This is a genomic window from Fibrobacter sp. UWT2, assembly GCF_900142545.1.
Taxonomy (GTDB): domain Bacteria; phylum Fibrobacterota; class Fibrobacteria; order Fibrobacterales; family Fibrobacteraceae; genus Fibrobacter.
Window position 1 is genome coordinate 1 of sequence record NZ_FRBF01000008.1, and the last position, 112,417, is coordinate 112,417.

The following is a 112,417-nucleotide window of genomic DNA, read 5'->3' on the forward strand; positions in this document are numbered from 1 at the left end:
TCGCCCCGGTGGCAATGGAAAAGCAGCTCCGCTTCGCAATCCGCGAAGGTGGCCGTACCGTTGGCGCTGGCTCCGTAACCGAAATCATCAAGTAAGGAATTATCATGGCTGGTGAACGCATTCGTATTCGCTTGAAGAGCTTCGATCATCGTATGATCGACCGCTCTGCTCAAGACATCGTGAATACAGCTAAGAACACTGGGGCACGCATTGCCGGCCCCATCCCTCTTCCGACGAAGATCCAGAAGTATACGGTGATCCGCTCTCCGCATATCAACAAGACTTCCCGTGAACAGTTCGAATCCCGTACGCACAAGCGTCTTATCGACATCCTTGATGCTACGCCGCAGACTGTAGATTCCCTCATGAAACTTGACTTGCCGGCAGGCGTTGAAGTCGAAATTAAGGTTTAATAACAATGAACGGTATTCTCGCAAAGAAATTGGGAATGACCCAAGTGTTCACGGAACAGGGCGAACGCGTTCCTGTAACGGTTCTCGAAGCCGGTCCGTGCGTGGTCGTTTGCCATAAGACAGAAGAGAAGGACGGCTACACTGCTGTCCAGATCGGCTTTGGTCTCAAGAAAGAACAGCGCGCCAACAAGGCTGAAATCGGCCACTTCAAGAAGGCTGATGTCGCTGTTCGTGAACACCTCGCTGAATTCGATGTCGCTGATCTCGAAGCCTGGCCGGTTGGCAAGGAATTCGGTGCAGCTGACTTCGCCGATGTGAAGACGGTGAACGTTTCTGGCCTCTCCAAGGGTCACGGCTTCTCCGGTACCATCAAGCGCCATAACTTCCACAGCGGTCCTCGTTCTCACGGTACGCACAACATGCGCGAACCGGGTGGTACGTCCGCTCACTCTTATCCGGGGCGCGTTTTCCCGGGCAAGCGTATGGCCGGTCAGTTCGGTAACAAGAAAGTGACCGTGAAGCACCTCCAGGTCGTCAAGGTTGACGGCGACCGCAACCTGATCTTTGTCCGCGGCGCAGTTCCCGGTGCAAAGAACAGCATCATCGTGGTGAGGAAAGACTAATGGCTACAGCAAAGCTTTTCGCCGCTACTGGCGATTTCAAGAATGATATTCAGCTCCCGGCCATGTTCGATCAGGAAGTCAACAAGGTCTGCATGTACTTGCATATCAAGGCTATCCTGAACAACAACCGTCAGGGCACTGCCCAGACCAAGAACAAGTCCGCCGTTAGCGGTGGTGGTCAGAAGCCCTGGAAGCAGAAGGGTACGGGCCGCGCTCGTTCCGGTCAGAACACCTCTGCTGTGTGGGTTCGTGGTGCCAAGGCTCATGGTCCGAAGTCCCATGACTACTTTGAAAAGGTGAACAAGAAGGTCAAGAAGATCGCCTTCCGCTCTGCTCTCGCTGCTAAGGCTGCCGAAGGCAAGGTGCAGGTGTTCGAAGCTCTCAGCTTCGGCGCTCCGAAGACTAAGGATCTCCTCGCCGTCCTCAACAAGGCCGGTCTCGAACAGCGCAACGCTCTCTTCCTCGTGAGCGAAGCTGACAAGAACCTTTACCTGTCTTCTAACAACATTCCTTGGTGCCGTTGCGCACGCGTTGCTGATGTCAACACTTACGACATCGTTCGCGCCAACAACGTCGTCATCTCCCAGGCAGCTCTCGCCGAACTGGAAGGAGGCCGCTAATGAGTGAACTTCACGAAATTCTCGTTGCACCGCACATTACCGAAGCTACCGCCCGTCTGATGGCTGCTTCTCGCAATGACGTGCACAAGTATGTATTCAAGGTTGCCAAGACCGCAACGAAGACCGAGATCAAGGACGCTATCGAAAAGCGTTTCGGCGTCAAGGTTGATTCCGTCAATACCCTTATCAACCGCGGCAAGATGAAGCGCGTTCGTATGGGCATGGTCGCCGGCAAGAAGTCCAACTGGAAGAAGGCCTACATCACGCTTAAGGCCGGGCAAAAGATTGCCGAGTTCGAAGGAGTATAATCATGGGTCTGAAGTCTTATCGCCCGCTTACCCCGACGCTGCGCTACAAGCAGATTGGTGACCGCAAGGAAATCACTGCGGACAAGCCGTACAAGCCGCTCACCGAAGGCATCAAGCGTAGCTCCGGCCGTAACAACGCCGGTGAAATCACCTCCCGCCGTCGCGGTGGTGGTCACAAGAAACTGTATCGTATCATCGATTTCAAGCGTCAGTTCGCTGGCATCCCCTGCACTGTCGAAACGATCGAATACGATCCGAACCGTTCCGCTCGTATCGCCCTGGTCAAGTACCAGAACGGCAAGCGCTGCTACATCATCGCCCCGGCTGAAGTCAAGGTTGGTGATGTGCTGAATTCTGGCGAAGGTGCCGAATTCCGCATCGGTAACGCTATTCCGCTGCGCGACATTCCGCTGAACACCATTATCCACAACATCGAAATGAAACCGGGCAAGGGCGCTCAGATCGCTCGTTCCGCAGGTGCAGGTGCAGAACTCGTCGCTAAAGACGGCAAGCTCTGCCAGGTCAAGCTCCCGAGTGGCGAAGTTCGCTACATTCCGGAAGATTGCCTCGCCGTCGTGGGTCAGGTTTCCAATATCGATCACATGAATGAATCCTCGGGTTCTGCAGGCCGCTCTCGCTGGCTCGGCATTCGCCCGTCCGTCCGCGGTGTCGTTATGAACCCGGTCGATCACCCCCTTGGTGGTGGTGAAGGTCGTACCTCTGGTGGTCGTCATCCGTGCTCTCCTTGGGGTAAGAACTCTAAGGGTGCCAAAACTCGTAACAATAAGCGTACCGATAGATTCATCGTACGTCGTCGTCAGAAGAGGGCCTAATTCATGTCTAGATCCCTTAAGAAAGGTGCTTTCGTGGATTCCCACGTTATGACCAAAGCCCAGGCTATGGCCGGTTCCGACAAGAAACAGGCTATCAAGACCTGGTCCCGTCGTTCCACCATCATTCCTGATATGGTCGGACTTACGTTCTCCGTCTATAATGGCAAGCAGTTCATCCCCGTGTACGTGACCGAAAACATGGTCGGCCACAAGCTGGGTGAATTCTCCATGACCCGTACTTTCCGCGGTCACCGTAAGACTGAAACCGCTGCTGGAGGAAAGAAATAATGCAAGCTGTTGCTAAAGTGAAAAACGTCCGTTACGGCGTTCGCAAGCTCCGTCGCGTTGTCGACCTGGTTCGCGGCAAGTCCGTTGCAGAAGCATTCGCAATGCTTTCTATTCTCCACACGCAGACCAAGGGTGCTCCGCTGGTCGAAAATGCTCTGAAGTCCGCTGTTGCTAACTTCAAGCAGAAGGCCGCTGGTGCCGTTGCCGCCGAAGAATTGGTCGTCAAGACCATCACTGCCGACGGTGGTACCATCATGAAGCGTATCCACCCCCGTTCCCAGGGCCGTGCTTTCCGTATCGAAAAGCCGCTCTCTCACATCACAGTCGTTGTGGCCAACAAGGAGTAATTACAATGGGTCAGAAAACTCATCCGAATGGTCTTCGTCTTGGCGTTATCCGCGGCTGGGAATCCAAGTGGTATGCCGAAGACAAGTTTGCCGATCTTCTCTATGAAGACATCGTGCTCCGCCGTTACTTGATGAAGCGTTTTGAACATGCCTCCCTTTCCAAGGTCGGCATCGAACGCACCGTCAAGAAGGTGAACGTGAACCTCTTCACTGCCCGTCCGGGTATCGTGATCGGCCGTAAGGGCGAAGAATTGGAAAAGCTCAAGGGCGAACTCCAGTTCCTCACCGGTAAAGAAATCTATATTAACGTCCAGGAAATCAAGCGCCCGGAAACGGATGCCAAGCTGGTTGCCGAAAACATCGCTCGTCAGCTCGAAAAGCGTATTTCCTTCCGCCGCGCTATGAAGCGTGCCATCCAGTCCGCTATGCGTATGGGTGTGGAAGGTATCAAGGTGCAGTGCGGCGGCCGCCTCGGTGGTGCTGAAATTGCCCGCGTCGAAAAGTATGCTGAAGGCCGCGTGCCTCTGCACACTCTCCGCGCCGACATCGATTACGCGACTGCCATTGCTAAGACCGTTTATGGTTCCATCGGTATCAAGGTGTGGATCATGCACGGTGAAAAGATTGGCAAGGACGTCATGAACGATAACAAGAGAGAGAAGTAATTATGCTGAGTCCTAAAAGAACATTACATCGTAAGCAGATGAAAGGCCGCATGAAGGGCATTGCCTCCCGCGGCAACTCCATCGCCTTCGGCGAATTCGGCATTCAGGCTCTCGAAAAGTGCTGGCTCACCGCTCGCCAGATCGAAGCAGCTCGTATCGCCATGACCCGTAAGATCAAGCGTGGTGGCCGTGTGTGGATCCGCGTGTTCCCCGACAAGCCGATCACCCGTCACCCTGCAGAAGCTCGTATGGGTAAGGGTAAGGGCGCCGTCGAATTCTGGGCAGCCGTTATCCTCCCGGGTCGCATCATTTTCGAAATGGGTGGTGTTGAACGTGAACTGGCCATGGAAGCTCTCCATGTCGCAGCACAGAAGCTCCCCCTCAAGTGCAAAATCATCGAAGAATCGGAGATCTAATGAAGGCACGTGAATTAAAGGAACTGGGCGTTGACCAGCTCAAGGAAAAACTGGCTCAGTTGAATCTCGATTTGTTCAATTACCGTATGGCTGCTAAGCTCGGTAACTTGGAAAAACCCTCTTCGATCCGCAATACCCGTAAGGATATCGCTAGGGTCAAGACCATCCTCACCGAAAAGGCCAAGGCATAAGCCGGGCAGGAGCAGGAAATGGATAGAAACCTTCGTAAGGTAAAGCAGGGTGTCGTTTCTTCCGACAAGATGGATAAAACCATCACTGTCGTGGTTGAAAACCGTAAGCGTCACCCGGTGTACAACAAGATCATGACCACCACCAAGAAGCTCAAGGCTCACGATGAAAACAACGAAGCCGGTGAAGGCGACCTGGTGGAAATCATGGAAACTCGTCCGCTCTCTGCAACGAAGCGTTGGCGCCTCGTTCGCATTGTAGCTAAGAAGAAATAATCGTTTTGGAGTAAGGCGAATATGATTCAAGAAGAAACCAGACTCGTCGTGGCCGATAACAGTGGAGCCAAGGAAGTCGCCTGCATCCGTGTTTTGGGTGGCACCAACCGTCGCTATGCCAGCATCGGTGATGTCATCAAGGTAGCCGTTAAAGACGCTATCCCCCAGAGCAAGGTGAAGAAGGGTTCCGTAGCTGACGCCGTCGTCGTGCGCACTCGCAAAGAAATTGCCCGTCCGGATGGCACGTTCATCCGTTTCTCGGACAACGCCGTGGTTCTCATCAACAAGGATGGCGAACCTCGTGGAACCCGTATTTTTGGACCGGTGGCTCGTGAGCTCCGCGACAAGAAATACATGAAGATCATCTCCCTCGCACCTGAGGTTCTCTAATGGCCAACATCAAGAAGAATGATAACGTCAAGGTGATTTCCGGTGCCAACAAGGGCAAGACCGGCACCGTGATCAGTGTCAAGGGTGGCAAGGTGACCGTTTCGGGCGTGAACGTCCGCAAGCGTCATGAAAAGCCGTCCCAGACCAACCAGACTGGTGGCATCATTGAAAAGGAACTGCCGATCGACATTTCCAACGTGATGCTCCTCGAAGGCAACACTCCTGTCCGTACCCGTATCGTGCGCGAAGCTGGCAAGAAGGCTTCCCGCGTGAGCGTCAAGTCCGGCAAGGCTATCTGAGGTAACACATGAACCAGATGAAGCAATTTTATCTCGAAAAAGTAGTTCCGGCCTTGCAGCAGAAGTTTGCTTACAAGAACGTGATGGAAATTCCCCGCCTCCAGAAGATCGTGCTCAACATGGGTGTCGGCGCTGCCGCCTCTAACCGCAAGATCCTGGATGAAGCCGTTGACACTCTGACCGCTATTACCGGCCAGAAGGCTGTCGTCACCAACGCCAAGAAGGCTATCGCTCAGTTCCATCTGCGCGAAGGCATTGGTATCGGTGCCAAGGTCACCCTGCACGGCGACAACATGTGGGACTTCCTCTTCCGTCTCATCAACATCGACCTCCCGCGTGTCCGTGACTTCCGTGGTCTCGCACGTCGTGGCTTTGATGGCATGGGTAACTTCACCCTCGGCATCAAGGAACAGACGATCTTTGTTGAAATCGACATTGACAAGATTTCTCGTACCTTCGGTATGGACATCTCCTTCGTGACCTCTGCAAAGACGGACGAAGAAGGCCGCGCCCTGCTCGAAGAACTTGGACTCCCCTTCAGGAAGTAAGGTAATACCATGGCAAGCACAAGAATGATTGAAAAATGCAAGCGCACCCCGAAGTATACCGTTCGTGGGTACAACCGCTGCAAGCGTTGCGGTAGGCCGCACGCCTTTATGCGCCGCTTTGGCCTTTGCCGTATTTGCTTCCGCGAAATGGCACTCGCCGGCGAAATCCCCGGTATCACAAAGTCGTCTTGGTAAGGAGAGTATACTCATGGCAATGACAGATCCTATCGCCGATATGCTCACCCGTATCCGCAATGCCGCTTCGGCAAAGCTCCCCGTGGTGGACATTCCTGCCAGCAACTTGAAGCGTGAAATCGCTCGCGTGTTGCAGGAAAAAGGTTTCATTAAAAAGTTCGTCGTCGTTGAAGACGGTAAGCAGGGCGTTTTGAAGGTCCTCCTCCGTTACACGAAGGGCGAATCCGCTATCCAGGGCATCCAGCGCATTTCTTCGCCGGGTCTCCGTCACTACGTTGACGCCGCAAAGCTTCCGCGCGTTCGCAATGGCCTTGGCTATGCTATCATCTCCACATCTAAAGGCGTGATGACCGACCACGAAGCCCGCAAGGAAAACGTGGGTGGTGAAGTCATCGCAAAGGTATGGTAAAGATGTCCCGTATCGGTAAAGCTATTATCAATATCCCGGCCGGCGTGAAAGTCGCCGTCAATGGTCAGAACATCAAGGTTGAAGGTCCTCTCGGCAAGCTCGAGACCGACGTTCATGAACTGATTGCAATCAAGCTCGAAGGCAACCAGCTTTCCTTCTCTCGTCCTGACGATCAGAAGTTCACCCGTGCCATCCACGGCACCACTCGCGCTCTCGTTGCCAACATGGTCGAAGGCGTGACCAAGGGTTTCCAGAAGACGCTCGAAATCGTCGGCGTTGGTTACCGTGTGGAACAGAAGGGCAAGGACCTCAACTTGGTTCTCGGCTTCTCTCACCCGGTTATCTTCAAGGCCCCGGAAGGCGTTGAACTCAAGGCTGTTGACCCGCTGAAGATCTCCATCAAGGGCATCGATAAGCAGAAGGTCGGCCAAGCTGCGGCAGAAATCCGCAAGTACCGCAAGCCTGAACCGTATAAGGGCAAGGGCATCAAGTACGAAGGCGAAATTGTCCGTCGTAAGCAAGGTAAGAAGACAGGTAAATAAGGGTAAACTATGACTGCAATTGCTAAGAAAAGAATCCAGTCCAGAATCGCACGCCACGAACGCGTACGCAAGTCTGTTGTCGGAACTGCAGAATGCCCTCGTTTGGCTGTTCGCCGTTCCTTGTCCCACATGGTAGCCCAGATTATCGACGACGAAAACAACAAGTCTCTCGTCCAGCTCACCACCACTGCCAAGGAATTCCAGGCTAAGTTTGGTGAAATGACGAAGTCGGAACAGAGCAAGCAGCTCGGTATCCAGATTGCTGAAGTCGCTAAGTCCAAGGGCATTGAATCCGTGGTCTTTGACCGCGGCGGTTACATCTATCACGGTCGCGTTCAGGCTCTCGCTGAGGGAGCTCGTGAAGGCGGACTCAAATTCTAGTGAGGTACACTTTGGAACGCGAAGCTCAAGTTTCTGAATTTGAAGACAAGGTTGTACACATCAACCGTTGCGCTAAGACCGTCAAGGGCGGTCGCCGTATGTCCTTCTCCGCTCTCGTTGTCGTTGGCAACAAGAACGGCAAGGTCGGTGTTGGTCTCGGTAAGGCTAAGGAAGTTTCCGAAGCTATCCGTAAGGGTACCGAAGCCGCCCAGCGTAACATCGTTGAAGTGCAGCTCCTCGACGGCACCATTCCCCACGACATCGAAGTCAAGAGCGGCGCAACCCGCATCCTCTTGATGCCGGCTGCTCCGGGTACTGGTGTTATCGCCGGTGCCGCTGCCCGTGCCGTTCTCGAACTGGCCGGTGTGCGCAACATCCTCACCAAGATTCACGGTTCTTCCAACCCGAGCACTGTCGTGAGCGCCTGCCTCGAAGGTCTCTTGGCCCAGAAGAACAAACAGGACTGCGCTGCCCTCCGCGGCGCCAATGCCTAAGGAGTAATACACGATGAAGAAAGTTCGTATTACTTTGATTAAGGGTACTGTCCGTCGTCTCCCGATGCACCGCGCTAACGTGGCTGCTCTCGGCCTCCGCAAGATCGGACAGTCTGTTGAACACGTTTTGACCCCCAGCATCCAGGGCATGATCAATGCCGTGGCTGACATGGTGAAGGTCGAGGAGATCTAAGATGGAACTCAATACTCTCAATCCTGGCAAGGCTGCCAAGGGCAAGAGCCGCAAGCGCATTGGTCGCGGTCCGGGTTCCGGTTGGGGCACCACCGCTGGTCGTGGCCAGAAGGGTGCCGGCGCTCGTAAGAGTGCACAGGCCGGTCGCGTCGCCTTCGAAGGCGGCCAGATGCCGATCCACCGTCGTATCCCGAAGCGTGGCTTCAAGTCTCACTTCGCCAAGGACACGCAGATCGTTAACCTCAAGAAGCTCGCTTCTTGCAGCGTGACGGACTTCGACGCCCAGGCAATGTTTGACCAGGGTTTCATCAAGAACATCGAACTGCCTATCAAGGTCCTCGCATTCGGTACCATCGACAAGGCAATCAATGTAAAGGTTAACGCCATCAGCGAAAAGGCTAAGGCCATGATTGAAGCTGCTGGCGGCAAAGTCGAGATCGTCTAATGGAAGCTCTCAAGAAAGCCCTTGATGCGTTCGCTAATGCGTTTAAGATTGAAGACCTGCGTAAAAAGCTTCTTTTTACGCTCGGTGTTCTGATCATCTATCGCCTTGGTGCACACATCACCATTCCCGGAGTGAATTCTGCCGTTCTGGCGGAGTTCTTCCGTAACTCGAATAATTTGTTCGGCCTGTATGACTCCTTCACGGGCGGTGCCTTTGCTAAGGCAACTATCTTCGCCCTGGGTATCATGCCCTACATCAGTGCATCCATCATTATCCAGTTGATGGGTTCCGTTATCCCGGCTATCCAGATGTTGCAGAAGGAAGGCCAGGAAGGGCGCGCCAAGCTGAACCAATATACCCGTTACTTTACGGTAGCTCTCGCTGCCTTGCAGGGATGGGGCATTTCTGTGTGGCTTTCGTCCCTTAAGGTGACAACCGCTACCGGTGCCGGAGTGTCTGTCTTGGCTGATGACTTCGCTACGGGCGCCGGAAACATCGGTTTCCGTTTACTAGCTACCCTGACCTTCACCGCCGGTACGATCTTCGTGATGTACCTGGGCGAGCAGATTACCTCGCACGGTGTGGGTAACGGTATTTCTCTTATCATCTTCGCCGGTATCGTCGGCGGCCTTCCGCGGGCTGCCCTTGCAGAATTCGAAATGTTTAAGGAAGACATCCAGCCTCTCGCTATCGAGATCTTTATCTTGGCAGTGGTGGTCTTGATTGTTGGCTTTATCGTATTCGTCGAGCAAGCGAACCGTCGCATTCCACTCCAAAGTCCTCGCAGGACTGTCGGTTCCAAGGTCGTGGGCGGTCAGTCCAGCTATTTGCCCTTCAAGGTGAATACCGCTGGCGTGATTCCCGTGATCTTCGCAAGCTGCATCATGTTCATTCCGGCCATGATCGCTTCCTGGTTCCCGAACGTTTCTGCGATGCAGTCCTTTGCGGCTGCGTTCATCCCGGGTCACATTACCTATAGTGTGATCTTCGCTCTCCTGATTATATTCTTCACCTACTTCTACACGGCAATCCAGTACAACCCTAACGACATTGCCGAAAACCTCAAGAGAAGTGGTGGATTTATTCCGGGAATCCGTCCGGGTAACGAAACTGCAAAGTACATAGACCACGTTCTCACGAGAATTTCTTTGCCTGGATCGCTTTTCCTCGCTTTAATCAGTGTTGGTCCGCTCCATCTCAAAGACGCACTCAATATGAGTTTCTATATTGGGGGCACCTCGGTACTTATCGTGGTCGGTGTGGCGCTGGATACGCTCCGTCAACTCGAAGCCCAGTTGCATACCAAGAATTATGAAGGTTTCCTCAAGCATGGCCGCATTCGCGGCAGGATGGCGTCTTAGTGGCTAAAGAAGAAGGAATACAAGTAGAAGGTGTTGTGTTGGAAGCTCTCCCCAACGCTTTCTTCCGTGTCCAACTCGGAAATGGCCACGAGATTCTCGCTCATGTTTCAGGAAAAATGCGTCGGCATTTCATTCGAATTTTGCCGGACGACAAAGTGTTGGTAGAGATTTCCCCCTACGATCTTAACCGTGGGCGAATCACATACCGTTACAAGTAATAGGTATTTTCAAAGAAAGGTCAAACCTATGAAAATCAAAGCCTCCATCAAACCCAGATGTGAAAACTGCAAGATCATCCGCCGTAAGGGTGTATTGCGCATCATCTGTTCGAAGAACCCCCGTCACAAGCAGAAGCAGGGATAAGGAGATCGTATGGCACGTATCGCTGGTGTCGATTTACCGAAAAACAAGACTGTTGAATACGGTCTGACGGCAATCTATGGTGTCGGTCTGTTCACCGCTAACAAGGTCTGTGCTCAGCTGGGCATTGACAAGAACAAGAAGTGTGACGACCTGACTGAAGAAGAACAAGGTAAGATTCGTCATCTCCTCGAAGACGAATACTCCGTGGAAGGTCAGCTCCGCGCAGAAATCACCTTGAACATTAAGCGTCTGCAGGATATTGGCTGCTATCGCGGCATCCGCCACCGCAAGGGTCTCCCTGTTCGCGGTCAGCGCTCCCGTACCAATGCCCGCACTCGTAAGGGCCCCAAGAAGACTGTGGCTAACAAGAAGAAGTAAGGAGATTCATCGTGGCTGAAGAAGAAATTAAGGAAACTGCTGCCGCTGCCGAAGCTCCGGTCGCTGCTGCTACAGAAGAAAAGGTCAAGAAGGGCAAGAAGCGTATCGACGTTCAGGGTATCGCCTGCGTGTTCGCTTCCTTCAACAATACAATCGTTTCTATCACCGATGCTCGCGGCAACGTGGTCGCTTGGGGCTCTCCGGGTAACTCCGGTTTCAAGGGCTCTCGCAAGAGCACTCCGTTTGCTGCCCAGCTCGCCGCTGAAGTCGCTGCCCACAAGGCTTTCGACCTCGGTATGCGCAAGGTAGATGTCCGCGTCAAGGGCGCAGGTGGCGGTCGTGAATCCGCTGTCCGTGCTATCAAGAATGCGGGCCTCGAAGTTCTCTCTATTCGAGACGTGACGGGCGTTCCGCACAATGGTTGCCGTCCTAAAAAGAAGAGAAGAGTCTAATTAAAAGAGGTATCGCCAATGATGTGGAAATCACTTCAGATGCCGCGCAGCTTCCAGAAAGTGGAAACCGGCGAAGATGGTCGCTACGCCAAGTTTGTCGTAGAGGCTTTGGAACGTGGCTGGGGTATTACCCTCGGTAACGCCCTCCGTCGCTCGCTCCTTTCCTCTCTGCAGGGTGCGGCTATTGTCTCCGTGAAAATTGAAGGCGTCGATAAGGAATTTTCGACGATTCCGGGTGTGAAGGAAGATGTCACTGACATTATCCTGAATCTCAAGAGCATCCGCGTGAAGCTCCTGTCCGACCACGACGAAACCCTCCGCCTGGACATGTCCGGCGAAGGTGAAGTCACGGCCAAGGACTTCATGGACAATCCGAATGTCGCCATCTTGACTCCGGACGTCCATATCGCTACTTTGAACGGTAACGCATCGCTCTCCCTGGAAGTGAAGATTTCCAGCGGTCGCGGCTACGTCACTGCCGACGAATTGAAGGACAAGGACGCTCCGATTGGCGTGATCGCCATGGACGCCAACTTCAACCCGGTGCAGAAGGTCGCGATGCACATCAGCGATACCCGCGTTGGCCAGAAGACGGACTACAACCGTCTGGAACTGGAAATCACGACTGACGGTTCCATCGATCCGGAAGACGCTCTTGCATACGCTGCAAAGCTCCTCATGGACCACTTGGAAATCTTCATCAACTTCGAAGGCGATCTCGAAAGCCCCGAAGAACTTGAAATGGATGAAGAACGTCAGCGTATCGCCCAGCTCCTGCGCACCCGCGTGGACGACCTGGAACTCTCCGTTCGCTCCAGCAACTGCCTCCGTATGGCAAACATCCATACCGTTGGCGAACTTGTGCGCAACAAGGAAAACGATATGCTTAAATACAAGAACTTCGGTCGGAAGTCCTTGGTGGAACTTAACGAGGTGTTGACCTCCATGGGCCTCTCTTTTGGCATGGACGTCGATGACTACTTGAAGGATTAAACATGAGACACGGTGTAAAAAACAAGAAATTGGGCGTTAACGCTCAGCACAAGCGTGCCATCCTCCGCGCTCTTACCACTTCTATTCTTGAGAAGGGCATGGAAGCCGAGCAGAGCAACCGCTACGTGCGCACTACTCTCCACAAGGCTAAGCTCGTCCGCAGCTGCGTGGATCGCATGATCACTTATGCAAAGAAGGGTGACCTTTCTGCACGTCGTGAAGCTTCTCGCTTCGTGATGAGCCCGAAGGCTGTGCAGGACCTGTTCGCAACGATCGGTCCTCGCTACGCTGGCCGTAACGGCGGCTACACGCGCATCATCAAGCTCGGCCCGAACCGCGCTGGTGACGCTTCCGAAATGGCTCTCGTCGGTCTCGTCGAAGACGAAATCGTCGTGAAGACCAAGAAGGCTGCTGAACCTGCCAAGTCCGATGCTGTGAGCATGGTCGAAGGCGAAAGCAAGGCATAATTGATCTTTGTGCAAAAGATTAAAGCAGGGTTCCGATGCGAATCGGGCCCTGTTTTTTTGTAGTTGGGCCTTGGGGGCATTGATCAAAAATCCAAGCTACAAATAGCTCACAATTTGTACCTCGAGCCATTATTTTTGTATTTTATAGAAACATGCGTAACTTTATACTATTCATAGCTTTACTTTGCGTTAGCCTTTTTGCCGATGACGATCTTTTTAGTTCGGGATTGCTTTCCGCGAAGAAAGGCGGAATCTCTTCGAGAAGCTCTGTCGCGATGCAGCCTTCTTTTGCTGAATCTCCCGTGGATTCGAACTATGTGCTTGGCCCGGGCGATTTCCTGGACTTGATGCTCGAAGAAAATTATTTGTCGGTGCAGGTGTATCCGGACGGATCTGTCGCCATTGAAGAATGCGGCGGTGTCGTCGTAGGTGGCAAGACGCTTGCCGAAGCACGCGAATTGATTTTGGATCTTGTAGCCAAGCGTTACAAGCGCGACCAATGCTTTGTCCAGCTGGCTGCACTCAAGAAGTTTAAGGTGAACGCCATGGGCGCCATTGCGCAGGTGGGCCAGCAGTTGGTGGAACCGCAGACGAGACTTAGCATGTTCTTGCGTCAGGTGGGCGGAACCCTTTTGAGTGCCGATATCGAAGACGTGCAAGTGATTCGCGGTAGCGACACGATTCACGTTGATTACAGTGCCATGTCGACGAAGGGTGAATTTGCCAACGACATTATGCTGGAACAGGGTGACAAGGTTTACGTGCCGTTCGTGAAGATGGGCCAGAACGTTACCTTGATTTTCCCGGGTTACAGGACTAGCGCCGCCTACCAGGAAGGCCGCACCTTGCAGGAATACTTTGATCTTGTGGGCGGTTTCCGCTTGCATAACTATGGCTACAAGGCGTTATGTGTTCGCGAACCCGGAGCGGCTCCGCGCTGGCTCGACATTTCTGAAATGAGCAAGACGACGGTTGCCCCGAATACCGAAGTTGAATTCTCGGTGCAGGAAATGCTTGTGTATGTGGGCGGCTCCGTCAGCTATATCGGAAGGCTTCCTTACAATCCCTCGTGGCATGCGCTTGATTACGTGGCGGCGTCGGGAATTAATACGATTACGGGTACATGGAACCAGATCAAGGTGTGGCGCGGCAAGAAGCCCGAACCGCTTTACCTGAGCGTGACCGAAGACCAGATTTTGCCGGGCGACTATATCGAAATTCCGAAGAGCCGCTATGAATCTTTCAAGGATTTCACGTTGTTCCTTGCATCGCTCTTGACTGTGATTTCTTCGGCATTCATCATTTACGTCAACTATAAGTAGTTTTGTATGGAAAAGCAGGAATCGGTCGGTTTTATTGAAGTCTGTCTTCGTCTGCTGAATAACGACTTGAAGCATTTCAAGTTGTGCGCGGCGATAGTCCTCATCCCTACGCTTGTCACCTTTATTCTTGTCATGTGGGTGATCAAGCCCGTGTATGCGGCAACGGCTATCGTGACTCCTCCGTCTCCGTCTCAGACTTCGTTGAGTGGTTTGAGTTCTATGCTGGGCGGCGCCTCTGGCATGAGTTCGCTCCTCGGTTTTGCCAATGCCAACGAAGACGAAAACGCTGTTTGGACCATTCTCAATTCATGGGAATTGCATGACCAGGTGATCAAGGAATTCAACCTGGCGGAACATTATGAATTCGATGGTGATTTCCATGCGGACTTGCTGAAGGAATTCCGCAAGAATTTCGAAGTGGAATTCAACAAGGAAGACATGTTCGCTATCACCATAGAAGACGAAGACTTTAGGCTTGCAGCAAAGATGGTCTCGTTCATGCTTGAGAAGGCGGACTCCGCGTTCAACGCATTCAAGACGGCGCAGGCAAGGCAGTCTAGAATCTATTTCCAGAGCAGGCTCGATTCCTGCGAACACGCGCTAGATTCCCTGGTGGCTGACTTCGTGAAGTTCCAGGTGGACAACAATTTCTACGATCCGAACGTACAGCTTGAATCGACGATCAAGTACCTGGGCGCCTTGCAGGCCAAGCGTGAAGAAGTGTCTATCGAAATGGCTTTCGAAAAGGCGGACCGCGGCGAAAAGAGCAAGCGCTATGATGAATTGACCAAGCGCTACCAGGGCGTGAATTCTGCATTGCACGGCGCATTGAAGGGCCGCCACGAGAACATGGGCATGGTCGCCCTCAAGAAGTCTCCGGAACTTGGCGCCGAATACATGCGTCGCGAAACGGAAATCCGCGTGCAAGAAGCCATGTACAAGCTGCTTCGTCAACAGAGCGAACAGATGCGCATGGAAGAAGCGAAGATGCTTACGAACCTGCACGTGCTTGAACCGCCTTGGGAAAACGACAAGAAGATTTACCCGTTGAGGGGTGTCACCTTGATTTTCGTTTTCTCTGTGGCTTGCATTATTGCGACGATCGTCAGCAACTTGCTCGGCTACCTGGCCTGCGAATCGAAGCGCGGCTCCTCGGTGGCTGTGGAATGGAACGCCTTCAAGGGATTCTTTAAAAAGAACAAGGGCTAGCCCGTGTTTTCGTGGGTGATAGAATATCCGGTCAGCGCCGCCCTTTTTCTGGTAGTCATTTTTTGCCTATTCCAGTCTTGGTGGTTCAAGAAGGATTTCTTCAGTCCGCTCAACGTCTATTGCTTTGCGCAGTGCATTACCCTCGCTATCTCTTATTTGCAGATAAACAGGGCGATGAGTGACTTTAAGCTTTATACCTGGGGCGTGTGGCTCCTGGGATTCTTGTCGTTTGCAAGCGGCTGTATTATCGCAAGGCTTCATGCGAAGTCGAAGGCGTTGCCGGTCAACGTCGCCCAGCCAGTAGCCCCGAAACGCTACAACTGGACGGTTCACCTGGTACTTTCGTTTGGCGTATTCTGCCTGTTCCTTGTGGGCGTTTACGGCGTATTCTCGGTGGTGGGCAACCTGATCATATTTACGGATAGCCCGGCCAAGTGGATGACGAAGGATATCAACTACGGTTATTACGCTCTCTTGTTCAATAGCGGTCCGTTGTGTGTCCTGCTTTTCGGTGTGGCGGCATTTAAAAAGTTCAATAACGTGCAGTGGGTGCGCCGTGTGGCCGTTGTCATGGTGTTCGTAACGATTGCCATAAACCTGATGACGTACCCGAACAGAACGACTCTGTTTTTCAATGTCGGTTTCTTCTTGATTTTTGTGAACTACCTGTATAAGCGGATTTCGCCGATAGTCATTGCGGCGCTTCTGGTGGTTGCCATCGCGGTTTTCGTATCGATCGGTAGTCTTCGTGACCAGTACGGTGGCGGCTCTGCCGAAGGCAAGGCGATGGATGTGGTTCTGGAACTGCCTTACAAGTACCTGGCGAACAATTACTGGAATTTGGATTATGCCCTGAACCCGCCGAATGATCGCGAAATCCATCCGCATACATACGGAATCGATTTCTTTAACGGCATTTTCGAATATGCGAAACTCACGGGTTCATTCAGGAACAGTTTCCACTGGGACGATTCCTTCAACAATAAGATTCAGAAGGTGGAAGGGTTCAATACGGTGAACTACCTTTGGGAAGTTTACAAGGACTTCCACTTGTTCGGCGTGTTCCTGCTTCCGCTCTTGTGCGGGATTGGCCTCACGGTGCTTCACTTGCGCTTGTGCAAGCCCTTTACCCCGCGACAGGTCCTGATGTATACCTACTTCATCTACTTTGTGGGATGGTGGTTCTTTACGGCAGGTTACAAGCAGGGGATTTTCTGCATCTGGGGTGCAGTGATTTATTTCGTTTCTACCGTGTGCATGTGGCAAAAGCGCGGCACGGTTAAAGAATTACCAGCGGAGCCTGCGGTTTCTGACAAAGTAAGCGAGCAGGAACAGACTCAGGCATAAATCGCCCGAAAGCGTGAGTGCCGGAATGTAAGGCGCCTGGAGCAAGTTTGCACCGCCGATACAGACGGCAATGTTGATGATGCCGCCGATTGTAATCATGATGCCGTAGAGCCAGGTGCGCTTTTCTTTCAGTAATGTTGAAATCATTCCCATGCGGGTTGCCTGGAGTATCAGGGAGCAGGCGAGAATGCGCAGGCAGTAACAGCTGGTTTCGAGAACATCGGGTGTCCAGGGGGCTGCAAAGAAAATAATCCGGAGCGTGTATTGCGGGAAAAGCCAGAAGGGTGTCGTGGCCGCGGCGATGAAAAGCGTGAATACGGCTTGGTCGCGCAAGTGGAGGACGCGGGTATCGGTTTGGTGGAGGGTTATGAGGCTTGACGAAATGAAATGCACCATAAGCCCTGAAGCGAGAATGATAAGCTTGTGCGAGAAGTTGTAGGCGCCCAGGAATTCGGGAGTAGTAAAGTGTGCGACCGTGTAAAGGCCCACGGGCAGGTAGGCAAAGCTTGCGATGCTCGAAAGCGCATAGGGGCATGCCGACTTGAACATGAGTTTGAAGAATTGGATGGTGTGCAAGCCGATGCGGAATATCTTCAGGGTGAATGCCTGGCCGACACCGAAACCGAAGGCGGGTAGAGCCGCGATCACCATGGCGAGCGCAATCAATGGGATAGAATCAAGCTTGAGCACCCAGAGGGCAATCCCCATGACGGTGCAGTAGGACAGCGTATGGAGAACCTTGGAAATCAGAAGTTTTTTCCAGAAGTTACCGCAAATGAAGTACCAGTCAAAGAAGGCGTGTTGGAAGAGTAGACCAAGCGCAAGAACCAGTTCACCTTCGAAGACGTCGCTTTCTCTTCGGACGGCGAAGGCGAAGACGACCATGGCGATGGCCGCTAAGGTTGTCATGAAGAGCCTGAGTTGCAAGACATTGGTGAACAGGGTGCCGTTTGTGGCGCGCTTGCCGAAAAAGGCCAAAATGAGCGTTGCCATGCCAAAGTCGGCGAGGGCGCAGAAGATGGTGTAGTCGCTTTGCAGGATGCCGAAGGAACCGAACTTGACAATTCCCAAATTGTTTGCGATAAGATTCTGTACAACGACAGAAACGCCCTGGATGAGGACATTGACCAGAGAGATGAAAACGCCTATCTTGATGTTTCTTAGAGCTTGCATGATTTTATGCGTTTCTGAACAAAGACGGTAAAGGGGAGGATGATGACGCAAGCGATTGTATAGAGCGCAATCTTTAGTTCTACGGAGGCGTCGGGCAAGATCCTTTTGACGACAATCGAAACGCACACGATGACGAGCCAGTGCAAAACGTAATAGGTCATGGAATCTTTGCCGATGACTTGCAACCTTGTTTTTTCAAGTAGGCGAATTTTGGCGATATGGTCGAGGATGACGATGCCTGCAAGCGATGCAGGGAGCCATAAGAGGTACGTACCGCTAGAGACCTGGTGGAGATGCATGTCTACCTGCGGATTGTCGAAGGCATAGATGGCGATAAATGTTATGATGGCGGCAATAAGGACAGGACGCTTGAATTGCAGGTCTTTTGAGTAATGCCCTGCCGCAAGGAAGAATAATCCTGCAGAGATGTTTCCGAGATAATGGGGCAGATCCAGGGGCGCATACATGAAGGCGCAGGCGGCAAGGAGTCCGATGATGGCGATGATGTAGTCGGGCAGCTTCTTAAAAAGAATGTTGAAAATGATTCTTGCAAAAAAGAGGCTGAACAGGAACCAAAGCGGAGGATTGCTTTCGAGGGCGCCGCCCATCAATAGATTGCGCAAGTTGTCCCGAATGAAGCCGATTGTCGTAAAGCCTTCGTTGCTCATCTTGGCGGCGTATTCGAGGCATGCGCCGCAGAGTGAAAATACTGCGAATGGAATCAGGAGCCTTTTGGCCGAAGCTTTGATTTCGACAAGCGTGTCCTTGAGGCGGAAATACATTCCGGCCTTGAAGAAGAACCAGGGCATCATGAAGAATAACAGGCTGCACCAGAAAAAGTACAGGGAGGTTTGTCCGTGCCACAGCCCCGCATGCTGCGTGATGTGGCCGAATATCATATGGATAATCAGGAAACCGCAAGCAATATCGGGGTAGAGTTGTCTTTTGGTCGGTGTGATTTCCATAACTAAAAATTAGCATCTTTCTTTGACAAAATTGCCCTTCCCGGCGATAAATAAGGTGAATGGAGATATCGGTAAATGAAAATTTTTGTATCTTTGGGTGCAAAATCGCGAGAGTGGCGGAATTGGCAGACGCACCAGACTTAGGATCTGGCACTTCGGTGTGAGGGTTCGACTCCCTCCTCTCGCATGTTTTTCAATAATTTTTTAACCGACTCTCGGAGTTCATTATGAGCGTAGAAATCAAAGAAACAAGCGCAACCGTGCGCACACTCGAAATCACCATCCCGCAGGCAGACCTCACTGCTCCTTTCGAAAAGAAGCTGGGCCAGTACAAGAAGCAGGTGTCCATGAAGGGTTTCCGCCAGGGCATGGTGCCGAAGGCCATGATCCTGAAGCAGTTTGGCGGCGCTATCCGTCAGGAAGCTGTGGATGAAGTCGTGAACAAGCTTGTTCAGGAAGCGCTCAAGAACGCAAATATTATTCCGGTTGGCCAGATGAAGGTCGTGGATTTCAAGGACGACAAGGAAAACGACATCGCACTTAAGGTGGAAGTCGAAATGGATCCGGAAATCGACATCAAGGGCTACGCCGACACGGGCGTTACCGTTCCCGAAACTGCCGTCCACGAAGAAGAAGTCAAGGAAGAATATGACCGCTTGATCCAGATGTGGAGCAAGGACGAACATGTGGACCGCGCTGCCGCCAAGGGCGACGTCGTGGTGGGTAACTACCTCGAAGTGGTGATCGACGGCGAAAAGCAGGAACTCCCGGAAAACAAGGAATTCCGTAGCCTCCTCGGCCAGTCCGCTTCTCCGGGATTCGACGAAGGTCTCACCGGTGCAACTGCCGGCGAAACCAAGGAAATCAACTTCAAGTACCCGGATGACCACAAGGACGAACGCTATCGCGGCAAGACCGCTCAGTTCAAGGTGGAAATCACCGACGTGCGCGCTATTGTTCCGCCGACCATGGACGAAGAATTCTGCAAGCAGATCGGCGTGAAGGACGTCGAAGAATTGAAGCAGAACCTCGCCGAAGGCCTCGCTAACCAGAAGCAGGACGCCGCCAAGAACAAGGCTATCAACGAAGCTCTCGACAAGATTATCGAAGCCAACCCGTTCGAAGTGCCGAAGGCTCGCGTCTATGACCTGATCAAGTGGACGCTGAACCGCAACGCCCAGAGCGAAAAGGACGTGGTGGAACCGACCGAAGAACAGCTGAACGGCCTTACTCCGGAAGCAATCCGCGAAATCAAGAAGCACCGCATTCTCGACTTTATTGCAACTAAAGAAAAGATCAAGCCGTCGCAGGCTAACGTTGATGAACGTCTGAAGCAGATGGCCGCCGCCTACCATGTGGACTTTGAAACCCTCAAGGGCCACTTCCGTCAGTCCGGCCGCATCAACCAGCTCCGCGATGAACTCCGTGTTCAGATGGCTGCCGACTTCATCGTCGGTATCCGCCCGGCTGCTGAAGAAAACAAGTAAGAGGTAAACTGAATGATCATCCCTACCGTCATTGAGACCACCGGACGCGGTGAACGCGCCTACGATATCTACTCCCGTCTCCTCAAGGAACGCATTATCTTCCTGGGCACGCCGATTAACGACGAAGTGGCAAACAACGTCATGGCCCAGCTGATTTTCCTTGAATACGAGAATCCGGAAAAGGATATCACGCTGTACATTAACAGCCCGGGTGGTTACGTGTCGGCAGGGCTTGCCATTTACGACACCATGCAGCATGTTCGCCCCAATATCGCGACCATCTGCATTGGTAACTGCGCTTCGATGGCTGCAGTGTTGCTTGCGGCAGGTACCAAGGGCAAGCGCTATGCGCTCCCGCACTCCCGCATTATGCTTCACCAGCCGTCGGGTGCTGCTACCGGTCAGTCTACCGATATCCAGATTACTGCAAAAGAAATCGTACGCACTAAGGAAACCTTGGCAGAAATTGTTGCCAAGCATACCGGCAAGTCCATTGACGAAGTCCGCGAGAAGACCGACCGTGATTTCTATATGGGCCCCGAAGAAGCAAAGGCCTTCGGCGTTATCGACGAAATCTTTGTTCCGCGTAAAGAGGGAATTTAATGTATCGTAGCGGGAAAAATCACCCGACGGTTACGTGTAGTTTTTGCGGCAAGCCCGCAGAACGCGTCGAAAAGATGATTACGGGCGCAGGCGTACAGATTTGTAGCGACTGCGTTGCGATGTGCCACCGCATTATCGAAGAAGACCGCGTGCGCGCGAAGCAGGAATCTGCGGCTGCCGAGGCTTCTTCCAAGCCGCTCCCGCTACCTACAGAAATCAAGGCCCACCTAGACGAATACGTCATTGGCCAGGACCAGGCAAAGACTGCCCTTTCGGTGGCTGTGTACAACCACTACAAGCGTCTGCGTTACAAGCAGGCTCACCCCGATGCGCAAGAAGTGGAAAAGTCCAACTTGCTCCTGGTGGGTCCGACCGGTTCGGGCAAGACGCTTTTGGCACAGACCATGGCGCGTTTCCTGGATGTCCCCTTTACCATTGCCGACGCTACCGTGCTGACTGAAGCCGGTTACGTGGGCGAAGACGTGGACAGCATCATTGTGCGCCTGTTGCAGGCTGCTGACTACGATGTGGCCCGCGCTGAACGCGGTATCATCTTTATCGATGAAATTGATAAGATTGCCCGTAAGACTGCCAACCCCTCCATTACTCGCGACGTGAGCGGTGAAGGCGTGCAGCAGGGTCTTTTAAAGCTTTTGGAAGGTACCGTGGCTGCCGTGCCGCCGAAGGGTGGCCGTAAGCACCCCGAACAGCCGCTTGTGCAGGTGAACACCAAGAACATCCTGTTCATTTGCGGTGGCGCCTTCGAAACGCTCGACAAGATTATTTCCCGCCGCGTGAATACGGGCGGCATGGGTTTCGGTGCCGACATCCGCAGCGCCGAAGAAAATTCCCTGACAGAACTTTTCAAGCTCCTGGAACCCGATGATTTGATCCAGTTTGGCTTGATTCCCGAAATCGTGGGCCGTTTGCCCGTTGCTGTTGCTCTTGAAGAACTCGACGAGGCTGCCCTCCTGAATATTTTGACTCAGCCGAAGAATGCCCTTGTGAAGCAGTACAAGAGCCTGTTCGAAATGGACGGTATTGAGCTGAAGTTTGAAGACGATGCCCTCAAGGAAATTGTCCGCGAAACTATGGCCCGCAAGACAGGTGCCCGCGGCCTCCGTTCCGTGATGGAAAAGACATTGCAGAAGGCTATGTTCGAAATGCCGGGCTCCGGCAACAAGCAGTTCGTGGTGACTGCAGAAATTGTGAAGAGCGGCTTGCAGGCTCCTTCGGAGAAGAAGTCCGAATCTGCCAAGAAGAGCCGCAAGAAGGCTTCGTAAAACGAAAGAACTCGTTATCAATAGCTGGCTTACACAATGTCAGAATTAAATCGTGAATCCATGGTGGAATTCTTCGGTGAAGAAGAATTCAAGAAGTTGTGCAATCATGAGGCGGGACACGCCCTGATTGCCTATTTGTTCAAGCGCCCGCTGGAATACGTGAAGATGGACATGTCCAAGGAGCGTCCGGGCATTACGCACATTGCCGGCAGCGAACTGGAAGGTGATGCCCATATCGCTATGGCGGGGCATTTGGCGGAATTTCTGATGCGCAAGGATTTTTCCTGCGATTTGGATACGGTCATGAAGGAGCTGCCTGCGGAGCTTTACAAGAGCGATCCGGATTACCAGCGTTTTCAGGCGGCCTGCTATTATTTTCAGCTGGCGGAAACCAGCGTGGTGGAGCAGGATTTCAACATCCTGATGGCATGCCGCAAGTCCCTTTGCGGAATTGCAAACGCCTTAAATGAACGGCTCTATTTGAGCCGTAGCGATATCGAAGAAATCTTGAAAGGGAATTCGTAGCTTCTGCTACGATTTCTTTTTTGAAGCCTTGGCGCGTTCTGCCTTTACGGTTTGTACGGCGGCCTTGAGGGCGTCCTTTTTGGCTTGCTCCTCTTCGGGAGTGGGCTTGGTGTCTTCGAGCAGGCGGTCGGCCCATTCGTCCCAGAAACGGCAGCGTTCACCTTCGAGTTTCATTTTGGCAAACTTCACCGGTTCAGTTTCGACGGCGAGTGTCACGACCGATTCCTTGTAAGCCTGCGGAAGGCCTGCCACGTGAGCCATACGCTGCTTAAGTTCGGCCACGGTGGCATCGAGAATATCAACTTCAAAGCGGCGTTCTATGTAGCGGCGGGTAATAAAGCCGAGGGCCATAAAGTAGTCGCCCTGATTGCCTTCGGCGAGGTAATTCTTCTGGCGGAGTTCCTTAAGGGCAAGCACCGCTTCTTCGTACGGCGGGAGTCTCGGGGCGGCACCAGCCTTCGCAAACTTTTTATGCAGGAACCAGCCGAGGAATACGAGGAGGGCAACGCCTACCACAATCAGCACGATGTAGAGCCACTGCGGGAGTCGCGGGTCATCCATCGGATCTTCGACTTCCAAGATGTCGTCTTCTTCGCCGGTGGTGCGGGTAGAAACTTTGACGGCTACGGGGTCGGTGCTTGTTTTGACGGTGTCGCTACCGACGATGGCGCTCACTTGCTGCGGGGCGATCAGAAAGTCGCCACTCACGAAGGTGTTGAGCGTTGCAAGCCAGGTGAATTTGGCGGTGCCCTTGGGCATGCCTTCGGTCACCTTTTCGTTCTTCATTTCCTTGACTTCGAAGCTGCCGAGGTTTCCGACAAAGCTCGGCAAGTCGACGATTGCGTTTTCGGGGGCCACTACCTGGATTTCGTAATTGAACATGTCGCCCACGAACACCTGGGCGTTATCGACGTTCGCCTTGACCGATACATCGAAGGCGAGGGCGCTTGTGGCACAAAATGCGATTGCAGAAAAAAGAATTGCGAGAGAGCTAAAAATTCGAGACATATAAACCTCAGTGCCCAAGAATATACAAATTTTGGGGTGTGCGGGGCAACTTTGGCGAGTTGTTTATCTATATTCCCATGGGCTTATGCTTTGGCGAAGAATTTGCAAATTGGTGATTGTTTCGGTGCTGTTTGTTGCCGCATTTGCTGTTGCAGATGAACCTGCCGATAGCTCTGCTGTTAAGACGGATTCTGTTGCGGTGGCTGATAGCACAGGGCTCAAGACTTCGCGCGAGGGCACGCTTTCGATAGTTTCTCTTTTGTTGCCGCACAATTCGCTCAAGAATTCGGAGACTTTGCATAACTGGCCTTTTTTTGCGTTTGCGGTGCCTGCGTACACATACCATTTTAAGGTGCAACAGGATTTCGGCAAATTGCTGAGTTTTAAGGGCTTGGCTTCGGGCGATGTGAACTTTGCTGGGGTTGGCGTAAAACTTGATGCTGCAATTGAACTGATGCATTTGTTGGAATTGGGCGCCGAGGCGAATACGGGGACGGCGCTGAACTATGGTCGCACTGCAACTTTTATGGGTGTTTACCGGCCCGAAAAACGAAAGTACAGGCGTGATATTATGTTTACGGAATACGCATACGGCATGCGTTACCACACGGCGCTCACGATTCCGTTGCTTGCTTTTTTGCCCAAGAGTGATTGGACCAAGATTATTTTGAAGGGGACGGCGGAACTCCGGTATTCTGCATATACGGGCGCCGAAGATAAAGAGGTGTGGAAAGCCGGCAACGAAAACATGGTGAACGGCTTTAAGTACAAATATGGCGGTACGCTCATCTATATGATGCCTTTTGAGCGTGTGCCTATGGCGATGCTTGCAGTGAATGCGAGCGGCTTTAAGCATGAATATGATTTTGACGATGCATACAAGGATTACAATCCGAGCTTTGTAACGGTGAGTATAACTCCGATGGCATCGATCAAGGTGAGCCAAAAATGGAACGGCATGCTTATGGCGTCTGTCTCGCGCGACCGCAAATTTGAAAATCATCGATACCCGACAACCGAGGAATTATTGCAAAAGCAGGTGGGGAGCGAATGGGATTTGCGTACGGTCATGTTTGTCATGAGCCGGAAATTCTAGATTTTGTTTCACAAAATGGAGATGCCCGCTGTTGCGGGCATGACAGAAAACATGAATATTGCTTTAATTATCTACCTGGTGTTTTTGATTGCAATAGCGGTGCGTAGTGCGCGGCGCGTAAAGGACATTCCCGATTTTTTCGTGGCGCGCAAAGGGGCGTCGGCGAAGGCGGTAGCCGGTAGCCTTGTGGCGACGATTCTTGGCGGGTCGGCCGTGATTGGCGCCGTCGATAGCGGCGCAAAACTCGGCGGGGCCGCGAGCTGGTTCATGCTGGTGGGCGCGCTTGGTTTGTTGGCGCTGATTCCGTTTGCGGGCCGTGCCTACAGTCATGGCAAATACGCGCTGCCGGACTTGGTCAAAAACTTGTACGGCAAGGGCCCGCGATTGGTTGCCTCTTTTGTGATTCCGGTTGCGTGGACAGGCATTGTGGCCGCCCAGATTATTGCAGCGGCTAAGCTCCTGATGACTTTTACTTCGATGGGCTATATGACGGCGGCAGTTGTATCGGCGGCGGTGTTTACGGGCTATACGCTTGCGGGTGGCCAAGTTTCGATTTTGCGCACCGACTTTTTGCAGGCATGCCTGATTATTGCGGGCCTCTTGTTGCTTGCGGGCTTTGCGAAGTTTGGTGGCGGCGAGTTTGGCAGTGTGGTGGCTAGCGCTACGACTAGCGTGGCACCCAAGTTCCCGTTCAATACGAATTTCACGCCGCTCGACTTGTTCCTTTTGATTCTCACTTACGGCACTACGTACACGGCAGGTCCCGATATTTACAGCCGCATGTTCTGCGCGAAAGATGCAGCGACGGCCAAGAAGGCGATCGGCATGGCGGCATGTGTCTTGATTCCCGTTGCATTCGTAATCGGCTTCCTGGCAGTTTATGGTGTGAGCCTCGTAGGCGTGCAGGGCGCCCGCATTACGGCGATTGCCAATGCGGTATTGCCGCCGGCACTTTTGCCGATATTTGCGCTTGCGCTTTTGAGTGTGGTGCTGAGCAGTGCCGATACCACGCTTTTGAGCAGTTCTATTATCATTAACGGACTGTGCCGCAAGCCCTCGCTGCTCCAGGCTCGCGTGGTTATCTTGATGAACGGCTTGCTTGCCTTGATTCTGGCGCTTGTATTCACTGACATTATTGGCACGCTCCTGTTGGCGCTTGCGGTTTATGCGGGGGCGTTTACAGTGCCGATTCTGTGGGGGCTTCTGGGCCTTAAGGCAAAGCCCAAGTTTGTGGGTGCTGCCATTGTGACAGGCGGAATCTTGGCACTCGCGGGTAAACTGTGTCCGGCATTACCGGGTTCGCTTGGCTCGCATACCGGGGATATCTTGATGATTGCCGCGTTCGTGGTGAATGCGATTATCCTTGCGCTTGGCCGCGAATCCCGTGCTTGATTAAGCCGCTTTGATTTCTTTGTTCAGAATCCTTTGACTGCGTATAGCGACAGTCGGGTGTTCGCGGTAAACCACCGCGAACAATTTCGTATAGGGAATTTCGCATTCGGCAAGATCGCGCATGGCGGCCTTGGCGACTTTCTTGCCAAGCTTTTCGAAAGCGTAGCGGTCGGCTTCGTATTCCTGGTGCCAACAGTACAAGTGGAATACGGTGCGGAAGGGAATGGCGGCTAGGTGCAGCCAAAGAATGGACTGTACAAGCGACATGCCGTGGCTTGCGAGCAAAAAGGCGAAAAGCCATACGGCCAAAAGCAGCAATGCTACTTTTGCCAGGTTCCGCAAAATACTATGGCGCAATTCCTTGTGGCCTTCTTCGTGCTTTTTCACGAATTCGTTTTCAGCCGGTTCCTTGCGGTTTTCGGGCAGCGGCACGATGTCGTTGATCAGAGGAATCAGGCGCAGTACGGCGAAAAATCCTCCGGACACTTGTGTAAGCCTGCGCTCGCGAATTTCAAGCAGCAGGCGAGCCACGAATTCAATAACGAGGAGCGTTCCGAGTAAAAGCCAGGGTGACATTATTCGGGCTTGTTCGTTTTAGCGATGGAATTCAGGCGACGTAATTTCTCTTCGACTCGGGCCTTTTCCCATTCGGTAAATCCCTTGTCGATCGGGTGTGCGTCATCGTAGTCGTCGAAAATCTGGCGGCCGCGTTCGTTATCCTTGTCGAGTCCGTGAGTCACCCGTTCGTACCAGTCCTTTTCGAGCTGGCGGTAACGCTTGAGCAATTCGTCGAAGGTTTCGGGCAACGTGACAACGCGAATGGCATCTTTGTTGATGTCGTTTGTTGCCATGCGGCGCAGTTCCTTGACGGGTTGCGTTTGCAAACCGGGATCGTTTACGACCAAAGTAATAATGAGCTCAAGAACATAGCGTTCCAGGTATTCCTGGTATGTCTTGATCGCTTGCTGGCGAATGCGTTCGCGCATGAAGTTTTCACCCAGGCCATCGATGTGTTCCTTGGTGTAAATGTCGCGAATGTTGCTCACTTGCAAACGCTGGTAGGCGTCGCTGACATAGTGCACGGTGTCCGGATTGAAAATGCTGTAGAACGCCGAGGGTATGATGCCTTTGCCACGCAGCGAATACTTGTAAAGATTGCGGTCGAGGGCGTAGGCGTTGCGAGCGTAGTTCCAGCCGGGTACGATTTCGTTCAGACGGGGCGGAACATTTACCAGTTGCGGGTCGCCCGGACGAATCAGCGAGAAGGGGAACTTTACGCGCTGCGGGAGCGTGGTGAGCCCCGTAGCGATCAAGGTAAAGGGTGATTCGCGGTAGTTCGCGGGGAACTTGATGTTTACTCCCAGGCCGAAGAACATGCCTTGGCCGGGCATGACTTCCTGGTCGGGCATACGGCCGGTGTGGTTGCTGCCTACGTTGGCGCCGTAACCCAAGTTGCCGCATCCGTCGGGCCAAAGGGCTGCAATCAAAAGGGAGTGATGGTGCATTTGGGTCATGGGACCCATGTAGGAGCTGTTCACTTCGCCTTCTTCAATATGGCAGCAAGGGGCGATAATCGAAGACTTCACGATTGCCTTGCAGGCAACGGTGGTGCGGTTCATGAGTACGGAACCTTGCACTTCGGCGCCGGTGTGGATGGTGACCGACTTTTGCACGTTGGAGTTTTCGAGAATCACGGAATCGTAAACGTGGCTCGGTTCTTCGAGTGAAGAAAGCACCACGGAGTTGCGGATCTTTTCGGCGCCTTCGATACGGGCGTGGGCGCCAATCCAGCTATTACGAATGATGTTGGTGTTGCAAATGACTGCGCCCTTGCCTACGACGCCGAAGGGGAATGCGGTCTCTTCGCGGTAGGTTTTGAGCTGTTCTTCGAAGGCTGCCGTGACTTCGGGGTCCGGCTTGTGGAACAGCTGGGCTTCTACAAGTTCCATGGTGATTTCGGGGAATACGGCGACTTTGCGTCCGCCCATTTCGTTACCCACGTGCATGTAGTTTCCAATCATGTAGCTGATTTTTCCGCTACTGATAATGGAACCCACATTCTGGACGACCGCACTGCTGCGCACCAGAATGTTGCTGAGCATGGCCACCTTGTGGACCAGCGCGTTTTCGATAAAGCAGTTGTGTACAAGACTGTCGTAAATGCCTGTGGGGAATGACACGTCTCCTGGCAACAGGAGTGTTCCAAAGAATTTGGGCAAGTAGACTTCGCCCATGAACGACGAACGGATAATACGGTTCGGATCAAAGTCGGGTTCGACCATGATCTTGTCCCAGGATTCGGAGCGGTTGCCATTCTTTTCAAGAACTTGGATTTCGTCTGCGGTCAGGTGGCGGTATTTTGCGGTTCCGGCCCTGATACCCTTGAAATTTTCGACGGAGGTCGCCAAAATGCTGTTCTTGAGCACTTTTTTCAATTTTAACAATCGTTGCATGATATAAAAATAGCCTAAATTTGAGTCGATGATGAAAGAGCTCCTCTACAATTTGATACGAAAACACAAGTATAATATCTCTATCTATACCGAAGAGATCTTTGAAAGGCGTTGTCAAGAAGAAATTATCCGCAGCGATGAGGATGATAGCTCGTTTGTTTATCTGGAATTCGACTTTGAGACCTTGCGCAAGGAAATGCCTGAAGACGAAAAGTTCAATCAATTTTGGAAAGCCCTTTTCTCCGTGTTGAGTAGCGGGAGCCGCGGAAGCGATATTGTGGGCTTTCTGGAACATGAGTCGGGACTTGGGATGCTGATGCTTGATTCCAAGCTTGACGGCTGGCAACGCGTCAAGGGCCGTATAGAACAGAAGGCCGCTGTTGACCATTTTGAAAACATCAAGGATATTTTGGATAGAAACATAAAGCCGATTCTTTATCCGGCTTGTATCCAGAATTTGACTCCGCAGGCCACTGCCGCTGTATAGTTATGGCTGTCTCGAAGGTTCTTGTTATCGGTTCGGTCTACCCGCGTTTTCACGAAGACGCAGAAGTCCCCTGGTTACGCACTTCCATTGCGCATCTCAAGAAAGCGGGGCTTGATATACAAGTTCTGGCTCCGTCTTACAAGGGACTCAAAAGCCACGAAATCGATGGCGTGAAGGTGAACCGCTTCCGCTATGCGCCCGCCTCTTGGGAATTCTTGACGCACGAAGAAGGCGCTCCCAGCAAGATGGCGAACAAGCCTTGGCTTCAACTGCTCGCGATTCCTTATATCATCAGCGGGTTCTTCAAGTGCATTAAAATCTGCCGCAAGTTTAAGCCCGACATCATCCATGCGCATTGGCCGTTTCCGCATGCCTACATCGCGCTCGGTGCCGCTAAGTTGTTCAAGATTCCGCTGGTGTTGAATTTTCACGGCGCTGAGCTTCTGCTGATTCGCAAAAAGAAATGGGTCAAGCCGCTCCTTAAATTTGCAATCGGCCAGGCGCAAGCCGTGTTTGCGAACTCGAGTTTTACCGCCAGCAAAATCAAGGCGCTCCGCAATGTCGATGTCGAGTGGAGCCCGTATGGCACAACTTTAGAGACGGGGACGGGGAACGCCGAACCGCATCCGATAAACAGCAAGTTCAAAATCTTGTTTGTCGGGCGCCACATTGAACGCAAGGGCATTTGCTACCTGATTGAAGCGGCCAAGTACCTGCCCCGCGACCAGTTCGAAATCCGCATCGTAGGTGTCGGCGATTTGACCGAAGATTTGAAAAGACTCGCTTCGGAGTCTGCGGCCCCGAATTCCGCCGAAATCATCTTCACCGGCAAGCTTTCGCCCGAAGCGCTCGCCAATGAATACAAGACTGCCAATGTCTTCACGCTCCCGGCGATTGTCGACAGCAAGGGTGACACCGAAGGCCTCGGCGTCGTACTCATCGAGGCCATGGAACTCGGCCTCCCGATTGTGGCAAGCAATGTGGGCGGAATCCCTGACGTTGTCATTGACGGCGAAACGGGAATCCTCGTTCCTGAAAAAGACCCCGAGGCCCTCGCAAACGCTTACAAGCGCCTCGCCGCCGAGCCCGGACTCATAAAGCAATTACTCGCCGGCGCCCAGAAGCGCATCAACGAATGCTTTACCTGGGACGGAATCATCGAGCGTCAAATCGCAGTCTATAACAAAGTCTTGAAATAATTTTAAAGACTCCCGCGAGGGAGCCTTTGCTGTATTATTTTTGATACTTGTTGTGTATTTAAATAATTACTTGAGTAAAAATGGATGCTTTTTTTAAATTTGTTCGTATTATGTTGTTGATGAAAAACATTGCAATAGTCTTCTTTTGTTTTCTTTTGTTGGCTTGTTCTGAAAGTTCTACAGAACCGGAGGTGTTTGACGCCCGCAGGGTGTGTCCGGAAAACAAACGAGGCACGTTTGTTGACGATCGTGACGGGCAAGTATATAAATATACGACTATTGGCAATCAGGTGTGGATGGCCGAGAACTTGAATTATAAAATGGAGTCTGGCTCGTATGATGCGTATTCATCATCTTGCAGCTCAGTAGAAGATAATTGTGATGGGCGAGGATTGTCATATTCGTATGATGTTGTTCAGGAGGCTTGTCCCAAGGGCTGGCATTTGCCAGAACAAAAAGAATGGGATAAATTAATCGAAAAAATGGGTGGGGCTGAAATTGCGGGAGAACGCTTAAAGGCTGTTGATGGGTGGCATCCCTTAAATCGAGATGACCCTCTCGGTGGTACAGATGATTGTGGTTTTTCCCTTAAATCGGCAGTTTCATCTAACACAAGTGGAAAGGGGTATACTGCTGAATTGTGGTCGGCGACTAAAGCTCCGCATTCATATAGAACGCTTGTCACGATATACTTTTATTCGAATAAATCATGGGTGAGTAATTTAGATGGTATAGATAGAGATAACTTTTCTATCCGTTGTATTAAAGATTGATCTAGGGAAAAAATGAACAACTTCCTGAAACTGTTATTTTCTGGTGCGGTGCTGCTTTTGACGGCGTGCACGACTGATTCTGGTGAATCTAGTGTAGTCGATGATTTTGATGCAAGTGTTGTGTGCCCGGCTGAGGGGACAAACGCCTATGGTATGCCGAACCGTGGCACGTTTGTAGACGAGCGAGATGGTCAGGAATACAAGTACACGACTATTGGTGAGCAAGTATGGATGGCCGAGAATCTGAACTACAATGCAGTGGGCAGTATTTGCCAGGGCAAGGATGAGTCGAAGTGTGAACTATACGGCAGATTGTATAGGTATACTTGGCAGGATCGGAATACAGGACGTGATACCATAAATTGGGACTTTATTGATTCTGTGTGTCCGCCCGGCTGGCACTTGCCTAAATTAGCTGAATGGGAAAAATTGGCATCCTATGTTGGGGGGATGGATTCCGAAATTGCCGCCTCAAGGTTAAAGTCTGTTGACGGATGGGAAAATAGCAACTGGGGGGCTGGTGTTAATGTGTGTGGCTTTTCTGTTTTGCCATCGGGGTATTTTTCGTATGAAAGCTCTTATGAAGGGCATTGTGGCTTTTTCTTGTCATCTACAGCTGACTATGAAAATGTGAACAATCGAATTATATTTTGCATGCTAATGGAATTTGATTCTGTAATAGGGAGTTATAATATTCGTTGTATTAAGGACTAAAGCATGAAAAAGATAGCTTTATTTTTGTGTTTTTTTGCCATGTCTTCATTCTCGTTGACACTCGATCAAGTGCGCATGAGCTTAAACAAAAGTGCTGCTAATAGAGATTCTTCTGAGATGAAGATTCGTACTACAGTTAATTCTGCGTTTGGTTCTCAGGTTGTTTCTGTGTATATTGTTCAAAAAGGAAAATCAAAGGTCTATTCAGAAATAAAAGCTTCTTTTTTGAACCAACGAAGTATCATTAATGGCAATCGAATGAAGGTTGTTGATTTAAATACGAAAAAGTTTCAGATTGTTCCGTATAATGGCGAGTCCTTAGAGGCTCTGTCTTATGCGAAGTTTAACCCATTGGATTCTGGTGAATGGGAAGAACCTAAATTTGTTTCGGAGAATTTGTATTCGATCAAGGGTGATAAAGGAACTTTGTTCTATGATTCTAAGAGAAAGCGAATAGAAAAAATGGAATCTGTTGATGCAGAAAAAAATGTGTTAACAACTTTTACTTATGATGGTGAAGGCAACTTTAAGTCTATGAAAACATCTGTTATCTCAAATGGAAAAGAAACGACTGTTGTTACTGAAATTTTGATGCTCAGAAGTTCAGCGAAGTTCCCTGATCGATTATTTGAATTTTGATTCTGTCATTCAAATAATCAATCGTCACATTTCTTTTAATATCAAAAAGCGCCATGTTTGGCGCTTTTGAAGTTTTTACTGATTTTCTTGGTTTTTCGTTTTGAACTTGATGACCCAGATTTCGGAGTCGCTTCCTACGCGTACCGGAGGACCCCAGCAGTCGAAACCGGAGCTCACGAGCCAAAGGACTCCGCCGAGAGCGCCCTTGCCGTAGGCGAGTTTCCACACGTAGTCAATAATAAAGGTAATGGGGAAGAATTGACCGTCGTGGGTGTGTCCAGAAAGCGCGAAGTCCGGAAGCCTGCCGGCATGCATTTTTTCAATTCCCTTGGGCTGGTGATCCATCAAAATCCAGGGGCGGTTTACGACAACGGTATCGTAAGTAACCTGCGCGGCAATTGCTGCAGTTGTGTCTGTGAGCGAATCGGCGTTAGAATCCTGTGCGACCGTGGCTACGGAATCTGTGGAATCCTTGGGGTGCTCCACGAGCTTGATGGAGTCGGGAGTGAGTTCGCTAAGGGGCTTACGTTCAACGTCTCTGCCGCGGGCGACCATAAAGTCGGTACGGCCCGTGAAGCAGACTTCGCCAAGGCATGCGGTAGAATCGTCGAGCACCACGAAGCCTACCTTGCGCATCCATTCTTCGGGGCTGTTGTCCGAGTTCGCCATGAACGCTTCGTGATTTCCGTTGATGGCAACTGCCGCCACTTTCGCTCCGGCGGTCAGTCTTTTGAACAAACTATCGTAACCCGCGTGGTCCATCTTTTCGGTGGTAATATCTGCGAGGTCACCGCCGAATAACAAGTAGTCGGGTTTGATGGAATCGACTTGGGCAATGAACCTTTCGAGCTTTTGCGTATCAAAGAGCGGATCCACGTGGATATCGCTAAAGAATATGGCAGTAAAACTTTCGGTGTACTGGGAGGGCAAATCTACGGTGAGCAGGTTGGTTTTGTATTCGTCGTTATGCTGCATTCCGTAGCCCATGAACATGAACGTGACGGCAATAGAAATTCCAGCAAGCCAGCGGCCTACGCGGCGAACCTTGTGGCGGCTCAAGTGATGGGGTTGCGTAAAATAATAGCCGATTCTGTACAGCGTCCAGGGAATGTAAAGAATTAGAGAGTTTGGAATCCAGACGGCAAAAAACGTGACTAGGCAACTTCCGATAAAGGTGCCTCTAAAAAACATGCCCACAAGAATAAGGAATAAAACGGATGCGCCAATAATTATCCCGATTTTACCTTTGGCAGTGGAACTGACATTGATAAAGATCAGTACAAGGGCTGCAAGCAGTATGAATAGGAATGCAATCATGCTTTAATAATAGTAAATCTATTTTGGAGTTTAACTATATTTGACCCCGTATGGCTTTATGTATTGAATCTGATCATTTGGAAAAGGTCCAGAGGATCCTGGCTCTTCATTTTGAAGGGTTGGAAGTTTGGGCGCATGGAGCCCGCGTGACGGGAGTGGATCTCACTCCCGATACGGAACTGGAGCTGGTGGTTATTTCTGAAAGCCGCCTTTCTTTTGAAGCGATGACTGCTGTAGAAAAGGCTTTTGTGGATAGCGGGCTCCCGTTCCGGGTCGATGTCATGGACTGGGCCAAGCTCCCTGAATCTCTCCAAAAACAAATCAAGAAAGAACACGACGTGGTTCAAGCCGCTGCGGAATCCTAGTATATGAAACGTCTTTTACCTTTTGCTTTGGTGGCAATGCTTGCCGCTTCCGCTTTTGCCCAGGACGAAATTCGTGAGGCAAAGAACTTAATCCAGAACGGGCAGTGCGCCGAGGCCATTGCTCCCCTCCAGAGAGTCTACAAGTCCAGTTTCCGTAAGTCCTCCGGCGAAAAGGCTGCCGTGATGCTCACGGAATGCTACTTGCGCGAACACAAGCGCGACGAAGCCTTGAAGCTTTCTTCCCGCTTCTTGGAATACTACGTGAACACGGTGTATCGCGAACGTATGGAACTGGCAAATGCCATCGTGATGGTTGAAAAGGGTAACGTCTACGAAGGCGTTGAAGCGATGCTCCGCATTCTGGCCTACTCCAAGAACCCGGCCGCCCGCAGCCGTACCAAGGATGTGGCCATTCAGACGCTCGCCGCTTCGCTGTTGACTGCCGACCAGTTGCAGGCTCTTTTGGAAAAGTACCCGGTCGACAAGGACATCGTGGGCTGGATGCAGCTGCAGATTGGCCGTGAATGTCAGAATTCCAAGCGCTACCGCGCCGCCCGCTACTGGTACAAGAAGGTTGTGGCTGGTGGGGTAGCCGAAAACCTTTCCAACACCGCCGAGAAGGGACTTGAATCTTTGGAAGACCGCGGCGCCGGTATGCCGACGGTGCTCGTGCTCGCCCCGTTGTCCGGCGACTATGCCGAATTTGGCTCGGCGGCCATTCAGGGCGTGATTCTCGCTCACGAAAAGGCCGGACTCAAGGGCAAGGTGAACCTGCGCGTGGCAGACACCCGTGCTGACGCCGCCCAGGCGCTCCTCCGCACCCAGCAGGCTGTCAACCAGGATAGCATTGTTGCAATCATCGGCCCCATTATGAGTGCCCCGGCCGCAACCGTTGCCGCCTGGCTCGGCAGCAACTTCCAGAATATCCCGATGCTTACCCCGACCGCTACCGACGACGGTATCGCCAAGATGGGCCCGAACATTTTCCAGGTGAACATTACCATGGATAACCTGGCAAAGAGCATCGCCGACTTTGCGACCAAGTGCTTGAACATTCGTGAATACGCTATCTTGAGCCCGCTCGGTGGCTATGGCGCCTCGATGTCGCAGAGCTTTACCACTGCCGTGGAACGCCGCGGCGGTTCCGTGATCGCCTTCCGTAACTACGAAGAAGGTCGCCCCGACTACAAGACTGAATTCAGCCTGCTGCGTGATGTTCGCTTCAAGCAGTTGAACCGCCGCCAGAACATTGCCCGCGGCGCAAGTGACCTTGATGCCGTGAATGCCAAGGAACGCCGCTTCTATATGCAGGATTCCACGTTCAACATTCCGGGTATCTTCATTCCGGCAACGAACCCGGGTGATGCAGGCCTCATGGCGGGCCAGGTGGCCTTCAACAAGATTTCGGGCGTGCTGCTCGGTGCTTCCGGCTGGTACGGTCGCGAACTCTTGATCCAGGGCAAGCGCCAGGTCGACAGTTCCTACTTTAGCGTGCCTGCCATGGATATGGGCGGCAACAACGACGGCCTCAAGAAGTTCGTGAGCGACTTCAAGGAACGCTGGGGTGCCGAACCGGGCGAAGACAGGGTGAGCGGACTCAGCTATGACGCTGCAAACATCGTGTTCAGCTCCATGGAGAAAAAGCCCAACAGCCTCACGAACCTGATCAACTACACCGCAAACTTCCATGGCGTGTATGGGGAAATCAAGTTCAAGCGAGGCATGAACATGAACACCAAGATCGTGACCGTGAACAAGGGCAAGTTCGAAACCGTCGAAGGCTGCCCGGCTAAGTAAGACGAAAGGACGCCGCTTCGCGGCTACAGACGAAAGGTATCAAAAAATTCCCGCAGTAGGCTCACTGCGGGAATTTTTGTTTCTAGGAGGGAGAGAGTGAAACGCTTAGAGCGGGCTAGTCTTCTTCGAGCACCGGGTTCCAAAGCGAGGCGGCGACGTAGTCCGGGGAATCCCCGTTGCGGTAATAGGCGTGCAGGCTGTCGTCGTCCAAAAGGTCGTCCAGGTTTCCGCCTCCGGTTGCGTCCAGTTCTTCCTTGACGCGGGCCTTGAATGCCATGAAGCCGGAGTGGATCATGTAGAATGACAATGCAGATGTTTTATGGAAAAGTTTCATAAGACCTCCGTCGTGTGTTATTCCTTTTTGTTTTTCCCGAATCCCTGGTTTTAAATGATATATTGTTGTTTATATGTTGATAAGTTGTTGAGCCTCTACCCCAGTTATAGATAATTTTGCGTGGCCAGGCAATAGCAAAAATGGATGTAAGGTTTAAGAAACAATTCCGTATTTTTGGGGAATTTTGCGAAATTTTGGCACATTTGTCCAAGATTGCATCTGCTAACTTGTTGCCTGTCAACAGGTTAAGGAGGGGTGTTTGACCCTGGAAATGCCCCCGAATAGGGGGCCTTCTCTATATTCCAATTTGGAATAAAAAATAAGTTTTCAGGGGGTATTGAAATTCGCTTTTCCATTGTGGATAAATCGTGAACTAAGTTTTTTTATCCATAGTTTATCAACAGGTTTTGGGTGCTTCAGGGGTTGTCATATTTTCTAAATTTGGATTAATGCGATTCTTGAAGACGATATTTTTAGCCCTTTCTGTTTTTGCTGTTGCTTGTTTTGCAGAGAATACCCTCGCCCTTTCCGAGGGGCAAGCGGCCCTTTGGTCCAAGGCGACTTCTGCCACCATGGCGTTGCGCTATGGCGAGGCTTTTGAACTTTCTAAGCAGTTGCGTGCCGAAAACGAGGGCGCCGGTTGCGTACTCGAAAACGTGGTGCGTATCAGCGTGTATGACGACAAGGGTGATACGGCTTCGCTTATAAAGGCGGGGAAACTTCTGGAATCTTGCAAGACCGAAGGGCTGTGGGATGCGCTCCGTCGTTTTGAAATTGGCTACGTGCAGGGCGAGACGGGACATTCGGTCAAAGGCGCCATGACGACGCGTTCTGCGGCGAAGGCTTTCGAAGATTCCAAGGAACTGGAAGCCCGCGCTTTCTTTGCCATTTACGCCTACTATATCGACAAGAGTTTTAGCTGGGTGCCCTTCAAGTCGGACAACCGCGATCTTTACTTGGCCACTCTCGACAGCGCCTCGCAGAAGTCCGAACGCTTCTGGCCTCTATTCCTGACGCCGCTCATTTGGATGCATTACGACAAGGAAGATTTTGCGACGGGCCTGAAGCTTGCCGAACGCGGGCTCAAGCGTGCTCCGAATCATCCGGTCATGTTGCAGATCAAGGCTGACATGCTTTACCGTTTGAAGCGCTATGGCGAGGCTGCCGACATTTATGAAAAGAGTGCCGCCGATTACTTGAAGCGCACGGGCAAGAGCATTCGTTACTGGTGCTCGGTGCTGAACCTGATTCGCATTTATAGCGACAAGGGCGACAAGGCGAAAGCGGAACAGTGGCGCAAGACTTTGGACGACCCGAAGTACAATGAACTCAAGGATTGGATGCCTGGTTCGTTGATGGACGACTTGAAAAAGCGGAAGCTTATTTAGTCGGTTTGATGGCGTCCGATAGTTTGTATATAAAATTTAACATCTAAAAACGGTATTCAGTACCCCAAAAAAAGCGTGTTAATAAAGAGGCACGTCTTTTGATGGAGGTATTATGCCGAGACCGCTCCGTATAGGATTTTTCCTAGATGGTTATACGCTCAAGAAGGTGAACGACTACTACCGTAATGTTCACCGGTTCCATTCCAGTCTGGATTTCAGGAGCCTTAGGCTCTGGGTGGAGATGCAGGCGATTCGTTACTTTGAGGGGGATCGTTACCGCAAACTGGAAATGGAATCCCATTACTATCATCCGTATCGCGATCCGCATGTGTATGCCCGCGATTGCGAAGGCGTGTTCAGGTTGGAGCAGACCCTTATGGAATGCGGCTACAGCGTGCATTTCAATAACCCTGCGGAAACGGGCTGTGTGGGGCCGAACCTGTCGCTGATGGAAGATGCCTTGCTGATGGCCATGTACCGCAAGCTGGATGCGGTGGTGCTTTTAAGCACGCAGGGCGAGTATGCTCCGCTTCCGGACAGGCTACGGCTTATGGGCGTCCCGACGCTGGTACTGGGTTGGGATTTTGTCTACCCGAAGGCGAAGTACAAGGTCCGCTGGAAAACGGATTCTTGCTTGCGGCGAACTTGTGCCCATTATGTGGCCATGGAGAAAATCGTGGACAGCGATCCCAACGGCGGCGCCCCACGCGGATTTTTCTTTCAGTGCGAACATCCTTTTGACAAAGGACGTAATCCTCGACCAAAGGTGGCGGTGGGGCGCGATCCTCAAGCGCCTCGCCGCCTAAACTAATGTGAAAAATTAGCGGTCTCCGTAAACAACAAAGCCCCAGGCGTTAAGCTGGGGCGGTAGCGAGAGCGAGCGCTCATTAAAGTTTATCTTGTTGCTTCTTTTCCCAGCGGGAGAGGAAGTACCACGTAGCGCGGATACCGAGGAAGTAGGTATCGCCTACGTTGTCGGTGTGGTGCGTCTTGCTTGCGCCGTAGTTGATGGTGAACTCTTCGTGGTTCATGTCATTGTAACGGACGAAGCGGTAACCGAGATAACCGCCCAAAGCTAAGCGACCCAGTTCGATACGCAATTCCAGTTCGGCATTGACGGTGGATGCGAAAGTGCTGTAGAAACGATCGCGCAAAGTTTGGACGTTTTCGTCGTTGCCGACTTCAACGAAATCATAGTTCGAAGAAAAGTGCATGTTCATGAGGCTGAAGCCGAAACCGACCGCTGGAATCAGGTTGATCGGTGCATTTTCGCCAAAGAGCTTCCAACCGAACATCCAGTCGGCTCCATAGGTGAACCATTCCACGTCGTAAAGCGGGAAGGTGGTGCTTTCGATGGGATTACTCGGACCGTTCGTTTTGTAACTAGAAGCTGGACGCTCGGATACTTGCGTGGGCATGAAATTGAAGTCGATCCAGGTCAGGAACTGCTTGTACTGGGCACCCACGTTGATGTGCAGACCCAGGTACCAGTCATCGAATTTTTTGTAATTGTTGGGCGCAGAACCTTTGAAGAAATCCGTCAGCGTATCCAATTTAGTTGGATCTTCTGCGTTTTCAACGGTATATGATATTTGATGGGAGCCGTTGTAAAGTGCTACCGTGTTCACGTATCTCTGGTATTCGCTACGCATGCCGCGGTAATCGGCACCTACAGAAATGAACCCGCGGACGTGGTCCTTTTCGTAAAATCCTTCTTCTTCGTTAGCAAAAGAGCTAGTGGCGAAGGTGAGCAAGCTGAGAGCGACAATGCTCAAAAAAGAGGCTATCTTTGTTTTCATAAAAGATTCCATTGCTAGTATCCGGCATATAAAATACATTATGTTTTGGGTTTTTGGCACAAAAAATTTCATAAGATGTTAAAAATCAACGATTTACGCACTTTTTGAGGCCTGAAAATGTTGAATTTTTGTGGAAAAATGGTCGTCAATGCCTCGTTGGGGCTTTTTTTGGCTTTTTCGGGGTTCTTGTTGGACGCCTGCAATAATAATGGCGAACCGGCCAAGAAAACGGCTGATTGCGGGGAACTGCCAGCCCTGGAATTCAGCAAGAACTTGAAAGTCGGCAAGCTTTGCGATGAGAACGTTGCCGAAATCCGCTCCATTGTGGGGCGCGATACGCTGGTAAAGCGTTTCAAGTTGGGGAAGGCGCCTCAAAAGGTGGTAGCCCTTTCTTCGGCGCAGATCGGCTATATGCTGCGTCTTGGCCTGGAAAGCCGCATTGTGGGCGTGGGCGATGGCAAGTACATTGCCGATAGCGCCCTGTACGCCCGGGTCGCTGCAGGCCAGGTGGCCGAAGTGGGGAGTGGTTCTACGATTTCCCTTGAAAAGCTGGTGGCACTCCAGCCGGACTTGGTAATGAGCTTTGCCACGGGCGGAGGACATGACGACTACGAACGCATCGATGCCTTGAATCTCCCGTTGATGCTTACTTCTGAATGGCAGGAAGATTCTCCGTTGGCGAAGGCGGAGTGGATTAAGTTGTACGGAATGATGTTTGGCGTTGAGGCCCTGGCAGATTCTATTTTTGAACAAAGTAAAAGCGCCTACAACGCTACTAGAGATCCTTCGTCTTCGCTCCGCTCTGCTCAGGATGACAATAAGGTGTGTCCCCATGTGTTAGTGGGCATGAGTTACGGTGGCGTGTGGTATGCGCCGGGCGGCAACAGCTTTACCGCGCGCCTCATCAAGGATGCCGGTGGCTGCTACTTGTGGGCGGCAGATACTAGCCGGGAACTTCAGTTTACGTTGGAAGAAATCATGAAGGTGGCCGATAGTGCCGACGTGTGGGTAAATCCCGGGATGTTCGGGTCTCCGGAGGAATTGCTTGCCGCTGAACCCCGCGTCAAGTACATCAAGGCGTTCAAGGAAAAACGCGTGTGCCAGAACGATGGCCGCAAGGGCCCTGGCGGCGGCAACGACTTTTACGAGTCCGCTGTAGCTTACCCTGCCGAAATGCTTCAAAATCTGCAGGAATGTATACAGAAGGCAACAAAAGGGGCTGATTCTGCCCGAAAGGGTTTTGATTGGTACCATAATATTTTTATCTTTTAGGCCATGAAAACTCATACAGGTATTGGTGACTGGATTGCAGCCAACTATGAACTTGGGACTCCTTTTTTGCAACAGGTGCCCAGGGACTGTGCCGACTATTTGCTCTTGAACGCTCAGATTCGCGAATATGAACCGGGCGAAATCATTATTAATGGCGGATCTATTGGCGATTCTTTCTGCGTGCTGCAGAGCGGTCGCGCTTTTATTTGCGGTGAACTTTTGGCCGATGGCCACTACAATACGCTGGCAACGCTTGAGGCGGGTACATGTTTTGGTGAAATGTCCATTATCTGTAACGAGCCTACAAGCAATACGGTTGTCGCCGGTGAAGATGGCGCCACGGTGCTCCACATTCCCAGCGACGAGTTCGTGAAGTTCTTGGACAAGAACCCGAACATTATGGTGTACCTTTACAAGGTGGTGGCCGACCGCCTGCGTGCAAAGAACAAGGCCTTCGACGAATTCGAAAGGCTTTCGCTCCTTGCTTCCGCAAAGGTGCTCCCCTTTATCGATTTTGCGCAGACTATGGAAAAGAGCCGCGTTACGGGAACAGTGATGTTCGAATGTAACGGCGAAAAGGGCTTTATTGCTTTCCAGGATGGTCGTATCTGCTGTGCCAAGTGTGGCAAACTGGCAGGCCCAGACGCATTGGAAAAGATGCTCTCTTGGGGCGACGAGACGCTGTTCAAGCTGGATACCCACTTGATGCCGGATATCGTGAACATCAACCAGATGTCCGATACCACCAGCCTCATTCTGGATGCGCTCAGAAATATTGATGAAAAACAAAATGCCCATTAAGGGCTAACACGTGCCCAAGACTTGGGCAAAAGGATAAAAGATGAATTACGCAGACGCAGGAGTATCCTTGGCACGTGCCGACGAAGCAATGGTCGGTGTCAAGAAATCCGTACGTACTACATTCAACCAGGGCGTTTTGGGCGACGTCGGTAACTTCGGCGGCCTCTTTACGCTGAACCACCTCGGCATGAAGGACCCGGTCCTCGTGAGCTCCGTGGATGGCGTGGGCACCAAGCTCAAGGTCGACATCGAAATGGGCACGCACGAACTTCCGGGTCAGGATATCGTGAACCACTGCTGCGATGACATTCTGGTGCAGGGCGCACGTCCGTTGTTCTTCTTGGACTACGTGGCTACCGGCCGTTTGGAACCGGGTGTCATGGACAAGCTCGTTGCCGGTATGGCCAAGGCTTGCCGCGAAAACGACCTCGTCTTGATTGGCGGTGAAACTGCTGAAATGCCGGGCTTCTACGGTCCGGGCGACTACGATATTTCCGGTACTATCGTGGGTGTCGTGGAACGCGAAAACATCATTGACGGCAAGAAGATCAAGCCGGGTACCATTATCCTTGGCCTGCCTTCTACCGGCCTTCACACCAACGGTTACTCTCTCGCCCGTAAGGTGTTGTTCGACGTGGCCGGCTACAAGGTCGACACCATGGTCGACGGCATGGACAAGTCCATCGGCGAAGCTCTCGCCGTGCCGCACCGCAGCTACTACCCGAGCCTCATCGATCTTTGCAACAAGAAGATCATTCAGGGCCTCGCTCACATCACCGGTTCGGGCTACCAGGGCAACATTCCGCGTATCCTCCCGGACGATGTCGACGTGATTATCGACCGCACCACGTGGGATCCTCCGATGATCTTCAAGCTCATCCAGCAGGCCGGCTCTGTCGAAAAGGACGAAATGTACTCTACCTTCAATATGGGTATGGGCATGCTCATCTTCATCGACCCGGCTGACAAGGCTGAAGTTACCGCTCACCTCGAAGCCAAGGGCGAAAAGTGGGTGCAGATCGGTGAAGTCGTGAAGGGCACCAAGCAGGTGAAGTTCCGCGACTAATCCTCTTCTTGCAACAAGGGAGTTTAAAAAGGCTTGCACTAGGTGCAAGCTTTTTTTGCGGTATGCGACTATGGAGGGCAGGTTGAAATACAACCTGCTCGGAATAGTCGGCAAAGTCCTTGGTTATTTCGCTAGATGCAATTCTTATAGGCAAGGACTTTGCTTTTCTATCTTTGCGCCTGATGATTCCTGCACGCAACAGTCTCGCCTTTTGGCATTTGCTCGCCATTATTACCATCACCTTTTGGGGCACGAGTTTCGTGAGCACGAAGGTGCTCTTGAATCATGGCTTTTCGGCGGTGCAGATTTTCTCGTTGCGTTTTGCGATTACCTACTTGATTCTTTTGGCGGCAAGCCACAAGCAATTCCGCAGCAAGAACTGGAAGCATGAACTGATTCTGTTCATCAGTGGCATTACCGGATGTACGCTTTACTTTTGGACCGAGAATACGGCGCTTTCTTTTTCGCCGTCGAGTAACGTGGCGCTCATTATTTGCGCGAACCCGTTGCTTATCCTGATTTTCGGAGGAATCATTTATAAGAGCGAACGCCTCGGCAAGCGACAAATTTTAGGGTGCCTCGTCACATTCGTTGGCATGGTGCTGGTGGTGCTGAACGGCAAGTTTGTCTTGAAGCTTTCGCCCGTAGGCGATTTGCTTGCTTGCAGCGCCGGAGTCATGTGGGCGATTTATTCGCTAGTCGTGAAGCAGTTAAACGGCAAGTACAATTCGCTGTTCATTACGCGCAAGATGTTTTTCTACGGAACACTGATGTCTATTCCCGCCTTGTTCATCGAGGCGCGCGGCGATGTGTCGAAAGTGCTTGATATTCCTTGGCAGAACTTTATGGAGCCGGTAGTCGCATTTAACTTTTTGTGCCTTACGGTATTTTGCTCGCTGTTCGGATACCTTGTTTGGAACAATGTGCTGAAGCAACTCGGTACGGTTCTTGCCAGCAACTACGTTTATGTGGCGCCTTTGATTACCATGATTACGGCAGCGATTGCCCTTGGCGAGCGTATTACGCCTATCGCCATCGTGGGTGCTGCCGCCATTATTGTGGGAATGCTTTTGGCGGAATTCAAGCGCAAGACTTAATTCTTGATGCAGCGGATAGAATAGGCGTAATAGCCCTTGCGACCCGAATCCCTATCCAAATCGTATTGGTTGGAAAGTATCCATGCGTATGTAAGCGTGTTGCTGCTTACGCCCCAGAAATAGGCCTTGGTGCCTTCGCCATCGCATTGACCGGTGCTTGCGCGGTAACCGCCTGGAACAGCGGAGAAGCTGAAAAGTTCAGGTTCTCCGCCATCCAAGTTTTACCGCCGATAACGACAGTCTTGTAGCTCTTGCCGTCACGGGAATCCGAGAGCGTGCCGTAATCTACAGCGGGGGCGGTCACGGATGCGCTTGATTCAGGCTCGTCGCTTTCGCAAGGAGGCATGTCGATTTCGATAAGTGCAGTACCTTCGCACTTATATAAGATCTGCAAGTCATAATCGTATATCGTGTAGCTGTTCGGGCAAGAAATTGAAGTACGCTCCATATTGCGCATAGTAATGTTTGCCATGCCTTTCGTGAAGCATTCGGCACTACTGCTGGATACGCTCATCTGTAAGCCCCAAAGCAAGTGCTGCAGAGGTGGCAGAAAGTTTCTTGAAATCCATTTGTTTTCCTTCCTTTAAATTTCAGTAAAGCGGTCAACGACAGTGCCATCGGCAAGCGTCGCCTTGCTTTCAAAATCTTCGCGGTTGCGCACCCATAAGGTTCCTTTCGGGTGGTCGGGCGTTTCGTACTCGCTGCGGTAAACTACAAGCGGCTTGACCGATTCACAGTCAAGTGCGTCCGCCGTAACGACGGTGTAGATCATTGTTTCTTTTTTGTAGTGACGATACTTGTGACCGGCAATAGCTTTTGACATCTGAAGTAGACAGTGGTTAGTGATTAGTGGTTAGGAACTCTAGCAGCTTGGGCATGAGTGCGGTTGCGTCTTTCACGCCCATGTCGTAAAGTTCCACCAGTTTCGACTTGTCTTTTTCGAGGCGCGAAATTTTGAATTCAGCGCTCGGACGAATCATGAACGCAGAACCTTGAGCGACTAGCTCTTCTAGCGTACGCAGGCACTGATTATAGCGAATGTGGCGGTTCCTTGCCGCCTCGATAAACTTCGGGTACTTGCGGTAGAAAATCTTGAACAGGGGAATCATGGAGTTCGGTTTCTTGACAAAGCCTTCGGGTTGCGTGACGATCACAACCTGCTTTTGATAACCCATGCCCGTGAATACTTCGAACGGAATGCTGTCGCCGACACCGCCGTCCAGAAGTTTCATGCCATCGACTTCGACGATATGGCTCATGAGCGGAAGCGATGCCGAAGCGCGAATCTTGTCCATGTCTTCGGGCTTGTCCAAATCGCGTGTGAGCAAGTATTCGGGGCCGCCGGTTTCCAAGTTCGTGGCGACTGCGTAGAACTTTGTTTCGGCCGTGTTCTCGCGGAACTTTTCAAAGTCAAACGGATCGACCACGCGCGGGATTTGGTTGTAGCAATAATCCAGTTCAAAAAAATCACCGGTGCGAATCAGGTTGCCCCAGCTCATGTAGCGTTTGCTTGCCGAATGAATGGTGTCGAGACGCTTGTTGCGCTCGCGCTGTTCAGACAAATAGCTGCAAAGGTGGGTTGCGCCTGCAGATGTTCCGGCGCAAGCGCCAAACTTGATTCCGTTATCTAAAAATACATCCAGTACGCCGGCCGAATACGCTCCGCGCATGCCGCCGCCTTCGACAGCAAGCGCAATATCCTTGTACATTGCCATTAGGCATTCTCCATAAGCCACAGAAAATCTTTCGGATGTTCCACGAATTTTTCGGGGTGCAACTTGTGCTTTGCGAAAAATTCTTCGCGGGTCATCCAGGTAAAGCTATCGACTTCGCCCGGCTGCGGCACAAGTAAATCCGCTTCCTTGTCGCTGAGCGTAATCTTATAAACGTCGTAGTATTCGTTGTCGAGGTAAGAGCCGCCGTTAAGCACGCTTTCGTGCTTAGCCTCGAATAGGTATTCGAGGTCGCGCGAACTCTTGTGCACGCCCAGTTCCTCGCGCAGTTCGCGCACGGCGGCATTCACGCTGGAATCGCCAGCCGAAATGTGGCCTGCGCAACTTGTGTCGAAAAGCCCCGGATTGTTTTCTTTGACGCGGCTTCGCAGCTGGAACAGAATGCGACCTTTGCTGTCGAACGCCCAAATATGTACCGTGCGGTGCCACAGCCCCTTGGCGTGAACTTCGGTGCGTCCGCGAGCATAACCCGCCGGCGTTCCGTCTGGATTCAAGATATCAATTTGCTCTTCCATGGGACATCCGTTCTTTAAGTTCCCTGACGAGTTTTTTGTACTCGCTCATCAAGTCTTCGTGTCTAACGCGGACAAAGTCGTAGTCGCCTTCGCTGCAGGCGAATTCCATCAGCTTGGCAATACTTGCGATGTTGACTGCGCCAATGAATAGCGATGAACTCTTTAAGGTTTGCACCATGAGACGATAGCTTTCGAAATCTTCTTCCTTGAACAACTTGTTCAAAATTTCGTCGAATTGCTTTTCCACATAGAGCATGATTTTTTTGCGATACAGGGCTTCGTTCCTTTCGCAGCAATAAAGTCCCACGGACACGTTTAGGAGATCGTTGGGCAAGTTTTCGGTAGTCTTCTTCGGTTCCTGCACCACCTTCTTTTCTGGCTTTTCTTCGGCCATGAGAGCGACAGCTTCTTCTTTTTGAGGCAGTTCGTCAAAGCGGTTTACCAGTTCTTTGGGCAAGTACTTCAGCAATATGGTGAACAATGCATCTTCGTGAACCGGCTTCGTCAAGAAATCCGCAAAGCCCATGGTTTCGCAAATGGTCTTTGCCGAAGTGTTGTCATCGGCCGTAAGCATGATAATCGGCGTATGCTTATTGGGGTGATCGTCAAGAGTCTTCATGATGGTGAGAATGTTCAAACCATCGATGATAGGCATCGTGTGATCGAGGAAGATGATATCGTAGTGATTGCGCCTGAAGTTTTCGATAGCCTCCATGCCGTTGGATACGGAATCGAAACGGGCGAAGGTCTCTTTCATGAGACCGCCCATCACGCGCAAGTTCATGGGGACGTCGTCAATGGCAAGAATTGAAGCGTTGGGAGCGTAGAAGTGAATGGACGTATTTTCGGAGGCCTGCACGAATTCGTTGTAACGAGTCTTGAAGTCTCCCATCAATTCGTTCTTCACCACCTTTTGAGGGATGATGATTTCAATCACCGGCAAACCGTCGGCAATGAGGCTGTTCTTGATTTCGCCTCCCAGTGCTACCACGAGCATCTTCACCAGGGAAAGGGAGGCTCCCGTCCAGCTGACACCGGCATCAGGAATGTCGATGATCAAGTTGATTTTCTGAACCTTGACAGCGTTGTCTTCGTCTTCAATCCAATGGTAACCGATCTGGATGATGTTCGCCCCGTTTACCACTAGATGGTCGGCGTTAAACAGGATGTTGCTTATGATTTGTTGCAAGCGGGATTCATCGCCTTCGAGGTGAGTCGGAACCGAGGAATCTACCAGCAATTCAAACTCTGCCGATTTCTTTCGGTTGCGAGCGGCGCTAAGGCTGTCGCAAAGGACCGCGAACAAGTCGTATTCCTTGACAGAGATTTCGAGACTGCTGGTGCGGATCTTGTTCATGTCCAAGATGTCGTTGGACAACAAAAGCAGCTGCTGCCCCGAGGCGCGCATGTCGGCGATATATTCCTTCAGCGAGGAATCCTGTGATTCTCTCAGCACGATGGCGCCTATGTTCAAAATGTTCATGGCGGGTTCGCGGATATCCTGGCCGACGGATTCCATCATGCGTAGGCGATCCAGTTCGTCGCTAGCCAAGTGGTTCCTTAAATTGTATTCGCGGTGCCTGCGGACTAAGAAGAATCGGATGCCAAGCCCCGTCAGGAACAATAGCATCAAGAGGCCTACCACCCAGAATACCAGGAAGGACAGGCGGTCCAAACCATCGGATACGTCTTCGGCGGCAACCATTCCGGCGAGCACGAAATCATCTTGGTGGAGCTTTGCCATGTAGAAGTAATAGGTCGCATCACCGATGACAAAATTCCTGGAGGCCGAAAGGCCGCGGTCCATATCCTGGCGGAGCTTTCCGTAGATTTTGTCGATATCAGTATTTTTCCAAATGGAATCTTTGAACCATTTTCCGGTGTTGTTCTGAATCAGGACCTTGCCGTCGTTATCGATGATTTGGACGAAGCATTTCTTGTCAAAGCAATCTACGTCGAAGAAGTCTGTGATCGGAATTTGCTTGAATTGCAGGTACAGTACGAAACGGACATTGAGACGGTTGTAAACGGGAACGCCTAGCATGATTCCCATTTTTTCGCTATAGCAAATGGTTTGCTTGCCACGGAAGGATTCCATGATGCAGCGGTAATTTTCGTCAGGCAGAGTGAAGACCGAGTCCGCCGTATGTGCCGTTCCATCCAAGGAGATAAGCCCGTATATGGTGCTTTCGTCCTTCAATTCTGCGAGGCTCAAAAAGTCTTCGATGTGAGACCCGTCCGCTTCGATTTTACGAGAAATCACGGATAGGGTGTTCAGGCGCATGTGCATTTTTTCGTTGGCGAGATCTGCAATCAATACTGCCTGTTGGGATACCTGCTTGGACACGTAAACGTTCAAAAGGGTATCAAGCTTTACGCGGAGTAGCACGCAGACAAGGCACAACACGAATATGACGGCGGCGAGCCACACCACCATCTTGATGTTGATCTTTGCGCTTCTAGGGGTCAATTCCATCGACTACCCCCTTGACGAACCAGTCAAATCGATTCAACATGACGTCGTCGGTCATGCTTTCGCCTTCGCCTACGCGAACATTGCCTTGGTTATCGACAATGGGCCCGTAGAACACATCAAACTTTCCCTGGGTCAGCCTGAGCTTTTCATCTTCTACGACTTGACGAGTGGTGTCGTCCACGTTCCTTGTCAGGTCGGCCAGTTCCATGATGCCACTTTCGAGGCCAAGCCAGTAGGCACGCCCTTCAAACTTGTCCTGGATGATTTCGCGAATCTTCGGGATGTAGAAATTTTCCCAGCGCCAAACCGGGGCGGTCAAGAAATGATCCGGGAACCTTCTGGAGTTGTCCCTGTTGTAGCCGATAATCCATACGCCTCTGTCGTCGGCAATCTCGTAGGGAGACAGAGCATCTACGTGGGTGGCCAGAACGTCGACGTTGTGTTTGCTGAGCAGGTTGCGGGTGGCGTCGGCGGCCATGGATTCATCGGTCCAGGAACCGGACCAGCTGACGTATACTTTGGCGTCCGGGTTGACTTTCTGTACGCCGAGAGTGAATGCGTTGATGCCGCGATTTACTTCTGAAATGTTGTATGCTGCCACGTATCCGATTTCGTTGGTCTTTGTCTTCATGCCGGCGACAATACCCGTCAGGTAACGCAGCTGGTACATGCGGCCAAAAAAGGTGGACAGGTTGGTAGACGTGTGAAGTCCCGTGGCATGCAGGAATTTCGTTTCGGGATGGTTTCTTGCTACGGCCAGTTCGTGTTCGCCAAAGCCGATAGAATTGGCGATAATGATTTTGGCTCCGTTCTGAATGGCCTGTTCCATGATGAATTGGGCCGTTGAATCGGTGGGCACGTTTTCGTAGTAGGCGACTTCCAGGTTCAAAAGCTTTTCGGCTTTCTGAATCGCCTCGTAATGGGTTTCGTTCCAACTATGGTCATTGCGAAGTCCCGTTAAAATCATGGCGACGCGGAACTTCTGCTGGGTGTTCTGCACTTCGGTATCGGGGCCGAACATGATCAGAACGCCAATGATCATGGCGAGCGCAATCGTAGATGCTAGGACTGTCCATTTCATCGTTCTTCAAGCCCCCTCTGGATGTTTTCGATCAGCTCGGCATGTAAGGCCATGGCTAGGTCGTGATTTTCGTGAATGACTTTCAGTCGGGATTCTCGGCTTGCGTTTTCGAGATTGCGGAATTTTTCGGCCATGGAAACGGCACCGATAGCAATCGACGAATCGTAAAGAACGTGCATATAGAAACGGTAGTTGTCCCAGTCGGAATTTCGGTAGCAGGCGTCCACGTTTCTGCAGAGGGGAGATGCTACGTATTCCTGCAACATTTCGACATAGATTTCTTCGTCGTCGGCGCAGTAGTTCAGGCCTGCCTTGATGTCCAGGAATTCTCCCAGGGACTTGAAGCGGTCTAGCGGCGTTGTCGCGGTAATCGAGCGCAACTCGATTTCGTCGTCGTCGAAGACGGAATCAATCTTGTTGTTCGGTACGTTGCCGGCGGCATTAGCTGCGCTGGCGGAGGGGATAACCGGTTCGTTCAAGTCTTCGGGCGTGAGTACCAGTTGCTTGGACAGGTACCACTTCAGGGCGCGGCGCAGGTCTCTTTCCTTGAGAGGCTTGATCAAGTAGTCTGCGAAACCTTCTGCCAAGAAGGAGTCCTTGGTAAGGGATTCTCCTTCGGAAGCGAGAGCGATAACGGGGGTGTCCTTGTTCGGGAACTTGTCCATCATCTTCATTTTTCTGAAGACGTCTATGCCGTCCATGACAGGCATCATATGGTCCAAGAAAATCAAGTCGTAGTGTCTCGATTCCACGAGTTGCAAGCACTGATGGCCGCTCAGGGCCTCGTCGATTTTCACCTGGGAATTCTTCAGGAATCCGCGGAACATCTTGAGGTTCAATTCAACGTCATCGACAATCAGGATTCGTGCTTCGGGAGCCAGGAACACATCGGAAAGGTCCTTGTTCTTGTGGGCGGCGTTCCTGTAACGCATGGTAAAGTCGCCCATGGGTTCCGTGTTCAGCACGAGCTGCGGAATCTCGACCAGGAACGACGAGCCTTCGCCGTAGCGGCTATTGATGGTCATATGACCTCCGCACTTGGCAAGGAGTTCCTGAGTAAGGCTTAATCCCAGTCCAACACCTTCGATTTCGTTCTTTTCGGCAGAACTGGGAAGAATGTATTTCTTGAAAATGGATTTCTTCTCTTCGGCGCGGATTCCGATACCTGTATCCTTGACGGCTATTTTTAACATGATGTAGTCGTCAGAGCGCAGGGCTCCAATGGGGGGGAGACTGTCGAAGCCCACCGACAATGAAACGCCGCCCACTTCAGTAAACTTGGTGGCGTTCGAAAGCAGGTTGTTGATAATCTGGATGATGCGGTTCTCGTCACCCCACAGGCAAGACGGAATGTCGGGGTCGCAATCGATATGGAAGGTCAAACCCTTGGCTTTGATCTTCGGTTCGTTTTCGTTGTAGCATTCCTGCAAAATCGTGAATACTTCGTATTCCATAGATTCGATGCTTAGACGTCCCGATTCGATCTTGGTGACATCCAGGACATCGTTTACTAGCGAAAGGACTCCCTGGCCTGCACTTTGGATATTGTTGGAATATTCCTTCATGCTTTCGTCGTGCAGGTCTTTCTGGATGATGGAATTCATGCCGAGAATGCCGTTGATGGACGAACGGATTTCGCTGCTCATGCTGGTGAGGAATGCAATCTTGGAATGGTTGACGCGGATAAGCTGTATATGCTTTATGAATGCGGCGACAATCAAGACGACGAACAATACGTAACTCAGGAAAATGATAACGGATGTTCGCAGAATGGCGATGTTCAGGGGCTTCCAGAGTTGTTCTTCTTCGACTAGGCGGATGACATACCATTCATCCTGTATAAGGGTCGAAAATACGCGGTAGTCCTTGCCCCTCAAATTTAAGACGAAGGGGTCTCCCTTGGCATAAGAGGCGCCTTTGGCGAGATTTTCTTCATCGGATCCCCAGAATTCCGCCGACAGGTAGTTGCGACCGTTCTGGGTAATGTCGGTATGGGAAATCACCGAGCCTTTCTTGTCAATAATGACGAGCATATTTGACAAGTCGCTCTTCTTGACATTTGCAAGCAGGTCCTTCAAGTATACATCAATGGCGAGAACACTTTTCTTGTCCGAAAGTCGCAAGCTAATGGTCACCACCTGCTCGCCGCTATACGGGTTCATGTGGGTCGGAATCAGGGCGACCTTGTCTTTTTCCATAGGGGCGTTCTGGTACCACGGACGATTCGAGGGAACGTAACCTAAGGCAGGAGTCCAACGTTCGCCGCTAAAGAACTCTTCGCGGAGAATGCCGAACATGCTGCACAAGACAATATCGTTTGAATGCTTGTAATATTCCGCTTCGGAAACCAACAACGATTCGATTTGCGCCTGCGTGGCTCCATGTTCCAAACTTTTTTCTGCAATGTGAGAGGTCACTCGTAGAACCGAAGCGCCTCGCGCCAAGAATCCGTTAATCGCTTCGGCGTCTTTTTCGTTGGAGTATGTGCCTGAAAGTAACGTTTCGTGCTTGACGGTCTCCGTGTAATCTTGGAGCAAATAAAAGCTTACCGCGGCAAGGCCAATGCTTACCGCAACAAGGATGCCCCCGTAAAAGGCCCTCAAGCGTTTTTCACTTTCTATAGTCTTGAAGAACACATTCAAAATATAAGATATTTCTAGAAAAGACACTATGCTATATTTCAAGACATGAAGTTCGAAAAAGATGTATTGATGGGGCTCCTGAAAAGGGCCGAAACCGAAGGCGTTTTCAACAAGGCGGTCGCGGGATTCATATTACCCGACGGAAGTCGCGAATTTTTGACTCTCAACACGCCCGAAAACACGGTTTTTGACATTGCGAGCCTTACCAAGGTGTGTCCTACCTCCACACTCGCCTTGAGTTACATCCTCGAAGGTAAACTTTCGGTTGACACCAAGGTTATCGACTACATCCCTGAACTTAAGACAAATTACCGCGACGACATTCGGGTGTTTCACTTGCTGACTCATAGCCTAGATTACCGAGTGCCTATGAAGACTTTGCGCACGCTGCCTGCCGAAGGAATCTTGGAAGCGCTTTATACGTACCAGTTCGAAAAGGCTCCTGGGGCTGACTTCAATTACGGTAACCCCGCCAGCGTATTGCTGGGAATGATTTTGCAGCGCCTTATGGGCAAGGACTTGCAGCAGCAAGGCCGCGAGCGATTCTTTATTCCACTCGGTATGACTCGTTCCGGCTGGGATCCGTTGACTCGCGACTGGAATCCGATTCCTAAAGATGAAATCTCGCCGACGGAAATCTGCAGCTTTAGAGGTCGCGAAATCCAAGGAGAAATCCACGATGAAAGCGCCTGGGTTTTGCGAAAGCTGTTCCCTGTCGGCAGCGCCGGCATGTTCAGCTGCGTGCCCGACTTGTTGAATTTTGTACAAACTATCTTGAAGGACGGTGTCGCTGCAGACGGTAAGCGCATTATGCCTGCGGGCATTTTGAAGATGGTTAGTGAAAACGCCTTTGCGCTCGATTCGGCTAGCAAGTATTCTACGGCAAAAGATGCCTGCACCGCTCTCGGCTGGGAGCTGAATAGTGCGAAGTTCATGGGCACCAAGATTTCGCCGCACACATTCGGTAAAACCGGATTCACCGGCGCAAGCATCGTTGCCGACCCTGACCAAGGTGCAGCCGTGGTGCTGCTCAGCAACTTTACCTATCCGCACCGCGAAGCGAACGCTGACCGCATCCATGCCTTCCGCGCGACGCTTTCCGACGCCTTTTTCGGATAATTCTATATTTGGGCGCGATGAATTTCGAGCCAACAGCACTTGCCCTCTACGCCGCCTACTTCGTGTTAGGCGCCGTCGTGAGCCTTATCAACAGCATTGCGGGCGGCGGCTCTACGTTGAGCCTTCCAATTATGATTTTCCTCGGGATGCCCGCAACCGTTGCAAACGGAACGAACCGTATCGGGCTCATCATCGGAAACTTCAGCAGTGCCTTTAACCTGGCACGTCACGGCTACTTGAACAAGCGCATTTTCTTGCAGCTGCTCACGCCTACGATTCTCGGAGCCCTTCTGGGAGCGTGCTTCCTAGTGCATATCGGCGATAAGCTTTTCCAGGCAATTCTTGCAGTCGTTATCTGCCTTGTGGTTGTCATGAGCAACTTGAACAAGAATGTCCTGGGGAAGCCTCCTGCAAATCCGCCTGAAAAGTTGACACTCAAGGGCGCTCTCGGATTTTTTGCCATTGCCGTTTACGGTTGCATCGTACAAGTCGGCGTGGGTTTCGTACAAATTTTCGGGCTCACCCGTTATACGGGACTTGCTCCCATCCAGATTAACGCTCTCAAGAATTCACTCACCAATGTTTTTTTAGTCGTCAGTACCATTGCGCTCGGCGTGACAGGCAAAATCAACTGGCCCATCGCCGTGATGATGGCAGGTGGTGCCTGGGTCGGCGGCTATTTCGGCAGCTTTTTGCAGCGTAAAAAAGGCAACAAGTTTATCCAGCGCTTTATCAGCATTTGCAGCATCGGCATGGCTATTGCGCTGGTGGTGGATCTTATCGTCAAATAATCAGCTCTTGATGTTTCTGTAGTGTTCAACGAGTTGCTTTATGTTGAACGCTTTCTTTTTTTCCTGTACGGTTTTTAAGCTAGACAGAATCTCGGCAAAGTAATTCGCCAAATCCGCATCGCCAGCAAGAAACGCTTCTTCGCAATTCTGTTTAGCTACGGCCACAACTTCAGGATTAAATCCGAGTGTAATGCCAAAGCGTTTTAAGGACTCCGTGACGCTCTCGTCATTCGATTGGTCATTTTCGACATTGACCATCTTGGCGTACCCCAAAATATCATCGACAATTTCGTCTAGAGCGTTTCCCGAATCCGTATAATTCGACCGAACAAAACTGCAGTAGACCGCCTCTAGATACATCTTTTTGTAAAGGAAGTAATTGCGCAGGAATCTAAAACAAAGAATCAAATCGCTTGCCCGGTAAGCGACTTTCATGGCCGCCACCGCGTCTTCCATCACATTGTCCCAACGCCCCTGGTCGCTGTGGATTCGCGCAAGCATCAACCTGTATTTTGCTGAAGCCGGATTCCACATTGCTGCAATGGACATTGCTTTTTCTGCGTCAGGGAAATTTTCCAAATTCAATTCCAAAAGGCCTGCCTGTCGCCAAATAAATTCCATCGGACAACAGGAATGAACGTTCTTTACTAACCGACTTGATAGGGGTTCAAAATAATGTCGGTAAAGGGCGCGTTCCATTCTGCTAGAAATCGAAATGTACTCAACGGAATCGTCAGGAACAAACGGATGATTTTCGGCCACCTTCATCAAAGGCCTGATCATATCCAATGCGGTTTGGTAATCCCTTTCGTTCGTTTGCACGTCGAGCGATTCTTGCAAAAGGCTCATCACGCCATCTCGGCCTTCAAAAACTTGGAGTTTTTTCCCAAAGATGGCCGCCCGGACGCGAAACAGGGCTTCAAGCGTATTTGTTCTGTCAGTAAAAAACATATCATCCCCTATTTTGACAGATTCATTCTTGTAGAAATATACAATATCAATTGTCGTGAGGAGTAATGTTTTTCCGTTTTTCGCGGCGCTTGCGTGCGCGGCTTTCTTCGAGGGTTTCGCCGAGGCCTGCGAGCAGTTCTGCGGTCAGGGTTTCGTCACCTGCGGCGAGCAGTTCCTTTTGTGGACGGGACAGTTTCTTGATGCGCGCTTCCAGGCGCAGGGCCTCTTCGTGGCTGTTCAATTCAAACTGGCGCAGAATACACTGCGGCGGGAACGCCTTGGTGAATTTCGCTCCCTTGCCGGACTTATGTTGTTCGAAACGAGCTTCTACATCGACGGCATACCCCGTGTAGATGCGGTTGCCCGCACAACGGAGCATGTAGACGAAATGTGGCATTACGATTCTTCGTGGTGAGCCTTCGACACTAGGCTCATGTAAATCGTGCCGAGGATTGCGGCACAGAAGCTGCCCAGCAGAATACCGAGCTTTGCGGAATCCTGACGGTCGCCCACCTCGAAGGCGAGGTTAGCCACAAACAGGGCCATGGTAAAGCCGATGCCGGCGAGCATGCCGCCGCCCCACAGCACCTTCCAGCTGTAGCTCGGCTTTACGGATACGCCCACCGTTACGGCGAGCAGGCTGAACAGGAAAATTCCAATCGGCTTGCCGAGAATCAAGGCCAGCGCTACAGCGCCCATTACCGGCACTTCTACGCCACCCAGCTTGATTTCGACACCGGCATTGCTCAAGGCGAACAGCGGCATGATAAAGAAGTTCACCCAGGGAACGAGCGGCTTGAACAGGCGTTCCTGCATCGAGATGCTTTCGCGGGCGCCGCGCTTCAAAAGCGTAAAGACTTCGTACTGTTCGTTGCGGTCCTTGGCTTCGCCCGAGAGGGCTCCGCCTACGCTACCGGCGAAGTGGGCGAGCTTGCCCTTCGCAAGTACGGGCTTTGCCGGCACCGAGAGACCGAGCAGCACGCCCGCAATGGTCGGGTGCACGCCGCTCTTCACGAAGAATGCCCACACGGCAATTCCGATGACGCCGTGCAACAGCAGGTTGCGAACGCCAATACGGAACAGGACGTTAATCAAGACCAGCAATGCGAAACCTGCACCAAGAGCCAAGAAGTTCACGCCGTCGCCGCTGGGGTAACCAATGGCGATCACGAGAATGGCGCCGATATCGTCGGCGATAGCCAGAGTCAAAATCATCACGCGGAGTGCATGCGGCACCTTCTTGCCGAGAATGGCCATGCAGCCCACCACAAAGGCGATATCGGTTGCAGTCGGAACGCCCCAACCATGTGCGGCGCTATGTTCGCCACCCGGGCACAGCAACAGGTAAATGAGTGCCGGGAAAAGCATACCGCCTGCCGCCGCGATAATGGGGAGGCTCGCCGCCTTCGGGTTCTTGAGTTCGCCGTAGGTCATTTCGCCCTTGACTTCAAGACCGATGTTAAAGAAGAAGATGGTCATCATGGCATCGTTGATGAACCAGTGCAAATCGGCCGCACCGATCCAGCTGCCAATCGTAAGCGCAAAAGGCATGTGCCAAACATGATGGTAAGTTTCAGGGCTCAGGTTCGCCCATAGCAGGGCCGCCAGCGTCATGATAATCAGAACGATGCCGCCCGTAGTCTCCACTTTCATCAAACGCTCGATAGGCGTGATGATCTTTCGGATAGAGGTCTCCGGGAACAAATCTTCAATCTTGTCGCTGCTCGTTACTTTTGCCGACATAGCTACCTGTAAATAGGGTTGAGTGATTCAGCCTTGCGCTTAACAAAATAATCATTTTTTTTGAATGTGACCGCTCCAAGTTGCTTATTTTTCCATTTTTTGTATATGTGATTTGCCCCTAAATCGCTCTTATAGCCTATTATTTGGATTTTTTGTATATTCTTAGCGTAAAAAAGAGACTCTAAGATGCTAGATAAAGAAGTTTTAAAGACCGTCAGCCGCATTGAACTTAGCGTTCGCGGCACGCTCGATACCGTGATGACCGGCGCTTACCATAGTTCCTTCAAGGGGAACGGTATGGAATTTAGCGAAGTCCGCGAGTATATGCCGGGCGATGACGTGCGTACGATTGACTGGAACGTGACCGCTCGAACGGGCACGCCTTACGTAAAGAAGTATATTGAAGAACGCGAAATGACCATGCTTTTGATGGTCGATGCATCGAGCAGTTCGGAATTCGGTTCCGGCAAGCAGATGAAGGGCGAGGTCATGGCGACTTTGACGGCCCTCCTCGCGTTCGCCGCTATCAAGAATAATGACAAGGTCGGCCTGCTGATCTACACCGACCAGGTGGAACTCTTCATTCCGCCGGAGAAAGGGCGCAAGCACGTGCTGCGTCTTATCCGTGAAATCCTTTATTTTAAGCCGCAGCACCACGGCACGAATACTCAAGTGGCCCTTGAATACGCCGGCAAGATTCTGAATCGTCGTGCCGTCGTCGTGGTGATGAGCGACTTCCTCGATGAAGGCTTCGAAAACGCCTTCAAGATTCTCCGTAAGCGCCACGACGTGCTTGCAGTCTCCGTCGTCGATCCGCGCGAAATGGAACTCCCGCCCGCAGGCCTCGTAGAACTCGAGGATCCTGAAACCGGCGAAACGCTCCTGATCGACACTGGCGACGCCGCCTTCCGCGAGGCGTTCGCCCGCGAGGCAAAGCGCCAGGGCAAGGCGACCAAGGAACTGTTCCAGCGTATGTCCATCGACTTCGTGCGCATTGAAACTCACGACGACTTCAAGGAAACGGTCGCCCCTCTTATCGAGCACTTCCGTCGCCGCGCCAAGAAGAACCGTTCGTAATCACGAGCCATAACAACGAAATTATAAAAGCCCTCAATTATTATTGAGGGCTTATTGTTTATCGTCGAAAAAAGAAACCGTGCAGGCTTTCGCCCGCACGGCCCCTTACCACAACACACACAAAGACTATGGAGGGCAATGCCCTCCCTAAGCTTTAGAACCCCATGGAGCGACCGGCATGCGAATCCTTCGCCTGCAGCTCCTTGCGGAGTTCCGCCTCGATTCTCTCGGAGGTTCGTGCGCTTTCCGGCAAGAAACGCAGACGACCGTTCACGGCGTTGAAGTCACCCGGCGTCAGGAGCGGCAGTTCCGTCACCGCCTTCGGGCATTCCGCATTCGGGAAGAATACGTTCCAGATATGGCGTACGCCTTCGGGTTTCAAGTAACCGAAGCCGAGCTTCAGGGCAAAGCGGCGACGGCTTGCGGAATCCAAGGTGCTATCGAAGTTGGTTGCGGCGACGAAGATTCCCTTGAAGTTTTCCATACGGGTCAGAATTTCGTTCACCTTCGAAACTTCGTGGCCCTGCATGGCACCTGTACGGTCGCGCAAGAAGCTGTCCGCTTCGTCGAAGAACAGGATTGACTTGGTGCGTTCCGCTTCTTCAAAGGCGGCGGCAATGTTTGCTTCGGTCTGGCCGACATACATTCCCAAGAGATCGCTTGCCCTGCGGATGACGAGATTGCGGCCCAAGGTGCGTGCGATGTGACGCACGAATTCCGTCTTGCCGGTTCCCGGAGGACCATAGAGCAGAATGTTCAGGGAATTCGGTGCGGAATCTTCTTCGAAAGTTTTCCAGACCGAATCGTAGCTCTGGACGACTTCCATGATTTCATCGACGGAGCCTTCCATATTCAGACCGCTCAAGGTATAAGTGGGGGCGTGGCTTTCTACGTCGCGCAAGGAACCTGTATCGATTCCGAGCAAGTTCGTGTGAGCCTTAAGCAGGCGGGCCATAGTGGGGTAGGCCTTGACATTGGCTCCGCTTGTAAGCAGATTCTGAGTGGCACGCGTTGCAATCGTGAAGCCGCCAGCCATTGCCGGGTATTCCACGACCAGCTTCATTTTCTCTTCGGGAGTCAGCATGTCTTCTGCACCCTGCGCCTTCAGTACCGATTCGAACATACTCAAGCGTTCGTCCTTGGCAAGGCCCTTGAAGGCCATCGAGAAGTCGAAACGGCGACGAGAGCTCTTTTCGGTAAAGCTGATGGAGTTGGTAATCCAGATAATGGGGGTATGCACCGATTCGAAGAAGTGATTCAGGCTGCCCTTTTCAAAACCGTTCAGCACCAGGTCGGCTTCGTCAATCAAGATGATGCCGTGATCTTTTTCGCACTGCCAATCGGCAAGCATCGCCGCGCGGATGCGGTAAAGCATCAGGCTCTGCGAACGCGTTTCGAAACGGCGTCCCATTTCCATGGAGTTGTCGGCATCGATGCTTACTTCAAGCAAGGGGAGCCCTGCTTCGGCGGCGAGAGCCTTCGCAAGTTCCGTCTTGCCTGTGCCTTCTACACCGTAAAGCAGGATGTTCAGCGGGCGGTTCCAATTGTGGTGCTTGATCAGGTCAAGCGCCAAGATGGCGTCGGGGTTGTTTCCCTGCAACTGGGCGAACGACACCGTTCCCGGTTCTGCCAAATGGAAGGCCTTGAGACCCGTGCTGTCACAGGAACCGTCCAAGAAGCATCCGACTTCCATAGGAATGTCCATATCTTCGTTGCACAAGCCCAGCTTGCGAAGCGTACTGTCCTTGCCCATCAGTTTCATGACTCGGTCAACACTCAAGCCAGTCGTCATGGCGACTTCCGAAAACACCCTCGGGGAATCCGATGGAGGTCCAAAGCGGTGGCGACGGCGACCGAAAAATTCTCCGTCCGGATCGCACTGCATCACGTCGCGGGTGCGCAGCCACATATAGAGAAGGATTTCCAGCTCGTCATCGTTCAGGCGGTAAACATCTTTTACCTTCATTGCGCGTTCATAAATCGGGTCGTTGCTGCGCACGCCTTTCTGGATTTTTTCAAGCGCAAACTTCTTGAAGTTTCCGCATACGATATCCTGGACTTCCTTGTAAAGGAAGGGGGCCATCGATTCCGTGTCGACATCGACAATCGCCTTTATCAGGTTGTCAGTCACCCTGTCGGCGCAGCCGTGCTTCATTTCTTTGCGGTAACGGCAAATCTGGCGGAGCAGTCTGCCGTTGCAGTACTGCGTATCCAGTTCGCATTCATCCTCGTCGACTTCTTCTTCTTCCAAGAAATCGTCAAGAAGATCGATTTCATCGTCGCCAAATTCACGATTAACCGAGGCGGTTTCCGACTTGGGTCTTGCCGGCTTTTTCTTCGGCGTAATGAACGGATTGAAAATGTCGATAAAGCCCTTTACGACATTTTCACGGCAAGTGCGACCCATCAGCTGGAAGGCGCTAGCCTTGTTCAGGCCATCCGGGTTTTCGTCGATAATGCGGACCCAATATTCCAGGATCTTGAGATCCGCGAAGCTCATCGGGGAGCCTGCTTTGGCGAATTTCTTCAATTCTGCCTTTTTGAGGTCGTTGTATACCTTTTTAAAGTAGGTGTTAGACTGCATATTCTCTCTCTTAAAGTTCAACTAGGCGGCAAGGCGGTAGAATTCCTTGTCGAGACCGTTTTCGACCAGAATCTTTCGAATCTGATTGAAGCGGTTGTACACCGTGGGGCGCGAGCAACCCATGCGTTCGGCGGTTTCGACTTCCTCGTAGCGGTCGCAATATTCCAGCGTTTCGCGGTGCGTCTTCATGAATTCCTTCAGAACCGGGTTTTCTTCAACCATTTTCAGGGCCACGGCCAACAATTCCTTCCAACTTGTGTCTACATCTTCATTATCGTCACAAGGACCGTCATTTGTCAAATCGGAATCGTCACTATAGAAATCGGCCATCGAAAGGGTTTCGTCCTGAGTCATCAGGTCTTCAGGCGAAAGCTGGCTTGCCAGCACTTCGTGGGAGGTGCGTTCCGAGTTTTCGCATTTGTCGTCCACGAACTTCCAGTAGATCTTGGTCGTCACGAAGGTTTCGAAAGACGCCTTCTGATTTTCGTCATACTGCATGATGGCATCGATGAACAGCGGGTAGATGTCACCACCCAATTCCAGGCGGAGGGCGGCCGGTTTCATTTTCATCTTGGAAAAGTCCGGCTTGATGCGGTAAAAGAGTGCGACGGCACGGTCCGTCAACTTTTCACCAAGGACTTTCCAGAGGCGATCTGCGACCTGTTCGCAGACGGAGGGGGTGGTTTGTGCAATTTTGATCATTGCGAGGACGATATTTTTACGCATGGACGCTCCTTTTGTCGCGAGGCGACAGTTGAAAACCCCTTTGAGGCCGCTCAAAGGACAAATGTGTAACATAAAACCAACTAGACAGTCGGATTTAAGTTTACTATTACGTCGGGAAGTTCTCCCTTAAATATAGTACAAATTGAATGTCATTTATTGACATAAATCCCTCCAAACATCTAATTCTCTTAAGCAGAGAATTTGCAATATAGTAAAAACAACTCTCTTTGTCTAGAGGTGTTTCCGAAAAATTTTTATTTGATCGGGAAGTGAGAAGAGGTACCAAAAAGCGCATACACCACATTATCGCTTTTTGTTTTCGAATTGTCAAACAGTTTTCAAAAAAAATTTTAGAGGATCGCCGGTTTGTACCCGAGCAGCTTCATACTATATAATGCTGTACCCTTGCTAATGCTTCGCACGCCTGTGGCGTAGCCGAAAATTTTCCGCAGCGGGACGTCGGCTTTCAAGAAATGCGTCTTGCCGTCGCCACCGATTTCTTTCACCTTGCCTTCGCGGGACTGGATGTCGCCGGTGACAAGCCCCGCAAAATTCACGGGGCATTCCAGCGAAAGTTCCATGACCGGCTCAAAAAGTTGCACGTCGGCAGGCTTGATGAGCTTGGTGACGGCATCGGCGCAGGCTTTCTTGATCATGGGCGGGAGGGCGTTTTCGGTCCAGGTAAATTCATGAACCTCAAAACAGACGCCTACGAGGGCTCCCTTGCCCAAAACGCCCACTTCGGTAGATTCCAGGAGTGCCGAGCGGACGCCGGCCAGAATTTCACGGGGGGCGGTTTCCAGGAATTCGGCGGAGAGACGGATATCGTGAGCGTCCCCTTCCAGCGGGGTAGCCGAAAGCTTAATCGAAATCTTATGGGGGCCGAGCTGGAAGGTGTTTTCGACGGGGCCCACGTTGCGACAGAGGCGTTCTTGCCAGCGCACTTCCGGGGAGCCGGCCTTCACTTCGCAGCCGAATTCGCGCTTGAGGCGGGCGAGCAACACGTCCAGCTGAACTTCGCCTACGGTATGCAGGTACCAGAATCCGCCATCGTCTTTTTGCACGCGGAAGCTGGGGTCCATACGGGCGAGGACGTTCAGGCTCTTTTCTACATGGTTGTAGTCTTCGGCCCCGAGGCATTCCACGCGGGTCTGCAAAAGCGGCTGGTACTTGTCGCGGATAGAGGAGTGGGGAAGCTCCCCTTGGTCGCCTTGAGGCATGGGGTCGCTCCGCCCTTCGGGCGTCACTTTGAGAATTTCGCCGAGTTCTGTCTCGAAGGGGCTTCGCATGGCGTAAATGTCGCCGGAGCGGATTTCGTCGACAGGCTGCAACAGGTTTGCCTTGAGGCGCGAGAATTCAAAACCCGCGGGCCAAGCCTTGCGTTCCATATTCGTATGGCTGCGGAACAGCGAAATTTCGCCTACACCCTTGAAGTGGCGCAGTCGAATGACTTGTCCCAGCTCGTCTGCCCCGAATTCGGGAACATCGGGCAAGAAAAAGGAAAGGGCGGTCACCAGGCTCCGAACGCCGAAACCCTCCATGGCGGACCCTGCGTAGCAGAGAGCATAGTCGTTGCTCTGCGCAAGTCCCTTAAGGCCTCGCAGAAGCATCTTGGGCGGAACCGGCTTTCCTTCGAGCGCAAGTTGCAAGACTTCGTCGTCAAAGTTGCTGGCGAATTCCACGGCTTCGGCGTAATGCTTCTTGATTTTTTCGGTGGCCTCGCTGGCTTCGCCTGCCTGCGGCCACGAATCGTCGATAATTTCTTCGCCCGAGGGAGAATGTATAAGTCTGCTCTTGCTGAGGACATCCAGCGTGCTTTCGATTCGCCCGTTTTTGTATTCGGGGAATGCCATCAATACGGGGCGTACCCCTAGCACTTCTTCGATATTGATGAGGGTCTCGTCAAGAGAATAATCAGGATTGTCTAGCTTATTGACAAATAAAATCGTGCGGACGCCCGCTTCGCGGAGTTTTTTGTAGGCCGCAACCGTTTGTGTTTCAACCCCGCTCGCGGCACTTACCACAAGGACGGCACCTTCTACGGCCGAAAGCGCCATGTCCACTTCGGCACCAAAATCTACATGGCCCGGCGTATCGATAAAATTGAACCAGGTGTTCTTCCATTCGAAATGGGCCACGCCGCTTTCAATGGTAATGCCGCGTTCTTTTTCTTCGGGCATATAGTCCATAGTGGCAAGGCCTTCTTCCACCTTGCCGGGCCTGCGTACTTCGCCTGCCGCAAACAGGATTCGCTCGGAAAGAGTCGTCTTTCCGGCATCCACATGGGCAAGGATGGCGATGTTGCGAACAGGCTGTGTCATGATACTACTAATTTAAAAATTCTCGTCTAGCGTGAGTTCGTTTGCCACCGATTCTTGCTTGCGTTCTGCGGTCGCATCAAGTGCCTCGGCATGCCCGCGGAGTGCCGCAAACGGGTGGAAAATCTTCGCGCGGTCTTCCATGCTCATACGCGGATGCTTAATCAAGAAATTCCAATCGTTCCGCGGATACGGCAAATCGATGATGTCTTTGTAATTATCAATCATAATCTCTCGTCTTTCGTCTGTAGCGAGCACAGCGAGCGTTCTTTCGTCTAAGCCCGATGTCCTCCGATTTGTCCGTTGCGTTCAATAGTGGTGGCGCCTTCTTGCAAATCCATTCCCTTCACAATGGCGTTCTTGCCAAAACGCTTCTTGATTAAAAGTTCCGCTTTCAGGCGCTTCTTTTCGCGTTCCTGTTTTTTCACGTCGGTAAACAAGTCGTACTGTTCGTGGCTAGCATCGACAATGTCGGCGGCAACCAGGTTCAATCGCCGCACTGTAAGCTTCGGGTCCACAATGCGGTCAAAAAGTTTCATGACTGCATCTGCCATCACCGATTGGGAACTAGTGTAATAGCCGATGTTTGCCGTGCCGTGAGCAGGTTTCGGAATCGTGCGCCCGTAAAAATCCGTTACGGTTACGCCGCGGTAAATTCCCTTGTCCACGTTTTCACGGTCGTAACCCACTGTGAGCACCATTGCGTTTGTCACCAAGTCGTGGGCAATCAAAGTCATTGAGACTGTATCGACCATTTCGCGCACCACAAGCCGCGCCTTGTCAAACGGATACGGGTCTTGCAACACTTGGCCTTCGCCTGTGCTTCTGTTCCGCGGTTTCGCTTTCTTGATGTCTGCAATCGTGCAAGGCTCGTAACCCCAGGCGTGGTCAATCAGAATTTCTGCGTTCACACCGAAAAGCTTGTACAATGCTTCAGGATTCTTGACGCTCACGCGGGCAATGTCGCCCATCGTGTAAATGCCGCGCCCGGCATTCAGCCTGCAATTTTCCAAGCGCTCCGCAATTCCGCGGCCCACCTGCCAAAAACTCGTAATTGGCCGGTGCGACCAAAGCTGTTTGCGGTAACTCATCTCGTCGAGTTCCGCGATGCGCACGCCATCTGCATCTGCTTCCACATGCTTCGCCATCACATCCATCGCAATCTTGCAAAGGTACAGATTTGTGCCGATGCCGCCCGTGGCAGTAATTCCCGTAGATGTGAATACATCTTGGATAATCGTCTTCACCAGTTCGCGGGCAGTCTTTCTATAAAGCTTCAAGTACCGCGTCAAATCCAAAAAACATTCGTCAATTGAATACGCATGAATATCTTCGGCGCTTACATACTTCAGGTAAACATTGTAGACTTTGGTGGAATATTCCACGTACTTCGCCATTTGCGGCTTTGCGATGGTGAATTCAATCTTTTCGCCCGTACGCCGCTGTACCTCGCGTACCTTTTGGTTTACTTCGAAAAGTCTTGCGCGGCCTGGAATTCCGTAAGCCTTGAGCGCCGGCGTTACCGCCAAGCAAATCGTCTTTTCGGTGCGGCTTTCGTCGGCTACCACAAGTTTCGCCTTAAGCGGGTCAAGGCCCCGGAGAATACATTCCACCGAGGCAAAGAACGACTTTAGGTCAATGGCCGCGTAAGTGCGTCCCACGATTTTTACCTGTATTTTAATTCAGGATGTTCGGCGTAGAAGGAATTCTTGTCGGCATACATCTGTTCGTCTGCAATATGCATTGCTCGACGAACATCGGGCTCACCATAACACGTACCAATGGAGAAGCGAACATTTTCAGATAGTTTTGCCATCGTGCGTATTTTGGCAACGCGGGTGTTCAACTCGTTTTCAGTGATATTCGAAACGAGCACCATGAATTCGTCGCCACCGGCGCGGTACACGTCTTCATCCGGGAAAACGTATTGCAAAATTTCTGCTGCCGAACGTAACACCTTGTCGCCGGAGATGTGTCCCTGATCGTCGTTCATGCGCTTGAGTCCGTTCAAGTCGGCAAAAATAACGGCGTCAGGTGAAGGTTTGCGCCCTGCCACAATTTGGTCAATGCGGTTGTTCATCACGTTACGGTTTTTGACGCCGGTAAGCGAGTCAATCGTACTCATAATCTGAAGCTTGTTCAGAAGCAAGTAGCTTGAAATTTCAGATGCTATAAGGAATGTCGTGACTTCGAGGGTTTCCTTGATCTTCAATACATCGTCAACATTGAAATTGACTGCCCACAAGTAGCCGAGCAATTCGCCGCCATGACGCAGCGGGAAGAGTACAATCGTCTTTACGCCGCTAAGGTCAAGCATCGATCCCCAAATCGGATTTGCCAAGCGGAGCTTTTCCATATCGCGTTCGTCTTTTACGATAATGCAGGTGCTGCCGGCAAGTGTTTCGGGCCATGTTTCTGCAATGGCGTAAAAACCTTCGACATATCGCGACATCGGCTTTATTTTAACATCTTCGCGAGTGGATTCCGCAAAAATGGAGCACTCGCGATTTTCGGTGTCGGTGAGCAAAATGCAGCAATGGTCAGAACCGCAAGTTTTACGGATGTCTTCGACAACCTCTTGGAATGTCTGCTTGACATTGTCCGTGCCGCGCAGCTTGATACAGGTGTTGAGCGCGTACGTGGCCGTTTCTGCAGAGAGGTCTGCCATGGCCGAAGAATCGGCTTTGGGGGTTACATCGTAACAGTAGACGCAGTAGCCGATATTTTCGCAGTCGGAATCCAGCGGCATCAGGAACATGTTCAGCCAGAGACCCATCATGTAGAGGTCCACGTAGGCGTGGAGCGGCTTGCCCGATTGGATACAGCGGAAGCAGTGGTCTTCGAAATTCTGATTCTTCGGAAAACACATCTCGTATGGTGAATTCGGCACAAACGGAGTGTGCCTGAAGGCCTCCATATCATCACAATGAGCCTTGTTCCCTGCAACAACACGGATATTCCCATAAGACCCGTCCGGAAACAATTCCACGGACATCACGCAGGCTTTCGCCCTGTAATGCGATAGAATCTTATCAAAATCCATATGAGTTGGTCCTCCCTTGGCTCTCTGTTTTCTTGATAAATAATTTAAAAAGATTTTAAAGGAGCCAAGTGCTGCGTTGATTATTCCCGGTGTTCGTAGAGATACAGATTCGCTTCGGGCACGGCAAGTTCGGAACCCTTAATTTTCCATTCGTCATCGGTTCCGGTGCGGTACTTGACCACGACACGATAGCGGTTGTCGGTCTGCAGCACTGCTTTCGGAACTGTCCAAAAGTTTTCGGTACCCACGACCATTTCAAGTTCATGGGCATCACGAGTGTCAATACCCAAAATCGTAATGGATTTAACCATGTCCTTGGGGTTACGCACTTGGATGATGCTCCAAAATTCGCTGGCGCCTTCCTTGACCCAAATCGAGGTGGAATCGCCCCACACGCCTTCGACGCCTTCGCAGCTCACGAATTCCCATTCGCCGGAATAGCGGCCCACTTGAATTCCCATGATGTCAGAAGCAGGAGCGCCGCCCAAGTCTACGCCGCAGTTTGCATCGGGGCAACGGTCGGTAATGCGCACCGTGACTTCTTTCCAGCCGTCCGGCGTCCTCGCCTTCACATGCACGCAGCCACCGCAAGCGGCGCCGCCATTCCACGGGCCCTTTTCATCGCCCGGAGAAACGTTCACATGGATTGCCGCATAGTATTGAATATTGGTCTGGCCGTAATTGCAGGCGCCACCCAAGCTCGTTTCTTTCGCCGTAATGCTTCCGTAGGTAGTCACAGAACCCTTGCCGCCGTTTTCGGTGAGCTCGGGGTCTGCCGCAGTAAAGCTATCGCAATTCGTGCACTTGCCATCATCAGCCTGCCCTGAACTTTCAGGGTCATTAGAAGACGCTGGTGCAGAATCAGAAGATCCTGGCGCCATACTTGACGAAGAAGCCTCCGACACAACGGACGAAGAGGGGCCCTGAGTTGATTCAGAAGAGGTTGCGGTATTTTCGGAGGAACTCGGATCTGCATTAGACGAAAGCTTTGATTCCGAAGAAGTATTTTCCGAGTTCGAAGACTTTGCTCCGGCAGAATTATCCGCCGAAGAACTAGACGTCAGCGAGCTTTCGCTTGAAGGTGTGTCAGTGGCGTTCGTCGCCGCCGAATCGTCACCGCAGGCGACAATGCCTGCTCCTACCAAGGCGCTAAAACAAAAAACAAGGGCAAGATTTCTCATACCCTTGAATATATATTATTTATGGAGAAAAAGACTATTCGCCTTACCAGTCGTTGCGCTCGTTGAGCGCAAGACCTTGCGGGTATCAAATGCGAACCCACAAGTGGGTTCTCGCTTGATACCCTTACCAGTCTTTGGCCGGTCTGGCTTGGCCGCGGAGAGGTTTCCAGGGCTTGCGTTCGCCGTTCTGCTCGTCGAAATCCTTCAACAGCTGGGCCGCGTCTTCAGGGCTCATTTCACCCATCTGCACCGGCTGTTCCTGCGGTTCTTCGCCACCATTGCTGTCGCTCGATTCGCCTTCAGGCTGCTGTTCGGGCTGTTGGCCTGCACCGCCTTCGTTGCTGTCAGAGCTTTCGGCATTTGAATTGCTAGACTGGCCGTTTTCACCATTTTGATCTTGATTCTGGTCCTGATTCTGTTGGTCCTTATCTTGATCTTGCTGGTCTTTGTTCTGATCTTGGTTTTGCTGATCCTTATTTTGATCCTGATTCTGGTCCTTGTTTTGGTCTTGGTTATTATCCTGATTCTGATCTTGGTTCTTATCGTTCTTCTTGTTTTCGTTTTTCTGCTCGTCCTTGGCCTCGTGAATACGGTCCAGGAGCATTTGCAGTTTCTGATCGTTCGGATAATATTGCAGGCCTTCGTTACAAGTAATTTCTGCCGAGGGCAAGCGGTTTTCGATATACTGGAACGCCGCATCGCTGTAATAGGCGCTTGCCGACTTCGGTGCCGCAAACGCTGCCACTGCAAGGAAAAATACAACTGCAAAAATCTGAATAGCTCGCACCTCGAAGCGACCGAAGGGAGCGTGCCCATAGCTCATAGCCATTAGATTACCTCCAGGTCGTTGTCGGTGTTACTGGCGTCAATCTTCGCCTTGGGCTTGCGGCCGGCCTTGATTTCGATGACGTCGTCAATGCGCTGTACGTGTCCGCTGAGCTGGCCGGCGGTCTCGTCTTCGGCAATCAGGTTCTCGAGCATTTCCTTTGCTTCGGCGTACTTGCCGTCTTTGCAAAGCTGCAAGGCTCGCGCCAGAACTTCCTTGGCCTTGTCGCTCAAAGGCGGCTGCTTCTGGTCGTTATTCTGGTCTTGGTTCTGGTCCTGATTCTGCTTTTGCTTGTCGAGTTCTTCTTTCAGTTTGCGCTGAACGATTTCCACGTTCTTTTTCGCATTTTCAAAAGTGTTGTCAAGGTCAATGGCCTTCTTCAAGTAAGCGACCGATTCGCGCCATGCAGCAATGCGTTCGCTACCTTCAGCCGCTTTTTCGCCCATGCGGAAATGCGTATTCGCCAAATTGTAGGCTGCCTTCGCCGCCATCTTTTTATCCGGCATGCGCACGGCGCTCTCAAGCTCTTTCTTGGCTTCGTCATAGTTGCCGAGCTTGTACTGGCAAGTTCCGATATTGTAGAACAAAAGCGGGTTTGCAGGCTCCGCTTCACGGGCCTTCATGTACTTTTCGAGCGCACCGGCGTAGTCGCCGTTCTTAAACAATTTATTGCCGTCATTAATGGGGCGCGCCCACAGCCCGGCAGCAAGTAAACACATCAAAAAAACAAGTAAACGCATTCTAAAACCTTCAACTAAGAATATACAAAAATGCCTGGCACGCGGCCAGACACTCTATTAGGTAAAGATATGGCTTGACTTTATTAATCTACGTGAATAACCGGATTCACCCAGTCAATGTGGTCAAAATTCTTGGAGCCCAGTTCATCGGTTTCAAGAGAAATTTTTTTACCACCGCGAATGTCCAAGTCGGCAGTTGCCGTCTGGCGGCCTTCCATACGCCCGCTACGCCAGATTTCCTTGTCGTCGACACGCACGATAAATTCTACCACACCGTTGCCCGATTCATCGTCAACGCCGCAAGTTACGGTAAATCGAGAAGCGTTTTCCGGAAGCGCGTAAACATGTTTCGACGGAGCATGCGATCCGATTCCGTTAAGGTAAAGTGTGCCGTTCAAATGCAATGGATTATTGTCGACCGTTTTGCCGATATTCGTGTTGCCGTAGCCTTGAGACTGGTGTAGCAATTTCAAGTCATAAACAAAGCTTTCACCCTTCTTGAGGTGGTAAGCGGTTTTTGCCTGCTGCAAATAGCTCCCGCCCACATCTACCAAATAAATCAAGGCAAACAATGCATACGGCACAAGTGCGGGCAACTTCACCTTGCCGCAAACTCGCAAAGCCTTGTCAAGTGCCGCTGGCGCAAACGTATGCGCCATATACGCAAACATCACCACGATGCCCGCCATGGCAATCCAGAACCAAAGCGCGCTTCCGCGAATCGATGTCATCATCGAAATGTTCAAGAAGGCGACCATCGAAAGGAGTACCGCCCAAATCACGACCGGGCGGTTCTTGCAGGCGACTCCTGCAATGGCAACGACAGCGGCGGCAAGCACATAACGTTCGTGCATGCAGGGTAAAATCATAAAGAAGGCTAACGCATTCAATGCCGCCAAGGTCATCACGCGCGATACCGGCAAGCGCTTGAAGAAGGTCAATGCCATTACCGCGACCGAAATAACCACAAAGAAAATCTTTCCTAGCAGGCCCGGATTCATGAACGAGGGCGCCCATTCAAAAATCGGCCTGGATTGCGGTGTCATGTTCCCCGAGAATACCATCCACAAGTTACCCGCATTCATCGATGCATAAGGGTATTCGTCAATGGTGCTCAAGTAGGCCTGTGCAAATTCCTTGCTAAAGTTTCCTGCAATAATAAAAGGCAGGAATACCAGCAGGAACATGGCGGCCATTGCCAAGAGGCCTTTCCACATGACTTTGCGGTAACGCAGCGAAAGCGCTCCGAATACCGGCAAGAACATGATCATTTGGAATTTGGTCAAGAGTCCAAGCATGAACAGCGCCATGCCTATGGCGTAGGTTTTAGGCTTAGAGGCGTACCAAAGTCCCCACACGCAGAATGTCACCGGCAATACGTCGACCTGTCCCCAAATCGGGCCATCCAGGTAAAACGCCGGGTTTGCCACCACTAGGAGCATCACGACGGTTTTTACTTCGGGAAGCCAGCTCTTTTTATGAATGCGCAACCACACAAAATGAGCAAGCGAAATGTGGGCCAAAATCACCGGGAAAAGGCAGAACTGCTTGAGTTCATATTCCAGATCCATGTTGAGGCCGGTAACCTGGTAAATCCAGCCGACCACGCGGAGCCATAACACATAAAGCGGCGGGTAGTTGCCGGTAAAGTTACCGACCCCATGCTGCAAGTCGCTTATCCAATGCTTCCAAAAAGTCAAGTCAGAAGCGAAGCCGATTCCGTGCAACATTACGAAATTCAACAGGATAACAAGCAGGCCCCACAAGGCGAAAGAATCCTGTTGAAGGCAGCCCTTGATTTTTTGGGGGAATGCAGACAAGGTACTTTTCAATGAAAACTTTATCGGTAAACGCATACGGGTAAATATAATTATTTCCAGAACGCTCTAAGCAGAAGTGTCATTTTTTCGTGATCTCTGACATCTGTCATTTCACGAATGCTGTGCATGCTGAGCATGGGCTCGCCAATGTCTACCGTCGGGATTCCAAGCGAAGCCGAAATTGTGGGGCCAACCGTCGAACCGCACGGCATGTCGTTGCGCATCACGAATGTCTGATACGGAATATTATTTTGTTCGCAAAGAAGCTTGAAACGGGCGCTTGAAAATACGTCACTGGCGTAGCGCTTTTGTGAATTTATCTTCAATACGACGCCTTCGCCTAGAATCGGAGCGTGGTTGGGTTCATGCTTTTGCACAAAGTTCGGGTGTTCGGCATGCGCCATATCGATAGACAGAGCTAAACTAGACGAGAGAACGCTCGCAAGCTCGCTACAGACGAGAGACGAAACGGATTCCAGCACGCTTTTCAAGAAGTTGCCGGCGGCGCCTTCGCGGGTTTCGGAACCAACCTCTTCGTTATTGAAGAAGGCGGCAACCTGAAAGTCCTTTTCTAGGGGTTGGCCGGCAGCAAAGGCTTCGGCAATGGCGTGGCAACTGCTCAGGTTGTCAAGGCGACCCGAGTAAATCCATTCGTTTTCGAGTCCGCCAAACTGCGCAGGCTGCGCGTCAAAGAGTTGCACGTCAAAATCCAATAGTTTTCCGCCTTGCGGGACTTCCTGTTGTAATATATCTGTAAACTTTGTACCGATACTTGCAGTCCACAAGGCGTTTAAATCGGTCTGCGGGTTCACTTTGAGGCCTTCCTGGTTGACGCCGCGATTTAGGTGAACTGCCAGTTGCGGAATGCGGACAAATTTATTTCCACGGAACAACTTTGTCTGTACTGTTCCGTTCATTTCATAGGCAAGCAATCCTGCGTAACCCAGGTCCCGGTCCAGCCAGCTTGTATAAATGGGGCTTCCGTAAATTTCGGGATGCAGGGTTTGAATTCCTGCTGCGGCACGGTCCGGGTTGGGGGTGATTTTCAGGGTCGGAAAATCCGTATGGGCTAGGGCTATCCTAAACTGGGAGTCCGAACAAATTTGCTTTGGGATTCTTACGGCAATCAAGGCGCCACCACGTTCGAAAAAACGGGTGTTTTTGTCGCTTTTGGCGTTAAAAAGGGCTTTTAACGTCTCTACGGTATGGTAAGGGGTCACCGATTTGTTCAAAAATTCAAAGTATTTCATGCCTTAAAAATAGATATTACAATGATTTACAAGTATTTCGCATACTTTTTTTTACCTAAGGACTTTATTGCCAAGTCTTTAATCTATATTCTTGACATGGCTTTTAAACCATTAAAACGTATCAACTGGATGGAAATGTCCGGCCTCCTGGTCGGTATCTTCTTTGCCGTTGCCGTGATGGTTTTTGGCATTGTGCTTTATGCAAGGCTTTTCACCTCCGGCATGATCGGTGTGGAAGAATACCACCTGCATAGCCGCTTCGAAAAAGCATTCGGTCTTCGCCCGGGCACCCAAGTCCTGATTAGCGGTGTGAACGTGGGCCGTATCGACAGTATGTCTGTTGAAGGTGAAGGCGTCAGGATTGAGTTTATTATCAGAAAGCAGTTCCAGAACCTGATTACAGATAGTGCCACTGTGTTTGCCATGCGTGACCAGAACATGATTGCGGCGCGTGTTATCAACATTGACATTCGTCGTGGAAAGGGTAACGTGCTGCCTGATGGCGGTTTTTTGCCGCCAGGAGAGTCGCAGGATATCGAAACGGTATTGGAAAAAGTCGACATGGTTCTGGGCCGCGTGAACGGATTGATCGACGCTGCTGACACCATTCTCAGCATGGCCAAGGATACGGGAACGACTATCGGTGCATTGTTTGGCTCCAGACTTTTGTATGACAACTTGAACCGCCAGCTCATGCGTCTTGACGATATTACTTACCAAGGCAAAAAGGTTTTGTACCAGGCATCTGGCTTGTTCGATACGATTCAATATCATGTTCCTGTCTTGCTTGAAAAGGTGGATACCATTGCAACGACTGTCTCTGAAATGATGGTCGAGGTCAGACCCTTGCCGCAAAAGGTGGACAACGTGATGGGCCGTGTTGACGGTTTGATGGGTCAGGTGGACAAAACCTTCGGCCGTGTCGATGGACTCTTGAACGAGGTAAGCCTCGTAACCTCTGGACTTTCGGACTTTATGGAAGCGACGGAGCAGACGCTCCAGAATGCAGACGACTTGATGGCTGGCGTTTCGAACATGTGGATTGTGAAACGTTCCATGCCTAACCAAGATTCCGTGCCCTTCATGGTGGAGACGTTATGGTAAAGCTCAAGACTGCCATTATCGCACTCCTTGCCGCAGGTTCCATTGCAAACGCTTCCGATTCGGGCGTTTACTCGTTTCGCGCTCAAAGATCTTTAGACAAGGGTAAATTCGCAAAGGGTTACAACCAGCTTGAACGCGCCCTGCTTGCAAGCCGCAAAGAAGCCGACTTGCTTTCTGAAGGCCGCGTGCTGGTTGCTATGGCACAGATCCGTACCATGAGCCTCGACCTGAATTTCGCAGACTCCTTACTCTCGGTCGTCCGCAAGGATGTTCTCGACCAAGGCACCCTTCTGCAATACACGAAGGTGAAAGTCAGTCTTTTGAATGCCCAGGAAAAATTCAAGGAAGCCGCAAAGACTTGCAACGCCTACGACGAAAAAGCCTTGAAAAAGGCAGACGAAACGGCTCAGGCCGCATTCTACGGTGAATGTGCCGTTGCTTATGCGGCCGTTCGCAGCGACCGCGCTCCTGATGCTTTAAAGATGGCTGGCAAGCGTTCCGACAAGAAGGGCGGTTTCTACGCCTTTACCGCCGCCCGCATGGCAGACCTTTCCGGAAGCAGCGAAGCTGATTCCCTTTACCGTGTCGCCGAAGAAAAGGCAATCAAGGCAAACAAGCCTTACAACACGGCAACCATTCTTTATTATCGCTCTAAATTGAAAAGCACGCCTAAAAACGAAGTAGCGGACTTGAAAGCCCGCTGCAAGAATGCTTTTGAATTGATGGGTCTTCCGAACAACGCCAAACGTTGCGCGGAATAATTTCAACTTAATTTGCTGAACTATCTGCCGGAGTGTTGACTGCGGCGGTTGTGTCGATGACTGCTGTCGAGTCCGTTGCTGCTGTAGAATCTGCTGCGGCTTCTTTCGCCTTGGCTTCTGCTGCGAGTTCATCGTCACGAATCTTCTTCATGGCGAGCAGTTCGCGATAAACGACTGCCGGGTGAATCTTGCCGTCAGCCATGCCGTCGACGAGCGTTTTGATTTTTAGGAAGGTTTCGTTCTTCTCTAAATCTTCGCCGAAGAAATTGTAACCGAGCAACTTGGTGATCTTTGTGTAGAAGCTCCTGCGGAACTTCTTGAAGCGCGGCTGCATCACGTCGTTCAAGATCGTTTCAAGCGCCATTTCGGTCTGCATCGAGTCAAGTTCAAAGCTACGGTAAATGGTGCGGATGTGATCAGGAATCGTCGTGTCCGGGCTATCGAAATACTTGCGCATTACGTTAGCGGCTTCAGTCCTGTTCGGGTAAGGCCCGCGAGCAAGGCGAAGTGCATAGTAAAGTGACAGACGCCAGTTCTCGGGATACACGCGGCTTGCACGGCGCAATACCGAGAAGTCAGACGTGTCAGGAGCATCGACCGGAGTAACACCGCCTACAAAGTAATACGGCGTGTAGAACAAGGAGTCAAGACTGGTTGAAAGCTCAGCTACGTGACCGAGGTAAGCATATTCCTTACCCGTCAAGTAGCTTTCGCCGAGTTCCGTCAGACCCTTGATCCAGAAGAGCCCTGCGACTGAAGCGTCATGACCTGCAGCCACATAATGTACTGTCGAAGCCTTCGGCAAGAAAGACTCGTCGAAGTTCGTACCGGGAAGCGGCTTCGCGAAATGGAAAGCCGCCGCGATAACTGCGATAGCAACGATGATGGCAGCAAGGAAACGCATACTTAAATCTGGCAGGCCTCTGCGAGTTTTTCGAGAGCGTCTACGCAATCGCTTGCGAAGTTTTCAGGATGACCGCTGCGCTGGTAGGCAAAGTTCAAACCACTGGAGCTGTTGAGCACGTGGAACTTGCGCTTGCCACCGCCATTGGCGATAGCCGTAAGCACGGTCTTTGCGTCACCGCCCTGACCGCCCGGAACACCAGGAATAGACACGCCCGGAATCAGGAACGGAATTTCGTGCTTGTGAGCAACCGTGTAGGCGGTAATCTTTTCGAGTTCTTCAGGATGCGTTGCACCGACCACGGCGCCGAGGTAACCGAGGTTGGCGTCCCATTCCATAATCTTGTCGGCTACGGAATAGAAGGCTTCGGCAACATCGCGCGGGTCGTCGCCACGGACCACCGGCAAATCCTGGAAGTCGTGGGCGCCCTTATTGCTCGTGCGGAGCAAAACGTATGCACCGTTTTCAGAATTTTCGCGAATGAACGGACCCACGGAATCGGCGCCCATCCAAGGAGACACCGTCACGGCATCAGCCTTGTACACATCGTAAGCGGCGGTTGCATAAGCTGCGCTCGACTTACCGATGTCACCGCGCTTGGCATCCAGAATCACGGGAATACCAGCACTGCGGTAGTCAGCAATCAGCTGCTGCAGCACGAGCATGGCCTGCACGCTCACGCATTCGTAGTAAGCGCTATTCGGCTTCACCACGGCGGGTGTCACGTTGCGCTTGAGGCAGCATTCCAAAATTTCAGAATAGAAACGCTTGATCTTGTCTTCGACGCTACCTTCGGGGCAGCACGGGTCAATCAACTTCATGACCGGATCCATGCCGAGGCAAATCGGGTTACCGCACTTGGCGATACGTTCTTCTAAACGGGCCTGAAAGTTCATTACTTCAAATCCTCTTGAATCTGGGCGGCTTCGTAGCTAAGGATACCGTGAGCGACAGCGACGTTCAGGGATTCGAGTTCGCTGCTCATCGGGATCTTCACCGTTTCGTCGGCGAGTTCAATGAAGTACGGGTTGGTGCCGGCGCCTTCGTTACCCACGAGGAATGCCATCTTGCGAAGCTTGTTCTGCGGAATCTGACGCAGGGACTGCTTGGCGTGCAGGTCGGTAGCGATAATGGTGTAGCCCTTGCTGCGGAGGAAATTGATCTGGTCAACGAGATCCACGTCGAATTCAAAAGGCACGCGGAGGAACGTTCCCGAGGAACCGCGCACAACCTTCGGATTGAATGGGCTCACGGTACCGCGGCCAAGAATCATGCCGTCAGAACCAAAGCCGAGGCTTGTGCGGAAAAGCGTACCGAGGTTACCCGGATCCTGTACGGCGTCTACGAGCGTGATTACGCTGCGGCTAGATTCATAAACCGGCTTCTTGCTTGCAATGCGAGCCACGGCAACAATGCCCTGCGTCGTCACCGTCGAAGAAATCTTCTTCATCTGTTCTTCGGTGAGGATGTTCAGCTTGATTTCGGCTTCGTTGATCTGTTCGATCAAGGCTTCGTCATTAAAGCCTTCGGTCATGTACACACCGATAACGAGTTCGCGGTGGTGAGACACGAGTTCCTGCACCACGTGCACGCCTTCGCCAAGGAAGCGGCCTTCGCGTTCGCGGCCCTTTTCAGTCGTAAGGGCAAGGAGCTTCTTGAACCAAGGCGGATTGAAGTTGGAATCTTCAGAAGCTTCTGCCTGAGCCACGCGTGCTTCGAGTGCGGCTTCGTCCAATACTTCTTCGACTTCTTCCTTCTGTTCTTCAGGACGCTGACGGTAAATCGGAGCACCTGCAGATGCAAATTCGCGGCGCGGGCGACGGTCGCCAAAGCGCTTGTCACCGAACGGACGGCGACCTTCGCGGCCTCCGAAGGAGCCACGGTCATCACCGTCGCGACGCGGACGGCGTTCACGGTCAAAGCGGCTATCTCCATCACGGTTGAAGCGGCGATCGTCACGATCACCAAAGGGCTTCCTGTCGCCAAACTTACGTTCGCCACGGTCGAAAGAACGACCTTCACGGCCTCCGCGTTCTTCGCGGTCATCGTCACGGCGCGGACGACGTTCAGGCTTTTCGCTCACTCCGAACTTGCGGTCCAGAGTCACTTTTACGGTGCGGTTTTTATTTTCTTCGCTCATACTTTTTCCATGATTTGTTTGGCGACGGATTCTCCGTCAATTTTCAAAAGCTTGAACAAGGCAGGAATTTCGCCCTGTTCCACAAAATGATCCGGCAGGCCAAAGCGCAGCAGGCGCTTGTCGGTGTAGCCGAGATCAGCAATGAGTTCAGCCACGGCAGAACCGAAACCGCCCACCAGCGTGTTGTCTTCGAGCGTCACAATCGTCTTGTGTGCGTCAAAGAGCTTGCGGTAAGCTTCGGTATCCAGCGGCTTGATAACGCGAGCATCCACGACCGTGGGGTTCTTTCCGTTTTCGCGGAGAACGGCGGCCGTCTTCTTCAGTTCGTTCGTCATGAAGCCTGCACCCAAAAGCAAGATGTCCTTGCCTTCTTCCAGAACCTTCGGAAGCTTCACGTCCACGGTTTCGGGAGCGGGTTTCAGGTGTTCTTCGAGTGCGGTCCCGCGCGGATATCGGATCGCGACAGGGCCCTTCATATCGATAGCCGCGCGCACCATGTCGCGCAGTTCGTTTTCGTTGCTCGGCGCCAAGATGGTAATACCCGGCACCGTGCGCAAGAATGACAAGTCGAACGCGCCATGGTGAGTCGGGCCATCGGCTCCGACTAGGCCCGCACGGTCAAGCACCATCACCACATGCAGGTTCTGCAAGGCGATGTCGTGCATAATCTGGTCGTAGGCGCGCTGCATAAAGCTCGAATAAATCGCGACCACCGGAACCACGCCATCGCAGGCAAGGCCCGAGGCAAACGTGAGTGCGTGTTCTTCGGCAATACCCACGTCAATCACGCGGTCCGGGAGTTCCTTCGCCACAATGTCCATACCGCAACCGGTAGGCATAGCGGCGGTAATGCCGATAATGCGGTCGTCCTTCTTCGCGAGTTCAAGCAAAGTATTTCCGAACACATGCGTCAAAGACGGGTTCGGTTTTCCCGGAGCAAGCGGAAGACCGCTTTCGGGATCGAAAGGTCCAATGCCGTGCCACTTGGTCGGGTTCTTCACAGCTGCATCCAAGCCGCGTCCCTTTTCGGTCAAGATATGCACCAGGCACGGACCCGGCTGTTCCTTGACGCGCTGCAACAGCATAATCAGTTCGTTAATGTCATGGCCATCGATCGGGCCAAAATAACGGATACCGAGATCTTCAAAGAATCGACCCGGCTTCACCACCGTCTTCGCCGCATTTTCCGCCTGCAGGAACAAGTCGCGGAAACGAGATCCCAGAATGCCCGGGAGACGCTTCATCAGGCGGTCGAGGTCCGAACGCATCTTGTTGTAGACCGGGTCCGAAATCACGCGGTTCAGGTACTTGCTGAAGTTACCCACGTTCGGAGCAATGCTCATCTTGTTGTCGTTCAAGATGATGGTCATGTTCTGCTTGGAAAGACCAGCATTGTTGATGGCTTCGTAAGCCATACCGCCCGTCATGGAGCCGTCGCCGATCACTGCCACCACACTATTCTTGTGCTTAAAGTGGTCGCGCGCCACGGCAAAGCCAAGGGCGGCAGAAATAGAGGTCGTCGCGTGTCCTGCACCGTAGCAGTCGTACTCGCTTTCGTTCCTCTTCAAGAATCCGGAAATGCCACCCTGCTGGCGAAGCGTCTCGAAACGGTCGAAACGGCCCGTCAAAAGCTTGTGGACATAAGCCTGGTGCCCCACGTCCCACACAATCTTATCGTCGGGAGCGTTGAACACGTAATGGAGAGCGAGCGTCAGTTCCACCACACCCAGGCTAGACGCCAGGTGACCGCCATGCTTAGCCACTTGACCGATGATGGTCTCGCGGATCTGCGACGCCAGGTGATAAAGCTCCTCGACAGAGCAATGCTTTATGTCCTGGGGGGACTTGATATTCTTAAGGTCCATTAGTTAACCCTGGTAATGATGAATGCGGCAATGGAGCGCAGGATCTTGGTATCGCACTTGAGGCCATCCAGGGCCTTGAGCGATTCCTCGTACAGTTCATGCGCACGCTCGCGGGACTTGTCGAGACCCACGAGAGCCGGGTATGTCGCCTTACCCTTTTCGATGTCGGAACCGGCATCCTTGCCCAGTTCTTCGGTCGTAGAAACAATGTCCAGAATGTCGTCCACAATCTGGAATGCAAGGCCGATGGAACGGCCATAGTCGCGAATAATCTTGATGTCGTCTTCGCTTGCGCCTGCAAGGCGTGCACCCACTTCCAGAGAGGCTTCGATCAAGGCGGCCGTCTTGTGGTAATGGATATAGTCGACGATTTCCAAGTCAACCTTCTTGCCTTCGCATTCGATGTCGATCATTTCACCACCGATCATGCCGTAGGTACCCAACAGGTGGGCTAGGACTTCTATTGCCTTGGCGTTACCGGTACGGCCCATCAGTTCAAAAGCACGAATGCAGAGGGCATCGCCAGCCATCACGGCAGTCGCTTCGCCGAACTGTTTGTGGCTTGTGGGCTTACCGCGTCTAAAGTCATCGTTATCGATGCAAGGAAGGTCGTCGTGAATCAGGCTAAAGGTATGGAGCATTTCGAGGGCGCTCATGGCGTAATCTACCGATTCGCCCTTGCCGCCGAACATGTCGAATGCAGCACGCACCAGTGCCGGGCGGAGTCTCTTGCCGCCAGCAAACATTGAATAACGCATCGCCTCGTGGAGCCTTTCCGGACGGTCGGCTACGGGCGGCAAAAATTCATCAAACTTCTTTTCCGCTTCCTTAGAGATGCGGGACAGGTAATCGAGGGCAACAGCCGCTTCTTTTTCAAGGGTTTCCATATAACCCCAAAGATACTTAATTTCGCGATTGTATACAAGTCTAAACAGAGCGAAACAAGCCCGCAAGATGCGAAAAAACACATAAAAATGGCACTATATTTTGTGTTATTTTTCTGCCAAAACAACTTTGCGAACTTGAATAGGTTCTACATCACTCTCATATTTGGGATTATAACAATCCACATATTCATACCAAGAACCTACATTCTGCTCGTTAAAATTCCATTTCCAAAGCCATTCCTGAGAGCAATCAACAAAAGTGTTTTCTGATTTGCATCGATAACATTTTCCATTATACGCCACACAAGTACGTTTAGGCTTATCAGGCACCATGTCCAACGGAAAACCAGGACATACCCCAATCCGATTGTTATCAATCTTTTTACCAGTTTCACAATCAACCTCTCTCCACCACCAAGTATCTTGGGCATTATCATTAATCCATCCATGTTGAGCTCCCCGATCAGGATTTAACAAATAACATTTTCCTTCTTCCATATTTTGTAGCCCTTCGTTGAAAATTTGATCCGGCGAATAATCTTGATTAGGACCAATATTCAATGCAACAGCAGAATTACTACTAGTAACATATTCAGATGACGAAGAACTTTCATCATATTCTTTAGATGAAGACGAATTTATTTCTTCAGAACTTGATGTTGTTACAGAATTGACGGAAGAACAACTAAAATAATAATCCCAATCTATATCCAACGAGTCATTTGATGAACTCGAACTCGCGATCGCCTGTGACGAACTTGATTTTTCAACCAAGCCGAAATGATAAGCGCACGCATAAACATAATCGTCGAATGTTTTTAGAGGAATATCAGTATATAACAGCCCCAACGATACTTTTGCCCCAGTATCATCATAAACATATACCGAGCTTTTAACAATAGCATTATACAACTCTTCTACATCAAAATACGCCACATCAAATTTGCTTTCTGTTATTAATGAATCATGTTCAAAATCAACTTTTCCCCAAAATGAATACAACTGTCTTTCTTGGAGATTATAATGAAAGCCCATTGGTGCAATCTCATAAAAATCAGAAATACAACCATCTACTGGGGGGTCTTGGTGAGTACAATGCCAATCGCCTTCAAATTCGTGGTAACCTTGACACCCTTCTTTTTTGCACATAAAAGACATCGGCGAAAAATTGACTTCCGGAACATTAGCATGAAATTCAATTTGGCCATCACGGCACATAATATAATCATAGAAATAGAAATCACCAATCATTGCAGGGCGATTTGCAAATGTTGTATATTCCATAGAACTGCAATCATTTGGATGACCGGAATAGCAAATTTCACCGGTTCTATCAACATCACAGTCTTCAATTTCTTCATCGCAACCATCGTTTTCACTAGAAGACGAATCTATATCTTCTTTTGAACTAGAAGATTCTTCACCCTCTTTAGACGAAGAACTTTCTTCCTCAGAACTAGACGACTCTTCAGATGAGCTACTCATTTTTTCCGAAGAAGACGATTTATCATTTTGAGAGGAACTAGATTCAGAACAATTAGGGAGGGGAGCTCCACAAGAACCTCCACTAGAATTTATTTTCGTAATTTCACCACCCCATAAAGCCGCAAGATCTGTAGGTTTACATATATAATTGCTTGTACGGCAATCCTCGCGGCATGCGTCTTCAAGATCTTTAAGTTCTTGTTTCACCCAATTTGCCGAGCAAAAGTCACAACTGACCTTTGATTTCACATATCCATTTTTTGATCCAGTCAAGTCACCACAAACGGGCACCCATCCTCCATCATAACCATAATCAGAGCCTAAGCCCCCCTCGATATAGCACTCATTTGCATAATGCGCTCTTCTATCAATTTTTATAGCTGAAACAATTTCTTCTTTACTAAAGCCCTGTTGTATATAAGGGTCTATATCGTCACAATAAATAAGAGCATAGGAAAAATTATACATTAAAGCAAGAGAAATCCACATTAACTTATTCATTTGGACAATTTCCTCTTTCCTTGCATAATTTCATAAGATTTTTCAACACGCCCTCTGGCCCTGGCCGCCTAGGCAAATTTCTGACATTTTCTTGATTTAAAGAATCATTGTATTTATCTTGACGATGTTTCAATTTCTTAAAATCATCCGTTTCCATTATTTTTTTTATTTTTGATTCTTCTGTTTCACCATCCTCGCATGTCACATTAACGCTAGGACAATTGCGCTTAACGCAACGAGCCGCTTCATCACACGGCAAACCCCTACAACCTCGCAAGCAACCGTGTGTTTCAGGTTCTTTTGGCTTCGGATCAATAACATCGCTACTATTCTCCAAAATTTTTTCTTTCATTTCACTTTGTTTATTTAACTCGTTTGGCTCTTCCCTCTTTTCCGAGCATCCCACACTCAGCATAGCAAATACTAAAGCGATTACCAAATATTGTATTTTCATATAAATTTTCCCTTTTCCCAAAAGATAATAACTTTTATTTTCAAACTCTTGTAAAAACAAATTCATATACAAACAAAATAGGAATCACGTTAGTGATTCCCAATCCGTGTGACAATTTTTGTATTTGTTCCCTAGAACAATGCGCCGTAAAGCGTCACGTCGTCGATGTAGAATTCGGTGCCGTCCTGCGGGAAAATATGGAGTTGCTTGACCAAGTACTTCACGCCGCTCCAAGAGGTGAAGCAGGTTTCCGTCTTTGCATTTCCGACGCAGAGTTCAGCCGGGTTCACGCTGATGCGCTGCCAGTCTTTGGAAAGCGGCAACCATTCGGTAGCGGCCTTCAGGCTCTTATCGTCGTTGATGTAGTTTTCAAGCGAGAGGCGAATGTTTCCGTCGCCCTTGGCGTAGAACACGACGGAATCGATCGCGGAGAAATTCATCTCGTATTCGAATGTCGTACCGACAAGCACCCAGGCGTAATCGTCATCGGCAAGCTTGTATTCGCCATGGAACACCTTGGACTTGCGAGTCGAATCGTATACAATGCCGTCGGCCACGTTTTTCGCCAAAGGCGTAAGCGTCGTACCCTTGAAGAGTGCGTCCGTATTCACGTACCAACTCTTGATACCGTCTTCAAAGTCCTGCAGCACCATCACGGGGTTAGTGAACTTGGTATTGTACGGCTCGGCAATCGCCTTCCATTCGGCATACAGGGTCTTTGCGCTATCCGGCATCACAAAGTAGATATCGAGCGAATCCCTTGCCGGCACGCTGGGCAACACATAAGAGCCCGCGTTATTTGTCTTGACCAACAAATCGAGGCCGTAAACGCCCACCCACAGGAATTCTTCACCGGTACGGAGCGTTACTTTGCTCGAAATAGAGGCGGTCGCTTCCAGGCGGAGCGTGTCGAGCTTCGCGAGGTCCTTGGCCTTGTAGACTTTGGAGTATGCAAATCCGTCCTTGGTAACCGTCAGGCGGTAATTGCCCGAGTCGGGCCATTCCATTTCAAAACGGCCATTCTTGTCGGTACGCAGGTCAGATTCCACCATCGTGTTCTGCACGGCGTAATCTTCGACCTTGGCATCGGCGGCACGCAGGGCAACCGTTGCATACGTAGCCGGGGTTCCATCTTTCAAGATGGCAAGAACCTGCAAAAGCTTTTCGGGTTCAACTGTATCCGTTTCGGCCGTATCTTCCGGAGTCGTATCTGCAGGCACAGCAGTGCGGTAATCCTGCATAATCGATTCCATCGGAGTCACGAAGAGGTCCTTTTCGCCTAGGCTCTTGTCGTAGTCTTCGTTTACGAAGTACAGCTGCAGGGAGTCGTTAGCCGGAATAGACGAAAGTGCGAACCAGCCCGATTCGTCAGTTTTCACCAACATATCGGTACCCACAATACCTACCCATACCGCAGACGATCCTTCAGGAATGTCTACGACACCGGCAAGGACTGCGGTCGGTTCAAGATGCACGGTGTCGGGCTTCTGCGAAACGCCCGCTTCTGCAAATTCGCTACGGGTTACCACCTTGGAGTATGCCACGCCATCGTGTGCAACCGTCAAGCGGTACTTCCCGTCGGCAGGAATGTCGACCTTGAAGTTTCCCTTTTCGTCGGCATAGGCGTCTGCTACCACGAGTGCGTTCACTTCGCTTGCAGTAGGTTCCTTGAAGTCGACCTTACGAAGGGCCACGGTGGCATAGGAGGCGGGCTGCCCGTCAACGAGGGCAATGCCGTTGGTAGTAATGCTACCCGGTCCGCCAGCAACTTCTTCCTTGTTGGAACAGGCTACCAAACCCGCTATCGATAGCGAGAGCAAAGGCAAAAGAAAGAGCGATTTTCTCATTTTTCTTTCTCCTTTTCCTTTAGGGGTTTGGTGAATGCCAGGGGGAACATCTGGATGTTCAACTGGAATACAGTATCGTCATCCGTCCCTTCTTGGGATAAACGTAGTAAATCTTCACGGAAAGCGTTAATCTTTTCGCGCAAGAGCTGGATATCGTCCATGCAAAATGTCATGGTGACGGTGCTGATGTCCCTGAGGAACGGCTGATGCCTGTCCAGGGATTCGTCGGCTAGGCGGATCGTTTCGTGCTGGAATGCACGGACGGCCTGTGAACGCCAGTTTCCTCCGGTAGATACGAAGGTGTCGTTCACCTTCCAGTAGCCGTCGCGGTCGGTAGAAATCATGTTGAGGTCGGCCAGCAGCTTGACTGCGTCACGGGCCTCTTTTTCGGTAATGTTCGGGGTGCAGCTTTCGGCCAGTCCCTGGTAGTCGTCCTTGAACTTGCAGATACCGATTACAGAACGTATTGCATTGTAATACCAGTGGCGGTAGAACTCCAGTTCCTTCTTTTGCAACAACTTAAGAGAAACGCCCTTCAGGGCCTGCATGCGTTCGTAGTGTTGCAAGGCGTCGGCGTCGGTCTTGGCACGACCGAAATACACCATTTCTGCCCAGTAATCGGCTTCTTTGCCTTCAAGTTCGAAGAATTCTGCTGCGGGCTTAATCAGACTAAGGGGCAAGTGGATCTTGCCCTGCGATACGCGAAGGAGGTTGCCAGGATCAGCGCCCATCTTCATGGCCATGTAGCGCCAGGAGATGACTGTCTTACGCTGCTTAAAATCCTCAAAAGCATCCCTCAACCACTCGCGATAGTCCGTATATTCAAAAATCTTCTTCATAACTATAAAGATAAATCATTGACTATCAAAAGCCTATGGAGGGAGATTAATCTCCGTTGTGGAAGTTTACAACGATTTTACAATCCGCATCGCAGGTCGCTTCCCACCGACATTCTGGCTTATCCATTATGGATAAATCCCTGCAAATTCCGTCAAATTTGAGGATTTCCGGGTTTTCTGCACTTCGGCTATAGGTGACCTCGTAGCTCAGTTCGCCCGCAGAAGAGGCCTGCACCGGTGGTTCGGCCATCAGGCGAGCTGTGAGCAAAATCACACAGTTGTCTTTGCGGGGCATCTTCGATTCGTCTTCGCCCTGCGCCAGGTTCCAACGGATCTGAATAGGCTTGAAATCGACCTCAGGTTCTTTCTTGGCACAAGATGCAAAGAGAAAGAAGATAGCGAAGAGGACGAGTAAAAAATCACTGCGAGACATACGTCCTGTCTACTGCCTACTTCCTACTGTCTACTACCTAGTATGGCGGAAGGTGGCGCTGGTGACGCGGTTACGGCCATTTTCCTTGGAGGCGTAAAGGGCCTTGTCGGCGCGTTCGAACAAGCGCTTCGGGTCTTCGCCGGCGATCATTTCGGCAATACCGAAGGAGCAGGTGATCTTCTGTTGCTTGATCAGCTGCGTGTTTTCGATAGCCATGCGGAGCTTTTCAGCAAGGAACTGAGCGTTCTGGATCGGCGTGTCGCCGCAGAGAATCACGAATTCTTCGCCGCCCCAACGCACCAGGGCGTCGGTGTTGCGGATCTTACTCTGGATAAGCTTTGCGAGGTTCACCAGGACTTCGTCGCCTACCATGTGGCCGTAGGTGTCGTTCACGTGCTTGAAGTGGTCGATATCCAAGATCACGAAGGACACGGGGCTGTCGTTCTTGCTCAAGTTCTCTTGTTCGCGCATGAGCACGCTGCTGAAGCCGGCACGGTTCAGGCAGCCTGTAAGCGGGTCTTCCTTGCTGGACTTCTCGTATTCGGTCTTCTCGATTTCCAGGGCGCGCAGGTTCTTTTCCAGTTCTTCGCGCTTCTTCTTGCTGGCCGTACGTTCGCGGCTGTAGTCAAAGAAGCGGATCATGAGAATCACGAAGAAGGTGATGAACCAGAGGGCCACGAGTGCCGTCGAGAGTTCTGCCTTCGAAATTTTCTTGCCCTTGAAGCAAAGTCCCTTGATTTCAAGAGTTCCGTAACCGAGCGGAGCGTTGGTGCCCGTCTGGATTTCGATGAGCGGAATGTTTGAGAGGTCGACTCTTGCGTTGTGGACGTTGATTTCGTTCTGGGCCACCCACCAGCTAGCTACGCGGAATTCCTGCGGAACGAAGACGGCGGGATAGGTTTCTTCGAGAGGGAAAAATTCAATTTCGTTGAACTTGAGCGAAAGTTCGTCGTCGGGGCGGGAGAAGGCGCTGTCGTAGCCGCGCATATAAAGACGCACGGTTCCTTCGCCACGGGGCTTTACCCACACGAAAATGCTGTCGAACTTGGAAAGGTCCTTGCCGCGGGTTTTGCCGTCACCCAAGAAGATCTTGACGCCCACATACGGGTAGGCGTAGCCTTCCTTCAGTTCGTAGTCCACGATGATGGAAGAGTCGGTACGGGAAAGCTTCACCGCCGAAGCGCCGCCATCGGCCGAGTCCGTCTCGGCAATGAGATACGGGTAATCGTGGAGGTACAGAGGCTCAATAACGTCTAGACCGTTCTGATGGGCAAAAAGTGCTATGACCGTGATTGCCAAAAGCACGAAAATCAGAATGTTCATCCTGAACAGAACGTATATCTTCTCAAGTATCCTAGACATGGGCGTACCCTACCAAATCCTTCATTTAAATATACAAAAAACGCTAAAAAAGCAACATTCGCTCTTTAAAAGTGTGCGCTTCATAACGCGAATATGCAAAAAAATCAGCGTTTGTAAGAAAAATTAGCGCGAAAGCCACCTTCCGAGGCGTCCGACGACGGGTCGAATGGCCTTTGCCATGTCTTCGTGAGAATGTATGTCAGGGTGTCCCAGGAGTCCCACATTTGCTGTAGTGAGGGTCATGAATTCCAAATCGGACTTGCCGGCGGCCTTCTGGGCGTCGTAAATCGCCTTTACGGTGGGGGTCAGGTCGTCGTTAGGCCATACCTTGGTGGACAAAAGCAGGAACTTGACTCCCGGATGGGCCTTGCGGAGCTTATCCAGAAGATTGGCGTAGGCCTTCTTGAAGGCGTCATGCTTTGCGTAGGGTGGATTCCCCTGGAAGTCATTGATTCCGATGAAAAGGACTATGACTTGCGGATGGAAAGAGTCGAAATCGTAGCGAATGGTGGATTCCGCAATGCCATTGGCGATGTCGCCGGGGGCTTCACCTGGAACGGTGAATTCGTACAGGCGGGGGATAGGCCATTCCGGCACGATATTGTCGTAGTTGCGGACGAGACCGCGGCCGCTGAAGGCGTTGACCTGGAAATCGGCCTTGTAACCGTCGGCAATCAGAAACGCGAAACTCTTGGAGGCGTTCGTCTTTTCGAACACCAAGGATTCATCCTGGCCGTTCTGGCCTTCGTCACCGAATCCTACCGTAAAGGAGTCGCCGATGAATTCAATGCGTCGGTTGGACGGTTTCGGCGGTTCCTCGAACTTGCCTGATTTGTCGGTGGCTACTCTGTATAGGTGAACGCCACCGGGATTGCTTTCGCTGATTTTGATCAGGCGGTAAGCATGCGAACCGGCACTGCCGGTTGTTTTTACTTTATACACATTTTTGGAATTTGTCGTGAATACGGCGATTTCCTTGCCGTCTTCGTCGACGCGGAATCTGGCTTCGCCTTCTAGTTCAAATTCCAAGGACTTCGCGGCTGCCTTGAACTGCACCATGGCTGCCGGGGCGCTTGTGCGGCTGTATTCCTTGCCGTGTTCCCAACGGCCGGTAAACAACAGGTTTTTCGAAAACTCGTTCACGGAGACCTCCGCTCCAAAAGAAGCTGCCGACAAAAGGGCACAGCCCACTAATGTCGAGTAAATCCAATTCAAACAACGCATGGGGAAAATAGTAGTAAAATAGAAGGCAGTAGGAAGTAGGCAGTAGGAAGTAGACAGTAGGAAGTAGACAGTAGGAAGTATACGGTAGGAAGTGGTTAGTGGTTAGGGATGTGAGATGTGGAATGTGTAATCGCGCGTTTCACATTTTGTTACATTGATTTGCATGAAATTCGCTCGGTTGGCATCTACGGGAATATTGGCTTTGGCGGCTTATGGAATGCTGCTGGGGATTTCTGCGTTTGCCGGGAGCGATAAAGCTACCGAAAGTAAACCGGCGGTGCAAAAACCGGAACCCGGTTCTCCCGGGGACACGCTCACCCGCGAAGACGCCCGCATGGCGCTTCTGGTGTACAAACTCCTCGACAAAGACGGAAAGATCAAGGGGGCGAACCTTAAGCGTGGCGAAAAGCTTTTTATGCAAAATTGCAAGCCTTGTCATGGAGACGATGGCCACCGGTTTAATTTTTCCAACTTCAACGAGCCGCCCGCCTTTATTGGCGACCGTGCCCGCAAGGAAATGCCGACATTCTGGTATCAGTTGAATTTCGGTGATGATGACCGAGGAATGCAAGCTTACATCGACGAGTTCCCGTTACAGGACCTCATCGATATTGCTGGTTACGCTCAAACGATGCCGTAATTACGGCTGGTGGCCGTTGTAGACCTTGACTTCTTGAATAAAGGAAAGTTCCAACAGTTCGGGGACTTCGCTTCCGTAAGGCTGAATCTCGATCGTTTGCGGAGACTTGGCGAGCTTCAAGGCATGCACAAAGAAATTCCTTTCGACTTCGCTTTCGCCGCGCTTGGTCGGGTTCTTCACCTTGGCACCGATCAGGGCGCCGACCGTCTTGGCGTAACGCAAAACTTTCACCAAGTCGAACGTGCTCAGTTTCTGGTAGTTGTTACCATACTTGGTAGAGTTGAGTGCGGTCTGCAAGGTTTCAGAATTAGCGGTGTCCTTGAGCTCGTAGTCCGGAGCCTTTGCTTCGGGCCAGCCTGCTGCAAAGTCCTTGCGCCATTCTTCAGTGGGGGCGCTGGAGCGGTTCACGTTCTTGCGTTCCACGAACGGGCAGTAGCCGTAGTTTGTAAGAATGTCGAAGGCACGGCTTTCCATTTCGGGCTTGAGTACAAAGCCGTAGCCGGCAATGTATTCGTTGGTGCATTCCATGAACTGCGGGAAGCGTGAAAGCTCGTTTAGCACATCGGCGTTTTCGATTTTGAGCAAACGAACTGTCTGGACGCGGGCGCCGTAGTAAGAGGAATTCCATTCGGCAATGGTAGATTCCACGTTGACCGGCGGCTTGATCCAGCCCTTAAAATTCTCAATTTCGGATTCGGCGATGCCGCACTTGAGGCCACGAATGTAGCTGTCGCGGTTCAGCGAGAAGCGCAAGTACACTTCGTCGTTTTCGACCTTGCTCAAGCAGGCGAGCATAAACAGCACTCGCGGAGAGGTTCCGGTGGAGGCGATGAGTTCGAAGTTGGGCAAGCAAGAAATGTTCTGTTCCGGAATCGAGGCGATAGACGATTCGATCCAGTCGCGGCCGGCCTGTTCCAAGGTGACGGCTGCAATCTTTCCGTTCGCCATGGTGAAGCGGACAAGACCCAGGAGCCAGAGTTCGCGGAGCGGACGGGGCAGGTATTCCCACGCAATCAAGCCATCCTTTTCTTGCAGACGGAAGGTGGGATCCATAACCCAGAAAATAGAAGAGGCGACGGGTGCGGTACGCGGCTTATCCAGCATTCTCAAGAGGCGTACGCAATGGCTGCGGTCTCCGCGGAAGCGTTCCTTGAGCCACCAGGAGACCAAGTCCTGATGCAGGCGGAAACCGTTCTTGCGGATGAATTCGAGAGCCTTTTCTGTGGGAACGAGACAGGCGTCTTCCTGTTCCAGCCAACCATTTCCGGTGAGGAAGTTGAAAATCAGGGACAGTTCATTTTCGGCGGTCTTTTCAGAAATACGCTTTGCCGAAGTGAAAGCGTCGGTACAAATCTGGTAGCTGCGGCGGTGCAGCAGGTTGCTGTTGTTGACCTTGAGTTCTCCGGTCATGCCCAAGGCGAGAACTTCGCAAATGTGCCAGTCGATCAGGTTCTGGTAAAAGGCGTCGGCGCCCTTTACTGCCGGCGCATCTTCGAGAGGCATGCAGAAAATGTCTATGAAGTTTGCGAAGCCGTAGTATACGGAAGTGCTGGCAGAAGGACTGCGCCACAATACATATTCGCGGCACATTTCGAGCAAGAAGTTCTGCAGGTCGCGGCACTTGCTTACGGGAACTGTCAGGCGAAGTTCGTTAAAGGTCAGACCTCTAGATGCACTATTGTAAATCAGGACCATGCAGTGACGCTGCCATGGTTCCATCTTCTGGAACAGGCCTGCAACACGATCTTTGTCGTTATAAAAACCGAGAGTTTCGTCTTGGATGAGAGCGTTGTTCAGCAAGCCCTTATGGCCGAATGCTTTCGCGTGCGCGTTGCGAAGCAGCGGCTTGGACATCCCTTCAAAAAAAGCATTCAAATCAAACATCAAATCAACCTTTATTGGGGAGCCAAATATAGTAAAAAAATCAACGGCGTGGCATCTTTCTTTTTTCTGCCCGCTTGAGTAAACCGGTCAAAAAGCGGAAAAATTTCTCGGAACGCGAATTATCCTGCTTTCCATGTCGAAGGGTGATGACAATATCGCGCTTGAATTCGGCGTCGGTAATCTTGAGAAGGCGAATGCGGCGGTTGTTGATCCGTCCCCAAGAAAATTCTGGCCAGAACCCTACGCCGATTCCACTTGCGATGGCATCTTTAACTGCTAGCGCGTTGTCGCTTTCAAAAATGATATGCGTCTTGAACCCGACTCGTTCACAATACTCGTTACAAATATTGCGCAACTGCTTGGATCCGTAGAGCCCGATAAAGTTGGTTTCTTGCAGTTCCTTGAGGGAGATGCTGTCGCGCTTGCGGTATTGCGCTACGTTAGGAACGGCAAGGTAGATGTTTTCGGTGCATACGAAACTTTCTTCGTCGTCGGAACTGAATTTTTGAGCCGAGGCCTTGTAGTTGGCGTAAGTGCGGACGCAGATATCGTAAAGCGTCGTCTCTTCGTTCTGCACTAGGTTGAATCGTAGGTCGGGATCGTTTTGCTTATATAGAATAACGGCATTGGTCACGAAGGTTGAAGCTGCCAGCACGTTCAAGTTTACGGTTGCCGACTGTTCGTTTTCCATGGCGCGGAGCTGTGCCGGGAGAGCCTCGATGTCTTCGTAAAGGGGTTTGACTTTCTTATAAAAATATTCCCCGACTTCGGTGAGCTTGATGTTTCGCCCCTGGTTTTTAAAGAGCTTGACGCCCAATTCATCTTCTAGTTTATGCAGGGCGTGCGTGAGCGCAGGCTGTACGATACATAGGGCTTTGGCGCTTTGTGTCACGTGCTCGGTGCGGGCGACTTCTAAAAAATACTTTAAGTGTGTGAGTTCCATACATTTTTCTTATCTAAAATTATCCATCAAAATAATTGATGAATTAAATATAAATAATCTATTAGACAATATGAATTGAGAGTTCTAATTTTGTCCCCGAAAACGAAAGGAGTATATATGAAACTGTTCTTCAAGACCATTGCAATCACTGCAATCACCCTCTTCACCCTTACCGCCTGCGACCAGGCTAACACTTGCGACTTCGACGCTTCTGCGAATACGCTTTCTTGCTCTGAAAAGACTTACAGGACATCTAATCTTGGTGGAAAAGTCTGGCTTGCCGAAAATATGGCCGTTTACATTCCCGATTCCAGTGTCTGCTACGGAAACGATCACGTGAACTGTGACGCCATGGGCCGCTTGTACACTTGGACTGCGGCGACAACGGGACTTTGCCCGAAGGGATGGACTCTTCCGACTCGGCAGGATTTCAAGAACGCCTTCGGCAATACGTCTGTAGCTACACTCAAGGATGGCTCCTCTTTCAATATGCAGTTTGCCGGTTTCCGCTATTATGACGGAAAGTTTGCCGATAAGGATATCAGCGCCAGCTTCTGGACGAGCGACAGCTACGATGCCTCCAGGGCTTATCTGGTTCGCGTTACCGATTCTACCATTACTTATGAACACTTCAACAAGAATATTTTAGCCTCTGTCCGCTGCGTAAAAGAGTAAATTTAAAGACGGAGGGATAAAATGACTTGGCTAATAGACTTATTTACGAAGCCCTCGGTGGGCCAGCAAGTCCTTGCGATTGCCATTACGGCGGCACTCGGTCTGATGATCGGAAAGATTAAGGTCAAGGGAATTGGCCTGGGTAGTGCCGGAGCGCTATTTATAGGTATCGCACTTGGACATTTCGGGCTCCGCGTAGAACCTAACGTGCTTCATTTTATTCAGGAATTCGGCCTGATTCTGTTTGTGTACACCATCGGTATGCAGGTGGGGCCGGGCTTTATCGATTCCATCCGCCGTCATGGCCTTGTGCTGAATATTCTTTCGACCAGTGTGGTGCTGCTTGGGGTCTTAGTCACGCTGTGCCTGTACTTCTTTACTGATATGCATAACAACGTACCCGTACTCATTGGGATGCTTTGTGGCGCTGTCACGAACACGCCTTCCCTAGGAGCCGCTAACTCAGCCTTTGCCGCGGCCGGGGTGGAAACCTCCCTGACGGGTATCGGGTACGCTGTTGCATATCCGTTCGGTGTTATCGGAATCATTTTGGTGATGATCCTTACGCGAGTTATCTTTAGGCAGGATCCGAACAAGGCTGCTGAAAGTTATTCTGCAGAAATTGCCGCCCACAGCAAGGAAATTGAATCTTGCAGTTTGACGGTGGAAAATCAGAACTTGTACGGAATTATGCTGAAGGATATTCCTGGCCTAGTTGCGAGCGGGGTAGTGATTACCCGCTTGATGCGTGGCGAGAATATCTTTACTCCCAATGGAGAGACCGTGATTGAGCAAGGTGACAAGGTACATATCGTGGGTATGCCTGAAGCAGTCTGCTCCATGGAAAAGATTATTGGCCGTAGACTTGAAAAACCCATTACGCAAGAATCGGGCGATGCCGACAAGAAGATTGTCGTCAAGACGATTTTGGTGACCAACAAGAAAATTCTTGGTCGCACTATCGGTTCCTTGGCACTTGCGGAACGCTATGGCGTAAACATCAGCCGTGTGGTACGCAGCGGATTCAAGTTCACAGGTCGCCTGGATTTACGAATCAAGTTTGCAGACAAACTCCGTGTCGTCGGTACTGCAGAAGGTATCGAGGCCGCGGCGAAGGAACTGGGCAATTCTTTAACAGCACTGGACCATCCAGAAATATTGCCCGCGTTCCTTGGCATCTTCCTGGGAGTCATTGTGGGCAGCATTCCTCTTGCTATCCCAGGGATGCCGACCCCGCTTAAGCTGGGTCTCGCCGGCGGCCCCCTGATTGTCGCTATCGTGCTTAGCCGCAAACGCAAGATTGGTCCGCTGAACTTCTTTATGGCCAATAGCGCAAACCTGATGCTCCGTGAATTCGGTCTGACGCTCTTCCTCAGCTGTGTGGGTTTGAATGCGGGAATCAAGTTCTTCGATGTGCTCTTGAATGGTGACGGTCTCCATTACATGGCCTTGGCGGCGCTCATCACTTTCTTGCCGCTTGCCATCGTTGCTGCTGTGGGACACCTCGTCTTCAAAGTCAACTATCTGTCGCTCTGCGGCGTACTCGCAGGAGCCACCACCGACCCGCCTGCACTTGCATTTGCCAACGGCCAAGCCAACAGCGAAGCGGTCAACATCGGCTACGCCTCGGTTTACCCGCTCACCATGTTGCTTAGAATTTTGAGTGGGCAGGTACTCGCTATCTTGTTACTTCAGGCTATATAAGTCTGCCTAATGGTCTTATGTGAGCAACAAAAGCCCCTAGTATTAACTAGGGGCGGTTGCGAGAGTGAGGCGATATCATATTTCCATGGTGCGATAGAGCCGAACGGTCTTTTTAGTACTCCCTCGAACACTAAACGACCCTCCATCCGGAGGGTCGTTTTTTAAAAAAGTTGAGAGTTGTTCTAATCTTTTTATTCAGCGGGGCAGGCGTCGACGAGTTGACCTTCGAGCGTCGTTTCGCACATATCCTTCATTGCTGCAGGGAGCTCTTCGCAGCCTCCCATGACACCTGGAACAATGCAGTAAATCACATCGCCGCCAGCAGCAGGCTGTTCGCCGGCACCCGGACCAGCAGGTTCTTCACCGGCACCCGGCCCGGCAGGTTCTTCACCAGCGCCCGGCCCAGCGGGTTCTTCGCCTGCACCCGGCCCGGCGGGTTCTTCGCCAGCGCCCGGACCGGCAGGTTCTTCACCGGCACCCGGACCGGCAGGTTCTTCACCGGCACCCGGACCGGCAGGTTCTTCACCAGCACCCGGACCGGCAGGTTCTTCGCCAGCGCCCGGCCCGGCAGGTTCTTCGCCAGCGCCCGGATCAGCGGGATCTTCACCGGCACCCGGACCAGCGGGTTCTTCGCCAGCGCCCGGATTTTCAGTGGCAGGTTCGTCTGTAGCCGGAGTACTTGTGGCGCCTTTTTCGCAACCTTCAACCGGTTTGCCGAACGTCATCGGAGTAAAGAGTGTTCCGTTGCATTGTACGGTATCTTTATCTTCTTCAACATAAACCTTGACGCACATATTAACGGTCTGTGAGCAAGTAAGATTGATCGCATCTTCAAGCGTTTGAACACTTGCCGGCAGGTCGGTCGTCGATGGGGTGGTGGACGGAGTGCCGTTAGACGGACTAGAGGAACTGTCGTCACCGCACGCAACGAAAGAAGCCATTGCAAGGGCGGCGAAAGGAAGGATGATTTTTTTGTTAAGCATTTTGACTCCTATAGAAAAACCTTAATAAACATATATCCGATTCAAAAAGAAACGGATATGCTTGGCTGGTAAAAAAATTTTTATTCGCTCTATTATAGAGCAATAGTATCGTTTTATGGAACTTTTTGTTGCGTTTTCAAGGCTTTTCCGCAAAAAAATCCCCCGGCTTTTCGCCAGGGGATTTAAAATCGTTACTCAGAATTTATTAGAAAAACTGAGGGGGCCAACGCGGGTTCTTCGAGGACATATCGATCTTGTAGAAGTCCTTTTCGAAGCGGCCGTCGTCCATGCCGTACATCTGCATCACGTGGCGAGCAATCCACTTACCGAGCTTGAGCACGGTGAGCTTCTTGCGCAGACGACCCTGGCAGTCACGGTTCATGATATCCGGGAGAGTCGAGGTCGTGAGGATTTCGTCGATAGCCGGGCTGTTGAGCTTTTCACGAGCTTCGGCACTGGTGTGGAAGTGGGTCACGCCGAAGCATACGCGGTTCGGGTTGCCCTTCTTGATGTGTTCGCAGCACTGCACAATCGTCGTACCGGTACGCACCATGTCGTCGAACACGATCACGTCCTTGCCTTCGATTTCTTCGATGCTGATGTCGGAAAGTTCCGGGTTGAAGGTCATGCTGATTTCGCGTTCGCCGGTACGGACCTTGTCCATCACCACGCGCTTGCATTCGGGGAGCTGGAGAGCGTCGAACACGGCGTTCATGAACGGGCGTGCGCCCTTGTCCGGAGAGACGATTACGAGGTTGTTGCCATCCTTACCGGTCTGAACAAAGTTGCTGCTCTTGATGTAGTGAGCGTAAACGTCGGTCGGAATCAGGTTGTGGAAGTTGCCTTCGAACACTTCGTTAAAGAGGTTCTGAACCTTGACACTGTGGTTGTGGCAAGTCACGACGGCGTCCACGCCGGCGGTCTTCAAAAGTTCAGCGTAGAGGTGGCTTGTGAAAGCCTGGCCGTCGAACTTCTTGAGGTCGATGTCCGGGCGATCCTTTTCGAGCGGACCAACGCGGTGCGGACCGCGGTCCTGAGCGCTGTAGAACAAATCGGGTTCCACGAGCACCACCTGTTCGGCACCGTTGTCCTTAGCGGCGCGGGCCAAAATGCAGTTACGCATGGCGTAGTCGTTACGGCTGCGTTCATGGTTCGAAACCGAGCAAATCAAAACGATCTTGCCTTCCAGGCGACGGCCGATATGTTCCATATCGTCCACGTCGAGCATGTAGCGGGGGCAGAATTCGGAGTTTGCGAAGGTCTTCAAGGAGACCACGTCGGAAATATCTTCACGGAGACCGATGTACTGCGCCATGTCGATGGCGAACGGATCGTCGGTGAAGTTTCCGGTCACGATAAAACGATCAGACATATTTACGCCTTGATGTTGAGGTTGAACCATTGGTTATGGGCAAATATAGAATAATTCGATACCCAAATTCAAGGTCGTCATACAATAGGCGACGTATCAAAAAAGACTTTCGCCATTTCTGACGAAAGCCTAAAAATCATAACGAAGCTATGCGACGCTTACAGGTCGATAATCTTATCGTTCTGGAGGAGTTGTTCGAACGTCTGGCGTTCGCGCACGACCTTCAGTTCACCGTTGGTGTACATGGTTTCGGCAGCATAACGACGGCTGTTGTAGTTGCTGCTCATGGCGGCACCGTAGGCGCCAGCGTCATGGAGAACCAGCAGGTCGCCCACCTGGGCCTTCGGGAGCTTGCGGGTCACCACGAAGCCACCTTCTTCCTGCGTGAACACGTCACCGGATTCGCAGAGCGGGCCTGCGACAACGGCGTCGACCGTTTCGTTCAGTTCGCGACCGTCGCGGGCGATAATCGAAATGGCGTGATAGCTACCATAGAAACTCGGGCGAACGAGGTCGGTAAAGCCGGCGTCTACCAAGTAGAACAGGTTGTCGCCCTGCTTCTTGACGGCGCGGATTTCGGCCATCAGGTAACCGCTTTCGGCCACTAGGTAACGACCCGGTTCCACTTCAAGGTGAACCTCGTGGCCGATGCTCTGCTGAATGCGCTTGCGGGCATCGTCCCACAGCTTGTAGTAAGCGTTCACGTCGATGCGGTTGCCCTTGTCTTCTTCGTGATACGGAATCGGGAGGCCGCCCCCTGCACTGATAGTGCGCAAGTGAGAGCCCAGGCGACGGCTAGCATCGACCATGGCATCGCAAACCTGTGCGAGGTGTTCGAAGTCCGTGCCGGAACCGATATGCATGTGCAAGCCTGTGATCCACATGCCGTTAGCCTGAGCGAGCTTGATGCAGTCCTTGATCTGTTCGTGCCAGATGCCGTGCTTGGAAAGGTCGCCACCGGTGTTGGTCTTGCGGGAGTGTCCGTGGCCAAAGCCCGGGTTCACGCGGATGGTGAGTTCGGACTTCACGCCGAAATCAGCGAGCTGCTGGATCATATCCGGCGAGCCCACGTTCACGGCGATGTCATACTTCTTCACGAGTTCAAGAGCGTCCTTGTCGAAGATGTCTGCGGTATAGACAATTTCGGGAGCCTTGCCCTTTTGCTGGCCGCCCTTGAATCCGGCCTTGAGGGCGCGAACGATTTCGCCGGCAGAAACTGCATCGACGACGCAGCCAAGTTTACGGATAAGCGAAACCACGGAAAGGTTCGGGCATGCCTTCTGGGCAAAGCGAACGGTGTCAAATACCTGGACATCCTTCACGCACTTTTCGATAGTGGCGCGGTCATAAATCCAGAGCGGGGTGCCGTACTGTTCGGCTGCCTTCACAAAAACGTCTTGAGGAATAGAATAGTTTGCCATACGGGGGTAAAATTTAGAAAATGAGTATGAGGTATGAGGTCGCACTGACGTGCTTTGAGGTCGCTTCGCTTTGAGCAAGCGGAATGAGGAATGTGGAATTTGCGATGGGTTTACACAAAATGAAAAAGGTCTCGGTAAACCGAAACCTCTCTCGTCTTTCGTCTGTAGCCGCGAAGCGGCGTTCTTTCGTCTAAAATTAGACGTGCTTGACCTTGTTGTCGCCTTCGTCCCAGTACTGGCCGTCGCAAACGAACTTGTATTCGTAATCGCCAGAATCGAGGGTGATCTTGCCAGTCCAAAGACCAGTCTTCTTGTCCTTCTTGAGCATGTCTTTATCAACAGCCCAGTTGTTGAAGGAACCTGCAACAGACACGGTCGTTGCGAGCGGGCAGTTGGCTTCGAACACAACCGTCACCTTCTTGGGAGCCTTAGCAGCGGCCTTCTTGGCCGGGGCCTTCTTTTCAGCAGCAGCCTTCGGGGCGGCCTTCTTAGCAGCCGGCTTAGCGGCAACAGCTTTCTTTTCTGCAGCCGGCTTTGCAGCGGTCTTGCAGGCAGCCTTCTTGGCCGGGGCCTTCTTTTCGGCAGCCGGCTTAGCGGCGGCTTTCGGAGCAGCCTTAGCGGCAACCTTCTTGGCGGTGGCCTTGGCAACTACAGTTTTAGTACCTTTAGACATTTTTATCTCCTTGCTTTGTTTGCGCGCAAAGATAGTAAATTTTTTTCAACCTGTCTAGTTTTGCTATATTTGAGTTATGCTCAAGCAAATCATCGCCCCTAGCGTTTTAAACGCAAACTTCCTCGAACTCGGCAACGGCCTCAAGGCTATCGAAAACGGTGGCGCAGGCCTTGTTCACCTCGACATCATGGACGGACACTTTGTCCCAAACATCAGCTTCGGCCCGGGAATCTCCGCCTGCGTGGGCAAGGGAACCAAGCTCCCGCTCGATTGCCACTTGATGATCGAAAACCCCGAAAACTACGTGGGTGAATTTGCAAAGGCTGGCGCAAGCCTGATCAGCGTGCACGCCGAAACTACAAATCACCTCGACCGTCTGCTGCACCAGATTAAGGAACTCGGCGTGAAGCCCGCTGTGGCCATTAACCCGGCAACTCCGCTCGAAAGCATCAAGTACGTGCTCGATATCGTAGACATGGTTTTGGTGATGTCGGTGAACCCTGGCTTTGGCGGCCAGAGCCTGATTCCTTACTGCCTCGACAAGATTCGCGAACTGCGTCAGATGAAGCCGGAATTGGATATCCAGATTGATGGCGGCGTGAAGCTTGATAACATTCTCGCCTGCAAGGAAGCCGGCGCAAACGTATTCGTCGTCGGTTCCGCGATTTTCGGCAAGCCCGATCCGGAAGCCGTTTGCCGCGAATTCGTGAAGCTCGTTAACGGCTAGTCGCACCATTGGCGCGGTAGCGTTTTTCGCCATCGCGGATAATCGCATTGTGGCGCTCCCTCTGAACGAAGGGGGCGTTCTTCTTTTGTACCGCAGCTGGGAGGGCGCGCGGAATCGATGATTTGACATTTTCGTCATAGTAGATTTTGCCCAAATAGGCGGCAGGCTGCTCGTCGCCACATGTTCCGCCACCCACACGCTTACTGTTGGCAAATTGAACCTCGCCCACCTTCAAGAACACTTGGTAACGTCCTTTGCCTCGTATATTTAATTTGGTCAAAATTTCAATTTCGTTATTTCCGTCGAACGTCATCACAGTATCGCCACCTGCAATCGATATAGTTCGGCTATGGATATCACGGGAATCAATGTCCGGCAGGTCGTAATAAGTCGGCATAGGGCACTCCAACAAACCGGTACCTTCCAGGTCTGTTAAAATGGCAAGCCTCACCGGTGCATTCCATGTCAAATTGCCAAAGCCCACATTCTGAATGCGGAGTTTCGCGCGTAAAATTCCGTCGTCTCCCACCGTATCGCTCAGCCACGATTCGCGCAGCACGAAGCGGTAGCCCAGGTGGTCGTTGACGTACTTGAAACCTGTCAACGAATCTATTTTCGAACCATCATATTCAAAATCTTTCCCTTCAAACTGCGATTTTTTCCAGCTATCAATTAAGTTGTTGTTCCACTGAATATTCAGGTAACTTGTATGTGTGCGAAAGCCTTCGTACGCCAAGAACTCCGGCGTATTGATAACTTGATAGCCGTTCGCTGTCGTGAGAGCCTCACCACCGTAAGGTGTGTTGATGCCGAACTTCTCAAGCCAAGCCACACCTTCTTCGCGGCAAATGGAAGTCTTGCAATCTGCGCCCCAGGTGCCGTAATCGTACTGCGTTCCCAGATAGCCGTCGTTGAACATTCCCACGCGGTACATGGTGTCGCCTTTTGCCTTTGCAATTTCTTTGAATTTATCGCCGTCGATATTAAAATCAACACCCCAGTTGTCAAAGCCTAAGACCTTCGCCGAATAGTTTCCCGTGCGGGTAAGAATCTTAAGTTCCGGCGGCGTATTGCGAAGCATCAGGTTCACTGCCTCGGCTACGCGGTCGTATGTGATATTCGTATCAGAATGCATTTCACCGTAGGCACCATGCATACCCATCTCGAGAGCGACAATTACATCGGTATTTTTCGAAAGCACCGGTGCAAGCTGCTTCACATGCTTCAGCACCCATTCGTGATCGGGCGTTACGTTGCTGCGACCGTTGTACCACGGGTCGTAACAGATACGCACAATTACAAAACCCTTGTTCGTGCGGATGTTATCAAATGTCGTCTGCAGAACGTTCAGGGCGTCTTCGGTCAGGTCCTGGTTCTTGCCCCAGGTAGTATCCTTCTTGCCGCCGGTCGTATCGATTCCTAGCCAGGCGTGGCTACTGAATTCCGAAATTTCGGCGCGCAAATGCAACAATCTGCTCCAAGGCTTTTCAATCGGCTTGCCGCCCGAGGGCTTGAGATGCAACACCTGCGGCGTATAGAATCCGCGATCATAATTGCCGAGAGTCGCCATCGCATCGGTCGTGTCGATAGACTGTTTCACGAGACCCGCCGCAAAGAGCGATGCTGGCGCAAACAGGAATGCGCCAAGCAGAGCGACTCGCACCGCATTCCGCATCATATCAGAAAACATTCTCATAAACTCCCCCAATAAAAAAAAGGATATAACCTCTAGTTATATCCGTAATATATATTTTAGTAGGAAGTTTGAAGCCGGAAGTTAGAAGTAGAATGCTGTTTTTACAATAAATCCTTCCTACTTCTTACCGTCTACTGCCTACTTGTTATAAATCGCTTCGAGGGCGGCAGCAAGGTAGGCGAGCGGAGCGTTCCAGTTGATGGCCACTTCGTTGGTCGCGTAGCTGCAGCGGTTATCGATATAGGCGAGTGCCGGCTTATCGGCAGCGGCATAGTTCGGGCACTTCCAATTTTCCTTGCCGTCCAGGTTAATGTCCTGCTTGCCGAGGTGCGGGCCACCTACAAGCATTCCCGGCACCGGATCGTCGACCATGTCGGATTCACTCGGACGGTGGTGCGGGTTGCGTGGGCTCCTGTAACCGAAGCCGGTCACATAAGTCATGTCCTGCGGGTTCTTGCCGAGTAAGTAATCAAGGCACTGCTGCGCACCATCCAAGTAGCTCTTGTCTTTGGTTAGCAGGTAAGCGTGCACCAACACCATGCCGTTGTTTGCCATGGCGCTATTGGAACCCCAGTTCCAGCTCCACGGGAATGCGGGCAGGCGGTAGGCGCTCGTGTCACCTACAGTGCGAAGGTTGTTGGCTTCGGTGAGCACAGTCTTCTTGGCGGCAGCAACAATTTCCTTGTCGAAGTCAGCAGAATCCAGTGCCACGCGGAAAGCGGCGAGCATGTTCACGTTTCCCCACCAGGCGCCATCGGGCGTGAAGAGATTATTCTTCAAGTCATCCTGATAATACTGCTTCTTGGTGGCGCGGAAAAGTTCTGCAGCGGCCCAGCGGAATTCATCCTTGCCATCTTCGCCGTCGTGCATGTAGTTGCCCGTCTGCACATCGGCAGGCTGCTTGTAGAACTGCTGCGGGTGCATCTTGGCCCAAGCGTAAGCTTCTTCGGCGGCCTTGAGCATCTTGTCGGAATAAGCCTTGTCCACGTTCTTGTAGACGACACTTGCCTGAGCCATCACAGCAGCAAAGTCAAGCGTTGCCGTTACGTTCTTGATAATTGCATAGCGGGCGTCCCTGTCGTTTTCAGGGAGAACGCTGCCACCGAACTTAAGCGTTGTCACCTTGTGGTAAACGCCGCCGTCCTTGTCCTGCATGGTGAGCATCCAGTCCAAGTTGTAGCGCACTTCTTCTAAAATCTCAGGGTACTTCGCGAATTCGCGCGGAATGTTCCAGGAGAGCGAATCCAGATACTTCGGGAAGTTTTCGTAAGCTTCGAGCAGCGTAAACACGGTGATGCCGGAATTCACGATGTACTTGCCGTAGTCGCCGGCATCGTACCAGCCACGATCGGACTTGATCACCTGACCGTTACCTTTGCCGCCCGTAGCCTTGTCAGAACCATAAACGATTACGCGATTATCTTTATGGCCTGCAGCGCGGGCCCACTTGCCGGCATACTGCGGTTCCAGCGACATGCTGGCGCGCTGGTAGTAGAACCACTTGAGGCTTGCCTTTACCAAGTCGTTATAGACATTCTTGCCCACGACAATCGGGGTGCCCACATATTCCTTGCCGCGGAAGAGGCGGTAGGTGCCAGGTTTCTTGACTGCAGAAATATCGAAAGTCTGTACTTCTTCGCCGCTGTATTCCCAATCATAGACCATGGGGGCCTTGAGTTTCAAGACAGTCTTTCCGTTAAGGTCACGGACTTCGAGCCCATTGGCATCGCTACCGGGGTAAACGACAATCTTTTCGGCATCGGGGGCGAAACCAAGCTGGTTTACGAGGGGGCCTGCAAAAGCAGACGAAAAAGACACGGCTACAGAAACCGCGCTTGCTAAAATCACGTTTTTAGAGAATCTCATACCTAGAATATACCTAAAAAACCCCTGAGAGGGTTACTCCCAGGGGCGAAATTTCGTTTTCAGCAGAAAACACCTATTCAGCGTCTTTTACGCAGCGAACCGAAGCGCCCCAACCCTTGGGGAACTCGTCAATTTCTACATGACTGTCCGTGATTTCAAGTGATGTTGCATTTGCATCGGCACGCCAGTTGCTATTGTCCGCAGCCCAGAAATTGATGTTTTCACCATCGTACTGAAGTTTGCCATCATAACCATTGTAATATCCGGTCAGAACAACAGAGAGACCGAACAAGTCTTTTCCGCCCGCTGTGACAGACAGGTAATTTTCCTGTTCTTCGCCCACAATTTCGACTAGAGATTCAAGATCGGCCTTGCTCGGCAAGCGCCACCCATCGGGGCAAACGCCCTGGATATTTTCGCTAATGTCACACTTTTCGCTCGTGCCGCAGTACAGAGTATCGTTCACCTGAGGCCCATCGATTGCATCTACCCATTCATAGAAATATTCGCCATCGATAATTTTTCTTGAGTATTCTTCGTACTTGAGGTTTTCGGCCATCCAGACAAGCTTCCCGATAGTTACGGTCTTGTATTCCTTGTTGTCGCGCTTATCGGTCAATGTGCCGTATTCGACAACCGGGACGAGCAGCGTGTCGCAGGTTTGTTCCGCATCTGCACCGGCCTCGTTGCCACCCACACTTTCGCAAGTGCTCTTGGCCGCACTGAATGCCATTTCGGCATACACGGCTTTTGACATATTGTGGGCAACTACTTTTTCGTTAGAACCGTTGACACCCTTTGTGGAGACGACCAAGTCGTCGTCAGCATTCACGGAATAGGTGTATTCTACGGCGTCGCCAAAAGCATCTTTGCCTACAAAATGCCAGGTGCTCACGTCGTTCTTGTCCATTGCGTCGCAGGCGCCTGCGGTAGCTGTAGCAGAGCAGACGACTTTCTGCTCGTACTTGAGGCCGTCGGAGCTGCTAGATTCTTCGGGAGTGGACGAGGAACTGAGATCTTCGACTTCGTTATTAGCAGAAGATCTGGATTCGTCGCCTTGAGTGGTTACAGAAGAACTTGAGTTAACTGCGTCTTCTTCCGCCGAACTGGAAGAAATCGGATTGTCGTAGCCCGGCACATAGTCGATGCCGCAGTCCATTTTGTGAATCAGGCTGCCAAAGGTCCAGCTCCCATTGCCGTCGCAAAAGGCATAGCCCATGTCCAACAGGAACGTGCCCTTGCACTTGAGCGAGCTGTTGCAATTGTATTGCATTTGCAAGTCGTTGAAAGACGCGACTGTATCCGGAAGGGTTCCTGACTTTGTATTCGTCGGATTGTCAGTGACATTTGCATTTGATGTGGAATCGTTGCCGCAGCCAGTAAAAACTGCCGTGGCGATACAACATGCGGCAAATAAACTATTGCCAATAAGTCCCTTCATTTTTCCTCCTTTAAAGTGAATTATATAGGCTGCCCAATTATAACAAATTATTTTACTGACTTTAACAAGTGAAAAATAATGCATAAAGAAAACCCGACTCCATGCGGAGTCGGGACTTTCTAAATGGAAATCAGCGTTACTTTTCTTTCTTGTCGTCACCGCCGACAGAAACGGTCGTGTCGCCCTTGGCAATGGAAATACCCTTCTTGAGGGCGATTGCCGTGATAGCGATAATCAGAACAATCAGGACGGCGCAGCCACTCGGCGAAGCAAGGGCGGCGACAGCAGACTGCTGCTTGACGGCTTCCTGCAATTCGGTCTGCAGTCTGGCCACTTCGTTATTCAGCGAATCGTTTGCGCCCTGCAGATGCTGCAAGTTCACCTTCAATTCGCCGACCTGGGCCGTGCAAATCTCCAGGTCCTTTGAGAGCGTCAAAGAATCCTTCTGCAAGTCCAAGATAGCCTTGTTCACGCTATCCCTGTGCTGCTTGAATTTCTTCATCAGCTCCATCTTGTTGAGCTTGGCGTTTGCATTGTCGGTAGAATCCGGTGTTGCCGGTGCTTGGGTTTCTGTAGCCATGTTTTCTTCTTCCTATTTGGGGGTTAATGCTTTTTTCCGCCGAGCAATTGGATGACCAGGGAAATGATGCTTTCCAGGAGCGAAGGCGCCTTTACCGGGGTGGTTTTGGGCTTGCTCACTTGTGCTTTTGCGGCGGGTTTAACTTCTGGGGCCTTCTTGGCTTCTACCTTCGGGGTTTCAGCAGGCTTGATTGCTTCAGCGGGCTTTTCCTGAACGGGCTCGGCCACCTTTGTGGCTTCCGAGGGCGCGGCCGTCTTGACGGCGTCGGCCTTGGCTTCTTCTACTTGCGGAAGTACATCGGAGCATGCCGAGATGAGGGACTTTAGCGAGGGACCGAAGGGCCAGTCGAATTTATCCTTGCGTACGTTCGTATGGTAGAAAACGCCCTTGAAGGCGACAGCCTCTGCGTTATTTGCGAAGGGGGCGTCGTCGGCCTTAAAGTTCATGGGAATGTCGTGCTTTTTGCCGAGATACTTGATGAGGGCTGCCGTCGCAGAAATCTGAACGTCTGTCATGGAGGCAAAATAATCGTAGCCCCTGTAGTTCAACTTATCGTAGAACTGGGTCTCGGACACCTTGCAGTACTCGTTCTTGTAGGCGTCTATGAGGTTTTCGCCGGAAAGCTTCAAGGGGCCGTAATTGGAAATCTCGATGCCGATAGACTGCTTCGACATGACTCCGTTTCCGCCGACGGCGCCGCTACCCAAGTGGTAGCTCCATTCGGTATCGGGGAACATCTCATAAATTCTTCCAGTGCGGTCTACCACGTAGGATACCGAGACGCAGTTGTCCTTTGTCGAGAGGGCGGTCGTATCTGATTTGATGTAGCCGACCGTAAAATGCAGACAAATGCTTTTCTTGGTCGTCTTGACCTTGTAATAATAAGAATCGAAATCCGGACGGATGGAGTAAATCTTTATCCCATGGCCAATATCGGTCGTCTGGGTCAACTTGTACTTGACCCCTGCGGAGTTGGTCAGGTTGGAGAAAAATTCGTCTTCGCGCTTTTGGATGGTCTCCGGTCTCATAAACCCCTTCTTTTTTATTACAAGGTAAAATAATTCTCTTTTGTATGCAACTCTACGTTCAAAATAAACGATAATTTTCAGTACAAAATTGAAAATGTATCAAAAAGGAAACCCGGCTCCTTGGGGGAGTCGGGTTTTCAAAGATTGCTTCGTCGCCTTACGGCGCCTCGCAACGGTGTTTAGCCTTTCTTGGAACGATGGCTGTTCTTAATCCATTCGGTCTTGTGGACTTCCGGGATATCGTCGAGCAGCTTGAGCGTGTGCGGTTCGGTTGTGTTGTCGAGCACTTCAGCAGGAGTACCCTGGTTCACGATCTTACCGTCGTGCATGATGAAGATACGGTCAGAAACGTAGTTTGCAAGACCGATATCGTGGGTCACGAACACCACGGTCATCTTCAGCTCGTCTTTCAACTTGCGGAGGTAATCGAGGATGTTTGCACGCACGCAGGCGTCCACCATGGAGGTGGCTTCGTCAGCGATCAAGACCTTCGGACGGAGCGCGAAGATACGGGCCAAGAGCATACGCTGCATCTGACCACCGGAAAGTTCGAATGGGTACTTGCCTTCGATATCTTCGGGCTTCACGTTCACAGCCATCAGGCCTTCGTCCACGCGGCGGCGGACTTCTTCCTTGGAAGGCTTGTCCTTGAGGATGTTCAGGGCGTCTTCCAGCTGGCTACGAATCGTAAAGAACTGGTTGAAGCAGCCGAACGGATCCTGGAACACGGACTGCACTTCGTTCCAGTGAGCCTTCAGGTTCTTGATGGGCTTGTCGCGATACAGGAACTGGCCGCGAGTCGGCTTGTAAAGACCGAGCATGATCTTTGCGAGCACGGACTTACCGCAACCCGAACCACCCACGATGGAGATGAATTCTTCGTCGTAAATGTCGAAGGACACATCCTTCACGGCGGTCTTCAGGGTCTTACCGGCACCAAAGTCCTTGCTGATGCGCTTAGCGGAAAATACAACGGGTTTATCAGACAGCATAATCGCACCTCACTTGACGGTCGCCTACAATGCGGATGTTCTGGGTATTCTTCTTGCAGTCGGGGCATGCCTTCTTGCAACGGGGTGCAAAGCGGCAACCCACGATCTTGTTCTTGAGGCTCGGAGGTGCACCTTCGATAGCCACCGGATGACGGGTACGCTGGGAAGCTTCGGTAGAAAGCATAGCGCCCATCAGAGCCTGCGTATAGGGGTGACGCGGGTCCTTAACGACCTGGTCAGCCGTACCGTATTCCACGATTTCGCCGGCGTACATGATGGCGATATTGTCAGCCACGTGGTACAGGAGCGGAAGTTCGTGGGTAATGAAGATCATGGTAGAGAAGATGCCCTTGTCGAGCAAGTCAAAGATCATCTTGATCACTTCTTTCTGGGTAGAAACGTCCAGAGCGGAAGTCGGTTCGTCAGCGATCACCATCTGCGGGTTGAGCAAGGTGGAAATACCGATCACGGAACGCTGGCGTTCACCGGCGGTGAGCTGAATCGGATAAGAGTTCAGCACGCGCTTGGTGTCCATACCGAACAAGTCGAAACGTTCGCAAAGACGGTCGTAAATTTCCTTGCTGTCGAGCTTCTTGCCCGGCTGCTGGTGAGCAGCGATCACGTCGGCTGCGATGTCCTTGATTTTACGAACCGGGTTCAAGGCGTTGAATGCACCCTGCGGGATCATGGAAACCTGCTGGGCGAGCACGTTGGCGCGCACGTCTTCGAGCTTGCGGTGCATCAGGGATTCCATGTGGTCGCCCACGCGCACACGTACGTCACCCTTTTCAGGATAAAGCGGCGGAATGCACATGCCCATAAGGCCAGACACCAAGGTGGACTTACCACAACCAGATTCACCTGCGATACCGAGGATTTCACCCTTCTTCATGGAGAAGGACACATCCGTCACGGCATGAGTCTTGTCGCCGAAACGGCCAAGGTAATAGAGGCCGAGATTTTCTACTTCAAATACATTTTCAGACATTTCGTTACCTCTTATTTGCGCAGACGCGGGTTAAAGACGCCTTCCATAGAAGTATTGATGAGGTAAAGGGCAAACACCGTAAGGGTCACCACGAGGGTTGCCGGAATGAAGGCAATCCAGATGGAGTCGGCCAGAGCGCCGTTGTCCTTTGCCTGGTTCAAGATGATACCGAGGCTAGTCGTATCGACAGGGCCAAGGCCGATCATGGAGATAGAAGCTTCGGAAAGAATACCCGAACCCACCTGCATGATGAACACCATGAACACGTAAGAGAGCAAGTACGGAAGCACATGCTTGATCACGATCGTGAGCGTGGATGCACCGTTGATGCGAGCGAGAGCGATGTGGTCGCGGCTACGCAGAGAAGATGCCTGGGCACGCACTGCACGAGCAGACCAGCTCCATGCGGTAAGACCGATGATGAGACCGATCAAGGTGAGGGAACGACCGTCCTTCACGGCAGAGCTGATGAGCACGAGGATCACGAACTGCGGAATCACGATGAAGAGGTTCGTGAACATGTTCAGAACTTCGTCAATCCATCCGCCGCGGAAACCGCCGAACAGACCGATAAGCACACCGATCGTGGTAGCGATGATACCGGCCACAAAGCCCACATAGAGAGAGCTGCGGAGACCAGCGATCAAGAGCGATACATAGTCACGGCCGAGGTGGTCAGTACCGAGCAAGTGTTCAGAAGAAGAACCTGCATACGGACCAGCGAGAATGTCACGGGCGTGAGTATCGACGCTGTAGAAGAGAGGTCCAAAAAGCGCGATCAGGAGCGTGAGCACGAAGATCGAGATACCGATGACGAACATCGGGGACTTGAGAAGGTTTCTTAAGAGTTTCAACATAATTACTTACCTCCCATTTGGAGACCGGCCTTCACGCGCGGATCGAACACGGCGATGAGCACGTCAACGGCGTAGTTGGCGACGAGCACGCAGGTCGAAATCATGAGGGTACAACCCTGAATCGTTGCGTAGTCGTTCTTCTGGATGGCGTTGAGCATTGCCATACCGAGGCCCGGATAAGAGAAGATCATTTCGGTAATGAGTGCGCCACCCACCATGGCACCGAGGCTCTGGGCAAGACCGGTGAGCTGCGGGAGCATTGCGTTACGGAACACGTAGCTGATGATCTTGCCTTCGCGAAGACCGAGCCACTTGGCGTACTTCATGTAGTCAGTACCGAGTTCATAAATCGACATGGAGCGCATACCCGTTGCCTGACCCGAAAGAAGAATCGGGAAGCAGCTGAAGAACGGGAGGATGTAGTACCAAGCGACGCTCTTGATGCAGGTCCAGGAGAAGGTGAGTTCCGGGATGTCGGAACTGTAAGCACCCATGGCCGGGAACCAGCCGAGCGTAATGGAGAACATTGCCACCAGGAGCATACCGAACACGAAGTATGGCACACCGTTCAGGAACATGGCGCAGGGGAAGAACACCTTGTCGAAGATGCCACGCTTGTAAGCAGCGAAGGCACCGAGCAAGTTACCAATGATCCAGCCGAGCAAAATGGTCGGAGCCTGGATGAGGAGCGTCCACGGGAGGGACTTCTTGATCACGTTGGTCACCGGTTCGTTGTTCTGGTAAGAGAGACCGAGGTCACCCTTGAACACGTTGGCAATGTAACGGAGGAACTGGGAGAATGCGGAAGAAAGCTTCGGGTCGGTCTTGAGGACGACTTCGTCAACCATCACGGTGTCCTGGCGTTCGGCCTGAACCTGTTCCATCACGGCAACCTGTTCGACCTTAGCGACTTTCTTCTTGCCCTTCTTTTCCATGACCGGCTTACCCTTGGCATCGAGAACCGGCTTTTCTTCGAAGACCGGCTTGCCTTCGGCGTCAACCTTCTGGCGTTCCACCATCTTCGGGGTACCGTCTTCGTTGACTTCCTTCACGGTCACGAGTACCGGATTGCCAGCGTCGTCGAGCTTGGCGACCTTGCGGGTAACCATCTGACCATTTTCGTCGACTTCCGGTTCATAAATCACGTTGCCCTGATCGTCGAGTTCGGCCATACCGAAGGACACCAGGAGTTCGGCTTTCTTCTTCTGAGCTTCAGTCGGAGAAAGACCCTTACCGGCCTGACCCATGATAATGTCGACCGGGTTATTATCGCCAAGACGCGGCAAGGCGAAGTTCAATGCCACTGCAAAAACGAAGGTCAGGAGATACCAGAACCCCTTCTGCAGGACATAGCGTAGCATAGGATATTGTTTAAGCATTTGTATTCCTTTAACCTTTATTTAGCAAGCTTTAAGTTCCAGAGGATCTTGGTGCCCGAAGCCACCCACGGTAGCTGAGCCGGAGCGTACGGGTTTTCGGCGGTGGGCCAGTTCGTCCACACGCGATCGCTGAATTCGTAGAACTGTTCAGGCAGGTAAACCAGCGGAATAGAGGGCTGGTCTTCCATGAAGATCTTGTTGAGTTCGCGGTAAGCCTTTGCGATTTCCACGGAGTCCGTCATCAGAGGGATAGCGGAAAGGAGCTGGTCCACTTCGGGGCGGAAGCCTTCGGTACCCGGCTGGTTGTAACGGCCGATGTTCACGCCGGCCCAAGCGCCGAGCGGCTGCCAGTCGCGGCTTGCCATGATTTCGTTGAAGCGGCTCCACGGAAGAGACGGGGTAACGTCAGCAACCGGCTTGTGCATCACGAGGTCAAAGTTGCCAAGACCCATAGCCGGCCAGTAAGAACCGCCGTCCACGAAGCCTTCGCGAATATCGATACCGGCCTTGCGCATACCTTCGACAGCGATAGTCACCATGGCTTCCCAGTCAGTCCAGCCGTTCGGGCTAGTGATGTAGAGAGTCGGGAGACGCTCGCCCTTGGCATTTTCCATGTGGTCCAGGGTGCCGTCGTCGTTGAACACGGACTTGAAGCCAGCTTCGGAAAGAATCTGCTTCACGGCGGCGAGGCGTTCGGCTTCGTCGCTGATGCCGAGGTTCACGCCATACTTGTCGAGGTCTTCGTCGACAATGTACTTGCCTTCGAGGTCCGTCGGCATGATGAGGCCGGCCTTCAGGGTAGAGGTGTAGTTAGATACAGCGAACTGACGCAGAGCGTTGTAGTCGATAGCCGTAGCGAGGGCGCGACGGAAACGCTTGTCGTTCAGAGGTTCCTTAAGGGTGTTGATCACGAGCATCGGCATTGCACCCGGGCGGAAATAAGGCGGTTCGTTCCACCAGGTGTGGACGCCGGCCGAAGCCTTACGGGCAATACGCGGAATGAAGCTCTGGGAGGCATCGAGGTTGCCTTCACGCATAGCAATCGTGTTGTGTTCGTTGTTCTTGTAAATCGGGTGAACAATGAACTTCGGAGCCGGGAGCTGACCGTCGTGGAGGGCGGCGTTGCCCCAGTAGTCGTCGCGGCGTTCAAGAATAATCTTGTTCGGGTCGGCGCTACGCAGGTTATACGGACCGGAAACGACCGGGTTCTGATCCATCGGGAGCTTCTTCGTTTCGTCGAGGCCCTTTTCCTTGATCAGCGGTTCAAACACGTGAGACGGAGCGATACGCGTTGCCTGCAACATGTCGCGCACGGTCAACGGGTTGTTACGCTTGTCTTTTGCAACCATGAACGAAAGGCGTTCGAATGCACCTTCTTCGCCCTTCTTCAGGGTGTCGATATGGATTGCAGAAATCTGTTCGGTAGAGTTGATGGAGCCACGCAGGAACATGAAGGTCACGTCCACGGAGGTCACCGGCTTGCCATCGCTCCACTTGGCGGCGGGGTTCAGGTCCACAACGATAGAGTCGTTATTGGAGAGTTCCTCGACCAAGGTACCCAGAAGGGGTTCGATCTTACCGTTCAAGGAGTTGTACGTGATGAGCGGTTCGTACATCAGGTTGAAACGTCCGCCCACCGGCCAGGAAGCCATCCAGCTTTCGGCAAGCGGGTTAAAGGAACCCGGAGCGTCGTTCTGCTGGCCCGACAAGTACAGCGTCTGTTGACGGGGAAGCGCTCCACCCAGATCACCTTCCGAAGAAGCGTCGCCGCAACCCGAAAGGAGTGCACCGGATGCCGAGAGCGCGAGCGCCGTCCTGGCAATCGATTTAAGTCCAATCATGTGTGTCCTCTTTTTATAGCTAAAAAAAGCTTAGTGTGAAAAAATTCAATCGTAATATAGATTTAAAAAAAATGATTGTTCTGAGCTTTTCAGAAAATAGTGTTTACAAATCGCGATAGGTCATAGGATTAGCGAACGAATGATTACAGAAATTTACAGACAAAGCGTTTACTTTGTCTACACTGGAGAAAAACGCCTCCAAAAAAGAGTTATAGTTTTTATCTATAGATAGATATCGGAATTATATATGCGGGTATTTGCATAAACGCATTGCCAAGTGATAGCGTTTTTCTATATTTAACTATATATAAAATATGTTAGTCGTCGTAAAATAGGCTGCTATCTATATTTAAAAGAGTTTTTAACAAGAGGCTAAAATGTCTAAAATCGAAACCTTATGCATCCAGGGCGGTTGGCAGCCGAAAAACGGCGAACCGCGCGTGCTCCCCATCTACCAGAGCACCACTTTCAAGTACGAAACCACCAACGATATGGCCGACTTGTTCG

Annotated in this window: 118 protein-coding genes, 1 tRNA gene and 1 pseudogene (1 of these 120 cut by a window edge); 62 read left to right on the top strand and 58 right to left on the bottom strand. The window is 51.6% G+C overall.

Going from position 1 to position 112,417, the window contains the following annotated elements:
* The 32 genes from BUA40_RS07025 to BUA40_RS07180 all read left to right on the top strand — a co-directional run.
* A partial coding sequence (locus tag BUA40_RS07025; protein WP_139258114.1) for an EF-Tu C-terminal domain-related protein occupies window positions 1-95 on the top strand: 95 nt, incomplete at its 5' end.
* 9 nt (window positions 96-104) lie between these two features.
* Complete coding sequence (rpsJ, locus tag BUA40_RS07030; protein WP_072799935.1) at window positions 105-413, top strand: 30S ribosomal protein S10; 309 nt, start codon at window positions 105-107, stop codon at window positions 411-413.
* A gap of 5 nt (window positions 414-418) precedes the next feature.
* Complete coding sequence (gene rplC, locus BUA40_RS07035; protein WP_072799936.1) at window positions 419-1,036, top strand: 50S ribosomal protein L3; 618 nt, start codon at window positions 419-421, stop codon at window positions 1,034-1,036.
* The gene (gene rplD / locus BUA40_RS07040) at window positions 1,036-1,656 is read left to right on the top strand and encodes a 50S ribosomal protein L4 (protein WP_072799937.1); all 621 of its coding nucleotides are present in this window, start codon (window positions 1,036-1,038) and stop codon (window positions 1,654-1,656) included. Before rplC ends, rplD begins: the two co-directional genes overlap by 1 nt.
* Window positions 1,656-1,964 (top strand): 50S ribosomal protein L23, encoded by a 309-nt coding sequence (rplW, locus tag BUA40_RS07045; protein WP_072799938.1) that lies wholly within the window; start codon window positions 1,656-1,658, stop codon window positions 1,962-1,964. Before rplD ends, rplW begins: the two co-directional genes overlap by 1 nt.
* 2 nt (window positions 1,965-1,966) lie before the next feature.
* On the top strand, window positions 1,967-2,797 hold the full coding sequence (rplB, locus tag BUA40_RS07050; protein ID WP_072799939.1) for a 50S ribosomal protein L2: 831 nt from the start codon (window positions 1,967-1,969) through the stop codon (window positions 2,795-2,797).
* A gap of 3 nt (window positions 2,798-2,800) precedes the next feature.
* On the top strand, window positions 2,801-3,085 hold the full coding sequence (gene rpsS / locus BUA40_RS07055) for a 30S ribosomal protein S19 (RefSeq protein ID WP_072799940.1): 285 nt from the start codon (window positions 2,801-2,803) through the stop codon (window positions 3,083-3,085).
* Window positions 3,085-3,432: a 50S ribosomal protein L22 gene (gene rplV / locus BUA40_RS07060; protein ID WP_072799941.1), complete on the top strand. Its 348-nt coding sequence runs from the start codon at window positions 3,085-3,087 to the stop codon at window positions 3,430-3,432. Before rpsS ends, rplV begins: the two co-directional genes overlap by 1 nt.
* Window positions 3,433-3,437: 5 nt before the next feature.
* Window positions 3,438-4,097, top strand: coding sequence for a 30S ribosomal protein S3 (gene rpsC / locus BUA40_RS07065; protein WP_072799942.1), 660 nt, complete (start codon window positions 3,438-3,440; stop codon window positions 4,095-4,097).
* Between the two features lie 2 nt (window positions 4,098-4,099).
* Complete coding sequence (gene rplP, locus BUA40_RS07070; RefSeq protein WP_072799943.1) at window positions 4,100-4,513, top strand: 50S ribosomal protein L16; 414 nt, start codon at window positions 4,100-4,102, stop codon at window positions 4,511-4,513.
* Entirely contained in the window at window positions 4,513-4,704 is a 192-nt protein-coding gene (gene rpmC, locus BUA40_RS07075) for a 50S ribosomal protein L29 (protein ID WP_072799944.1), read from the top strand. Before rplP ends, rpmC begins: the two co-directional genes overlap by 1 nt.
* 18 nt (window positions 4,705-4,722) lie before the next feature.
* Window positions 4,723-4,977, top strand: a complete 255-nt coding sequence (gene rpsQ, locus BUA40_RS07080) for a 30S ribosomal protein S17 (protein WP_072799945.1) — start codon at window positions 4,723-4,725, stop codon at window positions 4,975-4,977.
* A 21-nt stretch (window positions 4,978-4,998) separates the two neighbouring features.
* Window positions 4,999-5,367 (top strand): 50S ribosomal protein L14, encoded by a 369-nt coding sequence (gene rplN / locus BUA40_RS07085; protein WP_072799946.1) that lies wholly within the window; start codon window positions 4,999-5,001, stop codon window positions 5,365-5,367.
* Window positions 5,367-5,666 (top strand): 50S ribosomal protein L24, encoded by a 300-nt coding sequence (rplX, locus tag BUA40_RS07090; protein ID WP_072799947.1) that lies wholly within the window; start codon window positions 5,367-5,369, stop codon window positions 5,664-5,666. The genes rplN and rplX overlap by 1 nt, the downstream gene beginning before the upstream one ends.
* Window positions 5,667-5,674: 8 nt before the next feature.
* Window positions 5,675-6,214, top strand: a complete 540-nt coding sequence (rplE, locus tag BUA40_RS07095) for a 50S ribosomal protein L5 (protein ID WP_072799948.1) — start codon at window positions 5,675-5,677, stop codon at window positions 6,212-6,214.
* Window positions 6,215-6,223: 9 nt separating this feature from the next.
* Entirely contained in the window at window positions 6,224-6,409 is a 186-nt protein-coding gene (locus BUA40_RS07100) for a type Z 30S ribosomal protein S14 (protein WP_072799949.1), read from the top strand.
* 13 nt (window positions 6,410-6,422) lie between these two features.
* Window positions 6,423-6,818: a 30S ribosomal protein S8 gene (gene rpsH / locus BUA40_RS07105; RefSeq protein WP_072799950.1), complete on the top strand. Its 396-nt coding sequence runs from the start codon at window positions 6,423-6,425 to the stop codon at window positions 6,816-6,818.
* Between the two features lie 2 nt (window positions 6,819-6,820).
* Window positions 6,821-7,360: a 50S ribosomal protein L6 gene (gene rplF, locus BUA40_RS07110; RefSeq protein WP_072800078.1), complete on the top strand. Its 540-nt coding sequence runs from the start codon at window positions 6,821-6,823 to the stop codon at window positions 7,358-7,360.
* 9 nt (window positions 7,361-7,369) lie between these two features.
* Window positions 7,370-7,741: a 50S ribosomal protein L18 gene (gene rplR, locus BUA40_RS07115; RefSeq protein ID WP_072799951.1), complete on the top strand. Its 372-nt coding sequence runs from the start codon at window positions 7,370-7,372 to the stop codon at window positions 7,739-7,741.
* Between the two features lie 11 nt (window positions 7,742-7,752).
* The gene (rpsE, locus tag BUA40_RS07120) at window positions 7,753-8,235 is read left to right on the top strand and encodes a 30S ribosomal protein S5 (protein WP_072799952.1); all 483 of its coding nucleotides are present in this window, start codon (window positions 7,753-7,755) and stop codon (window positions 8,233-8,235) included.
* Window positions 8,236-8,248: 13 nt separating this feature from the next.
* On the top strand, window positions 8,249-8,428 hold the full coding sequence (gene rpmD / locus BUA40_RS07125; protein WP_072799953.1) for a 50S ribosomal protein L30: 180 nt from the start codon (window positions 8,249-8,251) through the stop codon (window positions 8,426-8,428).
* A gap of 1 nt (window position 8,429) precedes the next feature.
* Window positions 8,430-8,873 carry a 50S ribosomal protein L15 gene (gene rplO, locus BUA40_RS07130; RefSeq protein WP_072799954.1) on the top strand — a complete coding sequence of 148 codons (444 nt, stop codon included), beginning with the start codon at window positions 8,430-8,432 and terminating at the stop codon, window positions 8,871-8,873.
* On the top strand, window positions 8,873-10,234 hold the full coding sequence (gene secY, locus BUA40_RS07135; RefSeq protein ID WP_072799955.1) for a preprotein translocase subunit SecY: 1,362 nt from the start codon (window positions 8,873-8,875) through the stop codon (window positions 10,232-10,234). Before rplO ends, secY begins: the two co-directional genes overlap by 1 nt.
* Complete coding sequence (gene infA, locus BUA40_RS07140) at window positions 10,234-10,452, top strand: translation initiation factor IF-1 (protein WP_014546098.1); 219 nt, start codon at window positions 10,234-10,236, stop codon at window positions 10,450-10,452. The genes secY and infA overlap by 1 nt, the downstream gene beginning before the upstream one ends.
* 28 nt (window positions 10,453-10,480) lie before the next feature.
* The gene (gene rpmJ / locus BUA40_RS07145) at window positions 10,481-10,597 is read left to right on the top strand and encodes a 50S ribosomal protein L36 (protein WP_014546097.1); all 117 of its coding nucleotides are present in this window, start codon (window positions 10,481-10,483) and stop codon (window positions 10,595-10,597) included.
* 9 nt (window positions 10,598-10,606) lie between these two features.
* Entirely contained in the window at window positions 10,607-10,975 is a 369-nt protein-coding gene (rpsM, locus tag BUA40_RS07150; protein WP_072799956.1) for a 30S ribosomal protein S13, read from the top strand.
* Window positions 10,976-10,986: 11 nt separating this feature from the next.
* Window positions 10,987-11,427, top strand: coding sequence for a 30S ribosomal protein S11 (gene rpsK / locus BUA40_RS07155; protein WP_083532333.1), 441 nt, complete (start codon window positions 10,987-10,989; stop codon window positions 11,425-11,427).
* Window positions 11,428-11,445: 18 nt separating this feature from the next.
* Window positions 11,446-12,420 carry a DNA-directed RNA polymerase subunit alpha gene (locus BUA40_RS07160; RefSeq protein WP_072799957.1) on the top strand — a complete coding sequence of 325 codons (975 nt, stop codon included), beginning with the start codon at window positions 11,446-11,448 and terminating at the stop codon, window positions 12,418-12,420.
* Window positions 12,421-12,422: 2 nt separating this feature from the next.
* Window positions 12,423-12,887: a 50S ribosomal protein L17 gene (rplQ, locus tag BUA40_RS07165; RefSeq protein WP_072799958.1), complete on the top strand. Its 465-nt coding sequence runs from the start codon at window positions 12,423-12,425 to the stop codon at window positions 12,885-12,887.
* 152 nt (window positions 12,888-13,039) lie between these two features.
* Entirely contained in the window at window positions 13,040-14,209 is a 1,170-nt protein-coding gene (locus BUA40_RS07170) for a polysaccharide biosynthesis/export family protein (RefSeq protein WP_072799959.1), read from the top strand.
* A 6-nt stretch (window positions 14,210-14,215) separates the two neighbouring features.
* Window positions 14,216-15,418 (top strand): Wzz/FepE/Etk N-terminal domain-containing protein, encoded by a 1,203-nt coding sequence (locus BUA40_RS07175; RefSeq protein WP_072799960.1) that lies wholly within the window; start codon window positions 14,216-14,218, stop codon window positions 15,416-15,418.
* A gap of 15 nt (window positions 15,419-15,433) precedes the next feature.
* On the top strand, window positions 15,434-16,765 hold the full coding sequence (locus BUA40_RS07180) for an O-antigen polymerase (RefSeq protein WP_178299581.1): 1,332 nt from the start codon (window positions 15,434-15,436) through the stop codon (window positions 16,763-16,765).
* Here BUA40_RS07180 and BUA40_RS07185 read toward each other — a convergent pair.
* Both BUA40_RS07185 and BUA40_RS07190 read right to left on the bottom strand, forming a co-directional pair.
* Window positions 16,706-17,938 (bottom strand): oligosaccharide flippase family protein, encoded by a 1,233-nt coding sequence (locus BUA40_RS07185; RefSeq protein ID WP_072799962.1) that lies wholly within the window; start codon window positions 17,936-17,938, stop codon window positions 16,706-16,708. The genes BUA40_RS07180 and BUA40_RS07185 overlap by 60 nt on opposite strands.
* Window positions 17,926-18,903 (bottom strand): acyltransferase family protein, encoded by a 978-nt coding sequence (locus BUA40_RS07190; RefSeq protein WP_072799963.1) that lies wholly within the window; start codon window positions 18,901-18,903, stop codon window positions 17,926-17,928. The genes BUA40_RS07185 and BUA40_RS07190 overlap by 13 nt, the downstream gene beginning before the upstream one ends.
* Window positions 18,904-19,010: 107 nt before the next feature.
* Between BUA40_RS07190 and BUA40_RS07195 the strand changes: the two genes are divergently transcribed.
* The 5 genes from BUA40_RS07195 to BUA40_RS07215 all read left to right on the top strand — a co-directional run bounded on the left by BUA40_RS07195 (window position 19,011) and on the right by BUA40_RS07215 (window position 22,801).
* Window positions 19,011-19,090, top strand: a tRNA-Leu gene (locus BUA40_RS07195).
* A 40-nt stretch (window positions 19,091-19,130) separates the two neighbouring features.
* Window positions 19,131-20,390 carry a trigger factor gene (tig, locus tag BUA40_RS07200; protein WP_072799964.1) on the top strand — a complete coding sequence of 420 codons (1,260 nt, stop codon included), beginning with the start codon at window positions 19,131-19,133 and terminating at the stop codon, window positions 20,388-20,390.
* 12 nt (window positions 20,391-20,402) lie between these two features.
* Complete coding sequence (locus BUA40_RS07205; protein WP_072799965.1) at window positions 20,403-20,993, top strand: ATP-dependent Clp protease proteolytic subunit; 591 nt, start codon at window positions 20,403-20,405, stop codon at window positions 20,991-20,993.
* Window positions 20,993-22,276: an ATP-dependent Clp protease ATP-binding subunit ClpX gene (gene clpX, locus BUA40_RS07210; protein WP_072799966.1), complete on the top strand. Its 1,284-nt coding sequence runs from the start codon at window positions 20,993-20,995 to the stop codon at window positions 22,274-22,276. Before BUA40_RS07205 ends, clpX begins: the two co-directional genes overlap by 1 nt.
* Window positions 22,277-22,312: 36 nt before the next feature.
* Complete coding sequence (locus tag BUA40_RS07215; protein WP_072799967.1) at window positions 22,313-22,801, top strand: hypothetical protein; 489 nt, start codon at window positions 22,313-22,315, stop codon at window positions 22,799-22,801.
* 6 nt (window positions 22,802-22,807) lie between these two features.
* Here the strand turns inward: BUA40_RS07215 and BUA40_RS07220 are convergent, their stop codons facing one another.
* Window positions 22,808-23,809, bottom strand: a complete 1,002-nt coding sequence (locus BUA40_RS07220; RefSeq protein ID WP_255369239.1) for a hypothetical protein — start codon at window positions 23,807-23,809, stop codon at window positions 22,808-22,810.
* Between the two features lie 85 nt (window positions 23,810-23,894).
* Between BUA40_RS07220 and BUA40_RS07225 the strand changes: the two genes are divergently transcribed.
* Both BUA40_RS07225 and BUA40_RS07230 read left to right on the top strand, forming a co-directional pair.
* Window positions 23,895-24,905: a hypothetical protein gene (locus BUA40_RS07225; RefSeq protein WP_143149722.1), complete on the top strand. Its 1,011-nt coding sequence runs from the start codon at window positions 23,895-23,897 to the stop codon at window positions 24,903-24,905.
* 3 nt (window positions 24,906-24,908) lie between these two features.
* Entirely contained in the window at window positions 24,909-26,297 is a 1,389-nt protein-coding gene (locus tag BUA40_RS07230) for a sodium:solute symporter family protein (RefSeq protein ID WP_143149723.1), read from the top strand.
* Here BUA40_RS07230 and BUA40_RS07235 read toward each other — a convergent pair whose 3' ends face one another.
* Window positions 26,298-26,873, bottom strand: coding sequence for a M48 family metalloprotease (locus BUA40_RS07235; RefSeq protein ID WP_072799970.1), 576 nt, complete (start codon window positions 26,871-26,873; stop codon window positions 26,298-26,300).
* Entirely contained in the window at window positions 26,873-28,750 is a 1,878-nt protein-coding gene (locus BUA40_RS07240) for a DUF4954 family protein (RefSeq protein ID WP_072799971.1), read from the bottom strand. Before BUA40_RS07240 ends, BUA40_RS07235 begins: the two co-directional genes overlap by 1 nt.
* A 28-nt stretch (window positions 28,751-28,778) precedes the next feature.
* Between BUA40_RS07240 and BUA40_RS07245 the strand changes: the two genes are divergently transcribed.
* The 5 genes from BUA40_RS07245 (at window position 28,779) to BUA40_RS07265 (ending at window position 32,562) form a co-directional block, all read left to right on the top strand.
* Window positions 28,779-29,237 (top strand): hypothetical protein, encoded by a 459-nt coding sequence (locus BUA40_RS07245; protein ID WP_072799972.1) that lies wholly within the window; start codon window positions 28,779-28,781, stop codon window positions 29,235-29,237.
* A 2-nt stretch (window positions 29,238-29,239) separates the two neighbouring features.
* A complete protein-coding gene (locus BUA40_RS07250; protein ID WP_072799973.1) occupies window positions 29,240-30,436 on the top strand; it encodes a glycosyltransferase in 1,197 nt (398 codons plus the stop codon).
* A gap of 80 nt (window positions 30,437-30,516) precedes the next feature.
* Window positions 30,517-31,209 (top strand): FISUMP domain-containing protein, encoded by a 693-nt coding sequence (locus BUA40_RS07255; RefSeq protein WP_083585329.1) that lies wholly within the window; start codon window positions 30,517-30,519, stop codon window positions 31,207-31,209.
* A gap of 12 nt (window positions 31,210-31,221) precedes the next feature.
* A complete protein-coding gene (locus BUA40_RS07260) occupies window positions 31,222-31,923 on the top strand; it encodes an FISUMP domain-containing protein (RefSeq protein WP_072799975.1) in 702 nt (233 codons plus the stop codon).
* 3 nt (window positions 31,924-31,926) lie between these two features.
* Window positions 31,927-32,562: a hypothetical protein gene (locus tag BUA40_RS07265; RefSeq protein WP_072799976.1), complete on the top strand. Its 636-nt coding sequence runs from the start codon at window positions 31,927-31,929 to the stop codon at window positions 32,560-32,562.
* A 75-nt stretch (window positions 32,563-32,637) separates the two neighbouring features.
* Here BUA40_RS07265 and BUA40_RS07270 read toward each other — a convergent pair whose 3' ends face one another.
* Window positions 32,638-33,879 (bottom strand): metallophosphoesterase, encoded by a 1,242-nt coding sequence (locus BUA40_RS07270; RefSeq protein WP_072799977.1) that lies wholly within the window; start codon window positions 33,877-33,879, stop codon window positions 32,638-32,640.
* Window positions 33,880-33,929: 50 nt separating this feature from the next.
* Here BUA40_RS07270 and BUA40_RS07275 point away from each other — a divergent pair, with 50 nt between their 5' ends.
* A complete protein-coding gene (locus BUA40_RS07275) occupies window positions 33,930-34,244 on the top strand; it encodes a DNA polymerase III subunit beta (protein WP_072799978.1) in 315 nt (104 codons plus the stop codon).
* A gap of 3 nt (window positions 34,245-34,247) precedes the next feature.
* Complete coding sequence (locus tag BUA40_RS07280; RefSeq protein WP_072799979.1) at window positions 34,248-36,041, top strand: penicillin-binding protein activator; 1,794 nt, start codon at window positions 34,248-34,250, stop codon at window positions 36,039-36,041.
* 115 nt (window positions 36,042-36,156) lie between these two features.
* Here BUA40_RS07280 and BUA40_RS07285 read toward each other — a convergent pair whose 3' ends face one another.
* Entirely contained in the window at window positions 36,157-36,375 is a 219-nt protein-coding gene (locus BUA40_RS07285; RefSeq protein WP_072799980.1) for a hypothetical protein, read from the bottom strand.
* Window positions 36,376-36,824: 449 nt separating this feature from the next.
* Here BUA40_RS07285 and BUA40_RS07290 point away from each other — a divergent pair, with 449 nt between their 5' ends.
* Together BUA40_RS07290 and BUA40_RS07295 are read left to right on the top strand one after the other, a co-directional pair.
* Complete coding sequence (locus tag BUA40_RS07290; protein ID WP_255369240.1) at window positions 36,825-37,763, top strand: tetratricopeptide repeat protein; 939 nt, start codon at window positions 36,825-36,827, stop codon at window positions 37,761-37,763.
* A gap of 112 nt (window positions 37,764-37,875) precedes the next feature.
* Window positions 37,876-38,574 carry an NYN domain-containing protein gene (locus BUA40_RS07295; protein ID WP_072799981.1) on the top strand — a complete coding sequence of 233 codons (699 nt, stop codon included), beginning with the start codon at window positions 37,876-37,878 and terminating at the stop codon, window positions 38,572-38,574.
* Window positions 38,575-38,650: 76 nt separating this feature from the next.
* Here the strand turns inward: BUA40_RS07295 and BUA40_RS07300 are convergent, their stop codons facing one another.
* A complete protein-coding gene (locus BUA40_RS07300; RefSeq protein ID WP_072799982.1) occupies window positions 38,651-39,562 on the bottom strand; it encodes a hypothetical protein in 912 nt (303 codons plus the stop codon).
* A 117-nt stretch (window positions 39,563-39,679) separates the two neighbouring features.
* Between BUA40_RS07300 and BUA40_RS07305 the strand changes: the two genes are divergently transcribed.
* From BUA40_RS07305 to BUA40_RS07320, 4 genes are all read left to right on the top strand, one after another.
* The gene (locus BUA40_RS07305) at window positions 39,680-40,834 is read left to right on the top strand and encodes an ABC transporter substrate-binding protein (RefSeq protein ID WP_072799983.1); all 1,155 of its coding nucleotides are present in this window, start codon (window positions 39,680-39,682) and stop codon (window positions 40,832-40,834) included.
* Window positions 40,835-40,837: 3 nt separating this feature from the next.
* The gene (locus BUA40_RS07310; RefSeq protein WP_072799984.1) at window positions 40,838-41,635 is read left to right on the top strand and encodes a cyclic nucleotide-binding domain-containing protein; all 798 of its coding nucleotides are present in this window, start codon (window positions 40,838-40,840) and stop codon (window positions 41,633-41,635) included.
* 40 nt (window positions 41,636-41,675) lie between these two features.
* Window positions 41,676-42,701 (top strand): phosphoribosylformylglycinamidine cyclo-ligase, encoded by a 1,026-nt coding sequence (gene purM, locus BUA40_RS07315; protein WP_072799985.1) that lies wholly within the window; start codon window positions 41,676-41,678, stop codon window positions 42,699-42,701.
* 182 nt (window positions 42,702-42,883) lie between these two features.
* A complete protein-coding gene (locus tag BUA40_RS07320) occupies window positions 42,884-43,798 on the top strand; it encodes a DMT family transporter (protein ID WP_072800081.1) in 915 nt (304 codons plus the stop codon).
* On the opposite strand, the gene BUA40_RS14905 is transcribed toward BUA40_RS07320, so the two are convergent.
* From BUA40_RS14905 to BUA40_RS07360, 8 genes and pseudogenes are all read right to left on the bottom strand, one after another.
* On the bottom strand, window positions 43,795-44,016 hold the full coding sequence (locus BUA40_RS14905; protein WP_072799986.1) for a fibrobacter succinogenes major paralogous domain-containing protein: 222 nt from the start codon (window positions 44,014-44,016) through the stop codon (window positions 43,795-43,797). The genes BUA40_RS07320 and BUA40_RS14905 overlap by 4 nt on opposite strands.
* An 8-nt stretch (window positions 44,017-44,024) precedes the next feature.
* Window positions 44,025-44,312 (bottom strand): annotated as a pseudogene (locus BUA40_RS14370) (hypothetical protein); the annotation flags it as partial.
* A 69-nt stretch (window positions 44,313-44,381) separates the two neighbouring features.
* Window positions 44,382-44,621, bottom strand: coding sequence for a DUF1653 domain-containing protein (locus BUA40_RS07335; RefSeq protein ID WP_083585330.1), 240 nt, complete (start codon window positions 44,619-44,621; stop codon window positions 44,382-44,384).
* Between the two features lie 16 nt (window positions 44,622-44,637).
* Window positions 44,638-45,513 carry a patatin-like phospholipase family protein gene (locus BUA40_RS07340; protein ID WP_255369241.1) on the bottom strand — a complete coding sequence of 292 codons (876 nt, stop codon included), beginning with the start codon at window positions 45,511-45,513 and terminating at the stop codon, window positions 44,638-44,640.
* Window positions 45,513-46,046: an NUDIX hydrolase gene (locus BUA40_RS07345; protein WP_072799989.1), complete on the bottom strand. Its 534-nt coding sequence runs from the start codon at window positions 46,044-46,046 to the stop codon at window positions 45,513-45,515. Before BUA40_RS07345 ends, BUA40_RS07340 begins: the two co-directional genes overlap by 1 nt.
* A complete protein-coding gene (locus tag BUA40_RS07350) occupies window positions 46,030-48,522 on the bottom strand; it encodes a response regulator (RefSeq protein WP_072799990.1) in 2,493 nt (830 codons plus the stop codon). Before BUA40_RS07350 ends, BUA40_RS07345 begins: the two co-directional genes overlap by 17 nt.
* A complete protein-coding gene (locus BUA40_RS07355; RefSeq protein WP_072799991.1) occupies window positions 48,506-49,603 on the bottom strand; it encodes a BMP family ABC transporter substrate-binding protein in 1,098 nt (365 codons plus the stop codon). The genes BUA40_RS07350 and BUA40_RS07355 overlap by 17 nt, the downstream gene beginning before the upstream one ends.
* The gene (locus BUA40_RS07360) at window positions 49,600-52,239 is read right to left on the bottom strand and encodes a hybrid sensor histidine kinase/response regulator (protein ID WP_143149724.1); all 2,640 of its coding nucleotides are present in this window, start codon (window positions 52,237-52,239) and stop codon (window positions 49,600-49,602) included. The genes BUA40_RS07355 and BUA40_RS07360 overlap by 4 nt, the downstream gene beginning before the upstream one ends.
* Window positions 52,240-52,290: 51 nt before the next feature.
* On the opposite strand from BUA40_RS07360, the gene BUA40_RS07365 reads away from it, so the two are divergent.
* Window positions 52,291-53,364, top strand: coding sequence for a serine hydrolase domain-containing protein (locus tag BUA40_RS07365; RefSeq protein ID WP_072799993.1), 1,074 nt, complete (start codon window positions 52,291-52,293; stop codon window positions 53,362-53,364).
* 17 nt (window positions 53,365-53,381) lie between these two features.
* A complete protein-coding gene (locus BUA40_RS07370; RefSeq protein WP_072799994.1) occupies window positions 53,382-54,155 on the top strand; it encodes a sulfite exporter TauE/SafE family protein in 774 nt (257 codons plus the stop codon).
* Here BUA40_RS07370 and BUA40_RS07375 read toward each other — a convergent pair whose 3' ends face one another.
* Genes BUA40_RS07375 through nhaA form a run of 3 tightly spaced genes read right to left on the bottom strand, consistent with a single transcriptional unit; the run spans window position 54,156 to window position 56,849 of the window.
* Window positions 54,156-55,106: a tetratricopeptide repeat protein gene (locus BUA40_RS07375; protein WP_072799995.1), complete on the bottom strand. Its 951-nt coding sequence runs from the start codon at window positions 55,104-55,106 to the stop codon at window positions 54,156-54,158.
* A 46-nt stretch (window positions 55,107-55,152) separates the two neighbouring features.
* Window positions 55,153-55,503: a GIY-YIG nuclease family protein gene (locus tag BUA40_RS07380; RefSeq protein WP_072799996.1), complete on the bottom strand. Its 351-nt coding sequence runs from the start codon at window positions 55,501-55,503 to the stop codon at window positions 55,153-55,155.
* Entirely contained in the window at window positions 55,503-56,849 is a 1,347-nt protein-coding gene (gene nhaA / locus BUA40_RS07385) for a Na+/H+ antiporter NhaA (RefSeq protein ID WP_072799997.1), read from the bottom strand. The genes BUA40_RS07380 and nhaA overlap by 1 nt, the downstream gene beginning before the upstream one ends.
* Before the next feature lie 186 nt (window positions 56,850-57,035).
* On the opposite strand from nhaA, the gene BUA40_RS07390 reads away from it, so the two are divergent.
* Window positions 57,036-57,926 carry a DUF58 domain-containing protein gene (locus BUA40_RS07390; protein ID WP_072799998.1) on the top strand — a complete coding sequence of 297 codons (891 nt, stop codon included), beginning with the start codon at window positions 57,036-57,038 and terminating at the stop codon, window positions 57,924-57,926.
* Window positions 57,927-58,080: 154 nt separating this feature from the next.
* Here BUA40_RS07390 and BUA40_RS07395 read toward each other — a convergent pair whose 3' ends face one another.
* The 11 genes from BUA40_RS07395 to BUA40_RS07445 all read right to left on the bottom strand — a co-directional run bounded on the left by BUA40_RS07395 (window position 58,081) and on the right by BUA40_RS07445 (window position 72,414).
* A complete protein-coding gene (locus BUA40_RS07395) occupies window positions 58,081-60,510 on the bottom strand; it encodes an AAA family ATPase (protein ID WP_072799999.1) in 2,430 nt (809 codons plus the stop codon).
* Window positions 60,511-60,531: 21 nt separating this feature from the next.
* A complete protein-coding gene (locus BUA40_RS07400) occupies window positions 60,532-61,236 on the bottom strand; it encodes a hypothetical protein (protein ID WP_072800000.1) in 705 nt (234 codons plus the stop codon).
* A 350-nt stretch (window positions 61,237-61,586) separates the two neighbouring features.
* On the bottom strand, window positions 61,587-63,557 hold the full coding sequence (locus BUA40_RS07405) for a GTP-binding protein (protein WP_072800001.1): 1,971 nt from the start codon (window positions 63,555-63,557) through the stop codon (window positions 61,587-61,589).
* Window positions 63,558-63,569: 12 nt separating this feature from the next.
* Window positions 63,570-63,782 (bottom strand): hypothetical protein, encoded by a 213-nt coding sequence (locus BUA40_RS07410; RefSeq protein WP_072800002.1) that lies wholly within the window; start codon window positions 63,780-63,782, stop codon window positions 63,570-63,572.
* A 47-nt stretch (window positions 63,783-63,829) separates the two neighbouring features.
* Window positions 63,830-65,218, bottom strand: coding sequence for a Y-family DNA polymerase (locus tag BUA40_RS07415; RefSeq protein WP_143149725.1), 1,389 nt, complete (start codon window positions 65,216-65,218; stop codon window positions 63,830-63,832).
* A 2-nt stretch (window positions 65,219-65,220) separates the two neighbouring features.
* Window positions 65,221-66,597 (bottom strand): diguanylate cyclase domain-containing protein, encoded by a 1,377-nt coding sequence (locus BUA40_RS07420; protein ID WP_072800004.1) that lies wholly within the window; start codon window positions 66,595-66,597, stop codon window positions 65,221-65,223.
* An 80-nt stretch (window positions 66,598-66,677) separates the two neighbouring features.
* A complete protein-coding gene (locus BUA40_RS07425; RefSeq protein ID WP_072800005.1) occupies window positions 66,678-67,778 on the bottom strand; it encodes an expansin family protein in 1,101 nt (366 codons plus the stop codon).
* A 124-nt stretch (window positions 67,779-67,902) separates the two neighbouring features.
* A complete protein-coding gene (locus BUA40_RS14375) occupies window positions 67,903-68,607 on the bottom strand; it encodes a hypothetical protein (RefSeq protein WP_072800006.1) in 705 nt (234 codons plus the stop codon).
* Window positions 68,607-69,344 (bottom strand): tetratricopeptide repeat protein, encoded by a 738-nt coding sequence (locus BUA40_RS07435; RefSeq protein WP_072800007.1) that lies wholly within the window; start codon window positions 69,342-69,344, stop codon window positions 68,607-68,609. The genes BUA40_RS14375 and BUA40_RS07435 overlap by 1 nt, the downstream gene beginning before the upstream one ends.
* Before the next feature lie 83 nt (window positions 69,345-69,427).
* Window positions 69,428-71,200: an NPCBM/NEW2 domain-containing protein gene (locus BUA40_RS07440; protein WP_083585331.1), complete on the bottom strand. Its 1,773-nt coding sequence runs from the start codon at window positions 71,198-71,200 to the stop codon at window positions 69,428-69,430.
* A gap of 14 nt (window positions 71,201-71,214) precedes the next feature.
* Entirely contained in the window at window positions 71,215-72,414 is a 1,200-nt protein-coding gene (locus tag BUA40_RS07445; protein WP_072800009.1) for a M18 family aminopeptidase, read from the bottom strand.
* A gap of 96 nt (window positions 72,415-72,510) precedes the next feature.
* Here BUA40_RS07445 and BUA40_RS07450 point away from each other — a divergent pair, with 96 nt between their 5' ends.
* Together BUA40_RS07450 and BUA40_RS07455 are read left to right on the top strand one after the other, a co-directional pair.
* On the top strand, window positions 72,511-73,518 hold the full coding sequence (locus tag BUA40_RS07450) for an MlaD family protein (protein WP_072800083.1): 1,008 nt from the start codon (window positions 72,511-72,513) through the stop codon (window positions 73,516-73,518).
* Window positions 73,512-74,279: a hypothetical protein gene (locus BUA40_RS07455; protein ID WP_072800010.1), complete on the top strand. Its 768-nt coding sequence runs from the start codon at window positions 73,512-73,514 to the stop codon at window positions 74,277-74,279. The genes BUA40_RS07450 and BUA40_RS07455 overlap by 7 nt, the downstream gene beginning before the upstream one ends.
* A 7-nt stretch (window positions 74,280-74,286) precedes the next feature.
* Here BUA40_RS07455 and BUA40_RS07460 read toward each other — a convergent pair whose 3' ends face one another.
* The 12 genes from BUA40_RS07460 to BUA40_RS07515 form a co-directional block, all read right to left on the bottom strand.
* Window positions 74,287-75,183, bottom strand: coding sequence for a hypothetical protein (locus BUA40_RS07460; RefSeq protein WP_072800011.1), 897 nt, complete (start codon window positions 75,181-75,183; stop codon window positions 74,287-74,289).
* Window positions 75,184-75,185: 2 nt separating this feature from the next.
* Window positions 75,186-76,079, bottom strand: a complete 894-nt coding sequence (gene pyrF, locus BUA40_RS07465) for an orotidine-5'-phosphate decarboxylase (RefSeq protein WP_072800012.1) — start codon at window positions 76,077-76,079, stop codon at window positions 75,186-75,188.
* Entirely contained in the window at window positions 76,079-77,323 is a 1,245-nt protein-coding gene (locus tag BUA40_RS07470) for a TrmH family RNA methyltransferase (RefSeq protein WP_072800013.1), read from the bottom strand. The genes pyrF and BUA40_RS07470 overlap by 1 nt, the downstream gene beginning before the upstream one ends.
* Window positions 77,320-79,188: a 1-deoxy-D-xylulose-5-phosphate synthase gene (gene dxs, locus BUA40_RS07475; protein WP_072800014.1), complete on the bottom strand. Its 1,869-nt coding sequence runs from the start codon at window positions 79,186-79,188 to the stop codon at window positions 77,320-77,322. Before dxs ends, BUA40_RS07470 begins: the two co-directional genes overlap by 4 nt.
* Window positions 79,188-80,075: a polyprenyl synthetase family protein gene (locus BUA40_RS07480; RefSeq protein ID WP_072800015.1), complete on the bottom strand. Its 888-nt coding sequence runs from the start codon at window positions 80,073-80,075 to the stop codon at window positions 79,188-79,190. Before BUA40_RS07480 ends, dxs begins: the two co-directional genes overlap by 1 nt.
* 105 nt (window positions 80,076-80,180) lie before the next feature.
* On the bottom strand, window positions 80,181-82,061 hold the full coding sequence (locus tag BUA40_RS14380; protein ID WP_143149726.1) for a hypothetical protein: 1,881 nt from the start codon (window positions 82,059-82,061) through the stop codon (window positions 80,181-80,183).
* Window positions 82,054-82,581, bottom strand: a complete 528-nt coding sequence (locus tag BUA40_RS07490; protein WP_072800017.1) for a hypothetical protein — start codon at window positions 82,579-82,581, stop codon at window positions 82,054-82,056. Before BUA40_RS07490 ends, BUA40_RS14380 begins: the two co-directional genes overlap by 8 nt.
* Window positions 82,582-82,646: 65 nt before the next feature.
* On the bottom strand, window positions 82,647-84,362 hold the full coding sequence (locus tag BUA40_RS07495) for a carboxypeptidase-like regulatory domain-containing protein (RefSeq protein WP_072800018.1): 1,716 nt from the start codon (window positions 84,360-84,362) through the stop codon (window positions 82,647-82,649).
* Window positions 84,359-85,201 (bottom strand): TIGR02147 family protein, encoded by an 843-nt coding sequence (locus BUA40_RS07500; protein ID WP_072800019.1) that lies wholly within the window; start codon window positions 85,199-85,201, stop codon window positions 84,359-84,361. The genes BUA40_RS07495 and BUA40_RS07500 overlap by 4 nt, the downstream gene beginning before the upstream one ends.
* Before the next feature lie 46 nt (window positions 85,202-85,247).
* Window positions 85,248-85,634, bottom strand: coding sequence for a hypothetical protein (locus BUA40_RS07505; RefSeq protein WP_072800020.1), 387 nt, complete (start codon window positions 85,632-85,634; stop codon window positions 85,248-85,250).
* Between the two features lie 33 nt (window positions 85,635-85,667).
* Window positions 85,668-86,996 carry a GGDEF domain-containing protein gene (locus BUA40_RS07510; protein ID WP_072800021.1) on the bottom strand — a complete coding sequence of 443 codons (1,329 nt, stop codon included), beginning with the start codon at window positions 86,994-86,996 and terminating at the stop codon, window positions 85,668-85,670.
* Between the two features lie 123 nt (window positions 86,997-87,119).
* Window positions 87,120-88,139: a GDSL-type esterase/lipase family protein gene (locus tag BUA40_RS07515; RefSeq protein WP_255369243.1), complete on the bottom strand. Its 1,020-nt coding sequence runs from the start codon at window positions 88,137-88,139 to the stop codon at window positions 87,120-87,122.
* Between the two features lie 244 nt (window positions 88,140-88,383).
* Between BUA40_RS07515 and BUA40_RS07520 the strand changes: the two genes are divergently transcribed.
* On the top strand, window positions 88,384-88,860 hold the full coding sequence (locus BUA40_RS07520) for a c-type cytochrome (protein WP_143149727.1): 477 nt from the start codon (window positions 88,384-88,386) through the stop codon (window positions 88,858-88,860).
* On the opposite strand, the gene BUA40_RS07525 is transcribed toward BUA40_RS07520, so the two are convergent.
* Both BUA40_RS07525 and BUA40_RS07530 read right to left on the bottom strand, forming a co-directional pair.
* Window positions 88,861-90,714 carry a hypothetical protein gene (locus BUA40_RS07525; RefSeq protein WP_255369244.1) on the bottom strand — a complete coding sequence of 618 codons (1,854 nt, stop codon included), beginning with the start codon at window positions 90,712-90,714 and terminating at the stop codon, window positions 88,861-88,863. It abuts the gene before it with no gap.
* A gap of 70 nt (window positions 90,715-90,784) precedes the next feature.
* Window positions 90,785-91,687, bottom strand: coding sequence for a LysR family transcriptional regulator (locus BUA40_RS07530; protein ID WP_072800025.1), 903 nt, complete (start codon window positions 91,685-91,687; stop codon window positions 90,785-90,787).
* A gap of 117 nt (window positions 91,688-91,804) precedes the next feature.
* On the opposite strand from BUA40_RS07530, the gene BUA40_RS07535 reads away from it, so the two are divergent.
* Window positions 91,805-92,362, top strand: a complete 558-nt coding sequence (locus BUA40_RS07535; RefSeq protein ID WP_072800026.1) for an FISUMP domain-containing protein — start codon at window positions 91,805-91,807, stop codon at window positions 92,360-92,362.
* A 21-nt stretch (window positions 92,363-92,383) separates the two neighbouring features.
* On the top strand, window positions 92,384-94,066 hold the full coding sequence (locus tag BUA40_RS07540) for a putative transporter (RefSeq protein ID WP_072800027.1): 1,683 nt from the start codon (window positions 92,384-92,386) through the stop codon (window positions 94,064-94,066).
* Window positions 94,067-94,257: 191 nt separating this feature from the next.
* Here BUA40_RS07540 and BUA40_RS07545 read toward each other — a convergent pair whose 3' ends face one another.
* The 4 genes from BUA40_RS07545 to BUA40_RS07560 all read right to left on the bottom strand — a co-directional run bounded on the left by BUA40_RS07545 (window position 94,258) and on the right by BUA40_RS07560 (window position 98,515).
* Window positions 94,258-95,049: a hypothetical protein gene (locus BUA40_RS07545; protein WP_072800028.1), complete on the bottom strand. Its 792-nt coding sequence runs from the start codon at window positions 95,047-95,049 to the stop codon at window positions 94,258-94,260.
* A 205-nt stretch (window positions 95,050-95,254) separates the two neighbouring features.
* On the bottom strand, window positions 95,255-96,421 hold the full coding sequence (locus tag BUA40_RS07550; protein ID WP_072800029.1) for a ribose-phosphate diphosphokinase: 1,167 nt from the start codon (window positions 96,419-96,421) through the stop codon (window positions 95,255-95,257).
* 158 nt (window positions 96,422-96,579) lie between these two features.
* Window positions 96,580-97,842 carry a diaminopimelate decarboxylase gene (lysA, locus tag BUA40_RS07555; RefSeq protein WP_072800030.1) on the bottom strand — a complete coding sequence of 421 codons (1,263 nt, stop codon included), beginning with the start codon at window positions 97,840-97,842 and terminating at the stop codon, window positions 96,580-96,582.
* Between the two features lie 196 nt (window positions 97,843-98,038).
* Window positions 98,039-98,515 (bottom strand): glycogen-binding domain-containing protein, encoded by a 477-nt coding sequence (locus BUA40_RS07560; protein WP_072800031.1) that lies wholly within the window; start codon window positions 98,513-98,515, stop codon window positions 98,039-98,041.
* Window positions 98,516-98,591: 76 nt separating this feature from the next.
* Here BUA40_RS07560 and rpe point away from each other — a divergent pair, with 76 nt between their 5' ends.
* On the top strand, window positions 98,592-99,242 hold the full coding sequence (gene rpe, locus BUA40_RS07565) for a ribulose-phosphate 3-epimerase (RefSeq protein WP_072800032.1): 651 nt from the start codon (window positions 98,592-98,594) through the stop codon (window positions 99,240-99,242).
* On the opposite strand, the gene BUA40_RS07570 is transcribed toward rpe, so the two are convergent.
* From BUA40_RS07570 to BUA40_RS07615, 10 genes are all read right to left on the bottom strand, one after another.
* Entirely contained in the window at window positions 99,232-100,938 is a 1,707-nt protein-coding gene (locus BUA40_RS07570) for a DUF4832 domain-containing protein (protein WP_072800033.1), read from the bottom strand. The two genes, rpe and BUA40_RS07570, sit on opposite strands and share 11 nt — an antisense overlap.
* A 138-nt stretch (window positions 100,939-101,076) precedes the next feature.
* On the bottom strand, window positions 101,077-102,804 hold the full coding sequence (locus BUA40_RS07575; RefSeq protein WP_072800034.1) for a glycoside hydrolase family 9 protein: 1,728 nt from the start codon (window positions 102,802-102,804) through the stop codon (window positions 101,077-101,079).
* Window positions 102,805-102,877: 73 nt separating this feature from the next.
* Complete coding sequence (locus tag BUA40_RS07580) at window positions 102,878-104,245, bottom strand: FISUMP domain-containing protein (RefSeq protein WP_072800035.1); 1,368 nt, start codon at window positions 104,243-104,245, stop codon at window positions 102,878-102,880.
* Window positions 104,246-104,381: 136 nt separating this feature from the next.
* Window positions 104,382-104,825 (bottom strand): hypothetical protein, encoded by a 444-nt coding sequence (locus BUA40_RS07585; protein WP_072800036.1) that lies wholly within the window; start codon window positions 104,823-104,825, stop codon window positions 104,382-104,384.
* A 23-nt stretch (window positions 104,826-104,848) separates the two neighbouring features.
* Window positions 104,849-105,853: an N-acetylmuramoyl-L-alanine amidase gene (locus BUA40_RS07590; RefSeq protein WP_072800037.1), complete on the bottom strand. Its 1,005-nt coding sequence runs from the start codon at window positions 105,851-105,853 to the stop codon at window positions 104,849-104,851.
* A gap of 179 nt (window positions 105,854-106,032) precedes the next feature.
* On the bottom strand, window positions 106,033-106,845 hold the full coding sequence (locus BUA40_RS07595) for an ABC transporter ATP-binding protein (protein WP_072800038.1): 813 nt from the start codon (window positions 106,843-106,845) through the stop codon (window positions 106,033-106,035).
* Window positions 106,835-107,833, bottom strand: coding sequence for an ABC transporter ATP-binding protein (locus BUA40_RS07600; RefSeq protein WP_072800039.1), 999 nt, complete (start codon window positions 107,831-107,833; stop codon window positions 106,835-106,837). The genes BUA40_RS07595 and BUA40_RS07600 overlap by 11 nt, the downstream gene beginning before the upstream one ends.
* A gap of 11 nt (window positions 107,834-107,844) precedes the next feature.
* Window positions 107,845-108,690 (bottom strand): ABC transporter permease, encoded by an 846-nt coding sequence (locus BUA40_RS07605; protein WP_072800040.1) that lies wholly within the window; start codon window positions 108,688-108,690, stop codon window positions 107,845-107,847.
* Between the two features lie 2 nt (window positions 108,691-108,692).
* The gene (locus BUA40_RS07610) at window positions 108,693-110,069 is read right to left on the bottom strand and encodes an ABC transporter permease (RefSeq protein WP_072800041.1); all 1,377 of its coding nucleotides are present in this window, start codon (window positions 110,067-110,069) and stop codon (window positions 108,693-108,695) included.
* Window positions 110,070-110,086: 17 nt separating this feature from the next.
* Window positions 110,087-111,910 (bottom strand): ABC transporter substrate-binding protein, encoded by a 1,824-nt coding sequence (locus BUA40_RS07615; protein ID WP_072800042.1) that lies wholly within the window; start codon window positions 111,908-111,910, stop codon window positions 110,087-110,089.
* A 377-nt stretch (window positions 111,911-112,287) separates the two neighbouring features.
* On the opposite strand from BUA40_RS07615, the gene BUA40_RS07620 reads away from it, so the two are divergent.
* Window positions 112,288-112,417, top strand: the 5' portion of a protein-coding gene (locus BUA40_RS07620; RefSeq protein ID WP_072800043.1) for an O-acetylhomoserine aminocarboxypropyltransferase/cysteine synthase family protein. Its footprint extends 1,148 nt past the window's final position; the window shows 130 of its 1,278 coding nt (coding positions 1-130); the start codon lies at window positions 112,288-112,290; its stop codon lies beyond the right edge, outside the window.

Bases quoted from the DNA above. Each gene is read 5' to 3' on its own strand.
- rpsJ (WP_072799935.1), top strand. From the start codon at position 105: ATGGCTGGTGAACGCATTCGTATTCGCTTGAAGAGCTTCGATCATCGT.
- rplC (WP_072799936.1), top strand. From the start codon at position 419: ATGAACGGTATTCTCGCAAAGAAATTGGGAATGACCCAAGTGTTCACG.
- rplD (WP_072799937.1), top strand. From the start codon at position 1,036: ATGGCTACAGCAAAGCTTTTCGCCGCTACTGGCGATTTCAAGAATGAT.
- rplW (WP_072799938.1), top strand. From the start codon at position 1,656: ATGAGTGAACTTCACGAAATTCTCGTTGCACCGCACATTACCGAAGCT.
- rplB (WP_072799939.1), top strand. From the start codon at position 1,967: ATGGGTCTGAAGTCTTATCGCCCGCTTACCCCGACGCTGCGCTACAAG.
- rpsS (WP_072799940.1), top strand. From the start codon at position 2,801: ATGTCTAGATCCCTTAAGAAAGGTGCTTTCGTGGATTCCCACGTTATG.
- rplV (WP_072799941.1), top strand. From the start codon at position 3,085: ATGCAAGCTGTTGCTAAAGTGAAAAACGTCCGTTACGGCGTTCGCAAG.
- rpsC (WP_072799942.1), top strand. From the start codon at position 3,438: ATGGGTCAGAAAACTCATCCGAATGGTCTTCGTCTTGGCGTTATCCGC.
- rplP (WP_072799943.1), top strand. From the start codon at position 4,100: ATGCTGAGTCCTAAAAGAACATTACATCGTAAGCAGATGAAAGGCCGC.
- rpmC (WP_072799944.1), top strand. From the start codon at position 4,513: ATGAAGGCACGTGAATTAAAGGAACTGGGCGTTGACCAGCTCAAGGAA.
- rpsQ (WP_072799945.1), top strand. From the start codon at position 4,723: ATGGATAGAAACCTTCGTAAGGTAAAGCAGGGTGTCGTTTCTTCCGAC.
- rplN (WP_072799946.1), top strand. From the start codon at position 4,999: ATGATTCAAGAAGAAACCAGACTCGTCGTGGCCGATAACAGTGGAGCC.
- rplX (WP_072799947.1), top strand. From the start codon at position 5,367: ATGGCCAACATCAAGAAGAATGATAACGTCAAGGTGATTTCCGGTGCC.
- rplE (WP_072799948.1), top strand. From the start codon at position 5,675: ATGAACCAGATGAAGCAATTTTATCTCGAAAAAGTAGTTCCGGCCTTG.
- BUA40_RS07100 (WP_072799949.1), top strand. From the start codon at position 6,224: ATGGCAAGCACAAGAATGATTGAAAAATGCAAGCGCACCCCGAAGTAT.
- rpsH (WP_072799950.1), top strand. From the start codon at position 6,423: ATGGCAATGACAGATCCTATCGCCGATATGCTCACCCGTATCCGCAAT.
- rplF (WP_072800078.1), top strand. From the start codon at position 6,821: ATGTCCCGTATCGGTAAAGCTATTATCAATATCCCGGCCGGCGTGAAA.
- rplR (WP_072799951.1), top strand. From the start codon at position 7,370: ATGACTGCAATTGCTAAGAAAAGAATCCAGTCCAGAATCGCACGCCAC.
- rpmD (WP_072799953.1), top strand. From the start codon at position 8,249: ATGAAGAAAGTTCGTATTACTTTGATTAAGGGTACTGTCCGTCGTCTC.
- rplO (WP_072799954.1), top strand. From the start codon at position 8,430: ATGGAACTCAATACTCTCAATCCTGGCAAGGCTGCCAAGGGCAAGAGC.
- secY (WP_072799955.1), top strand. From the start codon at position 8,873: ATGGAAGCTCTCAAGAAAGCCCTTGATGCGTTCGCTAATGCGTTTAAG.
- rpmJ (WP_014546097.1), top strand. From the start codon at position 10,481: ATGAAAATCAAAGCCTCCATCAAACCCAGATGTGAAAACTGCAAGATC.
- rpsM (WP_072799956.1), top strand. From the start codon at position 10,607: ATGGCACGTATCGCTGGTGTCGATTTACCGAAAAACAAGACTGTTGAA.
- BUA40_RS07160 (WP_072799957.1), top strand. From the start codon at position 11,446: ATGATGTGGAAATCACTTCAGATGCCGCGCAGCTTCCAGAAAGTGGAA.
- rplQ (WP_072799958.1), top strand. From the start codon at position 12,423: ATGAGACACGGTGTAAAAAACAAGAAATTGGGCGTTAACGCTCAGCAC.
- BUA40_RS07170 (WP_072799959.1), top strand. From the start codon at position 13,040: ATGCGTAACTTTATACTATTCATAGCTTTACTTTGCGTTAGCCTTTTT.
- BUA40_RS07175 (WP_072799960.1), top strand. From the start codon at position 14,216: ATGGAAAAGCAGGAATCGGTCGGTTTTATTGAAGTCTGTCTTCGTCTG.
- BUA40_RS07185 (WP_072799962.1), bottom strand. From the start codon at position 17,938: ATGCAAGCTCTAAGAAACATCAAGATAGGCGTTTTCATCTCTCTGGTC.
- BUA40_RS07190 (WP_072799963.1), bottom strand. From the start codon at position 18,903: ATGGAAATCACACCGACCAAAAGACAACTCTACCCCGATATTGCTTGC.
- tig (WP_072799964.1), top strand. From the start codon at position 19,131: ATGAGCGTAGAAATCAAAGAAACAAGCGCAACCGTGCGCACACTCGAA.
- BUA40_RS07205 (WP_072799965.1), top strand. From the start codon at position 20,403: ATGATCATCCCTACCGTCATTGAGACCACCGGACGCGGTGAACGCGCC.
- clpX (WP_072799966.1), top strand. From the start codon at position 20,993: ATGTATCGTAGCGGGAAAAATCACCCGACGGTTACGTGTAGTTTTTGC.
- BUA40_RS07215 (WP_072799967.1), top strand. From the start codon at position 22,313: ATGTCAGAATTAAATCGTGAATCCATGGTGGAATTCTTCGGTGAAGAA.
- BUA40_RS07220 (WP_255369239.1), bottom strand. From the start codon at position 23,809: ATGTCTCGAATTTTTAGCTCTCTCGCAATTCTTTTTTCTGCAATCGCA.
- BUA40_RS07225 (WP_143149722.1), top strand. From the start codon at position 23,895: ATGCTTTGGCGAAGAATTTGCAAATTGGTGATTGTTTCGGTGCTGTTT.
- BUA40_RS07235 (WP_072799970.1), bottom strand. From the start codon at position 26,873: ATGTCACCCTGGCTTTTACTCGGAACGCTCCTCGTTATTGAATTCGTG.
- BUA40_RS07240 (WP_072799971.1), bottom strand. From the start codon at position 28,750: ATGCAACGATTGTTAAAATTGAAAAAAGTGCTCAAGAACAGCATTTTG.
- BUA40_RS07245 (WP_072799972.1), top strand. From the start codon at position 28,779: ATGATGAAAGAGCTCCTCTACAATTTGATACGAAAACACAAGTATAAT.
- BUA40_RS07250 (WP_072799973.1), top strand. From the start codon at position 29,240: ATGGCTGTCTCGAAGGTTCTTGTTATCGGTTCGGTCTACCCGCGTTTT.
- BUA40_RS07255 (WP_083585329.1), top strand. From the start codon at position 30,517: ATGGATGCTTTTTTTAAATTTGTTCGTATTATGTTGTTGATGAAAAAC.
- BUA40_RS07260 (WP_072799975.1), top strand. From the start codon at position 31,222: ATGAACAACTTCCTGAAACTGTTATTTTCTGGTGCGGTGCTGCTTTTG.
- BUA40_RS07265 (WP_072799976.1), top strand. From the start codon at position 31,927: ATGAAAAAGATAGCTTTATTTTTGTGTTTTTTTGCCATGTCTTCATTC.
- BUA40_RS07270 (WP_072799977.1), bottom strand. From the start codon at position 33,879: ATGATTGCATTCCTATTCATACTGCTTGCAGCCCTTGTACTGATCTTT.
- BUA40_RS07275 (WP_072799978.1), top strand. From the start codon at position 33,930: ATGGCTTTATGTATTGAATCTGATCATTTGGAAAAGGTCCAGAGGATC.
- BUA40_RS07280 (WP_072799979.1), top strand. From the start codon at position 34,248: ATGAAACGTCTTTTACCTTTTGCTTTGGTGGCAATGCTTGCCGCTTCC.
- BUA40_RS07285 (WP_072799980.1), bottom strand. From the start codon at position 36,375: ATGAAACTTTTCCATAAAACATCTGCATTGTCATTCTACATGATCCAC.
- BUA40_RS07290 (WP_255369240.1), top strand. From the start codon at position 36,825: ATGCGATTCTTGAAGACGATATTTTTAGCCCTTTCTGTTTTTGCTGTT.
- BUA40_RS07295 (WP_072799981.1), top strand. From the start codon at position 37,876: ATGCCGAGACCGCTCCGTATAGGATTTTTCCTAGATGGTTATACGCTC.
- BUA40_RS07300 (WP_072799982.1), bottom strand. From the start codon at position 39,562: ATGAAAACAAAGATAGCCTCTTTTTTGAGCATTGTCGCTCTCAGCTTG.
- BUA40_RS07305 (WP_072799983.1), top strand. From the start codon at position 39,680: ATGTTGAATTTTTGTGGAAAAATGGTCGTCAATGCCTCGTTGGGGCTT.
- BUA40_RS07310 (WP_072799984.1), top strand. From the start codon at position 40,838: ATGAAAACTCATACAGGTATTGGTGACTGGATTGCAGCCAACTATGAA.
- purM (WP_072799985.1), top strand. From the start codon at position 41,676: ATGAATTACGCAGACGCAGGAGTATCCTTGGCACGTGCCGACGAAGCA.
- BUA40_RS07320 (WP_072800081.1), top strand. From the start codon at position 42,884: ATGATTCCTGCACGCAACAGTCTCGCCTTTTGGCATTTGCTCGCCATT.
- BUA40_RS07335 (WP_083585330.1), bottom strand. From the start codon at position 44,621: ATGTCAAAAGCTATTGCCGGTCACAAGTATCGTCACTACAAAAAAGAA.
- BUA40_RS07340 (WP_255369241.1), bottom strand. From the start codon at position 45,513: ATGGCAATGTACAAGGATATTGCGCTTGCTGTCGAAGGCGGCGGCATG.
- BUA40_RS07345 (WP_072799989.1), bottom strand. From the start codon at position 46,046: ATGGAAGAGCAAATTGATATCTTGAATCCAGACGGAACGCCGGCGGGT.
- BUA40_RS07350 (WP_072799990.1), bottom strand. From the start codon at position 48,522: ATGGAATTGACCCCTAGAAGCGCAAAGATCAACATCAAGATGGTGGTG.
- BUA40_RS07355 (WP_072799991.1), bottom strand. From the start codon at position 49,603: ATGAAATGGACAGTCCTAGCATCTACGATTGCGCTCGCCATGATCATT.
- BUA40_RS07365 (WP_072799993.1), top strand. From the start codon at position 52,291: ATGAAGTTCGAAAAAGATGTATTGATGGGGCTCCTGAAAAGGGCCGAA.
- BUA40_RS07370 (WP_072799994.1), top strand. From the start codon at position 53,382: ATGAATTTCGAGCCAACAGCACTTGCCCTCTACGCCGCCTACTTCGTG.
- BUA40_RS07375 (WP_072799995.1), bottom strand. From the start codon at position 55,106: ATGTTTTTTACTGACAGAACAAATACGCTTGAAGCCCTGTTTCGCGTC.
- BUA40_RS07380 (WP_072799996.1), bottom strand. From the start codon at position 55,503: ATGCCACATTTCGTCTACATGCTCCGTTGTGCGGGCAACCGCATCTAC.
- nhaA (WP_072799997.1), bottom strand. From the start codon at position 56,849: ATGTCGGCAAAAGTAACGAGCAGCGACAAGATTGAAGATTTGTTCCCG.
- BUA40_RS07390 (WP_072799998.1), top strand. From the start codon at position 57,036: ATGCTAGATAAAGAAGTTTTAAAGACCGTCAGCCGCATTGAACTTAGC.
- BUA40_RS07395 (WP_072799999.1), bottom strand. From the start codon at position 60,510: ATGCAGTCTAACACCTACTTTAAAAAGGTATACAACGACCTCAAAAAG.
- BUA40_RS07400 (WP_072800000.1), bottom strand. From the start codon at position 61,236: ATGCGTAAAAATATCGTCCTCGCAATGATCAAAATTGCACAAACCACC.
- BUA40_RS07405 (WP_072800001.1), bottom strand. From the start codon at position 63,557: ATGACACAGCCTGTTCGCAACATCGCCATCCTTGCCCATGTGGATGCC.
- BUA40_RS07410 (WP_072800002.1), bottom strand. From the start codon at position 63,782: ATGATTGATAATTACAAAGACATCATCGATTTGCCGTATCCGCGGAAC.
- BUA40_RS07420 (WP_072800004.1), bottom strand. From the start codon at position 66,597: ATGGATTTTGATAAGATTCTATCGCATTACAGGGCGAAAGCCTGCGTG.
- BUA40_RS07425 (WP_072800005.1), bottom strand. From the start codon at position 67,778: ATGAGAAATCTTGCCCTTGTTTTTTGTTTTAGCGCCTTGGTAGGAGCA.
- BUA40_RS14375 (WP_072800006.1), bottom strand. From the start codon at position 68,607: ATGGCTATGAGCTATGGGCACGCTCCCTTCGGTCGCTTCGAGGTGCGA.
- BUA40_RS07435 (WP_072800007.1), bottom strand. From the start codon at position 69,344: ATGCGTTTACTTGTTTTTTTGATGTGTTTACTTGCTGCCGGGCTGTGG.
- BUA40_RS07440 (WP_083585331.1), bottom strand. From the start codon at position 71,200: ATGCGTTTACCGATAAAGTTTTCATTGAAAAGTACCTTGTCTGCATTC.
- BUA40_RS07445 (WP_072800009.1), bottom strand. From the start codon at position 72,414: ATGAAATACTTTGAATTTTTGAACAAATCGGTGACCCCTTACCATACC.
- BUA40_RS07450 (WP_072800083.1), top strand. From the start codon at position 72,511: ATGGCTTTTAAACCATTAAAACGTATCAACTGGATGGAAATGTCCGGC.
- BUA40_RS07455 (WP_072800010.1), top strand. From the start codon at position 73,512: ATGGTAAAGCTCAAGACTGCCATTATCGCACTCCTTGCCGCAGGTTCC.
- BUA40_RS07460 (WP_072800011.1), bottom strand. From the start codon at position 75,183: ATGCGTTTCCTTGCTGCCATCATCGTTGCTATCGCAGTTATCGCGGCG.
- pyrF (WP_072800012.1), bottom strand. From the start codon at position 76,079: ATGAACTTTCAGGCCCGTTTAGAAGAACGTATCGCCAAGTGCGGTAAC.
- BUA40_RS07470 (WP_072800013.1), bottom strand. From the start codon at position 77,323: ATGAGCGAAGAAAATAAAAACCGCACCGTAAAAGTGACTCTGGACCGC.
- dxs (WP_072800014.1), bottom strand. From the start codon at position 79,188: ATGGACCTTAAGAATATCAAGTCCCCCCAGGACATAAAGCATTGCTCT.
- BUA40_RS07480 (WP_072800015.1), bottom strand. From the start codon at position 80,075: ATGGAAACCCTTGAAAAAGAAGCGGCTGTTGCCCTCGATTACCTGTCC.
- BUA40_RS14380 (WP_143149726.1), bottom strand. From the start codon at position 82,061: ATGAATAAGTTAATGTGGATTTCTCTTGCTTTAATGTATAATTTTTCC.
- BUA40_RS07490 (WP_072800017.1), bottom strand. From the start codon at position 82,581: ATGAATTTGTTTTTACAAGAGTTTGAAAATAAAAGTTATTATCTTTTG.
- BUA40_RS07495 (WP_072800018.1), bottom strand. From the start codon at position 84,362: ATGAGAAAATCGCTCTTTCTTTTGCCTTTGCTCTCGCTATCGATAGCG.
- BUA40_RS07500 (WP_072800019.1), bottom strand. From the start codon at position 85,201: ATGAAGAAGATTTTTGAATATACGGACTATCGCGAGTGGTTGAGGGAT.
- BUA40_RS07505 (WP_072800020.1), bottom strand. From the start codon at position 85,634: ATGTCTCGCAGTGATTTTTTACTCGTCCTCTTCGCTATCTTCTTTCTC.
- BUA40_RS07510 (WP_072800021.1), bottom strand. From the start codon at position 86,996: ATGTCTAGGATACTTGAGAAGATATACGTTCTGTTCAGGATGAACATT.
- BUA40_RS07520 (WP_143149727.1), top strand. From the start codon at position 88,384: ATGAAATTCGCTCGGTTGGCATCTACGGGAATATTGGCTTTGGCGGCT.
- BUA40_RS07525 (WP_255369244.1), bottom strand. From the start codon at position 90,714: ATGTCCAAGCCGCTGCTTCGCAACGCGCACGCGAAAGCATTCGGCCAT.
- BUA40_RS07530 (WP_072800025.1), bottom strand. From the start codon at position 91,687: ATGGAACTCACACACTTAAAGTATTTTTTAGAAGTCGCCCGCACCGAG.
- BUA40_RS07535 (WP_072800026.1), top strand. From the start codon at position 91,805: ATGAAACTGTTCTTCAAGACCATTGCAATCACTGCAATCACCCTCTTC.
- BUA40_RS07540 (WP_072800027.1), top strand. From the start codon at position 92,384: ATGACTTGGCTAATAGACTTATTTACGAAGCCCTCGGTGGGCCAGCAA.
- BUA40_RS07545 (WP_072800028.1), bottom strand. From the start codon at position 95,049: ATGCTTAACAAAAAAATCATCCTTCCTTTCGCCGCCCTTGCAATGGCT.
- BUA40_RS07550 (WP_072800029.1), bottom strand. From the start codon at position 96,421: ATGTCTGATCGTTTTATCGTGACCGGAAACTTCACCGACGATCCGTTC.
- lysA (WP_072800030.1), bottom strand. From the start codon at position 97,842: ATGGCAAACTATTCTATTCCTCAAGACGTTTTTGTGAAGGCAGCCGAA.
- BUA40_RS07560 (WP_072800031.1), bottom strand. From the start codon at position 98,515: ATGTCTAAAGGTACTAAAACTGTAGTTGCCAAGGCCACCGCCAAGAAG.
- rpe (WP_072800032.1), top strand. From the start codon at position 98,592: ATGCTCAAGCAAATCATCGCCCCTAGCGTTTTAAACGCAAACTTCCTC.
- BUA40_RS07570 (WP_072800033.1), bottom strand. From the start codon at position 100,938: ATGAGAATGTTTTCTGATATGATGCGGAATGCGGTGCGAGTCGCTCTG.
- BUA40_RS07575 (WP_072800034.1), bottom strand. From the start codon at position 102,804: ATGAGATTCTCTAAAAACGTGATTTTAGCAAGCGCGGTTTCTGTAGCC.
- BUA40_RS07580 (WP_072800035.1), bottom strand. From the start codon at position 104,245: ATGAAGGGACTTATTGGCAATAGTTTATTTGCCGCATGTTGTATCGCC.
- BUA40_RS07585 (WP_072800036.1), bottom strand. From the start codon at position 104,825: ATGGCTACAGAAACCCAAGCACCGGCAACACCGGATTCTACCGACAAT.
- BUA40_RS07590 (WP_072800037.1), bottom strand. From the start codon at position 105,853: ATGAGACCGGAGACCATCCAAAAGCGCGAAGACGAATTTTTCTCCAAC.
- BUA40_RS07595 (WP_072800038.1), bottom strand. From the start codon at position 106,845: ATGCTGTCTGATAAACCCGTTGTATTTTCCGCTAAGCGCATCAGCAAG.
- BUA40_RS07600 (WP_072800039.1), bottom strand. From the start codon at position 107,833: ATGTCTGAAAATGTATTTGAAGTAGAAAATCTCGGCCTCTATTACCTT.
- BUA40_RS07605 (WP_072800040.1), bottom strand. From the start codon at position 108,690: ATGTTGAAACTCTTAAGAAACCTTCTCAAGTCCCCGATGTTCGTCATC.
- BUA40_RS07610 (WP_072800041.1), bottom strand. From the start codon at position 110,069: ATGCTTAAACAATATCCTATGCTACGCTATGTCCTGCAGAAGGGGTTC.
- BUA40_RS07615 (WP_072800042.1), bottom strand. From the start codon at position 111,910: ATGATTGGACTTAAATCGATTGCCAGGACGGCGCTCGCGCTCTCGGCA.